This window comes from Algoriphagus aquaeductus, assembly GCF_003253485.1.
GTDB lineage: Bacteria > Bacteroidota > Bacteroidia > Cytophagales > Cyclobacteriaceae > Algoriphagus > Algoriphagus aquaeductus.
On record NZ_QKTX01000014.1, the window covers coordinates 1 to 115,343 of the forward strand.

Consider the following 115,343-nt stretch of genomic DNA (forward strand, 5'->3'; position numbering starts at 1 on the left):
AAAAACCTCTACCAACTCCTGCCATCCAACTGGCCCAAATACCGCCCTAAATAAAAATCACTTTTTCTGCAATATGGGGTTGGTCGGAGGGATACGACCTTTTCAGAACCAATAGGGTAAACTGGGATATTTCTCAGGGATTTCCAGTCAAAAGCGTGACAGGTAAAACTGAGGATGAGTTAATCCCATTGATAGCTGGTGTGAAGGAAGATGGATACTTGATAATTGATCATGATTCCAATAGCTACCTCTTTTTGGGGCAAGAAATACCTTTGGGTAAAAGGCAGGTTTTTGTCACTAATCCTTACCTCGAAAAATCAGAAACTGAACCAGAGGTAATGCTTTTGAAGTCAAAGAATAATGAATGCTTTGAATTTTATGAGGCGTTTGGGCTGCCTAAGTTGAAAGACGGGGCAGTGCCAAAGTCAATTAAATGAAACCACTACTCAAAAAAGATTAATTGAATTCCCGAAGCCTGATTACCTTGAAAAATAGTAATTATCAATTAACCCATTAATGACTCACAAATTCCATTTTTCTGCCGGCTATGAACTCAAATCCGTGCGAGATAGCCTCCAAAAGATTCCCGACAAAAGGCGAGAATATGAAGGGTTAAAGAAGGCTTTGTCTTCCTACATCGTGAAGACAGATTGTGCCTTGGATAACATTCCTGCAGGGCGAGACAACCGATTTGCCTTTGTGCTTCATAATATGATCATGCGTGGAATTCCCACCTTGGCATCCTTTGGTTTGGAGGAGGAATTTCGACAAGCGTTGGGTTTGATCAATTTCAGAGAATCCAATACCAAGAGTTTGGAGCATAGTCTTTCAGAGGAAGTTCCTCCTGACCGGTTGCTTCAGGCTCTTTACTTAATAGAACCGAGAATCAGTCGAAAAACTGCTCATGAACATTTTTTGAAAAGTTGGGAAAGTCATAGCAGTGATTTTGAAGAACGCTATTTGTATCAGGAACTTCCCAATCGGACTTTTGATGGAAATGGAGATTTCTTAATCCAGCTCTTTCAGCCCCAAAGAGAAATTCAGTCTATCCTTCCTGATCAAATTAATACCAAACGCCAGGAAAGATCATTTACGGAGCAAAGGATTGATTTTTCTTTGGAATATCCCTTTCCCGTCACGGAAACAAATCGAAGAGGATTCTGTGTGGAAATCGATGGTTCCCAGCATGAGGAGAAAGGTCAGCAGCAATTGGATAAAATGCGGGATGATGCACTACTTGAGGCAGACTGGGTAAATACCCTACGATTGAAGACCCGAGATTTTACTGAAAATGGCTTGCGGCATCACTTCGGATTTCTCAATGAACGCGAGTTTTCAAAGTTTTTTTACCAAACCTATTTCAAAAATTACCAGGATCCTCTTTTCTCAACAGCTGAAGGCTTGGCGGCATTGGAATTGGCTTTGGCTCCCTATGCAGTCGCAAGGATTCAGCAGGTATTGATCAAAGCAGTGATTTCTGGTTTCTTGTCTTTCGAAGAAGAAAAGTGGAATATCGCTGTTTTGGAACGGGATGTAGCCTGCGCTCATTTAGCAATCAATGACTTGAAACGATTTCTGCAGGCTTTCGCGGAGTTAGAGAATCAGGGTAGAAAATTCCCGGAAATTGAATTGGATGTGTATTACACTTCTGAGTTTTCAGGCTCTGCATTTAGAAAGTCGACAGATATTCCAGTTGCTCAAATCGGAGACAATCAAAAGCCATATGACGTCTTTATTGATATTTCCATTTTGGAGCGAGATGGGCTTACGAGAAGACATGAAGCTGTAATTTTTGATGCCTATTTTCAGATTCGGTCTGCGCACTATTTTCCTAAAACTACTGAGCCTTTTCTGACTACCTCTCGCATTACTTGGGGTAATCTGGTTGTGTCAAAAGGTGATGATAAATGGGAGGATCATCCAGTTACTTCCAATGCATTGGAGTTTTTTATCCAGAATATTTTCAGAAAAAAGTCATTTCGGGATGGACAGCTTCGAATTTTAGATCGGGCATTGCGAAACCAAACTGTGATCGGTCTTTTGCCGACCGGTGGTGGTAAATCGCTCACCTATCAACTTGCCGGGCTCCTACAGCCTGGCCATGTGATTGTGATTGACCCAATCAAATCATTGATGAAAGACCAGGTAGACAGTTTAGCTAAAATTGGAATTACCGGTACAGTCTTTATCAACAGTTCGCTAAAAGATGTTGAAGCAAGGACAAGGGCCCAGAAAGTCCTTTCTGATGGGCGGGCTTTGTTTTGTTTCGTTTCTCCAGAGCGGATGATGATCCAGCGTTTCAGGGAATCGCTGGCATCCATGGCTAATGAAAATCATTTCTTTTCTTATGGTGTCATAGATGAAGTTCATTGTGTTTCAGAGTGGGGACATAATTTCCGGACACCATATCTGAGTTTAGGAAGAAATCTGCTTGAATTCTGTAAGGCTGCCGATGGCCAGATCGCACTATTTGGATTGACTGCTACTGCTTCGTTTGATGTGCTTTCGGATGTTCAGCGGGAATTATCCGGTAACAAGGAAAATCAAATGATTCCTGACGAGGCGATTGTGAGGCATGAAAATACAAATCGAGATGAACTCCAATATCATATTGTAAAAGTAGAACTGGATCAAGAGACTATAGAAAAAATAACAAGAAAAGGAGCTACTAATTTTGGGAAGAATTTAAATCAAGAGTTCGGGATTTTGAAACAGCGGGTTCTTAATCAACTTCTTGCAAATCCTGGTCATTTCTTGAGAAAGTTCAATGTTAAGAAAGATGAAGTAATTACTGATGAGCTTATCAAACTCACCTACCCAGAAGGCAGTGCTCCTTTAATAGATGAAATTCATAATCGAATTAGCTTACCAAAAGGATCTTATGAAGATGATTTTTGGAACTATCTGGATGGAGAGGGGAATAATAATGCCGCATTAGTTTTTGCCCCACATAAGACTTGGTATTTCGGAGTAACCGATCGGTATCAACCCTTTGAACGAAATGCAGGGATAACTGAATCGATCCTGCGAAGCAGATTGCTGCCAACCGATAAGATTGGAACTTTCATGGGGGTTGATAATGATGATGAGGCTACAGCCAAAACGCTCCAAGATGATAATGATAGAAATCAAGAGCAGTTTGTCAATGGATATCAGCAATTGATGGTTGCAACCAAAGCTTTTGGGATGGGTATTGACAAGCCCAATATCCGGTTTACCATACATAACAACTTTCCTGATTCTATTGAAAGTTTTGTTCAAGAAGCGGGTCGAGGAGGGCGTGACAGAAGGCTCTCTGTGGCTTGTGTTCTTTTCAATGATCAGGAGATTCCGGATCCTATGAAAAAGGATAAAATATACAAGCATGATCTGGACCTTCAAGAGGCTTTCTTTTGGAATTCCTTCAAGGGGGAGAATCATGAAAAGTGGGTTCTGTATGAGTTATTAAATGAGATCATTTTTCCGGGAAGGGATCGAGTCAAGCATCTTACCCGAATTCTCAAAGAACATCCGGATATTATGGATTTGGGATTGGATGTATGGGTGAGTCACCATCAGCCATCTAACAGGTTATATATCAATGCTTCAGATAAGAGAAATTATGGTTGTATCTATTATAAAACAGGTCAATTCAGTATTCAATATGCCACAGAAGACACGACCAAATCCAATCAAGCACTAAATGCATTATGGTCAATCATCCAAGATTTGGCTATTGATATTTCTCCTGATCACATGCAGGCTTGGCTTAATGAGAGCCAAGGGACAGAAAGACTTCCGGGAATAGAAAAGATCCTTGAAGCAAAAAATATTGGAGATGAATTTGAAGTTTTGGTTCCTTTTGTGAATGATCATTCAGAGGTATATCAAAAACTGGCATTAGTCTTACTTAATATTCTTGGAAAAGAACTTTCTGTAGAAAATATTAAGCTGTTTTCCGAGTATAGCAGAAAGCATTATCACCCCCGGTACGAGAACTTTTTGGAGAATTTGGATAAAGAAATCGGGATTCTTCAACAATTGGATGTTTATGCCATTGAGAATCCTAATCAGGTTGAGGAATTCAAATCCAAAGTACAAAGCAGACTGAACAGAAAGCGAGACAAGCAGGATACAGAAAAGGCAATTTTTAGATTTTCAGTGATCGGCTTGATAGAAGATTATACCGTAGACTACTCCAAGGAGACTTATATTCTAAAGGGTAGGAAAAAGGAGCGTAATGAATACCATACTGCGCTTCGATTCTATATATCTAAATATTACTCCCAAAAACGGACTGATAATATTATCAACTCTTTGTCAGAGAGAAAAGGGGATTCTGAAATTCAGCGAATTCTGAATTTTATAACTGAGTTTGTATATAAGGAGGTTGCTAAGAAAAGATTCGAGAGCATCAGCTTTATGCAGGAATGCTGCCAGGTTGGGCTGGAGAGAGGGAATGTGGAAATGAAGACTTGGGTTCACCTCTATTTCAATTCCAAGTATGCGAGAAAAGGATATTCTGTTAAGCTGGATGATGATACTCTCAACCATTTTTCAATATTACCTGAGAAAGAAACATCTCCAGGAGAGTATAATGCATCTTTATTTGATTGGACCAAAGAAGGACAAGGTGAGGAATTTGAATATGTAATTGACTTCATGCATTTGATGAGTTTTGATAATTCAAATCCCGAGCGTGATAATCTTAAACATTTATTAGGTGCTTGTAGAAGATTAATAATAGCAAATCCAGATAATTATGTGTTCAGGCTGTTGAAAGCATTCGCCGTTCTCGTTTTGGAGGAGGAAAACCTTAAACCAGATCTTAAGGCTTCAATATTGGAAGACTTAAAGAGGGGGTACTTAAACCTGTTTGAAAGGGAGGGTGAGAATTATGATATGGACCATGCTATGATTCATTACAAGGCAGCTATGATGGACAAGCTGCAGAATAAATCAGCTCAAGAATGGTTCCTGGATGTCTTGGGTGATCTGGAATTTTTGGCTCATGTGGAGTGGACGGGAAGATTTAAAGAAAAATTCACTAAAGACTTGATATAATAATCCCAGATGAAAGAAGAATTGCATTTGGCCTTAAGGGCCTTAGAAAAAAACCTGAAGGATATTCAGGCTGCTAATGAGACTGTAAAGGAAATGAGAAGCCTCGCTCATTCAGATATTGATGCGGCAAGTAAAGTTGTTAAGAAGATAGATGTAGAGCTCCAAACCCTTGAGGTGGAATTTAAGAGAGCTGTGTCGGCCTTTGAAAAAGAAGGCAAGGATACAATTAAAAGCTATGGGATTAAAGTTGGTGAGGCAGTAAAGGACATGACCAAGCTGAATGATTCCTTGAAGGAGCATGTAGACTCCAATATGGAAAGCCTGTCCGAATCCAATCGCTTGCTCTTTCAGAAATATGAAACATCATGGGGAAAGCATAACCAAGAACTGGATCGAGTATTTCTAAAGTTCGAGGAATTAAAGCAGGCAATTGGAAAGCTCCAAGTTGAAATTGCTCAGGTAGATTTCCATTCTAAGTTGAATAAAATATCTGATTCGGTTTCTTTGGTTGCAGATGGATTGGATTCGCACTCTCAGGCGATTCAGGCAGGAATTAAAAAGCAGACGTCAAACTTTACTGTTCTGGCAATTATAGGTGCGATAATCATTGTGTTACAAGTAGTATCTTTTTTTGTTTGATTATTTAAAAGATGGGATTTTTCAAATAATCTTTTTATGGCAGTACTTCAAAAAAGTAAATCGATATACCCGTTTTGGGGAGAGTCCATTAGTTTGATCACTGGCCTTGACCCTTTAAGCCTTCAAACCACTTCAGAAGCCACCTACGCCACAATGCTTCCTGGAATATCTAACTTGACTAATAGGTTAAGGTATTTTGGCTTTTATTGTTGGCTTTTGGATTTCTATTTTCAACGCGAAGACAAAGGCAATGCATCCGAGCAATATAATTTTATCCGAAGGGCTGAGTTGATGATCGCCATATTGATGCAATCAGAAAGAAAAGAAGTCCTTCAAATTACAGGAAGCAGTTTTGCTTCAACCATGATTGGAAGCCGATCAGAGGATTTTTTTGATTTGGCCAAAGGGGCGGATAAGGAGGGGGATAAAGCTGTTTATTGGAAGTACCCTTCGGGAGCATTTGGACAATATTACTTTGGAGCAATGCGGGCTTTAGCTTTGGTTGCTGTGGCGATTAATTCTGAAGGTAAAGAAATTTACAAAGTGAGCCTGCCTCACCCTCGACAAAAGGTTTCAGGCAAACAATTAGCAGATGCATTTGACCAGACTTTGACCCCGGTAGTAAGAGATCTTTTTTACCATAATATCAAAAAGGGTAGACTTCAAGAATTGGATATTCCTGTTTTGATCCAATATTTTGCTATCGATAAAATAGATTCTAACTCTCCTGAATGGCTTCTTTACGTTTCCATGCTGATGGATAAAGATGATCCAAGCCAGGAATTGGAGGATAGAATTACTTTTCATAGAAGAAATACCATTTTGGAGCTGTTAATGACTGCTAAGTCTAATGGGAATAAGTTGGATTGGCATCTTTTTATTTTGCAGGCCTACGAAAAAAAGCTTGTTCACTCAGAAATCCAAAATTCAGCAACTCTGGTTGGATGGTATGCTTATAAATTCAATGAATATTATCAATATGCCTGTGGAGCTATTTTTTGGGCAGTATTGCAACAGCTATATCTTAATCAGAATGATGAATACTTGCCTGAATTTGTAACTGATTTAACCAAGTCTGTTATAGAAGAATTGGTTAAATCTGTGGAAAATACTAATCCAGGAAACACCTTAAAGGAATTCCTATCCTTTATTCCGGAGAAACTTCAAGAGGAGGATTTATATAACAATATTGAGACAAAAGGATACAGCAATCCCGAGGAAGTAGCCAAGAATGGATTTTTTTTATTGTTCAGATTATACCTGGAAAACAGGGATTCGATTCATGCTTTAAAGGAATTTATGAATCGGCGGGAGATGATCAGGGAAGGAAATATGATCGACGGATTATTCTATCTCGAGGCAGCAGAAAGCGAAACCTTGGAAAACTTTGTTTATCAATTTATCCTACGAAAGATTATCAACAGGCACCAAATGGTTGCTTTGCGAAAAATGGGTAATGGTTCTCAAGCTACCCATAAGTTCATTCTTGAGGATCAATTTATTCGCTTTATTGACACGTTTCCACCGAGAGCAACTTCTCCCCGAATGGTTGCCCTTGGGAATTTACTTTCCGATTTACAAGTGATTGGATCGGATGGAATGTTGACTCCAAAACATGAAATAATCCTTTCACAGTAATGGGGTTACAGCGCGAAAACATATTAAGCCTTATTGGAAGTCGCAGGTACCATTCTGCTATTCTCACCACTTTCAGTTTTGATTTTTACTTCTTTGAAATGAAAGCCATGAGGTGGTTGAGGTCATGTGGAGTAAGGAATGTAAATGTATTGATAGACGGCCATTACTATGCACAATTGATGCAGCAGCTTGGAGGGGAAGAGATGAATTTAGCTCCGGCCTATTCTCTATATCCTGTTTTCGGTTCCTCGATTTTTCATCCAAAAATTTGGATGCTATTTGGGAAAAATGAGGGCATGTTGGTAATCGGATCCGGGAATTTGACCAATTCTGGGAATGGGAACAATGAAGAGATTTGGGGAGCTTTTCATTTTGATACGAGGAGTTCGGAAAATGCACTTATTTTCTCAACGGCATGGAATTACGTTCAAAAATTATGTGCCCCGATAAAGGGATACACTTATGAGAAGACAAATCATTGGCTTTTAGAGAATTCTAAATGGCTTGGAGATTTGCCACCATCAAATGGGGATTCTTTTTATGAAGTATCAGGAAAGGATAAGGTGGCGTTTTTGTATAACTCTTCCAATGGCACGATTTTCCAAAAACTTTCGGATCTCATTGGTAAAGAGAGGATTGTTGAAATAACGACTGTTTCTCCCTATTACGACAAAAGGGGAAATGCTATTCGGGCATTGAGTGAAATATGGCCTGAGTCCAAAATCAATGTGGTGATTGATGAATCAGGTACAGTTCCTTACGAGATTCCGCTTTCAAAAAACCTTCATTTTTTCAATTGGTATGACCTGGGAATCAGTAAAGCCATTTATTCTAAATCAGACGAGCATTCAGAATTATCGAAACTTCATGCAAAAATCATCCATTTCAAGGTTGATTCGGGAAAGGAGTTTTTATTGTTTGGAAGTGCCAATGTTACCCCAGAAGGGCTGGGACTTCCGGGGAAAAGGGAAAATGAAGAAGCATCGCTTTTAATTGAATCTCCTGAGGGAGGTCTTTTGAAGAATCTTGGTATCAAGTTGAAATCTCCAGTTGGACTTTCAGAGTTTAATGTGAAAAGTTCTAAGACTGTATTCGAAATCGTTGTTTCCAGTAATCGAAAAAAAATCAATCTGCTGGTAGCAGAAGTGATATTCGATGAAATTTTCGTGTATGCCATTGGAAACTATTCTGGGGCTTTGGTTGTGAAAATTTTTGATAAAGATGGCAGAGTCTTGCATTCAATTGAATTGGATAGTTTTTCAGAGGAAATCAGGATAAAATTGACCTTACCCAAGGAAGCAAATCATGTTGAATTATATGATGAATCTGGTAATTCGTCTCAGTCAAATAAGGTATTACTGTCCGACCATGTCCTTCTTGCTAAAACGCACCCTAATCCAAAAACCGAAGAAATTGAAAGGATCTTCCAGGATATTCAAGGAGGTGATTTAACCAAAGTCCTTGATTTATTACAATATGCACTTCTCGATGAAACAGAGGGTTTGGGTTCTTCTAAATTGATCTCCAGGAAAAGTCCTAATGAAATCAAAAGTGCAGGAAAGGAAGAACTGGAAAAGCTTTATGAATTATCTGGTTTTAAGACAAAAGAGAATCAATCACAAGAAAAGGGACTTTTGATTTTTTCTAATTCTCTGAGAGTGCTCGATGCTCTTAGATTCGTTAGCTCGGTTGAATTTATCCAGTCTAATCAATCCGAATTAAAAGTAGATGAGCAGGAGGCAAGTTTGGATAAGACACCCATTAAAGAAGGCGGTGGGATAGAGACCCAATTAATTACACCCTTATGGATGTTGAATGCTGAGCGAAGAAAACTTCTGGCTTATTTAAATAAAACATATGATCACCAGCATTTTTTGCTCTATTCCAAAAATAAACCGAAGGATTATAAGGTATCATTGACCGATCTTTCGAAGTACCTGATCGCAATAGAATTGTTGCTTGGATATGGGGGAAAAATTGAAAAATACATAGATGGGGAAGACGAAGAATACTTCACCTACTTAGAGTTTTTAGATGACCTTCCTTACCATAGTGATTCTGTCAAAGGTTGGCTATTTTATATCATTGGGGAGTTTCTACTAATTGTCAAGGCAGGGTTTAAGAAGTACGAATTAGAGTATACCCAGAATAAAATGCAGCAGTTAAAGGCTGACGCTTTAGTAGATTCTCTGATATGCATATTAAATATGAAGTGGAAAGAGAACGAGAAGGGATATGCCAAATCTATGATTTTAAACTGTTTACATTACTTAGGGGGAAATGGCCATGAATGGTGGAGAATTGAATTGCCTCATATAAAATCAAGACTTGAAGTAAGAATGGATTCAGTCAATAATCAATCTAATATGCTTAATGAGAACTATCGATGGCTGTTGGATGAGATTATTCCTCTGTTTTTAAGAGCAATCCATAAATTGTCTTCTCAGGAATTTGAGACGAAGGTTAAAAGGGGCCAAACCATTTACAAATCTCACTTTGGTTATTGTGAGGTTAAAAATATCTCAAGCAATAATGAGCTCATTTTGGTTAGGCCGGGATTTATATGGGATGAAATGGTTGGCGATTTTATAAGGCACAACGATGATGTAGATTATCAACCGCTGTATTTAAAAAAGTTTTTGATTGTAGATTGATATAATTTTGTCACAAATATTTGCATTTTTTGTGACAAAAATGATAGGGGATTAAAGTGCAAAATGTTGAAAAACAAATTGAAATAAGAATTTTAAGTGAACCAAAAGGATCTTTGCTTATGGCTAAAGACTTTTCGGATTTGGGCTCCCCTGAAGCTATCCGAAAAGCTTTGGAGCGTTTGGTTAAAAGGGGGGTGATTATACGAGTCGCGCAGGGAATCTATGTTCGTCCGAAAATAAGCAAGTTGCTTGGACAGCTTATCCCTTCAGCCGAGGAAGTGGTAGAGGCCATTGTCAAAAGAGACCGGATACGGACTATTCCTACGGGAAGTTATGCGCTAAATGCTTTGGGGCTAAGTACTCAAGTACCCATGAATATCGTATTGCTGACCGATGGTTCACCTCGGTTAATCAAATTGGGTAAGCGTACCATCAAGTTCAAGAAAACATCGCCAAAGATTTTAACGGCTAAAGGGAAAATCAGTCGCTTGGTGATTCAAGCCTTGAAGGAAATTGGCAACGGAAATGTAACCGAAGCCGAAGAGAAAAAAATATTGGATTTGCTAAGGAAGGAGGATCCGAAAGATCTAAAACACGACATTGCTTTAGTGCCGGTATGGATTCAAAAGATTATGAAAAAGGCAGTCGAAGATTGTAGCAATCCTTCTTTCTGATCTTTAAAGTGAGATGAATTAGTTGATTGTTTAATTCCATGATCTGGGCAAGTTTTGTCAGCCAAATTCTATTTAACCCATTTTGATATTCAAGATTAGAAACGAGGGTAAAGTCAAGATTTTTACCCTCATCCTTTTACTTTGGAAATATTCACCCTCGATCCAGGATATTTAAATTGGTTAGTTATTTCTAACTGATAAATACAGATTTAAGGGTTTAATGGTGGCTCAAAATAGAAAATCTCCAGAATTCTTGTAGGATACCAATACTTCCCTAAGTTTTTTTAGTTGTTCCTCTTCAGAACTTCGGTGACTCGGATGATACATTTCGATGATGAGTCTTGTGGGTTTTCCGTCTTGCAAAAGATGAAAGAGTTTCACTTTTTTTGTCGGGTCTTCTGCAATGAAATGGATATCCCTTCCATAAATAAATCCAAGATAGTGACGAGTTTTTCCACAGAGAAGAATGTCAGGATTTAGTATTTCCTCAATCTGCTCTTTTAAAAACTCTTTATCCCGAATAGCCACATTCTCAAGGTCTTTTTGAGAAGAGGTTTTGGTGCCTCTGTATTTTTTAAGATTTAAGTAGGCAGTTTGCTTAAGGGAATCGACTGGGTCGTGGGACTCACTTGGATGAAGCGTATTTAAAATCACTGCGATCCGTTTGGCCAATATGCTTAAGGTGCCCTTCTTTTTCAGGAATTCTGACGAGCCATTTTTTTCAAGACTGTCAACAAAGGCTGGTCCAAATACATAACCTTGATGCGCAGTAGAATCAAATGGCGTTTCTTTTAAGACAGAACCAATCTTTACCTTGGAATTAATGTATGCTTCAGGATCCAAGGTCCCATCTTGAACAAAAAATGTATTCGCATCAGCTCCTGCATGGAATCTCCATCGCTTGAAAAGCTCGTTTTCTTTGTCTCTAATATTCATATATCTTTAAAATTAGTGGGCTATTTTCTATTCTCACTCATCGCCTAAAATCATCAGCTAATTCAATCTTTTTTATGAGTTTCTTTCCGTTTTCAGGAAAAATATCCTTCGCGTATACTATTTTGAAAAAGTTATCCCCCACGGAATCTTCTGTGACTAATTCTTCCAATCCACCACATTTTGGACTTGATGCTTGAAGATCGATGATCGGGATTCCATTTACAAATTTTAGTTTTCGGGTATTCATTCAGTGAACATGGATGCAAATCAACTCACAGCTTACCTTTTGCACATACCTTGAATAATTGACCTCGATGGATTTTTGACCAAGCAAAGGCATGTCTAAGTTTTTCAAATAGTCCATTCTCCCATCCGTTTTTCCTGGGAAGGCATCTACCAAAGCGACAAAGTATCTTTCTCCTTTAAATCCTTCGATCTCAGAAAGCTTTTGAAGCTTTTTGATGTCTTTTTCATAAGCCTTCCATGTATCCGAAATTTTAAACTCAAATACAGCCCATTCCTTTCCAACCTTAAAAACCAAATCACTGGGGCCTCCATTTCCAAGATTGGTCTCTCTCAGCCATTCAATTTGCTCCAAACCAAAAATCTCATTTCTTTTCCCGAAAATGGCTTTTCCAACTTCAAAGGCAAGATGAAGCTCAGGAACGAAAAAAATCCCCTTTTTATAATTCATGTATAGCTCGCTCTCCAAGTATTCTGCAACTTCACTTATGGTCTTGAATAAAGATTCTTGATTGATTCTCAAGGCTACTTCCATGTTCATGGGGTTAAATGTTGATGGAATACATTTCCTGCTTTTACTTTGACTATCTTTTTCAGCCTTTCCGGATGCTCCACTCTCACCTCATCACCGTGGCTTAGAATTGCAGATACTAATTCATAATTGATTTTCACCCGAAGGCTGATTCGGAGGATATTGCTATCATTGACCAAGATCTGCTGGGTAGGGTGCAGTGGCATGGACTGGATGTACCGACCTTTGAATTCAGTAAAGGTCAAAATCACCGTTTCCACAGGTTCGGAAGGATCGTTGATGATGCCAATAGTTTCCAGGAAACGGGATTCCAAATCCGGGGCAGTAGGGAGCTTGACTTTTTCGGGAAGAGTTTGCAGGTTTTTGATTCGATCCAATCCAAAGAACCGCAGGTCATCCTTTTCAGTCCAGGCCATCACATACCAGCGATGAAGGTATTCTTTGAGAGCTATGGGTCGAAGGAGGCGGGTTTCAGTCTCCCATTTCCAATACTTCTCATACACGATCTGAACAGTTTCTTTATTTTCTATTGCCTCCAAAATCGGCTTTAGGTACTCTGTTCCTCTTGCCAGACGTTTTTCGAAAAACACTTTTCCATTCAGCCGATTTGCCCGGCCAAAAGCTTGGATAGTTTCGAAGGATTCTATCAACTCCAGATGGTTTTCGCTGCTTTCTTCAGTGTTGATACGGTATCGTGCCGATTTAAAATCAAATTCGATAACCAATCCAAATAACTCCTGGATTTCCCTAAGGTCACGGTTTAGTGTTCGCTTTGAAATCTGCAAATTCAAATCTCTTCCCTCAGATTTTTTCTCCAAAAGGCTTTCTACTTGATCCCAGGAGAATGGACCTTTTTTGGCGAGTTTGATGAGTTCGAGTTGGCGAAAAAGGGAAGTAAGTTTGCTCATGGTCGTAAATCTGATGTAAAGGAACGGATAGCTTCTGCCAAAAGATGTCTTAGCAATACAAGATAAATATTTCTTTTGGTCGGACAGGGTTTGGCAGAGCCTTAGTCGAGATTTGGACACATGAGCGAATCACTACCTTTTTCTATGGCCAGAAAAGCCATGAAAAAACTTTATCCTTCTTGGCGGTTATTTGTCGATGAAGTGATGGACTTATTGGAGCCTTTTTGGTTGGGTGTCCAATCCCGCGAGGAAGTCCATTTTATTCATTTGATCGGATACGGGAAAAGACAAAAAGCAAAGGAAATCCTGACAGAACTTTTGGAGATACTGGATTTACAAAGTGAATCCATTTTCCTTTGGGAGACTACGGATATTAATGCGCCTTCTACTTTTGCTCAATTACGAGCGTTTCAGGAATCTTATGCAGTGTTTCCCAAAGTAGTGGTCACTGATTTTTTTACTGAATATTTATACGAATATGAGGATCAGGAATTCCATGAAAATGGAAAATTGAAAGAATTTCTTACTCAACGAAAATCACTTGATTTCTCTTATTTTGAAACTCGACCTACGAACGCCCGCGGTAGTTTGGTGATCAGTTATCTGGATGTTTTTAATCAAAGCAGTTTTGTTAGAAGCCGACTGATGTTCCAATTTCTCTGGGAAAACGCTGAGCGGGATATGACCTTCATTCGCAAGAATTATATTCCAGAAGAAACCCAGCCTCTTTTTGAAAATGGATATATCCGTCGTGATGAAATGGTCTTTTTTTCAAAAGATGAACCCGCTCAGATTCTCTTGGCGATCGAACTTCAGAAGGTAACCCAAGCACTGGAAATAAATGGATCAAATCTGATTGGAATCCCGATTAAGCTGACCAGAAATGCCATGGAATACTTTCTGTCTTATATTTTTTATCAGAAACTTAGGCCTGCACAACTTCATCGTGCTGCAGAAGATTTTTTCCTTCCTGTATTTAGGCAGTACCCAAGGATGACCAAGAAGGTATCAAGGCTTCCTCACCAAATCCAGCTTGACTTCAAAGGAGGATGGATATACGAATTACTTATTGACTAAATCCATTAATATGAAAAGACGCGACTTTCTCAAAACTTTGCCGATAATTGCCGGTGCACCTATGGCCTTGGCTGAAACTTCTCCATTTCCTCAAACAGCAAATGGCCGGCATTTGATAGCACTGGGGACTTCAGCTTGTTATTTGGCTTCAAATCATTCCAGTGAATTGTACTTTGATTCCTTCACATTCATTAATTCGGAAGAACCAGATAGCTTAAGAAAGGGAGATTCCTTCATTCCTTTTACAACCCCGGATTACATCCGTAAACAATTGGGTAAAAGACGGCTTCCAAAAGATGGGTACTTCCCTGTTATACCGATGAACCAAGAGATTCAAAATCACCTCAATGGATTGAATGGGGATTTAGTCTTTTTTGCAGGATTGGGATGGATGACTGAAACTTTACTTTTTCAATCGATTGGCTGCCATTATAAGAATCCCCTCCAAAGGCTGGATTTTTTGGCTGTTTTTCCATTTTCCTTTCAAGGCACTTGGAGGGAAAATCAAGCCAAAAAGACTATTCGGGTTTTGGCCGATCAGCGTCGAGAACCTACCTGCCTTTACCTTGATGAAGTAATCGGCCCATATGGAAACATATCGATCCCCTAAAGTTTTGAAAAGGCGGATCGATGGGTAGTGTCTGAGTTGAACCAGCTATAATCACCGAGAAAAATTCAGAATCTATTCTTTGGGTAAAGCCTTCAGAAAAAGAGCCTGAAACTATTCGAAATAGAGCCTTAGAATAGACGTAGTTGGGTAGGGTATATAGGAGAAACTACTTTTGATCAGAATAACGTAACCTTGGAGCACAATGTAAAGGTCAGTTTCTAATTCATAGATTTCAATTTATTTGTTTTTTGCGAACCCCTAACCCCCTCTCTCCCTAAAAGGGAGAGGGGGTAGGGGTAAAAAAAGAGGCAGAGAACAAAAAAAATTAATAATTACAGCTCAAAGTGATCATCCTCATCGTCCTCACCAACCTCGGCGACTGGAAGTGTTGGATTACGGTAGAGGCCTTTACTGATTTTATGTTCCTTGAGCTCCTTAGATATTAGGGTTTCTGCCGGAGTTTCTGTAAATCCTGATTCTATGAGTCGTTGAAGGATCACCCCATATCTTAATTCTTTCTCGTCTTCAAAGATCTGCTTCCAGTCTGCCTTTTTCGCTTGTTTGGTGCCTTTTGATACTGAAACTGATTTAATAGCTATTGTTTTGAAAAACCAAAGACTTTCAAGATCATGGGTTAAGCTAATTGTTGAGTTTGGAGCTTTTTTACTTTCAACAATATCATTGCCTTTCGTGATACCTAATCGGAATTGATTTTTCGATTTATTCATTTGGATCACTACTCTCATTGCTGCTTCAAAGGATTGACTTCCAACAATTCCTGTTTTACTCATTTTATCTTCTTTTTCAGGAGCCTTGCCAATGTGATGAATCGTTATAATTGCCAATTGATTTTGGAAACAGATTTCTTGAAGTGGTTTAAGGACGTCCCTGACCTCACCGGAATTATTTATATCTCTTCCAGAAGCAATCTCGGCGAATGTGTCAACTATGATTACACCAGTGTCGGGATTTCTCTTTAAGTGATCAAGTATTTGCAGAACAAAATTATCTCTTTGATTTTTGAAGAATAGATTTTCTTTGACCAATGCTATTTCTTCTTTGGATAATTTCGAACAAAGCCTTTGAAATCTTCCTGCTAAGGTTCCATTCGAGTCTTCAAATGATAAATAGAGAACTTTTTTTCCACCATTTACAGTGTGGCCTATGAAATCCTTACTTATTACATAAGAAATTGCAAATTGAAGAGTAAGTAAGCTTTTGCCCGAATCAGAACCACCAACTAAGGCACACAGCGAATCCGAGGATAATATCCCAGGAATAATGTAGTCAAGGTCTTCATACTTCATTTTTTCGAGTTCTCCTGCTTTGAATGAATTCAGCGATCTATAGTATTTAGCTATTCCTCTCTTCAGGCACAATTCAATCTGCTCTTTACTCCCTTTTGCGGCCAAAAAGTCTGTGACGTCTTTATCATAGGTTCCAGCAGGTAAGATGGCACTGGGAATTTTGAACTCTTTTGAAAACTGGGAAGATTTATCAAATCCTGTATTATCGCGATCGTATAGAAGTACAATTTCTTTGAACTTCTTTTTAAGCGCCTTAATCACTTTGGGTTCGAGTGATGTTGTTTCGGAATTAAAACAAATCGCTGGAATCCCTATAGTATACAACGCCATAACATCCTTTTCCCCAGCTGCAATAACCACCATCTCGCCATTTGCTGGTAATTGGTTGATGCCAAAAACTTTCGGATTTGGGTTGACTTGATCCTCAGATAAATAAGACCACTTATTTTTTAAAAAAGGTTTACATACTTTGATGCTACCATCTAAATACGGATAATGGATTTCAATATCAGTTGAATCTTCTTTTTTGACTTTGACATTGAAGAAGTCCAAAATCTCCTTTGTGACGCCTTCAAATTGAAAGTACATTTGAAATGGTTGCTTACTTGAAGCAAAATTGATTTGTGTATTCATTTTATTTATTGGTTACAATTTGTCTGATTTTCCTGATTGCCTCAATCCTGTTAATGCCTTCCATTTTTGCCACAAATGATACGCAGTTACCGAGTTCTCCAGTAGCATGATCTTTGTAAATAAAGCTTCCATCTTTTACTCGAAGGATATTAAAAGAAGGTGTTTTTTGAGGCTTCAAGAGAAACGGGTTAGAGATATTTTTGCCCGTAGTGACTAATCCATTTGGAAATAAATGGCCGATGTAGTGTTGGAAAACTTTCCTTGAAGCTGCATTTAGATCGATGTAACCGCTTTTGTTTTTCATTTTCCTGAATAGTTTTCTAGGATGATTTTTTCGATGTCTCTCTTCAAGTAGTAGATGCTGCCTCCAATTTTTGTAAAGTGCAGTGTTCCATTTTGCCGAAGTCCAGCAAGAGTGCTTTCACCCACCTTCAAAAGGCGTTTGACATCTGGGGTTCTCAGAAGTTCCGGGATGGCATCTTGTGAAATCTTGGCTTTGACCAAGGCTTTAACTTCTTGGATTCCTTGAATCAACTCGCCGAGTTGTTCGGAATTCATCAGAATGATCTGATTGGGATTAAATTTTTCGTATTTCATAATGACTTCAAAAATGGGAAGCCATATGAAGGAAGTCTAAAAAGTTCTGGTGAGTGTTTTGGTGAATGATTTTTGGAAGTTTTTGACAACAAAAAAGCCATCTGGTGGAAGATGGCTTTTCATTTTGACATTCATAAAGAAACTTTTATTCCAAATTTTTTACGATCTTAATAAATCCAGAATGAAACCTTTCAAGGTCTGTTTTTGCTATTCTGATTTTTGCGGATTGATTCATTCGTGATGAAATACCTTCAGATTTTGGTATTAAAACTTCAAAACCTACGGCTGAGGAATTTTGAGGAGCTATGCAATAAAAATAATCAGCCACTTTTTTTGCAAGATTTTGTTTTTCGATAAGATGTTTTTTCAATGCTGCCTTTTTGTTTTTTGCAGGGGCATTTTCAGTTTCATTAGCCGCAAAATTGGCATTAAGGGTTTCAAAATCAGATTCAGAACAAAGGATGAATCCTCCATCAATGAGTAATTTGAAGAAATATGAAAGTTGTTGCTCATTCCCCAAAAAAGGAATTCTCTCGTGGACCAGATAGGTGGGATTACGAATTTCGGAATCTTTTTGAGTCTCGTAAACTTGTTGACATTCCCTTAAAATGGCATTTAAATGCTTTAAATCATTCTTTAGTGTAAATGATTGATTTTGCCTCCTAAACATTAATTCATCTTGCTTCCCGAAAAGAATAACGTCTTCAAAAGTAAAAGAAGCTTTTTTGGGATAGACATTATCCAAGTATTCATAGATTACAATGTTTGGATTCGAATAAACAAATTCTGGTAACAAAGTGAACTTGTAATTTTCAGAATCTTCCAATTCATCAAGAATTCGAGTTATAGTTTTTTGTAGTTCATCTAAAGATTTTCCCCAATTTCTCAAAGGAACCAAATCCCAATCATCGGTAAATGATGTGATTTTAAAATTAAAGTTTGGCCTATCAAAGATTTCCCCATGGTCCACCGCAGTTAGCTTTCCATATAGTTTGTCAATATTTAGCATTTCATTGAAATTTCCATAAGAATATCATATTGAAATGTATTCGGCAAATAGGATTTTTGTTTCTAATTGGGATTTAGAGGATTTCTCTTCTTGGTCAAAAAAGGCCTCCTCAATGGTTAAGTTTCTGTTTTTGAGATAGTCTAAGTTCAAATAATTTGAGAAATCGATAGAAACAGGTAGGCTTAAATTGTTATTTAAAAGGCAAATTAAGGTGAGGGGGAAATCAAATTCATCATTGAATGATTCTCTTGGTGTTGGAATTCGAAGACTCTGATAGTACTTGTTAAAGTTCGTGAGGACGAAGCTTTGTTCCTTTAAAAGAATCTCCGTCATTTCTGTAATATGGTAACTTTTAAACTTTTCGAGCCGAAATTCAACCAATGATGTTGGGGTGTTTGGTGCCCGAATTACAACATCGTTTGAGTTCATTAGGATTTTATCAAAACCAAGGATCATTTTATCATCCCACCAGAATTCCAGAGGTGAATCAAGACCCTTTAGTTCAACCAATACTTTTCGAAGGACGGGATTTATTACTTTCATGGCTATTTAGGTTTTTCTCTAATTTTTCAAATTCTTCTCTGATCCGATCATTTTGAAGATCAGCATAGGATTCTTGAGTAATTCGGATGTTGCTATGGCCAAGTGCCTTGCTGACAACTTCTAAACTCATTCCATTTCGAAGGCCGATGGTAGTGGCGAAGGTTTTTCTTGCGGTGTGTGTAGAGATTGGCTTGTCGATCTTAGCCAAGGCCGCCAGTTCCTTTAGGTATCCATTGAAATTCTGGTTGGCAGGAATTGGGAATAGTTTCTTCTCAATGATTCGCTTCGGATGATTTTCATACTTGGAAATGAGGTCCAAAGCCATTGGAAGCAATGGTATTTCAGGAATGTTTTTGCTGGTTTTTTGCCGGGTCATAATGATCCCATACCCTCCTGAAATATTCTTGGATAAATTTTCTTCACTAAGCCGTTCGATTTCATTAAAGGCTAAACCGGTATAGCACATGAATAGGAAAGCGTCACGGATGATTGCAAGCCTTTCAATAGGCTTTACAGCTTTTAAGCGGTCCAGTTCCTCTTGAGTCAAGAATATGATTTCCTTCTTCTGTTTTTTGATTTTGAACTTCTTACTGTGATCTTTTTCGATATAATCCATTTCATAAGCCCACTTGAATACTGCTTTGACACGCTCTATTTTTTTATAGACTGTGTTGTGCGAGTTCTGCTTTTTGGATTTCAGAAAATTCTCAAACTTCAGGAATTGCTGATTATTAAATTCCTCTGGTTTTAATTGAGCTTTTCCTTCTTGATCCAAGAATTCGATCAGGTGATCATAGGTGGTCTTGTTAATCTCCAAGGAAGCTGGGGAGTAGTCTGTGCCAACTCTGTTTTCCAGATTTTCTATAAACAGAGCATAGACCTGTTTCAGTGTATGACTTTGGAATAACTCTCCTGACAATCCGAGTTTCAGATTGTTTGCCGTGATGTCGTACCGTTGAATTTTGATCTGTTCCAAAACATCATAGACTTTCAGCTTAAAGTTTTGGAGTTGCTGATTAAGCCGTATGGTCAACGGTTCTTTTCCCCGGATAAGCTCTTTCTTAGAGTCCCATTTGGAAGGGGCAATGTCAATTTTGGAAGATACTTCAGATCGGGTTCCATTAATGGTGATCCGAAGATAGATCGGTGCATTCCCGTCCTTTTTGAGTTTCTTTTCCTGAAGTAGAAAAGATAGCGTAGGTATGTTCATAGCCTTGTCATTTGTTTTGAACAAAGCTATTGGAGCTGATTCCGAGAACCCAGCGAATTTCCATATTCACCAAAAAGCTCACCAGAAAATAGGTCTCGATTGTAAATGGAATAGGTCTCGATTTTTCCTCCCGATATCCGAATATTCTGTGTTTTTTCGAAGGTGGTGAAAAATAAAAAAGCCCCAAATCGCTAAAATTTGGGGCTTTTCGAAACTTTTGATTAACTAAAAGCAGAGGAGGAGGGATTCGAACCCCCGGTACCTCTCGGTACAACGGTTTTCAAGACCGCCGCGATCGACCACTCTGCCACTCCTCTTTGTCGAACTTTTCAGATCGAGTGTGCAAAAGTATATCCTTTCCCTATCTCGGGCAAGACCTTTTTGCCTTTTTCTCTTAAGTCTCTGATTTTTTTCCGGTTAATTTTTTACACTCACTTCTTACTACTCACTTTTTACCACACCCACAAAAAAACTAACCCTTCAAATTACACCCGGTCCGTCGGGACTTCCTGCCGATTATTGCTCTCGGACTTTTTCTTCGGCTATCCATCGCTTGACCTCCTTTTCCAAAATATCCAAAGGCAAAGCCCCACCACCCAAAATCCGGTCATGGAATCGGCGGATGTCAAACTTGTCTCCCAGTTCGGTTTCTGCCAGTTTTCTGAGCTCCTGAATTTTTAGCATCCCGATTTTGTATCCGGTTGCCTGACCGGGGATTACCATGTAGCGACGAACTTCTGCCTGAATAGCACCTGGAGCAATGGAGGAATTTTCAGAGAAATATTGGATTGCATCAGCCTCGGTCCAGCCTTTGGAATGGATCCCTGTGTCCACCACCAAGCGGATCGCTCTCCAAATTTCATTGACCAAGCGACCGAAGTCGTAATAGGGATTTTGGTATTGCCCCATTTCCTTGGCTAGTGTTTCAGAATATAAGGCCCAACCTTCGGCATAGGCATTGAAATTCATTTGCGTACGGAATTTGGGCACCGATTCCAGTTCTTGGGCAATGGCGACTTGCATATGATGGCCTGGGTTTCCTTCGTGGTAGGCCACTCCTTCCATAGTGGACTTGGGCATCGCCTTCATGTCGGAAAGATGGACATAATAGGTGCCGGGACGGCTTCCGTCAGGGGTGCCTTGATTGTAATGTTGGGGTGCTCCGGGCTGCTCACGGAATGCTTCCACTCTTTTCACGACCAGGTCTGCCTTGGGAAGGATGCCGAAGTATTGGGGAAGTTTTGCTTTGATTTCGTCCAAAAAAGCAGTGGATTCGTCCAGATACGCCTGACGCCCTTCATCGGTATCAGGGAAGAAAAATTGGGGATCACTGTTGATGAATTTAAAAAACTCTTTCAAATCACCTTTGAACCCCACCTGATCTTTGATCGCGAGCATCTCTCCTTGGATGCGTTTGACTTCATCAAGTCCTATCTGGTGAATTTGATCCGCGGTGAAATCCGTGGTGGTTGAACTTTTGAGTTTGTGAGCATAAAATGCATTACCTTTTTCATGTCGGCTGACTCCCGTTGGCTTTTCTTCCAGATTTGGCAGTTCGGATTCCAGCCATGCAATCAATTCTTCATAGGCGGGTTTAAACTTTTGGGTCAATGCCATTTTCGCATTGCTTCGGAGAGTTTCGGCCTGTTCTGCTGTGATTTTGCCTTCCTTTTCCAACTTTTCGATTTTGGTCAGGGCATCTTTCCAAAGCGGAGCTTCGGCGGCATCGCTGCTGAAAGGCTGACCTTGGAGCAAAGCCTTGGACTGCTGGATGACATATTCATAGGCAAATTTGGGAGGTCGCACTCCGGCTGCTGTCTGAAGTTTGGCGCGTTCCAGAAGTTGAGTGATCGCTCTACCGGTCTCTTGATACCGTTTGATCAGGGCTTCCATGTCTGCGGATTCATCCACACGGTGAAAATTGATCAGCATGTTGGGCAGCATGGTATGCGGACCTGACATTTGGTTGAATACATAGTTCATCCTCCGGAAAGCGACATCCGATTTTTCCATCTCATATTGATATTCCCAAAGTTGGTAAGATACACGGGCCTCCGGGCTTAGAGATTCAAGAGGGAATTTTTCCTTCATCTCTTCCACACTGGCTTCCATCCAGGCGAGACGTTGATCTTCCCCAGCTTCACTCATGTCATCGATTTGATCATACCTGTCTTTGCGGCCTTGCGTAGCCAGCTGAAGGGGGCTCATCTGCAGGAGTTCTTCGTATTCGGCATCAAACCAAGCGTTGATTTCTGCATCGCTCACTGTTTTAGGAGTAGGGTTGCCACAACTCAATACAGCGGCAAATCCGAAGAGTAGGGCTGCTGTGGAGAAAGATTTATTCATAGTATGGGATAGGGTAAAACAAGTGTCCAGGAATTAGGAAACTTATTAAAAATCTGTGTAAAGGCGTTATGATGAAGCCGTTAATTTTGATTGGAGGAAAAATTGCCAGACAAGACCTTCCTTCTTCTTTCGCGCTCTTTTTGCTTTTCTTCTGCCAAGTCCAAACTCACATTTACTTCAAAACATACCAAAACAATCAGAGAAGTAATGTAAAGCCAAAACATCAAGGCGATGAGGGTACCTATAGAGCCATACAGTTTGTTATAACTGGCAAAATTCTCCAGGTAAAAGATAAACCCGTAAAAACCCAGGGTGATTAAAAGTCCAGCCAATTGAGCACCGGCTGAAAAAAAACGCCATTTGTCATGGACTGCTGGGGCAAATCGAAAGATAAATGCAGAAGTAAGGTAAAAGACCGATAGCAGGATGAAAAACTTAAGGGTATTGAAGAGGAAAATCAAAAATCCATGATTGAACAGGTGGAGTTCAGTCAGTCGGCCGATGAATAGGTTTCCGAAAATCATCACCAAGCTGGCTGCGATGATGGTGGAGACCAACGCAAATACGATACTGACCGCAATTGCCCTCATACCAAAGTATCCCCGATTTTCTTTGGTTTTATAGACCGAATTAAACGATACCATCATTTGCACTACCCCATTGGTAGAGGCATACAGCGCAAAGAAAAAACCGAAAGAGATCAGGCTTTGCCTGGGTTTTGAGACGATATCCATGAGTGTGGTCTCAATATTTTTGTAAATGTCTTCGGGCATGATACTTTGGACAAATGCCAAAATATTTTCTGTCGTGACCAATGGGATAAAATCCTGCAGGTAAGGAATCAGATTGAGTAGGAAAAGAAGTAAGGGAAAAAGTGCCAGCGTATAACTAAATGCCATGGCAGCGGCACGTTCGTTGATGTCGTCTTTTTTGAGTTGTTGAATAAAAATCCGTACCACATCGTATAGATTTTTTTCAGGACTTCCAAAATGGATTTTTTTTAAATGCCTCGCTTTAAGCTGGATTCTAAGTCTCCATTTGAAAATTTTCTCCTTGACCACAGAATGCTGATTTAAGTAAAAAATGGTTTTAATAAAGCTAACAAATTTCCCGGTGGCCGGGTTGGCTGATGGGTGTCTTTTTTCAGAAAAGCCAAGGTGGTCCAACCCTCCGTAATTACTTCGTTGGATTCGTTCAGGACCTGATATTCAAATCGGATTCTCACACCGGGAAATTCCGGAATGGTGGTGCGGATGGTGAGCAACTCGTCATATTTACCCGGCTTGAGGTAGCGAAAGTGGCTTTCCAAGACCGGCATCATTACGCCGTTTTCCTCCATTTCCCGATAAGAAAATCCTGCCGATCGCATCGCTTCCACTCTGGCTACCTCGAAATACATCGCATAATTACCATAGTAAACATATCCCATTTGGTCGGTTTCGGCGTATCTAACGCGGATTTGGGTTTCAGCGTGGAACATGCTAAAAGATTTTGGCGGAATTCAATGCCGTCTGATAGCGCCGGGCATTGTTGAGGTGCTCAGTGTAGGTCACTGCAAAGGCATGGTACCCCGAGAAGTCCTCTTTGGCACAAAAGTACATGTAGCTGTGTTTCTCGGCATTCAGGACCGCATTGAGGGAATTGATATCGGGAAGATTGATCGGCCCGGGAGGGAGGCCGGCATTTTTGTACGTGTTGTACGGGCTGTCTATTTCCTTATGGATGTTGAGGATTCGCTTCAGCGTGAAGTCTCCGGTGGCATACACCAAGGTCGGGTCGGCCTGAAGTGCCATTCCAATTTTTAATCGATTGAGGTAAACTCCGGCTATTTTGGGTCGTTCATCAGCTTTTTGGCTTTCGGCCTGCACGATCGATGCCAGCGTGCTCACTTCTTTTTGGCTCAATCCAAGGGCTTGCGCTTTCTGCTTTCGCTCTTCGGTCCAAAAAGTCTGATATTCCTTATACATCCTGTCAAAAAGTGCTTCCGGGCTCGTGTTCCACCAAAACTCATACGTATTGGGAATAAACATGCTCATGATCGTCTCTTCCTCAAAATCAAATTTTCGGATATAGACAGAGTCTTGGATCAAAGTGAGAAACTGCTCTTGTGTCACTTCTAGATTTGCCGTGATTTTTTCGGCCAAGTCCTCTTTGGTTCGCACATTATTAAAGGTGACTTTCACAGGAACCTGTGCTCCTGATCTCAGCATTCGGACCAGCTGAAGGTTGTTCATTTTAGGATCTATTTTATAGAGCCCGGGCTTGACACCTTCTTGATAGCCCAGGATTTTGGCCACGAAACCAAAGCTCAAGGCATCGTTGATCACCCGATCCGTATAAAGCTGATCGTTGACATTTTTAAACACCGCGTTGGTGGGGATTTTCAGCATGTAGGGCTGATCGGATTCCACCAGGGTATTAGGACTGAAGAAGACCTGATAAAAATAAAAGGTCATGGAAATAGCCAGTACCGAGATCGAAATCAGGAGAACCAGCATGATTTTTTTGCGCTTTTCGAGTTGCATAGAGGGCAAAAATAGGAAATAAATTTTGTGCTTGGTGAAGAGTGGGTCGACCCCGGGGAATTTACGATTTGGGATTTCAGATTTACGACGCGGTGCTCAAACCCCGATCTTTACTTTTTTAATTCAACCCTATTTTGCTTGAGTTTGTCTTAAAAATATTTCGCAAAGCGATTATGGAGAAGGATGATTTTCTTCGATGCCAGGCATTTCAAGGTGTCTTTTCAACCGAACTCCTTGCTCAGCGAGAACCGGAATATTTACCTGGTATTTCTGATTAGTTTCTTTTCAATTCAAACCTCTCCTATTATCTTAAGCGATCAGTATTGTTTTAGTAAGTTTCAAGATGATGAAGAAAATAATTTTTGGATTGACTTTCATGGGTTTGTGTTTTTCCTGTGATGCCCCACTTTCACCAGATCAGGTATTGGAAAAATCAAAAGCGAAAATTCTTGAATCAGTGCAAATTGGGTTTCATCAAACCATGGTTTGGGAAGATCCAAATCTGGGGGAATTTGACACAACTTTGTACATATCCTTTTTTCAAAAGAATCCAAATGCTGATTTGGGTTATGATTTTTTTGGGAAAAGAGGAGAAGGGGAGTTTTGGTTTGTTGGTAATGTTTCTTTTTGGGTGGATCATCAAGATCGGGAAGTAACTGTAGTGGAGAATGAAACAGAGCGCCTTTCCAGTAATTCCTACCGATCATTTAGCCCGATCCATTTACTCGCCCAGGAGCCGTTGAATTATAAAAAGGATACTGTAGTCAATGGCAAAACTTTAATGGAGTTCGTTTGGGTGGAAATGGATACCGTGGTCATGGAGAAAAAAGTGTTCCTCGAAAATCACCTATTTATCAATCCGGCCAATTTTCTGCCTGAGTTTCTTTCCAGAAGGCTATACCATGATGGGAAAAGAAATCAGCTGATCGAGGTCTTTTATTCCAATTATTCATTTGATCCAGTCAGTGAGCCACTGGAGCCCAAAATACCTCAAGGGTATGTTTCCAAAGCTGATGGTGTGGAGATCAGCGAATCAAAGCTTCTGGCGATCGGGGAAAAAGCTCCCGATTTTAGACTAAAGGATTTGAAAGGCAATTGGGTCAATTTGAGTGATTTTAGGGGTAAAAAAGTATTGTTGGACTTTTCCATGATCCATTGTGGCTGGTGCAAAATCGCCATCGACCAATTTAAAAAATCTTCATTTTCCTTTTCTGAAAATGTAGTTCCACTTTATATCAATCCGGTTGATGAGCCGGGAAAAATGGAAAAATACCAATCCAGGGTAGGGATACCATTCCCTGTCTTGATTGGAGCTAAGGAAGTGGGACAAGCGTATGGGGTCAGAGGTTACCCCACCTTTTATCTGATTGATGAAAATGGTGCCATTGAACTTGTAGATGAAGGATATTCGGATGAATTGATCCAAAAGTTGAATTCAAAGGTAAAAACCGAAAGCAATTGAGAGAAGGCGTTTGAGAAAGAAGTAGTCATTTCAATAGAAAATGAGTATCCGCAATCTTGCACGAAGCCAAAGGATTTAAAGGTTTGATGCCGGATTTTGGCAAATTCCCCCTAAGGGGGCTAGGGGATTTAAATCATCGAAATAATTTCAAATTCCTTAATACGTGCAGCATTGCGAATAGTCATAAAATAGAAAATGGAAATGAAATTTCCTGCGGCAGTGGAATAACCTAAACCCCTCCTTTAATTTCAAGAAGCGACTGGAGTTGTTTTTATCCTGTTTCAACCACCGAGAGTATGGTATTTCCTTATTTCAACGAGCAAAGCGAGTTGTATTTCCACCGTATTTCTATCTTGTTTTCTTTTAACTGTCAAGTTTATGAAAATCATCCCTGTCACCTGTGCCATCATCATCCATCAGGGAAAAGTTCTTTTAGCCCAGCGCTCAGAGGTAATGGATTTACCCGGCAAATGGGAATTTCCAGGAGGGAAGGTGGAAATGGGAGAGGATCCGAAAGCGTGTCTGATTCGGGAGATCGGAGAAGAATTGGGGATCCAAATTTTGATCAAGACCGAATTGACCCCGGTGGATTTTGACTATCCGACCAAGAAGATCCGGCTGATCCCGTTTGTTGCGGATTGGACTGGAGGGGAGATTATCCTTGCAGAGCATGCCCAGGTGGGTTGGTATGACCAAAATCAGCTTTTTTTGCTGGATTTGGCGCCAGCAGATATTCCAATTGTGCACGAATTGACAGAAAAATGGGTTAACCTTGTAGCACCAAATCAAAGGTAGGCCATGGCTGATTTTATAAGACTTTATGAGGAAAATCCCGACCCAAGAAGGGTCCGTCAGATCGTGGAGATACTCAGAAACGGAGGGATAATTATCTATCCGACGGATACAGTCTATGGCTTGGGCTGTGATATCACCAATCAAAAAGCCGTAGAAAAAATCTGTAAAATCAAGGGGATTAATCCCAAAAAACATAATTTTTCCTTCGTTTGCGCAGATTTGAGCAATATCTCACACTACACCCGGGTCATCACCAAGCCGGTTTTCAAGATGATGAAAAAAGCACTCCCGGGGCCGTTTACTTTTATTTTGGAAGCGAGTTCACAAGTGCCGAAAATCCTGCATAGCAATAAAAAAACAGTCGGTATCCGAGTGCCCAACCATGGAGTTCCCAGGGCTATAGTAGAGGAACTCGGGCAGCCCATTCTGTCCACTTCGATTTATGACGAAGACGAAATTGTCGAATACAGTACAGACCCTGAGTTGATTTTTGAAAAATATCAGAATCTGGTAGATGTGGTTATTGACGGAGGATATGGCTCCAATGTGCCTTCTACGATTCTGGACTGCACCGGTGAGGAGGTGGTCGTGGTCCGGGAAGGACTGGGGCAGTTGGAGGAAATTCTTTGAAAGATTCTAGAAGCTAGAGACAAGAAGCTAGATTTGACATCCATATTCCTCATTCGGTATTCCATATTCGATAGTTTAATATTCCGAAAACCGAATGAAGAATCCTGACCATCGAACGCCAACCCCCGAACCCCTTTTCCCCTTGAAGCGCATCGCCATTGATCTCCACTACCTTCCCACTTTAGAGTTTTTTGCCGCGATTTACGGTGCAGAGGAGCTGTTGCTTTTTCCCGATGATCTGTACCAAAGACAGTCTTTTCTCAACCGGACTCGCATTCTTTTAGCCAACAAGGTGGAAACCTTGAGCATTCCTATTCAAGGCAGAAGGCCGAAAATCCCGATGAGGCTAGTCAAAATCGATTATTCTCAAAAGTGGCAGGCAATTCACCTTCGAGGAATACAGAGCGCGTATGGTAAAGCTCCGTTTTTCGAATATTTTTTTCCCTACTTCCAAAAAGTATTGGAAGGACACGGAGCAAGCCTTTGGGAGTTAAATTATTCCCTTCTGACAATCTGTCTGAAATTACTGAGATGGCCTGTCAATCTAACCGTGGTTGAAAATGGACAAATTCCCGAGGAAGTTTTGGATTTAAGGGGTCTGATTGATCCAAAAAGGCATTTTTCCCAAAATGGATACTACCAGGCCCACCCCTATGTCCAGGTTTTTGGCGTAGACTTTGAGCCAAACCTCAGCGTCTTGGATTTATTGTTTTGCCATGGGCCTCAAGCTGAAGAGCTTCTGAAGCAATCCCTAAAAAAACCATGAACAAAGCTTAAAAGGATTGTGTTTTTAAAACAAATTCGGTAACATACGTACAGATTTATTAGATAATCAGAAAGGATTTAAATGGAAGCAAAATTTTCGAACAGAGTCAAAGAGGTGATCTCTCTCAGCCGCGAAGAAGCCCTTCGTCTGGGACATGATTACATAGGCACAGAGCACCTCTTGCTTGGAATGATCCGGGAGGGAGAAGGTGTAGCTGTTTCCATTCTTAAAAAGCTGGGTATTCCGCTGGATGAATTGCGAAATGCCATCGAACGGGCTGTAAAAGGGACTGCCAATCACAATGTGAAAAATATGGCCAATATCCCCTTGACCCGTCAGTCAGAAAAAGTGTTGAAGATCACCTATCTCGAGGCTAAAATATTTAAAAGTCAACTGATCGGTACCGAACATTTGCTTCTGTCTATCCTGCGAGACGAGGATAACATTGCTACACAGATTTTAAACAAATTTGAAGTGGGATACGACACCATCAAGGAAATGCTGGAAATGCAATCTGACGCAGGTACTGCTCCAAGAGCCCGCGCAGAAGCTGAGGATGGAGACGATGACGGTTCCAAACTGTTTGGTTCTTCTAATCCCGGAGGGGGAGGAGCTGCCAAGCCAGGTGCTGAAAAATCAAGAACTCCGGTATTGGACAATTTTGGTCGGGATTTGACCAAAATGGCTGAAGAAGATAAGTTGGACCCCATCATTGGCAGGGAAAAAGAAATCGAGCGAGTGGCTCAAATTCTTTCCAGAAGGAAGAAAAACAACCCGATTCTGATCGGTGAACCCGGTGTAGGTAAAACGGCTATTGCCGAAGGACTTGCGCTGCGGATCGTTCAGAAGAAAGTGTCCCGTGTGTTATTCAATAAGCGTGTGGTCACCTTGGATTTGGCCTCGCTCGTTGCGGGTACCAAATACAGAGGGCAGTTTGAAGAGCGGATGAAGGCGGTCATGAATGAGCTGGAAAAATCTCCAAACGTCATCCTTTTCATTGACGAACTCCATACCATCGTCGGTGCAGGCGGAGCTTCCGGTTCCCTGGATGCATCCAATATGTTCAAACCCGCACTGGCCCGTGGAGAAATCCAATGCATCGGGGCTACCACGCTGGATGAATACCGGCAATACATTGAAAAGGACGGGGCTTTGGCCCGACGCTTCCAAATGGTCATGGTGGATGCTACTTCACCCGAAGAGACGATTCAGATCCTTAACAACATCAAGGATAAATATGAAGATCACCACAATGTGATCTATACTCCCCAGGCTATCGAGGCTTGTGTGAAGCTGTCGGACAGATATATATCTGATCGGTTTTTGCCTGATAAAGCCATTGATATTCTGGATGAAGCCGGAGCTCGAGTGCACATCAACAACATTCATGTTCCAGAAGATATCCTCAAGCTGGAGGCTGAAGTTGAGAACATCAAGGCGGAGAAAAACCGTGTGGTGAAATCCCAAAAATATGAGGAGGCAGCTCAATTGAGAGATAAGGAAAAGAAACTTCTCGAACAGTTGGATGCCGCCAAGGCACGATGGGAGGATGAAAGTAAATCCAAGCGCTTCACCGTAGAGGAGGATAATGTGGCTGAAGTCATTGCCATGATGACCGGTATTCCGGCCAAGCGAATCGCCCAAAATGAAGGCAATAAATTGCTCAATATGGGTGAGGAGCTGAAAGGAAAGGTAATCGGACAGGAAGAGGCCATCAAGAAACTGACCAAAGCCATTCAGCGAACGCGCGTAGGATTGAAGGATCCCAAAAAGCCGATCGGTTCCTTTATTTTCTTAGGACCTACCGGTGTGGGTAAAACCGAATTGGCCAAGACACTTGCCACCTACCTATTTGATAAGGACGATGCCCTGATTCGGATTGATATGTCGGAATACATGGAGAAATTCTCGGTATCCCGATTGGTCGGAGCGCCTCCGGGCTATGTAGGATATGAGGAAGGTGGACAGTTGACCGAAAAGGTCAGAAGAAAGCCATACTCAGTAGTCCTACTTGACGAGATAGAAAAAGCTCACCCTGATGTGTTCAATATTCTGCTTCAAGTTTTGGATGATGGTATCCTGACGGATGGCTTGGGAAGAAGAGTCGACTTCAGAAATACCATTATCATCATGACTTCCAATATTGGCGTTCGTGACTTGAAAGATTTCGGTGCAGGGATCGGTTTTGCCAATAAGGCCAAACAGGAAAGTATGGATGAGATTATGAAATCCACCATTCAATCTGCCCTCAAAAAGGCCTTCAGTCCCGAATTCCTGAATCGATTGGATGATGTGGTCGTCTTTAACTCACTTTCCAAAGAAGACATCTTCAAGATTATTGACATCAGCTTGGGTAAACTCTTCCGAAGGATTACCGAGTTGGGATACAAGATCGAACTGACCGAAAAGGCAAAAGAATTCTTGGCCGAAAAGGGATATGACCAGCAGTATGGTGCCAGACCTCTAAATAGAGCCATCCAAAAATACCTCGAGGATGCTATCGCTGAGGAAATCCTCAAAGGAGATTTGTCCGAGGGGGATGTCATCACCGCGGATTATTCCGGGGAAGGTTCAGAGTTGAGTATCTCTGTGAAAAAGAAAGAAAAAGCTGACTAGCTTTAGACTTAAAGAATAATTCAAAAGCCCTGATCGCGAAAGTGATCAGGGCTTTATTAGTTTGTAGAAGCCGGATTTTAAGGTAAGGCAAATAGGTTTGTCATACCGGAAATCAAGTTTAGCTGAACGGGAATTCCCTGCCTTTGACGGATTAAATCCCTTCAAATAGCACAAAAGATTCCAAATATTGGGGGATAATGGTATTCCAACCCAATTCTTCGTTGAGTTTGACCGATAGCGCCTCCGCACTTTTCTTTTCACCGTGGACGATGAAAGTCATTTTCGGTTTTTCACAAAATCCCTCTGCCCAATCCATCAATTCGTCTTGGTCGGCATGCGCTGAGAGCCCCTCTACGGTATAAACTTTTGCCCGGACGGGCACCTCATTTCCATAGATCCTTACTGAGGGCTCACCCTCCAATATCCTTCTTCCGCGCGTTTCCTCAGCCTGAAAACCCACCATGATTACCCCGTTTTTTTCATGAGGAAGGTGGTGGAATAGATGGTGGAGGACTCGGCCTCCGGTGGCCATTCCACTGGCTGAAATAATGATTGCATTTCCCCTGAATTCATTAAGGGACATGGATTGCTCCTGTTTTTGAAAGTATCGTAACTGGGGATGCTTGAAGGGATGATGCTCTTCTTCAAGCATGGCTGTCAGTCGGTGATCTGTATGGAAATCCAGGTAAAGTCGGGTGGCATCTATTGCCATGGGACTGTCTACAAAAACCGGCGCTTTCGGGATTTTGCCTTTCTCCATGAGCTGATAGATATGGTACATCAATAGCTGGGTTCTGCCTACCGCAAATGCGGGGATGATGACCAGTCCACCTCGGTCAAAAGTTTCTCTGATCGCTCGTGCTAATTCTTCCTCGGGTTTTTGTTCGGTAGCTTTTCGGTCTCCGTAGGTGGATTCGATCCACACGATATCTGCTTTGGGGATTCGGGATGGAGGATATAGAATCGGGTCTTTATATCTTCCCAAATCTCCTGAAAACACCAATTTCTTGCTTTGGTGGTCGCCTTGAATCACAACCTTTACAATGGCCGCACCAAGAATATGACCTGCATGAAAATAGGTCACTTTGATTCTGGGATGAATTTCAAAGGTAGATTCGAAAGGTTGGGGGGAAAGAAGAGGAAAGACCGCTTCAGCATCTTCCATGGTATAGAGGGGCTGAGGATTTTCGTGCTTGGAATATCCTTTTTTTCGGGCATATTCTGCTTCTTCTTCTTGTAGTTTTCCTGAATCGAGAAGTAATATCTTGGCAAGTTCTGCGGTTGCCTCGGTACAATAGATCGGTCCGTTGAATCCCTGTTTGACCAATTTGGGGAGATACCCAATGTGGTCCAGGTGTGCATGGGTCAATATGATGGCTTCCAAATCGGAAACAGGCATTGGGAACTTGTCCCAGTTTTGTTGTCTGAGCGCTTTAGGGCCTTGAAACAGCCCACAATCCACCAGAAATTCAAATTCTCCGATGTCGATAAGGTACTTTGAGCCGGTAACTACACCGGATCCACCTAAAAATTTTGCGGTTACATTCATGGGATTTGGGTTTGAAAAAGAAGTTACAAAAAAAGAGACACCACCACGGTGTCTCTTTGATTTTTATCGGGTTGAAAATCTTATTGTTCTTTCATGAAGTAAGATTCCTTGAATTTAGCTTTGCTGGAGCTGTCTAATTTGGCTCGGGTCAGGGAATCCATGGTACTTTTTGTTTCTTCCCATTCGTCCCAAGCTCTTCTCCGATCTCCCTTTTCTCCGGGGCAGGTCAGACAAATCAATCCGGCCTCATTGAATACCCAAACGGCCTCTTGACGAACATCCGATGATCTATAGCCATTGTTGTAGATGGTATTTCTCAGAATTTCCAATAATGACCTCTCCATGATAAAGGGCCTGTCGTAAGGGATCTCCAGTCTGAGGTTGATCCGTTGGTCTCGGAAGGATTTCAATTCATTCAGATCATAACCTTCCTCGAAGGTAATGATGGAATCTTGGACGCTATAGGAATAGTTCAACTTCTTGGCATTTTCCAAAGCATCCGCTTTAGTCCTACCTCTGGCGGAAAACTCCTGGACCAGAGATACTACCGAATCTGCCGTACCTACCAATTGAAGGTTAGCCTTATTGAATAGCTCCTCATCCTCCAGATCATTTGCCTTGATGATCAGTGTTCCGGCAGTTAGGGGAAGTGCAGCTTTTGTTTCCACTTTATTTTCTTCCTTAAACTGGGCTACAATTTTAGGGATCTGGAAACCGGCAATTCCGATGCAGAGCAACCAAAGAGCCAAAGCTACCAAGGCAAATCGTCCACCGATCAGATTCTTTTGGGCCAAAACACTCAATCCCAAAAGCAAGATCATAATCCCCGGTATAAATACTAGCCCCAAGGAAGCTACTACAAGCCAAACCGGAACCAAATCGGTAAACAGCTCAATAGGGAAATTGTCCACGAATGTTCTAAAATCGGTATCAGTGATGCCGAAATAAACCGCCAGGGAGAGGAGAGGGGCAATGGTCAAAGCCAAACCCAGCATGAAGATGATCAATCCGAAAATCACCCGGATCACGTGAGCCAAAAACCTACCCAAAGGACCCAAAGCCGAGCCTAAAGCATCAATGATTTTGCCCAAGATCCGAAATGGAGTCATCAGGATTTTTTTCAGGGTAGATTCCGGCTGAGGGGGAATGGGATTGATCGTTTCTTTGATTGTAGAATCAATGCTGTCCAGGGTGATTTCTCCCCCCTTCATTTTGATTCGCTCAGTGATCGAACTTGCCACCGGAGTAATGATCCAGAGGATCAGGTATATCAGTAGCCCCGAACCTCCCGCAAAGGTGAGGATCACAAAGGCAAGTCTTACATACAAAACTTCTACTCCGAAATAGGCGGATAATCCACTTGCCACACCCCCTAGAACTTTGTCATCTGGGTTTCGGAACAGTTTTTTGATGTTCTTATCCTCTACTACTTCATAGGAAACCGGCAAAATAACCCAAAGAACGATGTAGGCTATCAACGCGAAGAACCCGAAGCTCATATTGAATTTAAAGTTGTCAAATGGAGTGATATCCAAGAGTCCCGGTCTGAGATTGATATTGCCACTGAACAAAAGCAAAATGGCGATCAATCGGGTCCAAAGCGGGTCTATGGAGAAATAATGAGCTATCCCGGCACATACGCCTCCGAGGATTTTTTTGCTCTCCATTCGCATCAGCTTTTTATAGCCTCCTCGGTCGTTTTGAGGTGGAGTCACATATTTGTAAAAATCATCCTGGGCGGACTGTGGTTCTTTTTCCTCAGTTTCCTCCTCCACAGTACTGAAATCTGCGATTGTCCCCATTTTTTCAATGAGTCTATCGACATTTTCTGCAGTGATGACCTGCTTGTTGTTTTTCAGATTGGAAAGGAAAATTTCGGCTATCCGATTTTCGATGTCCGAAATAATCTCTTTGCTGTCCTTGTATCCTGAGAAATGCTTATTGATGGCATCCAGGTATTTTCTAAGCGTATCGTATCCGTCTTCTTCGATGTGGAAGAGAATGCCGCTGATGTTGATGCTTATCGTCTTTTTCATGGTGGTTCTTTTTTTTAGTCTTTCCCAATCAGTTTTTTGAGGTGATTTGGAGTGTGGAATTGACCAATGCTGCCCAGGTCTCAGCCAAAGTTTCTAAGAAACTTTTACCTTTCTCGGTAATTGAGTAATACTTTCTGGGAGGTCCGGCTTCTGATTCTACCCATCGGTAGGTGACCAGTTCAGCGGATTTGAGGCGGTTGAGAAGGGGGTAAAGGGTTCCTTCTACCACGATCATCTGGGCTTGGGTAAGCTCCTCGATCAGATCGGACGTGTAAACCTCGCCTCGGGAGATGATATGCAGAATGCAAAACTCCAGGAGTCCCTTGCGCATCTGTATCTGGGTGTTGGCGACATTCATGGTGGTTTATTTTTGAAGTGATAGGCAATGGGAAGTCCCATTTATGCTACAGGAAAAGAAAAAGTAGTACCAATCTTTTCCAAGCTACCTTGTATTGCCTGATTCCTTGCCAAAAAAATCAAATGGTATGAAAGTGGAGGTTAAAAAACCGCATTTGCGCGGTAGAAAAGGCTTTTCTGAAGAAAGCCTGATTTTTCATTTAAGCGCAGGATTTTTCCTGCCCTTGCGGCAATAAGACCAGGAATGTGCTGCTTCAGGACAGTGAGGTGTCCGATCATGTACATTTTCATGCAATTAGTAAGGTTAAATTCGGACTAAATCGTAGGGTGTTTTTGATTTTGAATTAATTTGTAGAAGTGAAATCAATGAATGTGAGATTTTTATTCGTTTTATTCCTTTTAGTCCTTACTAACCTTTCGGTCTCTTCCGTTTTTTCGCAGAGCCTGACTCCCAAGTATTCCAATGAATTCCTGAATATTGGAGTTGGGGCAAGGGCTTTAGGTATGGGAGGAACTCAAGTGGGTTCTGTCCGTGATGTGACCGCTTCCTATTGGAATCCGGCAGCTTTAACCTCCATACAGCATAAGTATGAGTTTTCCCTGATGCATGCCGAATACTTTGCAGGGATCGCCCAATATGATTACTTAGGATTTACTACCCCTGTCGGAAACCAAAACCAAGTGGCGGTTTCGCTTATCCGTTTTGGTGTGGATGACATCCCGGACACCCGGTTTTTGTATGATGCCAATGGAGCACTCAACTACAACAATATCCAATTTTTCAATGCCGCTGATTATGCACTATTACTCAGCTTTGCCCGAGAGGTATCTGACAAAATCAAACTTGGAGCGAATGCCAAGATAATTCATCGAAATGTGGGCAAGTTTGCTCAGGCTTGGGGATTTGGGCTTGATTTGGGAGGGATTTACCGGAGCAAGCAGCTCACTTTTGGATTGACGCTGAGGGACATCACCACCACCTACAATGCCTGGACCCATGACGCCGATCAAGTCAGAGATATCTATGCTCAAACTAACAATGAAATCCCGGTCAATACGGTAGAGCTCACCTTGCCCAGGGCAATTGCAGGCCTTGCGTATGATTGGAAAATTGGCTCTCAGTTCACCATGGTTACTGCTGTGGATTTGGAAACCACCTTTGACGGACCCCGCAATACCTTGGTCTCCACTGAGGTGTTGAGCATTGATCCTCGCTTTGGGCTGGAATTGGGATTTAAAAAATTGGCCTATGTCAGAGCTGGCATGAGTAACTTTCAGTATATCAAAGATTTTGATGGTTCTGAATCGCTCAATTTCCTGCCCAGCGCAGGTTTGGGTATCGTGATCAGCGATAGGTTCCAGATCGATTATGCGTTGGCTGATTTGGGGGATGTGTCCGAAAGCCCTTATTCGCACATATTTAGTATCAAAGTGAGTTTGGAAAAGTTGGGTCCTGATTTCAGAAAATTTAAAGGCTGGGAAAGATGAGCAGGATGAAATTGGCATTGGCTATAGGGTTGTTTTTTGCCTCTTGGATTCAGATTCAGGCGCAAGATCCTATATGGTATGATTACGGGTTGACCTATTATAAGATTCCAACGGCCAAAGACGGTATTTATCGGATTTCTCCAGAAGCACTTTCGTCCTCAGGGATCAATCTCCAAAATACCGATCCCCGCAATATCCGTGTATTTCATCGGGGAAAAGAAGTTGCGATTCATGTGTCTGGAGAAAATGACGGCAAACTTGACCCTACGGATTTTATCGATTTTTACGGCATCAGGAATGATGCGGAGTTGGATAAAAAGCTTTACCTGGGGTTTGATAAAATCCCCAACCCCTATTTCAATACCTATACAGATACGACCGCATTTTTCCTGACGGTCACACCGGGAGTTCAAGGAAAAAGGATGCAAGTCCGTGCAACGCCCCCGATCACCACGCCGACGATTTCCAACTATGAGACGGAACAGCTTCAGGTATTTTCAGATCAATACTCTCTGGGAGTAGCCTATACCCTGGGATTCCGAAAATCCTCTTATGATTTAGGACAAGGTTGGATGGGCACAATCATTACCAAAGGAAGCCCCAGAGATGTGGTGTTTTCTAATTTGGGCGCCTTGCTCAATGCAGGTACAGCGACCCTGGAAATCGGGCTGGTCGGTCGGTCGGAAAATCCGCATTCGGCAGTAATCAGCGCCGGTCCTATCGCCACTACCCAGCGGGTACTGTCCACCTCCAATTTCAACAGCTTTGAGTATCCCCAGCTGAGCATCCCTCTTCAGATGTCTGATTTCAATCCCAATGGTTCAATTGTAATCCGGGTCAATCCTCAAGGTGCTCAAGCTACAGACAATATTTCTATTGCGTACGCCAAGATCAAGTTTAGAAAACCGATAGAGCAGGGGGATTTTGGAGCCAAAACGATGATGTTTCTTCAGGGAAATCAGCGAGCGGTCATTAACCTCGCCCAGGAAATGTATGTGGGATATGATGTTCAGGATATCTATTCGGCTCAAAGAGTCACGATTGAGAAATCGGGAACCACGATGAGTTTTCAGGCAGGAGTAACCGATCGGGCGAGCAAAATTTGGATTCAGCAGGAAAAGACGGTTACCCCTGTTCAAAAGCTCATTCCTGTCAAATTCCGGAATTATTTGGCCCAAAAGTCGGATTTTATACTAGTTGGCCATAAAGAATTGGAGAAGCCGAGTAAAACCCATCAAAATCCGCTTAAAAGTTATGCAGCCCATAGGGCTTCCCCTGCCGGTGGAGGATATGATACCTTGGTCGTGAAGATGGATGAGCTCTATGATCAGTATGGATATGGAGAAAAATCACCTGTTGCCTTATATGAATTTTTAAGAGCGTACTGGCCGGTTCATCGTCCTTCCCATTTGCTGTTGGCGGCAAGGTCCCTAGCCGTGTATTCCCAAGGCAGATTGGGCAACCTCAATGTGTACTATCGCAATGCTCCGCAAGCCTTCGATTTTCAGGATTTAGTTCCCGTGGGAGGTTATCCCTTTTCTGACAATGTGTATGTGCTGGAATTAGATCCTCAAAAGCCCTTGATTCCTGCCATGGCGGTGGGTAGGATCCCCGCCAAAAACTCCCAACAGCTATCGGATTACCTGGAAAAAGCGATTGAAAAAGATCTGGTCGGGGCTTCTGAACCTTGGCAAAAAGAGATTATTCATCTGGGTGGTGGGGTTTCCGAATTCGAGCTGGAACGGTACTTTAATTTCTTGAATGGGTTCAAAACCATCGCAGAAGGGCCTTACCTGGGAGGCAAGGTCACGACTTACCGGAAGCGCTCCAATTCCGTGGTAGAGACAATCGATATTTCCGGGGATCTGAATGACGGAAAGTCCTTGTTGACCTTCTTCGGACATGGTTCACCGACTGTCATTGATATTGAGATCGGTTTTGCATCGGATCCTACGCTGGGATATGCCAATCGTGGAAAATACCCTGTGATGCTTTTCAACGGGTGTGATTATGGAAGTGCCTTTGGGACGACTTATACTCAGGGAGAGGACTGGGTGATCACGCCTCAGAAAGGAGCCTCCAATATTATGGCAAATACCTCGATCGGAGTGGATGTGATTCTCAGAAGGTATTCGGATGCGTTTTACCATTTCGCTTTTGCGGATAGTTCGAGCATCTATCAGACTGTCGGGGAGGTGAAAAGAAGGGCTGAGGAATTTTTTGTGAATTCTTATGGAATAAGTCCTTTGAATTATTCCCACATGGAGCAAATGGTGATGCTGGGCGACCCGGCTGCCAAAATTTTTCCTGCCAACAAACCCGATTACAGTATCCGGGAAAGCGAGGTTAAACTGGAAACCTTCGATGGAAGCCCACTTACGGCCATTTCTGACAGTCTCAAGCTTTCTTTTGTCATCCGAAACCTCGGTATTACTGATACAGAGCCTGTGAAATATAAGATTGAACGCAGGCTTCCGGATGGAACCATGATCAGTTTTGATCCGGTTCAGATTTCTGCCATTTCCAGGTTGGATACCTTAGCGTTTTCGATTCCCAACTTTCAGGTAGAGGCAGCAGGGGAAAATGTGTTTACCCTGACGGTGAATCCTGACCGAGTCGTCAAGGAGATGACTTTTGCCAATAATTCGGTGAATTTTTCCGCTTTTATTGCTTTGAGTGGGACGATCAATTTGTTCCCGGTTGATTTTGGAATCGTCAGGGAAAAAGAATTGAAACTACTTGCCCAAGCTCCCGGAAAAGTGGCCGAAAACCGAACCTTGATTCTCCAAATGGATACTACGAGCAGGTTCAATTCGGCATTTAGGAAGGAAGTCAGAATGACGACCTCCGGCTTGGTAGAGTGGCCGGTCACACTCCTGCCCGGAAATGATTCCACTACCTATTTCTGGAGGTCCAAATACCAGGACCCCTTACCCGGGGAGTCTGACAATTGGACGAGTAGCAGCTTTTCTTTTATCCCCAATACTTCCAATGGATGGACTCAGCGCGTGGAGGACCAGCTCAAGCAATCTCAGGCAGAAAACCTTGAATTGGATAAATCCTGGAAATATATCCGGCAAAAAATTGGTATTGAGGTGTTTACAGTAGGTGCAGGAGTAGACTCCCTCAGCTTTCGCAACACTCAGTTTTACCTCAATCAGGTGCCTCAAATTATTGACAATGTCAACAATGCCAACAGTAGACTTTGTCCAAACGGGTCTTTGGGATTGGTGGCCATAGATCAAAAGACTCTCATACCTTATTTGGCTATTCCGGTTCCCGGATTTGATATTTTGGATTCCAGATCTTGTGGTCGACTTCCTCAAATGATCCAAAGTATTCAAAATGCCTGGATCACCACGCCTGGAAACAACACCCTACAAGACTATGTCAGGGGAGTGAAGGAGGGAGATTATGTGGTGATTTTCTCGGTGGGAAATGTGACGTTTGACTCTTGGCCCGATCGGGCATACCAAAGCTTACGGGAGTTTGGTGCCAATGAGGCAACACTCAGAGCTTTGCAAACTGGGGATCCCTACATCTTGTATGGGCGAAAAGGGATGCGAGCAGGTGAGGCTATTGAAATCGTGGGTAATCCAAATTTCCAAGCTCCGGCCAGACAGCAGACCCTCAGTTTTGAATCGGATTTGGAAGGATATCTCACCAATGGCGTCATCATCACCCCGAGAATCGGTCCTGCCTCTTCCTGGGAGCGCTTTTTCCAGAAGGTCAATCCACGCTCGTGGATCAATGAGGAGGACTTTACCTATTTTGATATCATCGGTGTCACTTCGGAAGGGGAAGAGCAGCTATTGGCGGCTAATAGGCTGGAGAGTGAGCTGGATCTTTCATTTGTGGACCCGGTCAGCTATCCCTACCTCAGGCTGAGATACAGCATGAATGACCCCAATTCGACCGCCCCATCCCAATTGAATCGTTGGCAGGTGAATTATGAAGGAGTTCCTGAAGGCGTGTTGCTTCAAAAGAGCGCAGCACAGCCCCAACAATTGCGGGAAGGCCAAACAGGTCGGGTTGATTTTTCCTTTAAAAATGCCTCCATTTATGATTTTTCAGATTCGGTGAGGGTGGATTGGAAAATGTTTCATGTGCCTACCCAAAAGACTGAAAATTTCTCCCGAAAAATAGCACCGGTTCGAGCCGGGCAATCAGTGGATTTCTCGGTGGACTTTAATACCATTGGTCGAGCCGGTGAGACGCATCTGGAAGTGTATGCCAATCCTCAGATCCTTCTTGAACAAACCTATCGAAATAATCGGATCGACCTTGGACCCACCTTTGTGGTCGAAGGAGATAATTCTACCTCCTTGCTGGATGTTAATTTTGACGGAATTTATATCATGGATGGAGATCTGGTGTCTCCCAATGTGATGGTAGTGGCCCAACTCATCAATGATCAAACCTTGCTCTACAAAAAGGACACCGTAGGTATGGAGATTTTCTTGAAGAAAAACTGTGAGGGGTGTCAGTTTGCCAAGATCAATTTCTCCAATCCCAATGTCTCTTGGTCTCCTGCCAGTGATGGAAACAACTTCCGGGTCTCTTTTATTCCCGGTCCGCTCGAAGATGGTATTTACACCCTCAGGATTACCAATGAAGGATCTCAGCAACCTTATGAAATTACTTTTGAGGTGGTCAATGAATCTCAGATTACCAATTTTTATCCCTACCCCAATCCCTTTAGTACGTCTGTGAGATTTGTTTTCACAGTTACAGGTTCGGAGGTCCCGGATGAAATCAAGATTCAAATCATGACTGTGACCGGAAGAGTAGTAAGGGAAATCCTACAGTCTGAACTGGGCCCCATTCGAATCGGAAATAATCTCACCGAATATGCCTGGGATGGAAGAGATGAATTTGGTGATCAGTTAGCGAATGGAGTGTATATCTACCGGGTGTTGGTCAGGAAAAACGGGCAATTCATGGAGCATCGTCCCACTGCCGGAGACAGAGGATTTACCAAAGGATACGGGAAAATGTACCTGTTGCGCTAGGGTTTTGTTTTCTTCCAACTGTGATATATTCCTGCCACACTCAGAATCAGCAGAAATATCAAAATAATCCACTGTACCGGATGATTGAGAGATTCCTTTGCGCCCAAAAAGCTGTTGGCTACCATACCGGTGGCAAATGCAAGAAAAGTTCGGGGGAGCATGCCCGGAACACCATACCGAATTATGCTCAGAAAAGGGATCTTCAGACTTGCAAAAAGGAAATTGGAAATAGCAAAGGGGATCACAGGACTGATCCGAATGAAGAAAACCAACCCCGACGGTCGCTCGATTCTGGACTGAAGTTCCTTTTCTAATTCCGGATTTCTGGCATAGACCAGTGCCAGGAAGTCTGCGTTTAGCATTTTTCCCAAGGCATATCCTATCCCGTTGGCAAGGATATAGGCAATCAGCAAATCCGGAAATGCTGTCCAACCCCAAAAGAATCCACAAGCCAAAGCCGTCAAGGTAGTGGGGAGTAAAGCCAAGCCCAAGATACAGGAAAGCGCAATAGTCAATAGGGCATGATCCATGAAACGCTGGAGGGGAATTGTTTCCACTAAAGCGTACTCCGAAACCAAGCAAAAAGAACCCAACAGGGGAATTATTCCTACCCAGATCCAACCGATTACAGCCACCGGATGTGCCTTGAAGTACTCGACTAAAATTTTGAAAATACTGCCCTTTTTTGTCATCTTTGGGTCCTTTTGGGATTAATCGCAGGCAAGTTTAGCACCTGGGATCGGAATTACCCCTAAGTTCCTTTGCCAGTTTTCGATTTAACTTCCTACCCATATATTTAACCAACTGATTCATGAAATTTGGTACCAAAGCCATCCATGCAGGAGTAAGTCCCGATCCTTCGACCGGGGCAATTATGACTCCGATTTTCCAAACATCAACCTACGTACAAAAGTCTCCGGGAGACCACCTCGGGTATGAATACAGCCGAACCCATAACCCTACCCGGACAGCCCTGCAAAACAGTATTGCTGCTTTGGAAAACGGAAAGCATGGCATTTGTTTTTCATCCGGATTGGGGGCCATTGATGCGGTGGTGAAGCTATTCAATCCTGGAGATGAGATTATTTCTACCAGCGATTTATATGGAGGAACCTACCGCCTGTTTACCAAGGTTTTTGAGCGATACGGGATCAAATTCCATTTTGTGCCGATGAATGATCCGGAAAAACTTTCCGCATACGTCAACGAGCACACCAAAATGGTCTGGGTAGAAACTCCTACCAATCCGATGATGAATATCATTGACCTGAAAGCAATGGCCGCTTTCTCAAAGAAACACGGGCTGCTGCTTGCGGTAGACAATACGTTTGCTTCTCCGTTTTTGCAGAATCCGCTGGATTTTGGAGCGGATATCGTCATGCATTCTGTGACCAAATACCTCGGAGGGCACTCCGATGTGGTGATGGGCGCCTTGGTGGTCAATGATGACGAACTGGCTTCCAGACTGGTATTTCTTCAAAATGCCTGTGGGGCTACTCCTGGGCCTCAGGACTGCTTTTTGGTCCTTCGCGGTATCAAAACCCTCCATCTGAGAATGGAGCGCCACTGTCAAAATGGAAAGACCATTGCGGCCTACCTGAAGAATCACCCCAAGGTGGAAAAAGTGTATTGGCCGGGATTTGAAGACCATCCTAACCATGAAATCGCCAAAAGTCAGATGCGGGATTTTGGAGGGATGATCTCCTTCACTTTGGTAGGAAATCAGTTGGAAGATGCCAAAACCGTGATGGAAAACATGCACTTGTTTTCTCTTGCAGAATCCCTTGGAGGGGTAGAGTCACTCTGCGGACATCCAGCCACCATGACTCATGCCTCGATCCCAAAAGAGGAGCGGGAAAAAGTGGGATTGGTGGATTCCCTGATCCGACTGAGTGTCGGGGTGGAGGATGCCGAAGATCTCAAAAATGATATTGCCCAAGCATTGGCTAAAATCTAAAAATAAAGCCCTCTGAATGGAGGGCTTTTTCATGTCCTGATTTTGCAGACCTATTCATTGACTACCGCCGGAATCCTGACCCGGAATTTTCCGGATTCTATTTTCATACTTCTGCCGGTCCGGGTGTAAAGCGTCCCTGAAAAGCGGCCTTCCAAAATTTCACCTTCGTATTTCTCAAGGGTAAATTGTATTTGATCAGCAGTTGTAGTGCCCACAAAATTCACATCATCCTCTGGTCCGTAGGTTACGGGAACCTGGTTTTTCAGATCCCTGAGTTGAAAATCTCCTATCGGGGTCATCGGATGGGTGATCGGCCCGGATACTTCCATCGGGAGCGCTTCCCTCCAGATAAACGAATCAATGATGTTGATTCCGGCCAAAAAGGACTGATCCTGATTTTGAAAGGCAATGCCGATTTGATCTTGTCTTTCCCCTCGGAAGTATTTGTTCCAAGAAGTGTTTTCGATTTCCTGAAACAGGTAGGCTTTTCCTGCTGACCTAAATGAAATAAAGTCACCTTTTGACAAGGGGTCTTCCCCGGTTTGGCAGCCGAAAAGAAAAATAACTAAGACGGGAAAAAGGAGGAAAATGGAGCGGAAATTCATTCGATGCAGTAAAGGGTTAGTCGACTACACGGATCGAAGAGGAATTAGTTTTGAAGTTTAAATCTTTAACTAGGAAATCACCTTTTTCACCAGTTCAAAGGCCTGCTTCTCAATATCAGTGGACATTTTCTTTTTTTCCTCTTTCAGTTCTTTCACCCAATCCAAGTATTTTTTGGGAATATCTTCTTTTTCGGAAAGAAAATGAGTCATGGTCTGGAAAGTCAGGTGGTTGGAATACCAAGGCTTAAGCCCATTTTTGACGAGTTGGATTTCCTGATGGATTTGAGGGATAAAAATGGAATTAAATCCCAGGTGAAGTAGGATATTTTCCAGCATGATGACTTTTTTGAAGCTTTCGAACAAATCCCTAAAACTCTGGGTACTCATCGGGGTTTTGACATCATTGGTGGCCAGCTCCAGTTCCTCCTGCACCAGTTGATGGATTGCGGTGCTGATCATCAGCGGCTTGATTCCTTTACTGGCTTGATGGGCTCTTTCCAAAAAATCATCCCAAGCCTTGAGCGAGCTTCCAACCATCAAGTCAAAGGCCTCTTTTTGCATGATTCGCTTTTGAGAAGACAGGTAGGTCCGAAAACTTTCAAATTTTTGACCTGATTCAGTTTCTCTTAATTTGAGGCTTTTCTCGACCAATTTGAGATGCTGGATTTTTCTGAGGGACTTCTTTAACTTCTTAAAAGAAGAAAACATTGACTGCCCAAGGTATTCGTTTTCAAAGTGAATTTTGGAAAGTAAGTCGGAGTAGAGTTCCAGAAATTCCAGATGCCCGAGCAGTTCAATGGCTTTTTTGGATTTGATTTCCTTTCCCAGGTCCAAAAATAGAGCTTTCGCCTCTTGGTGCTGCTGTAAGAAAATCTGAAAAACAGGAGAAGTTTTGACCTGCATAGTTTAGGAAATTCTCACCAGTGTGGCACCATATCCCCACTGGTCCTTCTGGGTGTCCTGAAAGTACTTAATATTTCCCAATTGACTCAATCGCTTGTGGATTTCTTTTCTTAAAACTCCGTTTCCAAGCCCGTGGATAAAGGTGATTTCATCCATTCCCGAAAGAATCGCCTGATTGAGGTTTTTCTCAAATGCTTCCAGCTGAATACGCATTTTTTCGGAATTACTCAATTGATCAGGTGAAGGATGGAGCGTTTCAATATGAAGATCGACCGAACGGGCAGGCTTGACCGGACGAGGCGCTTCGGGAATTGGCTGTATTTGGTTCAGCTCAGCGTTTAGGCTTCTGATGTCCAAGTCCTTGGTGGTACGCTCCATGGCGAAGAGATACACATTTTTTCCAAGGATCGGAGCTTTGCTCAGGTGCTTGAAAAACTGCGTGGGTTTCATCTTCAGTTGGCGCTCAAAAGGAGGAATTGCTTTTTCCAGTTTGTTTTGAATGGGGATGAAACGAAGCAAAAAAGCCGGCCATTCGTCCATGTCTTTGATTAGTCGATCGTCGAATTTCCGGTGCTCTCCGCCATTTAGCGTCCCGGCAAAAAGGGTTCGATGATTCCCCCCAAATACTTCTGAGGTATGGACCAAGTAAGGCTGATGGCTGTCATTGATGAGGTAGAGACTCAGGCTTTGGTCATTGATCGGCAGAAAAGCCAAATAAAGTCCCTGATCTTTTGGCGCTGAGATAGGATGCGGGGATTCGGATTCCTTCTGGGAATCAGGCGCTGCGCCGAAGTAGCTTTTTTCGGCTTCGGCAATGAGGACCACTTCAGATTTCAAAGCAGGAATAATAAATCCATCTTCGATCTCTACTTCAATTCTGCCTCCGGAGGATACTTTTTTGACGATTCCCTCTTCTTTCCCATGCAGTAATCGTACTCTGTCTCCGATGTTCATTGCTCCAATGCTTTTTTGTAGGTCTCAATTGCTCTTGTCCGGGCAAATTTATGATCTACAATCGGCTTTGGGTAGGAATTTGTTCCTAATTCTGGAATCCATTTTTTAATGTATCGGAGATCCTTGTCAAATTTTTCGGTTTGGGAGTCGGGATTGAATACCCGAAAATAGGGCTGAGCATCCGTGCCGGTGCCTGCAGCCCATTGCCAGCCCCCATTATTGGAGGCCAATTCAAAGTCCAACAGCTTTTTGGCGAAATAGGCTTCCCCCCATCTCCAGTCGATCAATAGGTGCTTGGTGAGAAAGGAGGCGACGATCATTCGTACCCGATTGTGCATGTAGCCGGTGGCGTTGAGCTCACGCATGCCGGCATCGACGATTGGAAAGCCGGTTTTTCCTTCACACCAGGCTTTATATTCCTGCACGTTATTTCTCCAGGGAATACGGTCGTAGGCCGGCTTGAAGGCTTTGTCCACCACCTGAGGATTGTAGGCAAGGATCATCATGTAAAACTCCCGCCAAATGAGTTCATTAAGATAGGTGTCATTGAGTTGGGAGGCGACTTGGGCGAGTTTTCTTACCGAAATAGTCCCGAATCTGAGGTGGATCCCGAGTCGGGTAGTTCCTTTTTGGGCTGGGAAGTTTCGCGTCTCATCGTAGTGTCGGATGATGTCCTGATCGGCTACGGCCGAAGGGATTTCGATAGGCGAAGGTTGGAATCCCATTTCTCCCAAAGAGATACCGGGAAGGGGTTGGGTGCTTACCAGATTTTTCCAGTTCGGTTCAGAAAGAGGGTGGATTTTGGTCTGTTTGAATTTTTCCAGCCAGTTTTTACTGAAGGGAGTGAAGACTTTGTAAAATTCCCCCGAGCCATTCAGAATTTCGCCCGGCTCGAAGATGACCTGGTCTTTGAAGCTGAGCAAAGAAATGTTTTTTGTCTTAAGCATCGCTTCAATTTTCTCATCCCTTTCCTTGGCGTAGGGTTCATAGTCCCGGTTGGTATACACCCCCTGAATATCAAATTCGGAAAGCAGATCCGCATACACTTCCTCCGGCCTGCCGTATTTGATCAATAAGGAGCTGCCTTTTTGCTCAAAAAAGGACTTGAGTTCGTTGATTTTGCGGTGGATAAACTGGACACGGGCATCGGCCTTTTCCTCTAGGTGTTCAAGTATGTTCTTGTCAAAAATGAAAAGGGGAAGGACCTCTTTTTCTTGCTGGAGGGCGTAAAAGAGGGCGGTATGGTCATCTGTTCTTAGATCTCTACGAAACCAGCACAGGGTAATTTTCTTCATCTGCTTCTTTTTTGGAGAAAGTCAGGAAAAGGGAAATTGTTTTAATTTTCTTCCTTTGGAGGGACTTTTTCTATTCGGATCAGCTCATGCTCTTCCTTTCGGGGAGGAAGACTATCCAAGTCTATGGGTGTCCAATTTTCTTGATCGTTGTAATCGTTTCTCAAAAAATCATCCGAATCCTGTATAATAAGCTTTTGGGTGCGATTGCCGGTTAGTTTTTTGAATAGTTCTGAAAATGAATTGAAAGATACATTTTGAGTCAGGGAAGCACCGTAAGACAATACATTTTGGGTAAGAGACAGCGAAGTGAAGGTGTTGAAGTTGTTTCGGTTGAAGATTCGTAATCGATATACCCCATCCTCGGTGATCATGTATTCAGCTTGCCAATCGCCGATGATGGAGGCTGCACTGGCATTGCCCCGATTATCCGTAAACCCTCCGTCACGGGAGACTCTCAGCCTTCCATCCAAAAAGGTGTAGGCGACACTGAGTTGGAAATTTTCAAGGGTATTTTGGTCCAGACTGGCGAGATCAATATTCACTTCAAGGTTTTTATCGACCTGCCCGATAAAGCTGTTGAGCTGGGAAGAAAGCAGGTTGCCGAGGCTGGAAGAGAGGGTAGAAACACCCGAAAATTGTCCTTCCGGTGAAAACTGCTTGGTCATGATCACCGAAAATACCTGGCGGTTCATCTCCTGTTCGTCTGCCGCAACCCGGTTTTGGAAAGCGGAAATCGTAGTCTGTACATCACCGCTTGAGGGGAATTCGGAAAAGTCAAAGCTGAAATTAAAGGTCGGAGAGAGAAGCTCGCCCTGAAGATCCATCAGAACTTTGACAGGGAAACGCCGGCGCATCTGACTGTTTTCCTGGGCTGCGTTGGCTGTGTTGATTAGCGGTTGGAGAGATACGCTTTCTTCGTAGACCGCCTTGAGGTTCATGATACCGGTATAGGGGTCACCAAACCAGGTAATTCTTCCTCCCGGTCTCACCGTAAACTCCCGCTTGACCACATTGTAGAGGGAGAAATTATATTTTCCTTCCACAATTTCATAGTTGCCGGTCAGGGAGAAGTTCCCTTGGGTATCGATATTCATGTTGAGCACGCCACGTCCTCTCCCCTGAATACTTTCCTCTGTTTTTGGATCGATGATGATCTCTGCAAAAGCATCCGGAGTGATGTCGAGAATAAAATTCATCCGGACATTTTCAATTTCCAGACGGTTGACCTCCTCGGCAAGCGCTTTAATTCTTACCGTGTCTTGGACGTTGATGATTTGGATAAAATCCTCCTGGTATTGTTCATTGGAGCTCGTAAGGGGAATAAAAATTCGGGTATTGGGCTGAGTAGTAGCACGGGCAACCACATCGAGGTTTCGGGTACTTCCTTTCACAGTCAGGGTTCCTGTAGCGAATGCCGAGCCGTAAAAGACTTCATTGTCCCTTACGGTGGTGTTCATTACCTGAAAATTGGTCAGTCTGGAATTGATGTCCAGGAAGATGTCGTCAAATCCCCGGTGATTGACCCCTCCGGTAAAGGTGGCCCGGTTGCCGTTGATATCCCTGAACACCAAATCCTGAAAACTGATTTGGGTAGGTCTAAAAAGGATGCTTCCATCCATCTGATAGGAAGTATTGAGGTAGTTGATCCGTATTTTGCCCTGGTCTATTCTTCCGCTTCCCAAGACCTCAGGAGTAGCTGTAGTGCCTCGTATTTGAAGGTTTCCGCTGACTGTGCCCCCGAGATTGGAAATGTACTTGGAAAGAAAAGGCTCGAAAATCACCAGGTTGGCCTGAGTCATTCTGGCTTCCAGATCCAGATTTTGATAGTCGAGCCCAATGATTCCGTCGATATCTATCCGTTTTTGATCGTTGAGAAAGTTTTCGACTTTCAATACCAGATTGTTTTCATCCAAAGTTGCTCTTGCCCCAATATCTCCAATCGGGAAACTGTTGATTTCCAAATTCTCGATGGACAGATTGCCCTGTATTCTTGGTTCGGCCAGGAGGTTGTTCAATTGGAAAGAACCGTCGGCAGTTCCTCCAAAGTTGTAAGGTGTTACCGTATTCAGGAGGTCCATACTCACTTCATTCAGGAGGAGATCTAGGGTTTCCTCCGGCCGATCACTGATTTTTCCGTCGATTCCCAAGGATTGGTTTTCATTTTGGATTCTGAGTTTTTGGATGGTTACTTCACCTTGGGAGAGCGAAATCTGGTTTTCTGGATCAAATTGCCATTCACGATTGAGCACACGCAGGAGCGAAGGTTTGAATTTCAAAAAGGTCCCTCCTGAGGTAAATTTGGTTTCTGCGGCAATCCTTGCCTTACTTTGGGTCGAATCTTGGTCCAAACTCAGCAAAAGATCCAAGTTGGTTTGGTCCCAAATCGCTTCCAGTCCTAAGTTTTTGAAGCCCAGATTTTCTCCTACTTTTTGCTCTTTCGAATAGATGTAAAAGGAAGCCAAAATATCTTCGCTGTTGATGATTTTGGAAGTGTTGAAGTCTATGTTGGTGCCAAAGGCTGTATTTCCCTGGTAGCTGATCGTATCTATTGAAGTGAAAAAGTTGAAGACGGTATTTTCCTTGGTTTGGTAAAATGCCCCTTCCAAGATGTTGTTTTTGGAGATGCGGAGATCCGGTTGAAACAGCTGAATCAGGGGATTGATATTGGGCATCCGGATATTGAGATCCAGGCTGTAAGTTTCCGAGAAATTTTCTGTCAGATCAGCCAAAGGTTGTTCCTCATTGAGGATGATGGCCAGGTATTGCTTGCCCAAGATTCCCAGATCTCTTCCCATTTGTTCCAGGTTAAACTGACCTGAGGCAGCTACCACCAGGTAGTCTGAGTTGAGCGAGAGCGTACGGGTGCCTCCTGCAAAGAGGGATTGGAAAAAGAAATTTCCCACATCCAGGAAGCGATCCTCGTAACCTACCTTTATATCTGTAAATCTCGCGATTCCCTGGATTCCGTCTAGGGTGATTCCTTTGGTGTCGATATCCAATTTGCCACTGACAAAGGCAGGCGTCTCCATGACCTTGATCCGGTCCAGGAAAAGCGTGTCCAGGTCAACTACGAGTCTGACCGAATCCACAGATTCTTCCAGATTCAGATATCCTTTTACCTGGGTTTTGAGATTTGGATCATCGACGGATAGATTGCCTCTAAAAAGATTAAGTCCATAGGTGGCATCAGTCTGGATATTGGTGAAATTATATTGATTGATCCCGAGCTGGGATATTTTGGCGTTGAGATCAATCAAGGCGGTTTCCAGGGATGATCCTTTGAAATTCACATTGCCTTCCAGGGATACCTTTTGCAGCAACTCCCGATCCTCTGCCAATATTCCCAGATCCAAATTCTGGATTTTCACCCTGGAAACGATAGAAGGTATGTCTTTGACTAAATCATAATTTACCCTGCCGCTGATATTTCCGATTCCTGTTCGAAAATCTCCTGTGGTGGTAAATCTGGTCGGAAGTCCCGCAAAGTCCGCGTCCAAACGGATGATATTGAACTTGTTGATTTCTTTTTGGATTTGGGGTGAAAGATAGGGAGCGAGGTCACTGGCAGCAATGACCGAATTTTTGAGTGAAAAATTGAGATAGGTTTGCTCAATATCAGGAAGTCCATCAATCAAAAATGAACCAAAAAGGGCCGTTCTTTTTCCAACCCGGATCAAAAATTCATCCGATTTCATATCAGAAATGTAACCGGTCACTTCCCCGCTGAGGTAGATGTCATCGTCGATTTCGGGCAAAGTGGGTGCAAAAAGTCTCAGATCAGACACATGTAGTTTGGTCTCCTCCATTCGTGCGGTAAGCTTGACCTGATGGAGAAAATCCGCATACCCTCGAGGTCCTGTCAGATCCATTCTAAGGTAGTTTTTGATATGGCTTTTTTCTGATTTTAGACTTAGCTGATCCAGTTCCAAAAACTTCGGATGGTAGGTCAGCTGGGTTTTCAATTCTTGGATATTCAGTCCTGAGTTGGTTTCTACCCCGGTAAGGAGCTTGATGTCCAATTCTAAAGTGGAACCGATGAAACTGAATTTTTCTGCATTTGCAGTGATTTCTTTGAAATCTATCCTGGTGTAGTCAAACCCTTCTTCCACCGGGGTTGCGTTCAAATCACTGATTGAAAATTCAGATTGGCGGAGTTCGAGCGTAGAGATAAAAAACCGGCTTTCCCGGGTACTGGGTGTGGAGGAACCAAATACATCAGAAAGCTCTCCTATCCATCGGTTGATATTGATCATGGAGTCTCCCTGATGGGTGATTAGGTTGAGATCTCCTTTTTCCAACCGGACTACGTCAAGTTTGGGATCGGTCGAAGAAATCAGCGAAAGAATGGCAAAATCCACTTGGAGCCGATCAGCTGCCAGCATCAGGCTGTCTCTGTGATCGTATATCCTGATCCCTTCAGCAGACAAGGCATCCCACCAAGAGATTTGGATTTTTCCGATTTCGGTATGGAAAGTGGTTCGCTCGTTTAGGTATCCAGCTACTTTGTCCACTGCCCAATTTTGCACTCCGGTAATCTGCAGGGATAAGGCCAGTCCGATCAAAAGCAAAAGGGAAGAAAAAATCACCCAAAGAATCACTCGGAAAGCTTTGTGCAAAAAATCCGTAACTTTCGCCTTCTTTTCCAATGGGTACAAACGATATTTCTATACTAGCAATTGAATCCTCGTGTGACGAGACTTCTGCCTCCATTATAGTAAATGGCAAAGTACTCAATAATATTGTGGCCACACAATCGGTACACGAAAAATATGGAGGGGTAGTTCCCGAATTAGCCTCCCGTGCCCATCAGGAAAACCTGATTCCCGTCATCCACGAGGCCATTTCTACTTCCGGTATTTCCAAGGAGCAACTTACTGCCGTGGCCTTTACCCGAGGTCCTGGCCTGATGGGTTCGCTGCTCGTCGGAGTGAGTTTTGCCAAGGCATTTGCAAGGGCTTTGGATATTCCCCTAATCGATGTCAACCACATGCAGGCCCATGTACTGGCCCATTTTATCGAAGATCCCAAGCCGAGCTTTCCTTTCATCTGCCTTACGGTCAGTGGAGGTCATACCCAATTGGTTTTGGTCAGAGATTATTTGGATATGGAAGTGATCGGAGAGACTCAGGACGATGCTGTGGGGGAAGCTTTTGACAAGACCGCCAAGCTACTCGGTTTGCCTTATCCCGGCGGGCCCTTGGTGGATCAATACGCCAAAGAAGGAAATCCAAAAGCATTTGCATTTCCTGTCACCCGGATGCCGGGATTGAATTATTCTTTCTCGGGGATCAAAACAGCCGTGCTTTACTTTCTTCGTGACCAGCTTCAGGAAAATCCGAACTTTATCGGGGAAAATCTGCCCGACCTTTGCGCAAGCATCCAATACACGCTGATCGAGATGCTGCTCATCAAGCTGAAAGATGCAGTAAAGCAATACGGGGTCAGGGAAATCGCGATTGCCGGTGGTGTTTCTGCCAACTCAGGTTTGAGAGCTACTTTGACAGAGTTGGCCCGCCGAAAAGGCTGGAACCTCTATATCCCCAAATTCGAATACTGCACTGACAATGCGGCCATGATTGCTATGGCGGCACACTACAAGTATCTCAAGGGTGAATTCGTCGGAATGGACGTGACTCCTTTGGCCAAAATGAAATTCTGATATGTCTACTAAGTCTAACCGCTTCGAAAAGGTTGTCAACATAAAAAATAAGAAAGCAAGCTTTGAGTTTGAGTTCATTGACACCTATGTGGCTGGCCTGATGCTCAAAGGTACCGAGATCAAGTCGATCCGCGAGGCAAAAGTATCCCTGACTGAGGCGTATTGTGTATTTTATGAAGGGGAGCTTTTTATAAGGCAAATGCATATCTCTCCCTACAGCATGGCTTCCAGCTACAATCATGAAGCAGTAAGAGACCGAAAATTGCTACTCAACAAAAAAGAGTTGGAGAAGCTCCAAACTAAGTCCCAGGAAAAGGGGCTTGCAATCATTCCGGTTCGTATATTTATCAATGACCGAGGCAAAGCCAAATTGGAAATTGCCCTGGCGAGAGGAAAAAAAATCCATGATAAACGACAGGACCTAAAGGAAAAAGATGCAAAAAGGGAGCTCCAGCGAATGGCCTTTGATTGATGCGTATGGGATTTGTCGGCAGACAGTCCTTCCGGTTTATCACCAGCCGACTTTTGATTCTGCCTTGGTTACGCAATTGCTTTTCGGGGAATGTTACCAAATCAACGGGTTGACTTCAGACAGGCAATGGTTTCGGGTGTATCATGAGGATACCGGGATAGGAGGATGGGTATGGGCCAAGCTGATCAAAGAAATCACTGCAGAAGAATACCAGAAGTTTCTCAATCAGGATTTTCAGATCATCACCAGCCCGATTGCAGCGATTGAGTACTTGGGTGCTAATCTGTATTTACTTCCCGGTAGCCGACTCCATTTTTCCGAACTTGAACTGTTCAACTGGCAGGATCATATCGGTTTTGCAGGCACATTTCGACCCCACGCCTCCAAAGCCTCAAGAGAAGAAATCACCGAAATCGGAATTCGCTACCTTCATGCCCCTTTTCAGGCGGGAGGCCGGAGCATCTTCGGTTTGGACGAGGCGCATGCCTTTTCCCTGATTTTTTTCATAGGAGGGTATTCTTGGGTTTCGGGAAAAATACCCGGAAAAAGTGTTACTCCAGAAGAAGTTCAATCGGGGGATTTGTTTGTTTTTAGGGATCTGGACAAACAAATAACCCATTATGGTCTTTACCTGGGGGCCGAAGAAATCCTCTGGATGGATCATCGGATGAAGATCTCTGATGTGGATGAGTGGGAGGACTTTTTGAGAAACAATTCCGGTGAACAGGTCGTTTTGGATTTTCGGTCTATTGTAGGTTTTTAGTATGGAAAAGCGGGTGTTGGTTTTAAACTTGGATCATTCGCCGGTTGCCGTGGTGCCGGTTCAGAAGGCTATTGTCTTGGTCCTATTGGAGAAAGCCAACGTCCTCTCCACCTACGACCTGTTGGAAATCCGAACCGTTTCCCGGAGTTTTCAGTATCCCGCGGTTATTCGCCTTTCCCAATACAAAAACATTCCCTTCAAAGGAGTCTTGCTCAATCGAGCCAACCTTTTCCGAAGGGATAAAGGAGAATGTCAGTACTGTGGTAGCCGGCGTCACCTGACCATCGACCACGTGGTACCCCGCTCCAAAGGCGGCAAAACCTCCTGGACCAATCTCGTCACCGCCTGCAACCGATGTAATGTCAGCAAAGGAGACAAAACCCCCGAGCAGGCAGGTATGATTCTCCGCAGCGAACCCTTCAAACCTTCCTTGTCTTATTTTCTGGCCGAGTACGCGGAGCGTCAGGCGGAGGAGTGGTTGCCTTTTTTGGAGAGTAGGGTGGTGGGGTGAAGAGTGGGAGATTTTAAGATTTGCGTTTCATCCATGAGATGCTAAATCTTTTGTGTCTCATGAAATGGAAAATATGAGACACAAAAGTTTTTTGCTTATTCTGGGAGAAGCAATCCCGGAGTACATTGGCAAAATTCCAGACTTTTGATATTAGGGCGGATTCGGTCATGTCTTTTATAAAGTTTGTGTCTCATCCATGATACGCTAATTTGTTTGTGTCTCATGAAATGCCCATGAGAAAATGCTTCTCACACAGGGGAATGATTATCCGGGGCATTCCATCTGGCCATTAAAAATCAAATTATAAACAGATGAAATGGAAAATATGAGACGCAAAAGTTTTTGTGCTTATTCTGTGAGATGCAAAAAAAGTAATTTCCCCAGCCTACTTCCCCTTCACCAAGCTCCCAAACCCAAATCCCACCAAAAACACCACCGCTGTGCCGATCACAATCGTCATATTGGTGTGAAGGGGATTGGCAAGGGAAGCGTCCATGCCGTTTTTGACTAAGATGCTGGACAAGCTCATCCAAGCGATGACCAACACGCCCAATATCACTCCCAAGACAGCCTGTGGTTTTTGGGCTTTGGACAACAAGCCCAAGAGAAATAATCCCAAAATTCCTCCGCTGAAAATCGAGGAGAGTGCCCACCAGGCATCCAAAGCACTGGTTACGCCATTGAAAGCCAAGCCGACCAGAATACTCGCCAAGCCCATCCCTAGGGAGGTAAGCCGAAGCACCCGAAGCGAAAGCTTTTCGGAAGGATTGGGGTGGATGTACTTTTTGAAATGATCGGAAAGAATGACTGTAGCAGAACTATTGATACTGGTGGATACGGTACTCATGCCTGCGGCAAAAATGGATGCGATCAACAATCCGGTGACACCTACCGGGAGTTGGTGGACGATGAAATGAGGAAAAACCTTGTCCGGTGCGATGCCTTCCGGAAGCAGGTCCGGCTGGGCTTGGTAAAAGGCAAAAAGAGCTGTACCAATAAAGAAAAAGACAAAGGATACGGGCAGATAAAGCAAGCTTCCCAACCAGGTGGATTTTTTGGCTTCCTGCTCTGTTCGGGCGGTCAGGTAGCGCTGCACGTAGCTTTGGTCAATCCCGAAATTCTGCAGGTTGATAAAGAGACCATATACCAAAATCATCCAAAAGGTAGAGGTGGTAAAATCCAGGTTGAAACTGCCCAAGCTGAATTTGTCCGACTCCTGAGCGATGCGGATGAGCTCGCTTGGTCCTCCGGGAATATTGAGAAAGATCACTCCCAAGCAAGCCAAGGCGCCTCCAATCAGGATGATTCCCTGCACAGCATCAGTCCAAACAACCGCTTCGATGCCCCCAAACATGGAATAGACTACGACGCTGATCCCGGTAATTACAATAATCATCGGAATACTCCAGCCTAGGAGCGCGTTCATCGGTAAGGCCAGGAGGTACATGATTGCTCCCATTCTGGCCAGTTGGGTAAGGAGGTAGCATAGGGATGCATAGATTCTCGCCCAAGCTCCAAATCGCTGTTCGAGGTAAAAATATGCGGATTCGCTTTGGAGCCTCCGGTATAGTGGCACAAAAAATTTCACAGCTATCCAAGCCGCAAGCGGGATAGAAAGACTGAATACAAACCCGTTCCAATTGCCTCCATAGGCATTTCCCGGTAAAGCCAGAAAGCTGATGCTACTCACAAACGTGGCAAAAATGGACATGCCAATCGCCCAGGAAGGAAGCCGTCCACCTCCTGTGGTAAAGTCGGAAGCACTTCGTTTTCTGAACGAAAAAGAAACCCCAAATCCTACAATGGCGAGCATGTACACCAGGAAGATGGATAAGTCGAGAATCGGCATTTTGGGAACTTGAAAAGATGTGACTTCGGGCTGAATTTAAAGAGTAACTGTCGAAGATACTTTTTCTTTTACACGAAGGTACTTTTCATGCAAGGCTTTCTTTTCTTCTTCATTGTAAGCAGAAAGGGGTGGAGCCAAAATTCCTCTGCACAGTCCCTCGAATGCCAAGGCTGCCTTTAGTCCCTTGAGATAGCAGGATTTGTAAGTTTGATTTTCATAAAGATTTTTACTCAGGAAGAGGATCGTGTCTTGCAGCTCTTTGAGCCGGCTTCTTTCACCGGTCTGAAAAGTTTCAAAAGCTTGGACATAGAGTTCGGGGAAAAGATTGGCTCCTCCGGTCACTCCACCATGCCCACCCATTTCCAGGGTTTGGGTTAGAATTTCCTCCGGACCTACAAAAATCCTAAACTCTTGTCGGTTGCGAAATGTGGAACATAAGGCTTCAAAATTTCCCAAATCCCCACTGCTGTCTTTGATGCCGATGATATTGGGATGGTTTGAGAGGTCTTTTACCGTCTGCAGATCTATAAAAATCTTAGTGTGGGAGGGCATATTATACAAAAAGAGCGGCAAGGTTACCGCCTCGGCCAATTGACGGTAATACGCCGTAAGCTCTTCCTGACCGATATTCATATAAAAAGGCGGGGCTGCTACTAGCGCCGAAGCCCCGGATTCTGCAGCGATTGCAGCCAGGTCTAGGCTTTCTACAAACGAACAATCCGTGATCCCGACCAATACAGGTACTTTTCCGCTGACCTGACGGCAAACTTGCCGGATCAGATCACTTTTTACATCTGAACTTAAACTCGCAGATTCTCCGGTGGTTCCCAAAATGAAAATTCCATGAACTCCTCCTTCCAGCAAATGATCGACTATCCGGATGGTATGTGCCACGTCCAGCGAATAATCCGCATTTAAAGGAGTGATCATGGGCGGTATGATTCCATGAAATTCTACTGGGTTCTTCATAGGCTTGGGATAGGGGTTAGGTTACAGCGTTAAATGAATGTACTTAATCTTGGTCCGATGGTAAGTGTAGGTCAGGTGGACTGTTCCGTCTTGGGCCTCAATGATGGCCGGATAGCTGAACTCTCCTTCTTTTTCGTCCTCCAATACCAGCAACTCTTCCCAACTAATACCGTCAGTTGAGCCAAAAAGACTAATCTTGTTTCTGCCTTTTTGAATAGGATTGCAAAGCAGTAAATGATAGCCGCTTTTGAGGGTGACTGCATCTATCCCCGAATTGTTGTGAATCAATCCCGTACCTTCCATTTTGCTCCAGCTTTTCCCCTGGTCAGAAGACCAAGAGGTGGCGATCTCTCCTTCTCGGGTTCGGAAAAGAAGCTGGATTTTTTCTTTCGGATGAAAGAGAACAGTAGGCTGGATAGCACTGAAGGATCCTGCTATGGTTGATTTTTCCCAGTTTTTCAGATCGGGATCAGTGAATTCCACATGGGAATTCCATACGCCGTTGACCTCAAAACTACTGGGATGAAGAAGTCGGCCATCGGACAGCACGACGGCTTTGTTTTTGACCGGACCCAAAAATCCCGGAGGGATTTGGACTTCTTTGGACCAGCTTTTTCCTTGGTCTTTGGAGGTTTTATACAAGCCCCACCACTCCCGTGGATTTGGGCCTTCTTTGTAAAAAAGTATCAGGGTTCCGTCCTCTTTTTGATGTAGGACAGGATTCCAGGTTGGATTTCTGAAGGTTTGATTTTCGATTCCATCCGCGGCCAAAGTTGGAGAAGACCACTTGTCGTTTTTCAACAAGGCAGTATAGATGCTTACATCCGGGTGTTTTTCGTAAGTGCCTCCAAACCACGCGGCAAGAATTCCTTCTGGAGTTTCGACCAGTGTAGAGGCATGGCAGGAAGGAAACGGTGCCGATTCGTAGATAAATCCAGATTTCAGGATTTTTGGCTGGGGTTTTTCAGATAAAAAATCCTCACCTCCAAGGGAAGTGAGGATAACTAAAATAAGTAAATAGTGCATGGTTGAGCGGAAATGGGGTATTTGATTCCATTAATTTAAAAAGATGGCCCCAGATTTTGAAAAAACTGTCTGGTAGTGACCTGTACAAACTTCAAAAGGATTGCACTTGACACCTTTTTGATAATCTTAAGAAAGCAGAACTTCCGCTGGAATTCTTAACTCCTTATGGAAAATTTTGGCCATTTCAAGAGTAAGAGGTTTTCTTTTATTGAGAACCGATGATATATATCCTTTACTTCCAATTTTTCCAACGAAGTCTTGATTTTTGATGCCTAATTCCTTCATTCTAAGTTTGATGGTTTCAATAGGATCGGGTAATGGTATGGGGTAAAATTGATCCTCATAATTTTTAATTAGAACTAAGGCTACCTCTAATTTTTTACCCTCTGGGGTATTGGGATGTATCTTTTTATCAAATTGCTCATCAACCCAATTGAGTAGGTTTTGATACTCCTCTTCCGATTTTATTACTGAAAGTTCCATGTCTATTTTTTAAATGATATAGAGGCTACATCGATTTTATCATATTCTTGATGTGTTCCAAACCACTTGATTTGAACTGTTTTGTAATCGAAAACAATTCTCACAACCAAACGAAATTTGTTACCCATGATATTGAAAACAACGCGGTCATCTTTAACAATACTAGCATTTCCATAAATCTCTTTTAACTCATTAAAAGAGGATATTTCTAATTTTTGAAATTCATGGTACCATTCAAATAACGCATTTCGCGCATTTGGGTACACTAATGAATATTCTAGAAGTGTCTTTCTGGTTATAATGTTGAACATAAAAATAAATAAAAAGTTTACCAATAGAAAACATTAATCTAAATTCTTTTCCACAAACTCCAAAAATATCCTCCAATCCTCCCAAGTCAGGTCGTGCGCTCCCTCGCGGATATGGTAGCCTACCGATTCCAGATGTACAGGCCCTTCAAACTCCTCAAACTCTTTTTCGAAAACAGCCTTTTTCCCATAGATCTCACTCGCTATCCGACTTCCCAGCTGAATTCCCAAATATTCGCCTTTCGGGTCTGCCCACCGATCTTCTCTGGCACTGGAATAATAGACTGCTCTCGGGGCGATTAGTCCCGGGAGGAGGTGTTGGTCAAGGGGAAGGCTTTCTTCCTTACCGTTGTATTTGAGGAAATTGTCGGCAAACCAATGCGGGAAGCGCGTATTGATGGCCTCTATTGTTTCTCCAAATTTTCGTTTGGAAAGTGCGGCTCCACCGCATCCCGATTCATTGGCATAGGTAATGGCCCAGCGGGGATCATTGGCAGAGGTCCAAAGGGCCGTTTTTCCGGTTCGGGAATGCCCGACGAGTACCGACTTTTTCGAATCAATCCTCGGGTGTTGCTCCAAGTAATCCATGGCCCGCATGGCAGCCCAACCCCAAGCGCCGAAAGCTTTTAGGCCATCCGATTTTCCGATTTGCTCAGGATAGAGGGTGGAAATGATCCCGTTTTGGTAGGTTTTGGCATCATCCGGAGCCACGGTCTCCACATGAAAGGAAGCGGTGGCCAAGCCTCGTTGGATCAATTCACGAACTGGCCAAAAGGCCTCGTCAACTAATTTTCCATCCGGATAGTTAGGAAGGTAATTGATGAGGAGAATAACCGGAAAGGGACCTTTTTGGGGTTTGGGAAGGAAAAAGTTGATCCGAATCGTATGGCTTTTTCCATTTCGACCAACGGTGATGTTTACTTCTTCCAGGTCTGCGATTTGGGAAAAAGGGTTGGCATTTTCCTTTACTACCTCGAAAGAAATGGCCTCAAAATCTTTTGGAAGTTGTCCATAGACTTCCGATTCAAACAGGCGGAAAATCTCCGGTCTTCGTGTCTTTTCCCAATCTTCAACTGTGTGAATCAGTTTTCCTTTTTCACTGACAAAAGGGTCGGGCAAATGAAGCGCAGGGACTTTACTTTCGTTGTAGTTGGGAGGAGTTTGAGACATGGTATTCAGTGGAATCAGGATTGAGGCAAGGAGAAGAGAGATTAATTTCATCTTTTTTTTAGATACATTAAGTTGTTACACTCTCACATTCAATTTAATTGAGTTTTTGTTTTTTACTCTTTGTTCTTTTGGCTTGACCCAAAAGAACCAAAACGTCAAGACGCAGCAAAGCTCCTACCGCACAAGGCCGGACGCTGGCCCGCTGCTGCGTCAGCCCCCGCGCCTCTCAAAGCAAAGGTTTGTACATAAAAGCAATTCCTTTAGAATAATTTCTTATCTCTTTCATTGCCTATGTTTTTTAGCGAATGTTACTGAGTTTTTCTTGGTTGAAAGGGCTCGTAAGGATAGGCCCTTGGGAGAATGTCGATGCCCGAAGTCACTTTCAAGGGATGATCCCCACCATAGGTCAACTCCACAAAATAGCCCCGATACCCCGACTCCGGGGTGATCAAGTTGACCGTCAATTCTCCCGTATCTGGCACTGCGATATCCTCCGAAGTCCAATTTGGCCCGAAAACATCGATGCGGAAATCTCTTGAGAGCGGATTATAGGCTGACCAAAGTTTGATCGCAGCTGGTTTATTGGCCGCGTCAAACGTGATTTTGATTTGATCTCCTTCTACTTTCCAACCATAGCTTGGGCGTTTCCCCTGATTAAGGATGGATTTGTAGAAAGAGATTAAGTTGGGCAGTGCGTCGGATTTTCCCACATCATGACCTGAGTTGGGAACATACATGATGTGCTTCTCTCCGGGAAGGCTGTCCCAATAAAACTTCCAACTGTCCGGCTGGAAAAACTCATCACCAGCCGCATTGATGATCAATTTGGGCATGTCGTAATCTTTGCGGAAAGCATAAGGCTCTGTGATCTCCATCATTCGGTCAAATTCCGGTGTTCCTACCCAGTTCATCACGCCTTCCCGGACATAATCGCCCACAGCTGGGGCCCAAAATCCGTAATTTCTCCAGTGATGCTGAAAGGAAGGCACCAGATTGAGCAAGTCGATGACCACAGGGGCAATGGCAATCACCCGGTCATCGGTCGCTGCGGTAGTCCAGGTAGTCCAGCCACGCTTGGATGCCCCGCCTACCATAAATGATTGAATGGGCTTTTGGTAATTTTTTTGGACCACCTCGGTCACGGCATCCATGGCGAGTTTGGCAGCCTTGGTCATGGGGAATCGTGCCAGCCAGATCGCATCTTCGTCTTTGGCACCGCCTTCCAGAAACTTTCTCCAACCGTATGAAATAATTTCGTCTTCATACCGCTCACCAAAGGTATCATTGGCAAAAGTGATCGGTTGGAAAGGGACATTGTGTATTTGCGCGACTACGGAATTGGTACTTGTCGCAGCGGCCAAAATCAAATCGTTCGGGGATTCGGGCATTTTGGAATTGGTGCTTCCTCCCCCGATCCACAGCATCCCGGTAGAATAAGGTGTTTCCTTTGGCACGACCATAGATACCCAGTGCCACCACTCGGTTTGGTCAACGATATCAGGCGTCAACCAATGCTGGGAATACATTTTCAGGACATGGTAATCGTATTGCTCTCCAGGGACAGAGTGCACGATTTCGTATCGGAAAATAGAGTCCGGTGCCTGGACATAATCTTTTAAAAGCGTGGTGGATTTTTGGAGTGCCTCTGGGGTTTCCTGGCTTTTTTTACAAGAAATGAGGAAAAAGAAACCAAGGGCAATGAGCATAAATGGCGCTTTGTTCAGGAAGTGGTTTTTCATTTAGGAGCTGTTTGAGTTAGTTGTGATGGATTGAATAAAGACCAAGGGAGGGTCAAAAAAGACTAAAATGGGTTTTGTTATTTCTTATTTTTCAAACTCTACCAGGTATTCAGACATGTATTTTCCTAAATCTGAGTATTTGAAAAACAGTCTAGCCCGTTTACCCAGTTTGAGGCTTGTGTTTTTTTCTGCGATGTCCTCAGGGGTATTCAAGGGCTGAAGGGAAGGGTACCAGAGTACATGCCCTGGTTTTTGGACCAGAAGCTGAGGTGCTGTCCAAGCTTGGGAATTATCCCCATGTCCCAAGTCTCGGTGAGGATTGAAAGAAATATAAAGTTTGTCCCCGATCCAGGATTGGCCTTCCACGTGTCCCATCAGCATTACCCAGCATTTGAGGTAGGTGTTCCAGCTGACTGAGGGTCCCCAATGAAATCCGCCTTGAGGAGACGAAGCGGGGCCGCCTCCTTTTTCTTTGGGAATTTGAAGCGAAGAAATGGGTGCTCCAATGCCATCCCAGTCGGCATGGAAACCCTTTCCATCCCAACGCTTGGCTTTGCCTTGAGGATCATCGAGATCACTGATTTTGATCCGAGCTACGCTGATGCACTGACCGGAGGCTTCAGTTTCCGGTGAGTAGGTTTCAGGATTGTACTCTCCGGGATAGCCGTATTCTCCATAAAATAGATACAAATAATCATCCACTGCCACGGCACTTGGGTCACCGACTCCACCGGCAAAAGTCTTGGAGATATTATGCGGATTGAGAATCATTCTGGGCTGTTTGTCTTCGAGAAAGAGTCCCTTGTTTTCCCAATTCCAGCCTCCATCGGTGGATTTCATCACGCCGATTCTGGGCACTGCAGCAGGTGTGATTCGCTCAGTTAGACCCAATGGCCAGTTTTGATCGAGGTAGCCTTCTCCGGTTTGTGGGTCAAAAGGGAGTGTTTCGGGATAATTTTCATTATGGTAAATGGCATAGAGCGTACGGCCGGATGGATCCCGTTCATCCTGATAGACGGTCTCAAACCAAACTGCCCCATGAAGTCCTGCTTGACCCACTGGGGCATTTTTTGGGAGATTGGGAGCGATGTATTTTTCTGCAGGAGTACCGAAAACCTCGTCTGCATGAGCTCCTGAAGCAAACTTTAGATCTTCTGCAAATCCCCAAACCGGGTCTTCTCCATATTTGCCGGGAAAAATTCTCAGGGTATCTCCCACCCAAACTTCAGCCATATTGCAGTCGACAAAGTTGTTGAAATGGAAAGTGTCTGTTGGGATCAGTCGAAATTGAGGGACTTTAAAATCAGGAACTTCGCTCAATTCTTCTGGACTCTTTTGTCTACAGGAAAAACAGAAAATGCCCAGGATGAGGGTCTGAATCAGGATTGGCGGAAAATAGTTTTTAGGGGCCATCTTTACGCGTAGATTTGAAACTGATTAAATCTAAGAATTTAAAAAGACAGAAGCACTTCTTTTCTAAAAGCTTTAGCGTTACCTAATTATCGATCCACTATGAAATCAATCCGCCTTTCTTTTCTTCTCTTTTTCCTGTTTTTAGGGAACATTCAGGCACAGGTATTGACTTCCCCGGGACAGACTCTTCAAATGAAGTTTGCCCTGACCGAAGCAGGAGAGCCTCTTTATCTTGTAAATCTCAACAATCAACCGGTTGTCCTTCCCAGTAAACTGGGCTTTGACCTGAAAAATGACGACATCGATCTCCTCGATGGGTTTCAGATTACCAAGACTGAAAACTCCACTTTTGATGAAACCTGGACCCCTGTCTGGGGAGAAGAAAGTCAAATCCGAAACCACTACAATGAACTGATGGTGGAATTGACCCAAACCAAAACGGGTCGAAAAATGGTGATCCGTTTTCGGGCTTTTGACGAAGGCTTGGGATTTCGCTATGAATTTCCTTTGCAGGAGGACATGGGCTACTTTGTCGTGAAGGAGGAAAAAACGCAGTTCGCGATGACAGGTGACCACGTCGCTTTCTGGATTCCAGGCGATTACGATACGCAAGAGTATGACTTTACCGAATCCAAGCTCAGTGAAATCAGGGGCTTGATGAAGACCGCTATTACGCCCAATGCTTCTCAGACACCTTTCTCAGACACAGGAGTACAAACTTCCCTGATCATGAAGTCGGCGGATGGTCTCTATATCAATTTGCATGAAGCGGCCCTGATCGACTACCCCGCTATGCACTTGGAGCTCGATGACGAGCAGATGATTTTCACTTCTCATCTGACTCCGGATGCGATCGGAGACAAAGGCTATCTCTATACACCTGCACAAACTCCGTGGAGAACGATCATTGCCGGCAAAAAGGCAGGTAATATTTTGGCCTCTCGAATCACCTATAACTTGAATGAACCCTCCAAAATAGAAGATCCTTCCTGGATCAAACCCATGAAATATGTGGGTGTGTGGTGGGAAATGATCACCGGAAAAAGCTCTTGGTCCTACACCAACGACTACAAAGCCATCAAACTCGGAGAAACTGATTACTCCAAGGCGAGTCCCAACGGAACCCATGGTGCCACTACTGAAAATGTAAAAAAGTATATCGACTTCGCTGCCAAGCATGGCTTTGACGGAGTATTGGTCGAAGGATGGAATGTGGGTTGGGAAGACTGGTTTGGCAATTCAAAAGATTACGTCTTTGACTTTTTGACTCCTTATCCAGACTTTGACCTGAAGGGGATTTCTGCTTATGCAAAAGAAAAGGGAGTACAGATGATCATGCACCATGAGACTTCTTCCTCGGTGAGAAACTATGAGCGTCATATGGATGAAGCCTATCAGCTGATGAAAGATTATGGCTACCCGGCCGTGAAAAGCGGTTATGTAGGAGATATGCTTCCCCGTGGCGAGTACCACTACAGCCAATGGTTGGTGAATCACTACCAATACGCCATCGAAAAAGCGGCAGAATACCAAATTATGGTCAATGCCCATGAGGCAGTGCGTCCGACTGGAGTGGGCCGTACATGGCCCAACCTGATCGCCAATGAATCTGCCAGAGGCACCGAATACCAGGCCTTTGGGGGCTCTAAAGCCAATCATGTGACCATTTTGCCCTTTACCCGACAGATAGGTGGACCGATGGATTACACACCGGGAGTTTTTGAGATGGATGTATTTAATGGAAGCCACGTCAACAGCACCCTGGCCAATCAGCTGGCTCTTTATGTGACCATGTATTCTCCGCTGCAGATGGCCGCAGATTTTCCGGAAAACTATGACCGCTTCCCGGATGCATTCCAGTTTATCAAAGATGTCGCCTTGGACTGGGAAAAGAGCCTTTACTTAGAGGCTGAGCCCGGGTACTTCCTGACCATCGCCAGAAAGGCTAAAGGAACCGGAGAATGGTTTGTTGGCAATGTCAATGGAATGGACAGACGTACCGGAGAGGTAAAGTTTGATTTCCTCGAATCCGGTAAAACGTACATCGCAGAAATCTATGGGGATAAAACAGATGCCCACTTTAAGACCAATCCCCAGGCCTACGAAATCCGAAAAGTGGCCGTTGATTCCAATTCAGTCCTGAAGCAATTTTCGGCTCCCGGTGGAGGCTATGCCATCCGGATCAGAGCGGCAGGCAAAGAGGAATTAAAAGGTTTGAAAAAATTGAAGTAATTGAGTTTCCTGATTTATTCATGTCAAACCTTTGTTTTTCAAGGGATTGACAGGATTATTTTTTTTTATCCAATTCAGGATATTTCAAATCTTATTTAGATTGATTAAAAATAACTTGTTTAGAATTGATCTAATTAATAGGTTTGTGCTGTTAAAAATTTTATCGGCATGAATCTTAAATTTATACCCTTTACGCTTCTGATTGGACTTTGGAGTGTGTTAGTTCACGGGCAAAATGCCTCTCTCAAAGGTCAAGTAACTACCTCCGACAATCAACCTCTTGAGTTTGTCAATGTAGGAATCAAAGGACAATCCAAAGGATCAACCACCGACCGATTTGGTCGGTATGAGATTAAAAATGTTGAACCGGGGACTTACACGGTCTTTGCTTCCTTTGTAGGCTTGGAAAAGCAGGAACAGACCATAACCATTGCTGCAGGAACCAGCGCCACCTTGAATTTCACCGTGAAAGAAAGCTCGACGGACTTGTCAGAGGTAGTGGTGACCGATTTTTCTTCCAACCGATTTTACTCGGATTCGAATTTTACCATAGGAAAGCTTCCGCTGAAAGATCTCGAAAATCCACAGGTTTACAACTCCATTTCAGGTCGGCTTTTGCGTGAGCAAGTAGTCACTACGATGAACGATGCCATGAAAAATGCCACCGGCGTGACCCGTCTTTGGGAATCCACCGGGCGAGGAGGAGATGGTGCCGAATATTATGCCATGAGGGGATTTTCGGTCCAGCCGACACTCGTCAACGGGATGCCTAATGTGAATAACGGTGCACTCGACCCCGCTAATATCGAAACCATCGATGTGGTCAAAGGTCCTTCGGGGACGCTATTTGGAAGCGCAGTGATTTCCTATGGTGGCCTGATCAATATCACGACCAAAAAGCCTTTTGACCTTTTCAAAGGGGAGGTCGGGTTTATCACCGGTAGCTTTGGAATGAACCGGCTCACTGCAGATGTAAATGTGCCTATCAGTGAGACAACCGGGATTCGGGTAAATACCGCCTACCAGTCTCAAAACACCTTTCAAGACGCAGGCAATAGGAGCTCGTTTTTCATTGCTCCTTCCTTCAAATTTCAAGCTTCCGAGCGACTTACCTTCCTGATCAATACCGAGTTTTTGGAATCGAACTCCGTCAATGCTCCGATGATTTTTCTCAATCGGAATGCCGCTTTGAAATTTGACCGCATCGATCCATTCCTGGCAAATTACGAGCGCTCTTTTACAGGAAATGAGCTGAGTATACGGAACCCGAGCTATGGGATCCAAGCCCAGGCCTTGTATAGACTGTCTCCTAACTGGAACTCGCAAACGGTGATTTCCAGAAGTTCGACCAAGACCGATGGATATTACCATTACCTGTTTGATGCCGGAGACGGAGATTCTTTCACCCGGTTTATATCTGATCGCAACGGTCAGACCATTACCACTGACTTGCAGCAAAACTTCATTGGCGACTTCACGATAGGACAATTCCGCAATCGGATGGTCGTTGGGCTGGATTACTATGACCAAAGCATTTTCAATGGAAGTACCGGTTGGGTAGCCAATGGATCAGTCAAACTTTCGGATGGCAGCGATACCGGCGTGTTGACTCAAGCAGGTGTGGATGATTTGCTTCGAAATTCCTTCGAAGGAAATTCCACCGGAAAAAGCACAGTGCTCAGCGCCTATATCTCCGATGTGATCAATCTCCGATCCAATCTTTCGGTCATGGCCAGTCTTCGGGCAGATCGATTTGAAGGAAAAACAGATTACTGGATCGAGGAGGAAGTGAAAAGCCAAACTGCCCTGTCCCCAAAACTTGGCGTGGTTTACCAACCGATACAAGATAAAGTCTCTGTTTTTGCCAATTACATGAATGGATTTGTCAATGTTGCGCCGCGCACTGTAGCCAATGTGGATGGTTCCAATCCGAGACTTCAGGCATTTGACCCGGAGCAAGCCAATCAGGTTGAGTTTGGTGTCAAAGCTAATTTGCTCAAAGACCGATTGGCCGCTACAGCGAGCTACTATGATATTCGGGTGAAAAACCGCTTGATCAACGATCCTGACAACATCAACAATACTCTTCAAGCTGGTGAAGTGGAAAGTAAAGGATTTGAATTTTCACTTGTAGCCTCGCCGTTTGAGGGAATGAGCGTGATTGCTGGTTATTCCAACAATACCGCTCGGGTGACCAAAGACAATCCAGTCAACGGATACTTAGGACTTCGGCCTGAGGAGGCCGGACCTGAGGAATTGATCAATTTCTGGATGAGTTATTCTATTCCGACAGGAAGTCTGAAAGGTTTTGGAGTCGGATTTGGTGGAAATGCCGCTTCAGAGCACCTGACCCTCAACCGATCTAACGGGACCTTCACCATTCCTGCTTACCAAGTAGTGAATGCCGCTATTTCATACACGAGCAGTCAGTATTTATTGGCTTTCAAAGTGAATAACCTGACCAATGAGCGCTATTTCTCAGGCTGGTCCACGGTCACACCACAAGCTCTTCGAAATGTGGCTCTTAGCTTTAACTACCGATTCTGATGAAGCTAAAATCTTGGATATCTAAAATTCACCTCTGGCTCGGACTTTCTTCCGGGCTAGTGGTATTTATTGTAGCAGTGACAGGCTGTATCTATGCTTTTCAAGCTGAGATTCAGGATCTGGTGCAGCCATATCGATTCGTGGAGGAGGCAGGGGAAACGGTATTGCCTCCTTCTGAAGTTTGGAAGATTGCCGATGAAGCCCTCCCCGGTAAGCACCTTCATGGCATTCTCTATCCTCAGGTAGAAAACCGGGCCGCTCAGGCCATTTATTACAGCTTTGAGGAGCATTACTATTACTTTGTTTATGTCGATCAGTTTACAGGCAAAGTCCTTAAAGTGAAAGATGAATTTGCCGACTTTTTCCGTATTGTTTTGGATGGGCATTTTTACCTGTGGTTGCCTCAGGATATCGGTCAGCCGGTTGTGGCTTCGTTCACACTCGTATTCTTGGTGATGGTCATTTCAGGATTGATTCTTTGGTGGCCAAGGAAGAAAAAGGGAGTTGAAAAGAGCTTTAAAATCCGTTGGGATGCCCGTTGGAGAAGAAAGAATTACGATTTGCACCAGGTTTTGGGCTTTTATGTGATGATTTTTGCCTTGGTTTTTGCCCTGACGGGCCTGGTATGGGGATTCACTTGGTTTAGGGATGGGTATTATGCGATGACGACGGGAGGAAAGCAGTTTGTCGAATATTATGCGCCCGTCTCTGATTCTACTTTTCAATACCAGGGAGAAATACCCGGTATCGATCGGGTGTGGATGAAAATGCGGAACGAATATCCGACTGCCGAATGGATCGAAGTGCATCCGCCTGACTACGAACATGGTTCCTTTGCAGCCAATGCCAATCCGGATGCCAGCACATATTGGAAAATGGATTACCGCTATTTTGACCAATACACGCTGGAAGAGCTTCCTGTGGACCATGTGTGGAACCGATTTCACGAGGCGAGCTTGGGAGATAAGCTGCAGCGGATGAATTATGACATTCACGTCGGAGCCATCGGGGGATTGCCCGGGAAGTTTTTGGCTTTCTGCCTCAGTGCGATTATCGCTTCTTTGCCGGTAACCGGATTTTTGATCTGGTGGGGAAGGAAAAAGAAAAGCAAAAAAGAAAAGCCGAGTTTAATCCAAAAACAGGAACGTCATCGCGCCGTCACTGTCTGATTCTGCACCAAAGACAGCCGATTTTCTAATGCCTCATTTTCGAAAAATAAATCAAAAAAGCCTGACTCCAGATCGAACTTGGTGTCAGGCTTTTTGACTTTATTCTTTCCAGCGAATGGTTTTGAAAACGATTTGGCGATAGTTGTCTCGCTCGTAAAGAATTCCCAAGGTCGAGTCATCCAATCTGATCAAGTCTGAGTAGGCTGTCCAAGGAAGTTTTTTGGGATCGGAAGTGGAATCTACGGGGATACTTTGGGTCCATGATTTACCTTCATCGTGGCTGATTTTGATTGTTAGGTGGTTTCGGTCGTTTGGATCCGAAGCGTTGGAGTGGGCCAAGATGGTTTTTCCGTCTTTTTCTCCGATATCTAGAATAGACGCTTGGTTGACAGGATCCGGGAGTTGTGGTTCAAAGTATTGCTCATCCCAGGTTTTACCTCCGTCAGAGGAAAAAGCAAGAATTCGCTGTCGGATGTCTCCTTTTTGATTTCGGGTACTCATGATCATTCGACCGTTGGAGAGTTCGGCGGCGATGGATTCATTTCCTCCCGGAAAATGCAGGGATTCCGAAATTCCAAAACTTTTCCCTTGGTTATCGGTGAAGAATCCATGCGCTTGGTATTCGGCAAATTGATCCTGAGGAGGTCCGGAGGAATGATTGGCCGCCACAAAAATCCGACCTGCAAATGGCCCTTTTTGAAATTGAAAAGCATGACCCGGCGTATTGGCGTAGCTTCTCCAGTCCTCTTTGAATGTGTAGGCTGGATCGAATGCAGGATGGTTGGGTCGGTGAACTTGCAAGGTGATATTTTCAGGCTCAGTCCAGGTTTTGCCCAGATCAAAAGACTTGATTAGCCAAACTTCCCTTACCCCTTTGTTCATTCGGATGTCATATTCATGGTTATTACCGGTGTTGTAAAACAGAAAAACAACCCCTTTGGGATAATTGGGGTCAAAAAGATCCACGACCGGTGCGGGATTTCCTGCCTGGAGTGTGTCATAATCCACCAGAGTTTGGATGTCAGACCATGAATTTCCCTGGTCCCGGCTTCGTTTCATCACCAGATTCACATCGCCATAATCATCACTGCCATGTACCCGACCTTCGGCAAAGGCCAATAAATCTCCGTTGGGAAGAGCAATAATAGCCGGGATTCGGTAGTTGGCGTGCCCTTCTTTTCCTCCTTCGAAGACGGTCTTCCAATCTTGGGAATGGCCAGTAAGCGTGAAAAGGAAGGATAATACCGAGAGAATAAGGCGTGAGTTCATAAGTTTTTTCTTTGAAAGCTGAGGGGTTTGATGGAAATGGGATGTCTTTCTATTGTGGTAAAGCGGGTTTTTGGCTCTGACTTAGTGGATTTCCAAATCAGCAAAGAATCGGTAATTCTACCCGACGAATTTCTGTCAAAATGGTGGGTAAAAAGAAATTGAATTTTTAATTAGAAAAAGTCTAAATAAAGATTGCGCTGTTTCAATTTGGTCCTTAAGTTTGCGTCGTTATTTAAACTAAGTCTAGATAAAGATTTATATTATATGAAATTAATTTACTTGCTCGCCGGGCTTTTATTGGTTCAAGTGCAAAGTGTATTTGCTCAAAAAGTTGAGTTAGATTCTATTAAAACCAATGAATTGACTTTCGTGACCATTGTGGGTGATAGGGGGAAGTCAATCCCAGGGTCTGGTCTATACATCAACAAGGCTAAACTGGAGCAATTGAATCAGCCCAATATCAATAATGTGTTGCGGGTAGTTCCCGGAGTCAATATCAGGGATGAAGAAGGATTTGGACTTAGGCCAAACATTGGATTAAGGGGTACTCCGGTAAACAGAAGCGCAAAAATCACCCTGATGGAGGATGGAATCTTAATGGCACCTGCCCCCTATTCAGATCCTTCGGCCTATTACTTTCCCACATTTGCCCGAATGCAGGGGGTGGAAGTGCTCAAAGGGAGTAGCCAAATCAAATATGGCCCTTACACTATCGGAGGGGCAGTCAACCTGATTTCCACAGCTATCCCTGATTCGTTTTCAGGATTTGCTCAGGTGTCCTATGGAAGCTTCAACACCAATCAACAAAGAGTATGGGTGGGAGATAGTCATCAGAATTTCGATTATGTATTTGAGGTCAACAGGATTGCCAGTGATGGATTCAAAGAGTTGACCAACGGGGCAAATACCGGATTTGACCGAAGGGATGTCATGGGTAAACTTCGCTGGCATACCCGTGAAGATGCAGTCGTGCCGCAATCTGTGACTTTGAAATTTGTCAATAGTTCAGAGGAAGGAAATGAGACCTATTTGGGTTTGACTTATCAGGATTATCAGGCTAATCCTAGGAGGAGATATGCGGGCACCCAGCGGGATATTTTGGATATGTCTCACCAGCATCTTTCTCTTACTCACTCCGTCAGACCGGCCAAAGGTCTTGTGATCAATACCACCGGCTACTATGCTACCACTTTCAGGGATTGGGCTAGGGCCAACAGCTTTGGTGGTCAGGGAATCAATGCGATACTCAACAATCCCTCAGCACAAATGACTGCCTATCAAATCATGACAGGTCAGGCCAATGGGGCTGTGGATTATCAAAGTGCCGCCAGGACGTATTTTTCAAAAGGATTGCAGTGGAATGCTGCTTATGGTTTCTCAACTGAGAAAATTTACCATACGATTCAGGTAGGGATACGCTTGCATGCCGATCAAGCAGACCGATTTGCGACCCGTTCGACTTATGCTATGACCGATGGCACCATGATTCTTACCAATGCCGGAGTCAAAGGAAATCAGGAAAACCAATTGAGGGATGCGCAAAGCCTTGCTGCCTATCTGAATTATGACGTTCAATTTGATAAACTAAAAATTAGCCCTGGATTCCGGGTTGAAAAAATCGATTTCCAATTCCAAAATTTCGGCAATGCCGACAATGCAAGATTAGGTACAGCCCTTAGATCAGCTGAAAATGGATTGTCCATTTTTCTGCCCGGAATTGGATTTACCTACGATGTCAACCAAGATCTGAATTTGTTTGCCGGAGTCCACAGAGGATTCTCTCCTCCAGGTATGCCTTCCGTGTCCTCGACCACCGGACAGGCCAAAGTGGAAACTTCCGTGAATTACGAGTTAGGCTACCGGTTTGAAAAAGAGGGATTTTCTTCTTCCTTGACCGGATTTTTGAATAATTATGACAACATCTTGGGCTCTGACAATATTTCCGGAGGCGGAGCAGGTACTGGAGATATGTTTAATGCCGGTAATGCCAAAATTCAAGGGATTGAGTTCAGTTTGAGCTATGATTTGTTGCATACCAAAGGTCAGGAAAATAAGGTCAGACTGCCGGTTTCCATTGCCTACACTTACACCTCAGCCAAATTTCAGGACACCTTTGTCAACGGTGGAGGAGATTGGGGAAGCGGACAGATCAACCGGGGAGATTTTATTCCATTCATCACTCCACAGCTGATTTCAGGGATCATCGGTTTCGAATCAGGTAGATTCAATGCAAATCTGATCGCAAGATATACCGGCGAAACCCGGGTCAAGCCAGGTCAGGGTGAGGTTATTTATCCGTCCGACATCGTGGCTTTCTCAGATGTAAATGCCTTGAGAGAGTTTTTGATTATGGATTTGTCAGCCAATTACAGAGTAAAAGGAGGCCTAACGGCATTCTCTACCGTGAATAATTTGACCAACAGTAAGGCAATTGTTGCTAACCTGCCTCAGGGATATCGACCAAATTTACCACTCAGCTTAAATTTGGGTTTGAAGCTGCAATTTTAAGAAGTAGCAGCTTCTCCAAAGAATTAAAAAACCTGCCCATAGGCAGGTTTTTTTGTGTCTAAATTTCAAAAAATCCGCATAGAGCTAGCAGTATGTTTTATTTCTACGGGATCTTGGCACGCCCACATTCGAGGGTGGATGGAGATTGGATCTGGAGATAGTGACTTTTAATCAATAAGAAGAGGCAAAAAATAAATCTGGATGGCAGACTTTCAGGATTTGATTGATTTTGAATCTACTGAAGCCAGGCAGAGCTTCAAAAGGACTCCGCCCAGCGCTTATCCTCATCAAACCAAATCTTGTTCTCATGAAGACCTCCGCTCTTTTTTTACTTCTCTCCTTGTTGGCTTTGGCCTCCTGTAGCCCTACTTCAGATGATCCCCAGCCTCAGGCTGAAGGCTTTGTCCGATTCAAGGTGGATGGTGTTCAAAAAGAATTCAAAGTCACCAACACGCCTATGGGCTTTACCTTCGATGCCAATGGTCCCGTTTATGTAGCGACCTCGGTCGTACTGGGGCCCGGCTCCGATGGGACAAAAAATTTTCTGAATATGGCCCTTCGGAATGAGACGCTTTTTCAATCCGGGGTGGAGTATCAGATGCAAAACCCGATCAATTACAAAGGTGTACCCATGGTCAGAATCCTGCTGACTTATGCCAATGAATCGGGTCAGATATTCAATGCGACCCTATTCCAGCAGGCCATTCCAGGAATCAAAGTGACCGACGATGCCCGATGGAAATTCACCAAGATCACTGACAATTGGGTGGAGGGAACTTTTGAAGGAGTGCTACTTGGTCCATTTTCTCCTACTTCCGGAAGAGGAAATACAGAATTGAAAATCACGGAAGGACAATTTAGCATGGCCCTGCTGAAGAGTTTGCCTTGAGTGACAGGGAAAAAAGATCAACTGTAAAATCCCTGTCAATCTTCCGGTTCATCCTGACTTGACAGGGATTTTTTTCAGATAACTTTTTGCAAAAGGGTCTTAGAGTTTGACCGAAATACCCAGATTCAGGAAGGCAATTCCATAACCCAACTCTGCAAATCCGGCCACTTTTTCTGAAAAATAATACCGAGCCCCGCCAAAAATGGTCAATCCTGCAGTATTCCCAAAGTTGCCTCCCGAACCTGTATTCATGCCTGAATTGTCTTCATAGCTGTAGTTCAATAGGTTGAAACTCGCCATTAATCCTGCATACACGTCGAGCTTTTCATTGGGGATCTTCGAAAAGTGAAAGGCTCCCCGCGCACCGATGATGGTGTAGTTCCATTTGGATTTGGCAGTAAAGCCTCCGGAGGAAGTCTCATAGCCAAAAGACTTGTATCCCAGATAACCTCCCAAGCTGATCACCCCTACATCGCCTGCCTCTGCGATCCCCTGCTCATACATGAGGCTAATGCCCGGGATCTGAGAGCTGTAATCGAAGCTACCCAGCGAACTGCCCACTCCGATTCCGAGTGAGGCGACTTTGTCAGATTTGGTAAAGCTTTGGGCGTGACCAAGAAACGGAATCAATAGCCCAAGGGAGAAAATCAGGTAAAAGAGCTTTTTCATAGTGATGGAAATAAAGTGAATCGGAAGTTGCTGTTTCACCGATTCACTTTCCATTCGGAATGAGTCATTGCTCTAATTCACTTATTTTTTGAGCTTTATCTCGTGATTTTTGAAAAAAGACCTATTTTAAAATTCATTTTGAGCGCAATGAAATTCTTTTTGGCATCGGTATTCCTCATTTTTTCTTCCTGGCCATCCTTTGGTCAGCAGACTTTGGATTCCCTGAATAGACTCTTGCGGGATGGAAGTCTTCCCGATACTTCCAAAGTCCATGTTTACAACGAACTTTCCTGGGAGTGGGCCGGAAAGGATCCAAAAGTGGGACTGCGGTATGCAGATTCGGCTTTTTACCTGGCCCAAACGATTCGGTTTGAGTCGGGAAGAATAGCGGCTCTCAACCGTAGAGGGGTGAATTATTGGTATTCCGGACAGGATTCGCTGGCTGTTTTGGCGTACGAGGAAGTGCTCGCTTACCATCAGCAGCAAGGCAACCTCAAAGGTCAGGCGACTACGATCAACAACATCGCTTTGCTGCATTACAATGGGGGCGAATATCGACTTGCACTGGAAAATCATCAACAGGCATCCCGGATATTCGAACAACTTGACCTTCGCAAAAATCTGATCAACAGCCTGTCTAATGAGGGGGTAGTCTTTCTGGCGCTTTCGGACTATCCGAGGGCTTTGGAGTTATTTCTGAAAGCCTTGTCAAAAACTGAAGACGAAGACATTTGGGAAAAGGGAAATGTGCTGAACAATCTTGGGCTCGTCAATAAAAATCTGGGAGATTATGCCCAAGCCAAAAGCTTTTACAGCCAGGCCCTTGACCACTACAGAAAAACGGAAAACCAACAGTCAGAAGCCTTGGCGCTCGGAAATCTCAGTGCGGTGGCCCAGCTTCAAAAGGACTTCCCTCAGGCTCAGACTTACCTCGAAAATGCCCTTCAGATTAATCGGAAAATCGGAAACCCCCGCCGGATTGCTTCGGATTTTTCATCGATGGGTAATCTGCTTTTAGCCCAAAATCAACCTAACCAGGCCCATCTATTCCTTGATTCTGCCCGGATTCTTTACCAAAATCTCGAGGAAAACCTCAGTCTTTCATCCGTTCTGCTTCAATTGGCTAAGGCCAAAGAAAAATTGGGCGAAAACCCGAGGACATTGTTGGAACTTGAGCAAAAAGCGCTGCGCTCGGCCCAAAAGTCCGGCGCTCTTGATGCTCAGCAGAGTGCTTGGCTGGCCCTATCCACACGGGAGGAGCAACTGGGAGATTTTCGCCAAAGTCTGGTGTCTTTCCGCCAAGCGACACTTTTCAAAGACAGCATTTTCAATCAGGACAATGAAAAAAAGCTCATGCGGGCCCAACTGGGGTACGAATACGACCTGAGGGAAAAAGATCTTAAGGCTGGGTTTGATATCGAGCGAAGTCTGTTGGAATCCGAAAAGCAACGCGAACAACTCAAGGCGGGATTGATGCTTCTGGGCATTGTGGCTGTTTTGATCATTTCCGGGTTGGTTGTTTTCTTAATCCGTCGTCAAAATCAGGTGAGGCAGGAAAAACTGGAGGCCGGATTCAGAGCAAGGATGACCGAACTCGAACTGAAAGCGCTCAAGGCACAGATGAATCCCCACTTTATCTTCAATGCGCTGAGCTCGATCAGTAATTTTCTGCTGAAAAACCAGGCTCAGGAAGCTGACCGCTACCTGACCAAATTTTCCAGACTGATCCGCAGGATTTTGGAATATACCGAGGTCCGGGAAATCTCAGTTGCGGAAGAGATTGACCTTTTGCAGGATTACATTGCGCTGGAGGCACTCCGTTTGGGAAAAGAAGTGGATTTTCAGATCAACAATCCTGAGGAATTGGATTTGAATCAGGTGATGATTCCGCCACTTCTGCTTCAGCCCTTGGTGGAGAATAGCCTCTGGCATGGTATTTCCAAATCCGATCTGCCGGGGGTGATCAAGCTTGGGATTCATCCTCAGCCGGATTGTCTGATTCTGACCCTTCGGGATAATGGAGGCAGTGAGCGGGAATCAGTCAAAATCACCCAAAAGGCCACTTCCATGGGGATGGGATTGGTCAAAAGCCGCCTCGAGAATCTACTGGCTCCCCAGTCTGAGGGCACTTGGACCTTGCTTTGGGAAAAGCTCACCGATGGATTTGAAGTCAAAGTCAAACTTGCTAAACCTGCGCTCTAAATGATCCGATCTGTCATCATCGAAGATGAAAAAAACAGTGCCGAAAGACTCCGATTACTGTTGGAGCGGGATCATTTTGCGGAGGTCGAAGTCCTCGCTTGGCTCAAAACTATGGATGAGGCAGTCACATTTTTGACCGGACATGAAGTGGATTTAGTCTTTCTGGATGTGGAAATCCAAGATCGAACCGCTTTTGAGCTTTTGGAAAAACTGCCCAAAATCGACTTCAAAATCATCTTTACCACAGCTCATCAAGAATATGCGCTTAAGGCCATCAAAGTCTCTGCCTTGGATTACCTGCTCAAGCCCATAGATGCAGAGGAGCTGGCAGAAGCTTTAGGGAAAGTGGGCAAAAAGTCCGTTCAGGATGAGAAGAAAGCCATTCTTTCCCTATTGCAAGATTGGAATCCCCTTCGCAAACTTCCCGAAAAACTCGCTCTTCCTTCTGTCAACGGGATTGAGTATGTGCCGATTTCGGAGCTGATCCGATGTCAGGCGGATGTGAACTACACGCATTTTTTTCTCAAAGACGGACGAAAAATCACAGTAGCCAAAACACTCAAAGAATTTGAAAATCAACTCCGCGATCACGACTTTTTCCGGGTGCACAATTCACATCTGATCAATCTTCGGGAGGTTCGGTTTTACCACAAGGGAAAAGGCGGCACATTACAACTTCAGGACGGCTCGGAAATCGAAGTGGCATCCCGTCGCAAAGAGGAGCTCATGGAGGCCTTAGGGAAAATCTGATCGGGATAGATGGTTGAACGGTTTTAGGACTTGGGATAAAAATCTTACTTTGAGGATCTCAACTTAAGCATTGACTATGAAAAATCATTTTGGACTATGGATGATTCTTGGACTAATTTTTTCCTGCCAATCCCAAAAAGAAAAGAAGCAAGACCGGCCTAATATCATCTTCATCATGTCCGATGATCATGCCTATCAGGCCATTTCGGCCTATAGCAATCAATTAATCGAGACGCCAAATATCGACCGAATTGCCAAGATGGGGATGCTCTTCACCAATGCTACCGTGACCAATTCGATCTGTGCACCCAGCCGGGCTACGATTTTGACCGGCAAGCACAGTCATCTAAATGGGAAAATTGATAATGATTTCCCATTCGATACCACCAATGTGACTTTTCCCCAGCTTTTTCAAGAGGCAGGCTATCAGACGGCGATGTTTGGCAAGCTTCATTTCGGAAACAATCCCAAAGGTTTTGATCAGTTTAAGATTTTACCGGGTCAGGGTGCCTATTACAATCCCGATTTTATCACCAAAAACGAGGGAAATATCAAAGTCGAAGGCTACGTCACGGACATTATCACCGACATGACCTTGGATTGGCTGCAAAATGAGCGCAAGGCCGATCAGCCTTTCTTGCTGTTCTACTTGCACAAGGCGCCACATCGGGAGTGGCTTCCTGCAGAAAGACATATCTCAGATTTTGCAAAGCGGACTTTCCCGGAGCCTGCCACGCTTTTTGACGATTATTCCGGTCGAGGACGAGCGGCCAAAGAAGCCGAAATGAATCTGCTGAAGCACATGAACTGGGCGGGTGATTCCAAGATTTACCCCGAGGTAATGGATGAATTGGGTATTCCGGATGCCAGCGGATGGGATAAGGGAGCATTTAATCGGGAAGTAGGCCGCTTAAATCCTTCCCAGCGCGCCAATTGGGATGCCGTCTATGGACCGATGAATGAAGAATTCAAAAAGGCTTTTCCCACCATGACAGAAAAGGAAAAAATGCAATGGCGCTATCAGCGCTACATGCAGGATTACCTGGGGACGATTCAGGCCGTGGATGAAAATGTCGGTCGGGTCCTTGATTATTTGGAACAAAATAATCTGATGGAAAATACCATCATCGTGTACACTTCTGACCAGGGATTTTACCTGGGAGAGCACGGTTGGTTTGACAAGCGCTTTGTGTACGATGAAAGCTTCAAGACGCCTTTACTCGTAGCCTGGACCGGAAAAGTAAAAGCCGGAAGCCGTACCGACGAAATGGTACAGAATCTGGACTTTGCCCAGACCTTTTTGGAAGCTGCAGGAATTCCTGCTCCTGCAGATATGCAAGGAGAAAGTTTGGTTCCGCTTTTGACGGGAAATACTGAAAAATGGACCCGGGATGCGGTGTATTATCACTTTTACGAGTACCCCTCCGTGCACATGGTGAAGCGTCATTACGCGATCGTGACCAAGGAATACAAACTGACGCATTACTACTTTGATACCGATGAGTGGGAGCTGATTGACCGGATCAAGGATCCTCAAGAATTGAAAAATGTGTATGAAGATCCTGCCTACGCCGAAATCAAGGCAGAATTGCATCGGAAACTCGATGGATTGAGAGAAAAATACGGGGACAGCAAAGAGCTGAGTCAGCAATACTTAGACAAATACCTGGATCGCTTGGAGCAGACCCAGCAATTTGGGAATGCAAACAAGGAGGTCGTCAAACAAATTTTGGAAAACCGGAAAAAGTCGAATTAATCGAATAAAACGGTATTTTCCACGCTAAACCCAGCACCCATGAAAAAGATCAGACTTAGACTCCTTCTTGCTTTTGGCCTTTCCATATTCTTTTCCTGCAAATCCCAAGAGGAAAAGAAGCAAGATCGACCGAATATCATCTTTATCATGTCTGACGATCATGCCTATCAGGCCATTTCGGCTTATGATAATCGGCTGATGGAGACGCCGAATATTGACCGTATCGCCAAGATGGGGATGCTTTTTACCCAAGCTTCGGTGACCAATTCCATCTGTGCTCCCAGTAGGGCGACGATTTTGACAGGCAAGCACTCTCACTTGAATGGGAAAATTGACAATCATTTCCCTTTTGATACCACCAACGTGACTTTTCCCCAGCTTTTGCAGCAGGCAGGCTATCAGACTGCGATGTTTGGTAAACTTCACTTTGGCAACAATCCCAAGGGTTTTGACCAGTTTAAGATTTTGCCGGGACAGGGTTCCTATTACAATCCGGACTTTATCACCAAAAATGAAGGCAATATAAAGGTCGAGGGCTACGTGACCGATATCGTCACTGACATGACTTTGGATTGGTTGGAAAAAGAGCGAAAGGCCGATCAGCCATTCATGCTGATGTACTTGCATAAGTCCCCACATCGGCCTTGGCTGATGGCCGAGCAACACATGGAGGAGTTTACCCGGCGGACTTTTCCGGAGCCGGCCACGCTTTTTGACGATTACTCTGGACGCTCCTCCCCTGCCAGCGAGGCTGAAATGAATATTCTCACACACATGGGTTGGTCGGGAGACAATAAGCTGAGCCCCGAGATTATTAAAAAACTGGGCATTGCCGATGTGGGTGGATATGATTCGATTCGGTACAAAAGTGAATTCGCCCGATTTACACCTGCTCAAGCCGAAAATTTCCGAAAATACTATGGTCCGATCGAGGAGGAATTTGTGAAGAACTATCCGTTGATGACTGATGAAGACAAGATGCGCTGGAAATATCAGCGCTATATGCAGGATTATTTGGGGACGATCAAAGCCGTGGACGAAAATGTCGGTCGACTTCTCGACTACCTCGAGGCGAATAATCTGATGGAAAACACGATCATCGTTTACACTTCGGACCAAGGTTTTTATCTGGGCGAGCACGGCTGGTATGACAAGCGATTTGTCTATGACGAGTCTTTCAAGACGCCGCTTTTGGTGGCCTGGCCCGGAAAGACTCAGCCAGGAACCCGCTCTGATGCGTTGGTTCAGAATTTGGACTTTGCACAGACCTTTTTGGAGGCGGCAGGAGTGCCTGCCCCGGGTGAAATGCAAGGGGAGAGTATGATTCCGCTTTTGACGGGCAATACAGAAAAATGGACGCGGGATGAAGTGTACTACCACTATTACGAATATCCTGCCGAGCACATGGTCAATCGCCACTACGCCATCGTGACCAAGGAATACAAGTTGATCCACTATTATTTTGTGGAGGACGAATGGGAATTGATTGATCGGATCAAGGATCCTCAGGAGCTGAAAAATGTCTACAACGATCCGGCTTATGCTTCGGTGAAAAAAGACCTTCATACCCGATTGGAGGCTCTTCGGGTAAAATACAAAGACAGCGCAGAGATCAGTCAGGGATATATTGACAAGTTGCTGGAAGATGCAGATCAGGGAAAAGTCTGGGGGATAAACAAGGAGCGGGCAGAAGAAATCCGTAATCGGAGAACCAAGGTTGAAAGCCGCTAAGCGGAAAAAGTAAGCAATCCGGTATCCTGCTTTTCCGAAAGCAGGAATCAAAAATGGTTGAATGTCTCATGCTTACTCAGCAAACCGGTTTGAGTCAGCTGAGGATTAGCTAATTCCAGGATCCGGAAAAGGCAGACTGAAATAAGAGGTCTTAAACCAATTCGGCCAGTCGTGTATTTCCTTTGATCACTTCCACCGCCAGCTGTTTCATGCTTTTGGCTGTCAGCATGTGGTCGATTTCTGTTCTGACTTTGACTACTTCAAAGTGGAGCGGACAGGGATTTTTTTCAGAACATCGGGGCAGCCCCAAGCTACAGCCAGCAAATAGTTGATCCCCGTCTATGGTTTTGACTACATCTTTTAAGGTGTATTTGGCATGTGATTCATCTGCGAAAAAACCTCCATTTGGACCTTTGATAGAGCCGACAATTTTTGCCTTGGTAAGTAGCTGGAGGATTTTGGCTGTAAAGGCTTCCGGGGCTTCTATATTGGCTCCTATTTCCTTGGCACCGACCTTACGGTCTTCAAGGCTTTGAGTCCAAATGTAGATGACTGATTTAATGGCGTATTTGGTGGCTTGAGAAAACATTTGGGGTGAATTTAATCCGAAATATAGGCTGAGGATACCAAGAAAAAAACCGGATGTCACATACATCCGGTATTTTCAACAAAAACCATAACAACCTTGTTTTAACCCATTTTTATTTTGGTAGCAGGACTTGATCTACTACATGGATGATTCCATTGGAGGCGGAGACGGTCCCGATGATTTTGGCTCCATTGATTGTGACATTGCCGTCTTCAGCCACAGTCACACTGACGGATCGTCCGTCTGCAGTACCGAGATTCCTTCCGTTGACAAAATCGCCGGGTTTGTATACGCCCAAAAGCACGTGATACTCGAGAATATCTCGGAGTTTTCGTTGGTTTTCCGGCTTGACCAAGTCATCCAAAGTCCCGGCAGGCAAGGCATCAAAAGCGGTGTTGGTCGGTGCAAAAACAGTGAATGGGCCTACATTAGTCAGGGCATCCACATAATTAGCCGCCTGCAGAGCTGCCACCAGTGTACTGTGATCTGAAGAACCAAGGGCTACTTGGACGATGTTGGGATTGGATACATTATCCAAAACCGCGGACTGCCCTGGACCAGGCGAGGTGCCGACTGCAGTTGTATTACTGTCTGAAGCCTGACCGCCACAAGACCAGAGGGTCAGGGCCAGAAGTAAGGATGGGAGATAAAGCAACTTTTTCATGGTGCGGGGAGATAAGATGTTGGATTTTTAAGGGTTCATTGCCTGAATTGTTCTGAATGAATGGTCAAAAGTAATTTCGAAAATAATAAAAGACAATTAAATCCTTTATTATTTTTCATTTTAAATAATAATTTATTTTAATGAGTTAAATAAGATTTTTTTATTGGATATAGATATCCTATATAGAATTAGTTTGAATTCATCAGGGTGGGATGGAAGTTTTAAAAAAATATTCAGGATCCTGATTTTTATCATGTATTCGGCAGATGGCCTCCTATACCTTCGGCCCATATTTCACTGGTAAAAGTCGTGGCTAGGATCGGATCAATCTAAAAAATAAGAACTGGCGAACCGAGATTCCTGCTAGTGTCCTGTCCGTGAGAAATAATTAATATACTAAATCGAGCAGGGGTGAGCTTCCCTCTTGAGTTGATTATCCCAGTGCATACCTGCCAAGAAAGGCAGGTCTATCCTTTGAAAAATAAATCAGAAATCGATGAAAACTTGGCTGACAGTTTGGGAACCGGAAAATGAATCATTTTGGAACTCTCAAGGGAAAAATATCGCCTGGCGTACGCTGACCATCACGACAATCTCCTTGGTGCTTTCTTTTGCTACTTGGTTTATGGTCAGTGCCATCGTCACCAGACTGGATGGCGTGGGATTTAAATTTACCTCCAATCAACTCTTTTGGCTGGCCGCTTTGCCGGGACTTGCGGCAGGTACGCTCCGGATCATCCACACGTTTTTGATCCCTATTTATGGGACTCGGCATGTGATCACCATTTCTACTTTTATTAAACTGATTCCGGTCATTGGTTTTGGTCTGGCGGTCATGGACCCGAATACACCTTATTGGGTTTTTGTCGTATTGGCACTTACGGCAGGATTTGGGGGTGGTGATTTCTCTTCCTACATGCCTTCTACCAATTTATTTTTTCCCTCAAGACTGAAGGGTGCAGCTTTGGGAATTCAGGCCGGGATCGGCAATTTCGGTGTGAGCCTGGCCCAATTTATGACTCCCATGATGCTGGGAGTGGCGCTTTATGGCGGTCCTCAGGTTTTTTCAAAAATCAACCTGGCAGGTGACTGGATCCAATCGGAAATCTACCTTCAGAGTGCTGCTTTTTGGTATGCTCCTTTACTCATCATTGTTGGGGTTCTCTGCTGGTTAATGCTCAAAAGCATCCCGATCAAATCCAGCTTTCAGGAGCAGCTTGGAATTTTCAAGGATAAGCATACCTGGTATTGCACGGTGATTTACTTCATGACCTTTGGAACTTTCGCAGGGCTATCTGCCGCATTTCCACTTTTGCTCAAGTCAGTTTACAGCCCATTTGATCCTAGTTTGGATCCTTTGAAATATGCCTTTTATGGTCCTTTGATCGGTTCGGCTGCCAGGGTGGCTTTTGGTTTTGTTGCGGATAAAACAGGGGGTGCCATTTTGACGACGATCTCCGGAATCGGACTTTTGGTTTGCACTTTAGCTATTATTTTCTTTAACTTATTAGAGCCAAGTGGAATTGATCAAATGGGTCTTTTCATCACCGTGATGTTGTTATTGTTCTTTTTCACCGGAATTGGCAATGCTTCTACCTTCAAGCAATTCCCGGTGATTTTCAAGCACAACCCGATCCATGCCTCCGGTGTCATTGGTTGGACCGCTGCCATTGGCGCCTATGGTCCCTTTATATTTTCTCTTGCCATCAGTGCCTTTATGGGTGCTACCGGAAATGCGACCGGTTTCTTTCAAATACTAGCGGTTTTCCTTGTCATCGCTACCGGAATCAATTGGTTTTTCTACAACCGAAAAGGGGCTGAAAGACCTTGTTAAACCCATCTTACCCATGATTCGACTCCTCCAAACCCTCAACAAAATGGCACTGATCAAGGCCTCGATTGCAGCTATTGCAATCATGGTCTTGGTATTTGTCGGCTCCAGAAATCTCCAGAATTTTGACGCGGCACTCATTGCCTACCTGTTGGGGACGGTGTTTGCTGTTTTTGGGATTGCGTATCGCTATTCCGTTTGGCTACAGCGGCCACCTACGCGATTGTATTGGAGACGAAGCATACAGTTTTTGTTCAGTAGGGATTTCCCTTTTTACCTAGTCCGGAGTGTCAGGCTGTTTTTTCAAAATATTCTCTTCCAACGATTTATCTACCATCGTAGTAGGACCCGATGGATCGGCCATTTTCTCTTGGCCACGGGCTGTTTGATTGCATTTGCGGTGACGATCCCCTTGACTTTGGGCTGGATTCACTTTGAGTTTAAGCCAGGCAATGACACGATTTATTATGCAAAAGTTTTTGGGTTTGAAGCAGGGTCTTTTGAGCTGGGTTCATTCATTGCATTTATGGCTTTCCATGCTTTGGTATGGTGCTCGGTCCTGGTGACGATCGGAGCGGTGATGATGATGAAGCGCCGATTGACAGACGGGGGATTGATCGCTACACAGACCTTTGAGGGAGATTGGCTGCCCCTGGTGTTGCTGATTGCGATCTCTATTACTGGCTTGGGAATATCATACGATTATACTTTTCTCCAGGGAAAAACCTACCAATTCATGGCTGTAACCCATGCAGTGACAGTCATCCTGTTTTTGGTTTGGATTCCTTTTGGGAAGTTTTTCCACATCTTCCAGCGGCTGGCACAGCTGGGGGCCAATCTTTATCGCTATGAAGGGAAAAAGCGTGGAATGGCGGTCTGCCCTCATACCAAAGAGGAGTTTGCGACTCAGCTACATATCGATGATCTCAAGGACGTTACCAAAGAATTGGGTTTCGATTTCACCCTGAAAAACGGGAATAGTCATCTGGACTTAAGTCCGGAAGGCAAGCGGGCTGCATTGGCCAAAGCACATTTTGAAGCAAGAAAAAATGCCGGAGCTTTCTTCGGATAAAAATACCAGACCATGGCAAAATTACCTACCTCAGTAGATTCGATTATCGAGCAATACGGCCCACACAAAGGCTATACGCCCAAAGAGGGCTTTCAGGGGGTTCATGAACCCGATAAGTTGGTCAAAACCCACTGCTGCTTTTGTGGGATGCAATGCGGGATACAGCTCAAAGTCAAGGACAACAAGGTAGCAGGCTTTGAACCTTGGATGGAGTTTCCTTTCAATGAAGGAAGGCTTTGTCCGAAGGGTGTGCAGCGTTATCTGCAAAACAATCACCCCGATCGTCTTCTGCATCCGATTCGCCGAGTAGAAGGAAAAGGCTTTGAACAGACTTCCTGGGAAGAAGGCATGAGTAAAACAGTCAGTGAAATCCAACGCATCCAAAACACCCATGGTCGTGATGCCTTTGCTATGCTTTCTGGCGTGTCTCTAACCAATGAAAAGAGCTACATGGTGGGTAAGTTTGCCCGGGTTGCCTTGAAAACCGCCAATCTCGATTACAATGGTCGACTCTGCATGGTCAGTGCCGGTGCCGGAAATAAAAAGGCCTTTGGTCTGGATCGTATTTCCAATTCCTGGGAGGACCTGAAGCATGCGGAAGTGATCATCATTGCCGGAACCAACATCTCCGAGACTTTCCCTACACTGACGCATTACATTTGGCAGGCACGTGACAACGGAGCCAAACTCATTGTGGTCGATCCTCGGGTGACGCCGATTGCCCGTACCGCAGACTTGCATCTCCCCGTTCGTCCGGGTGGAGATTCAGCACTTTTTGGTGCCATGCTCAAGATTCTGGCGGATAATGACTGGCTGGATCATGATTTTATAGACAATTACACTTCTGGTTTCCAGGAATCCATCGACGCCGTAAAGGATTACGATCTGGCTTGGGCGGAAGAGAAAACAGGGATTCCTGCTGCCAAAATCCAGCTGGCCGCTGAGTGGTGGGGTAAAGCTAAAACCAGCTTTCTCCTGCATGCCCGAGGCATAGAGCATCATACCAAAGGCGTGGACAATGTGCTCAGTTGCATCAATTTGGTGCTGGCTACCGGCCGAATCGGAAAGCCTTACTGCGGCTATGGTACCATCACCGGGCAGGGTAATGGTCAAGGTGGCCGGGAGCACGGCCACAAGTGCGATCAGCTTCCTGGCAACCGAGACATTACCAATCCGGAGCATCGAAAATACATCGCAGATGTCTGGGGAATCGACGAAAAAGATATGCCGGGTAAAGGCCTTTCTGCTTATGAAATCATCGAAGCTATCCATCGTGGAGAAATCAAAGGCTTGATTACCATTTGCTTCAATCCCCTGGTGTCTTTACCCAATAATAATTTTGTGCGGGAGGCTTTGGAAAAGCTGGAATACTACGTAGCCATCGATTTTTTCCTCAATGAGACGGCGCGTCACGCGGACTTGATCTTGCCCGGGTCGCTTCATGAGGAAGAGGAGGGGACCGTGACTACTGCCGAAGGCCGAGTGGTCAAAATCAACCAAGCGATTACACCTCCAGGTGAGGCTCGTAAAGACAGTGCGATTCTGATGGAATTGGCGCGTAGACTTGGTGCAGGGGACAAGTTTGCTTATGAGAAAGCTGAAGACATCTTTAATGAACTCCGAGTGGCTTCCAAAGGTGGAACGGCGGATTACTTTGGGATCACCTATGAGAAAATCGAGAAAAACATGGGTGTGTTCTGGCCCTGTCCATCCGAAGATCATCCGGGTACTCCAAGGCTTTGGGAGGATAAAAAATTCAGGACCCCTGACGGAAAAGCTCACTTCAACCCAGTTCCCTATCGCGAACCATCCGAAGTCGTGGACAAAGAATACCCTGTCGTCATGACTACCGGTCGGGTGGTGTCTCAATACCTAAGTGGATCACAAACCCGCCGGATCGGCAAACTCGTGGATCAATATCCGGAGCCACTTCTGGAAATTCATCCCAAGCTCGCCTACCAATATGGGATCAAGGATGGAGATCAGGTGACGGTGAAAACCCGTCGTGGAGAAGCAACTTTCCCAGCGCAACTGGTAGAAACCATTCGGGAGGATACTGTTTTCATCCCTTACCACTGGGGAGGAAAGCATTCAGCCAATCAGCTCACCATCGGCACATTGGATCCCGTGAGTAAAATCCCCGAGTTCAAAGTCTGCGCTTGTCAGCTGATCCCGACAGGCAAAATGGCTTCCGTGAAAGTAAAAGAAACAGCCTATCAAAGTTTTTAACCTAACGACCCTTTAACCATGCAAAACCCTCAATACAATCAGCAGATGGAGTTTTTCATCGACATGCAGCGCTGCATTGGCTGCCATGCCTGTGAGATGGCCTGTGCTGAGTGTGAAACCAACGGACAGGAGAGCATGATTCACATTCACTATGTGGAGCGCGCGGTCTCTGTACAGACCACGGTACAGGTGTGTATGCACTGCGAAGATCCGGTCTGCGCCAATGTTTGCCCGGCAGATGCCATCACCAAAGACGATTTTGGAGTAGTGCACACCGCCAATACTTCCCGCTGCATCGGCTGCTCCAACTGTGTGTTGGCATGTCCTTTTGGTGTGCCAAAGAAAGAAGAGAAAGCCGAACTGATGATGAAATGCAACATGTGCTACGATCGGACCAGCGCCGGTAAAAAGCCGATGTGCGCAACCGTATGTCCCAGTCAGGCGCTTTTCTACGGAACACGTGAGGAAATCGAAAAGCTCAGGCCCAACAGTACTCCGGTCAATAAATTTCTTTTTGGCCAGGAACAAGTCAATACCAAAGTCAATATCATGATGCCAAAGGGCAGCACCGAATTGAGAATACACGAATAAAATTACCCTGCACTATGTCCAAAGATCCTAATCAGGAAATCCCAAAATGGAAACAGGATTTCCCAATTGAGCAAAAAGAAGCCACACACGTTTCCAGGAGGGAGTTTGCCAAGTTTCTGACCCTGCTTTCCGGAGCTTTGGCAGTAGGCAATACTGCCATTGTGGTCAAATCTCTGGCCTTTCCTGAAAAGCCTCTGATCGGAGAGCATCCGATCTGCTTGGAGTCACAGGTAGCTGAAGGAGAGTCTTTCCAGTTTGAGATTGAAGGTTCCAAGACGATTCCTTACCTGCTGATCAATCTCGGAGAGGGAGAGTGGAGGGCGTTTGAGCAAAAATGCACCCACCTCTCCTGTGCGGTAAAATACCGACATGATATTGGGCAGATCGAGTGTCCATGCCACAAGGGTTATTTCAATGCCCGTACGGGTGATGTGATCCAGGGGCCTCCTCCCAGACCGCTTCCGCAGTTGGAGGTCGTGATCCGTGAAGGTCAAGTATTTGTCAAAGCCCAAACCGTCTAAATACAAAAGCCATGAGTGATTTTAGACAATCTCAAAACGAGGCGCATCCCAATAAAACCAATACTCTGATGACGGGGATCATTCTTTTGTTGATCCTGTTTGTCACGATTCAGATTTGGTTTCTGTTTGGTGCGCTCAATAATGCCCTTCAGGAAAATCTCAATTTTGCGATTACTACCGCAGTAGGTTCCTTGGTTTTTGCCTTCGCTTCCTTTTGGCTTCTGCGGTATCTTCCGGATCCTATCAAAAAAAGAAAGAAAAAGTAACCCATCTCACCAAATCCCAGGATCATGAGTGAAGCTATTCCTTCCGGCGCCCATCGGATCTTATTCCTCAATACCCTTGCATTTACCCTATGCTTTGCTGCCTGGACCTTCAATGGGGTCATGGTGACGTTTCTTGTAGACAATGGCATCTTTGACTGGAGTCAAGTCCAAATCGGATGGCTTTTGGGAATACCGATTTTGACAGGTTCGGTAATGAGGCTTCCACTTGGTATTTTGACTGACAAATATGGGGGGAAGTGGATTTTCGTAGGCCTTCTTTTGCTCACGGCTATTCCCATGTTTTTACTCAGTTTTACTGATTCCTTTGCTTGGTATGCGGTGATGAGTTTTGGGTTTGGACTGGCGGGGGCAGGATTTGCTGTGGGTATCGGTTATACTTCCGTGTGGTATCCCAAGCATTGGCAAGGACGTGCGCTTGGAATATTCGGTGCCGGTAATGCCGGTGCGGCCATTACTACTTTGCTGGCACCGACTCTGCTCAATACTTTCACCGGCCATGGCCAAAATCCAGACGCATGGAAAACGCTCCCCATGATCTATGCGGCCGTTTTGGTTGGGATGGCTGTGCTTTTTGCCCTGTTGGCAAAAAATAAGAAACCAGCCGTCTCTACCCGAACAATGGCACAAACGCTCAAACCACTGGGAAATATTCGGGTATGGAGATTTGGGCTGTATTACTTTTTGGTATTCGGGTGTTTTGTGGCGTTTTCCCAATGGCTTGTTCCGTACTTTACCAATGTGTATGGTACGAGTTTGGTGATTGCCGGGCTATTTGCTTCACTTTTTAGCCTTCCTTCCGGGGTCATTCGAGCATTGGGCGGGTGGATGAGTGATAAATTTGGAGCCAGAAAAGTCATGTTTGGGGTGTTCAAATGGTCTATTGCCATCAGTGCGCTGCTGATGATTCCAAAAATGGAAATCTTTTCTCCCGGAAAAGGGATCAATGCGACCCAAAAAGGCACGGTCGCAGAGGTTACAGAAACTGCTGTGGTGATGGAAAATGGTAAAATATATACCTATTCCCCCAAAACTGCACAGCAGGAAATCAAAGCCGAAATAGCGCCAATCTTTCCTAAAAAGTCCTCTTGGCAAGAACCCTTTGTCAAGCCAGGCGATCAGGTAGAAAAAAAGCAACTGGTGGTCAAAGGGATTACCCGAATCAATTTTGAAGCGAACATGTGGGTCTTTGCTGTGCTGACGCTGGTGGTAGGGATCGTGTGGGGGATAGGCAAAGCTTCGGTATACAAGTTTATCCCGGATTATTTCCCCAATGAAGTCGGTGTTGTGGGAGGGATGGTCGGCGTGATCGGGGGATTGGGTGGGTTCTTTTGTCCCATTCTATTTGGATACCTGCTTGAGGGAACCGGGCTTTGGACCAGTAGCTGGATGTTGATGCTGGGCTTGTCCATTCTTTGCTATTTCTGGATGTCCAAAGTAGTCAAAGCCATCCTGAAGCGTCATGCCCCGGAACTTTCAGATAGAATCGATCATCATTAAGCTATGGACGGGCTGTCTGCATTTATCCTTGCCGGAGGCAAAAGTTCACGAATGGGGGCGGAGAAAGGGTTGATTCCTTTCAGAGGAAAACCCTTGATTCAGCATTTGATCGCGACGCTAGCTGAGCTGGAGATCAAGCCTGTGATCATTGGACATCACCCCGAATATCATCAATTTGAAATCTCTGTAATTGGGGATTTGATCCCAGACAAAGGCCCAATGGGTGGGATTTTTACCGCGCTGAGTCACAATGTTTCAAGTCATGCCTTGATTTTGAGCTGCGACAGTCCTTTGATCCAATCAGGTACCTTAAAAAAACTGATCACCATGAAAAGCAACTCGATTGTGGTGGGTCAGAGAGAGGAAAGGATCAATCCTTTTCCCGGGATTTATCCCACCTCTATTCTTCCTCAAGTGAAGCGGTGCCTGGAGGAAAATAAGCTCAAACTACAGGCATTTATCCTTGAGCAAGCGCATCAAATCATTCCGCTGGATCAAATTTCTTCCCAACCTGAAGCAGAATTTACGAATTTCAACTTCCCAAGTGATCTTTTGCCTTGGGAAGAACATAAAGAAAATAAGTAACACCCAGCTATACCACGATGGAGATTAAAATGAACTACTGGAAAAAACTCACCACCGAAGAGCGGCTCGCAAGGGTGCAGCAAGCCCTGAAAGACAATGTTGACTTCTACAAAGATGCGAGTCTCGGATATCCGGCATCTCGTCTGGATGATAAAGTATTTTCCAATGATGCACTGTTTCTGAAAGAAATGCCCGTTCTGAGCACCTTTGTCGCTAATCCCAATCACATCGGCTGTCATACGTTTGGTACTTCGGAGTTTGCTTTCAGAGGTACGCAAGCCATCGAGCGGGAGGTTCTGAGTATGATAGCGGTGGATTTGTTTAAAATCGAAGAAGGACAGTTTGATGGCTATATTTCTCCGGGCGGTACAGAGGCCAATGTGCAGGCCGTCTGGATATACCGGAATGAGTTTATAAAAAAGTATGGCGCCAAATTGGACGAGATTGTCATTTTGGCTTCCGAAGACACGCATTATTCGATTCCCAAGGCTGCCAATCTTCTGATGCTGGATTGGGAAAAAATCCCCGTTGATCCTGTCACCCGTCAGCTTACCTTGGGTGCCGTGCGTCAAAGTGTGAGCGCTTGTCTTTCCAAAGGAAAAAAATATTTCATTGCGGTATCCAATTTGGGGACTACCATGTTTGGTTCAGTGGACGATCCCAAGATGTACACGGATATTTTGAACGAATATCAGTTGCCGTTCCGGTTGCATGTGGATGGTGCTTACGGTGGATTCGTCTATCCTTTTGGAGACTTCGAAAATCAGATCAATTTCACCAATCCGGACGTCTCCTCGATCACCATCGATGCGCACAAGATGCTCCAGGCACCCTATGGTACAGGGATTTTTGTCTGTCGAAAGGGCCTCATTGAAAATGTGCTCACCTCTGAAGCTCAATATGTGGAAGGGATGGACCTGACCCTTTGCGGTAGCCGTTCCGGTGCCAATGCAGTGGCGGTTTGGGTGATTCTCACCACCTACGGACCGCACAAATGGTATGAGAAAATCTCTGTGATCAAGATGCGAACGAACTGGCTCTGTAAGCAATTGGATCAGTTGGGAATTACCTATTTTCGCGAGCCTGAGATGAATATTGTTACCATTCGATCCGAATGTGTGCCTGAATCCATCGCACAAAAATATACCCTCGTGCCCCAATCTCATGATGAGTCCAATCAATGGTACAAAATTGTACTGATGGATCATGTGGAAATCGAGCACCTCAAGGATTTTATCCAAGATATGGTATCTTCCCAAAGTCTAAGTCCAAGCTAAATGGTCAACATCACGCCTAAGAGTAACACCCTCCGCAAAGCCATTGCGCAGGCCAAAGTTAAAGTCAGCCTGCCGGAAACAATCCAAGCGATTCAAAATAGAACTGTCCCCAAAGGTGATGTACTCGAATGTGCCCGGGTCGCCGGACTTTTTGCAGCCAAGCGCACCTCGGATATGATTCCGGATTGCCATCCGCTTCCCGTGGAGTTTACCGCGATCAGCTATGAGATGGGAGAGATGGACGTGACGATTTTCGTGGAAATCCACACCATCTACAAAACAGGCGTAGAGGTCGAGGCCATGCACGCCGCCTCGGTGGTAGCGCTGACGATGTATGATATGCTCAAGCCAATCGATAAAGGCGTGAGCATCGAGCAGATCAAACTCGTGGAGAAAAGGGGAGGGAAATCGGATCGCAACAAAGACCTGGACCAGTCACTCCGGGCCTCTGTCATAGTCTGTTCGGATTCAATTTCGGCAGGAAAAAAAGAAGATAGGGCTGGATTGGTGATCAAATCCAAGTTGGAAAAAGTAGGTGTCCTCGTTCCGGTTTACCAGATTATCCCGGATGAAAAAGATCAGATTCAGCAAATCTGCCTGAAGCAGGTGGAGAATAAGATCGATTTGGTGATTTTCACCGGCGGTACAGGACTTTCTCCTCGCGACGTGACTCCTGAGGCCTTGGAGGAGATTTTGGAACGAAGAATTCCCGGAATCGAAGAAGCCATCCGAAACTACGGGCAGCAGCGCACACCCTATGCCATGCTTTCCCGTTCGGTAGCGGGATTGATCGGGGATACCTTGGTTTTGGGACTTCCGGGTTCGACCAATGGCGCCTCGGAATCCATGGATGCCGTATTTCCAGCCATCCTTCACATTTTCAAAGTAATGGAAGGTGCGCGGCATGATTGAGGGATTTCTTTCTTAATAGGAAAGGATGAAACCTGTCAAATGTGGGAATTTGACAGGTTTTTTTTCGGATTAGGAAGTTAAGGATCTTTTCAAATTAGGTTCATCGTCCACTTTTTTCAAAAGCTCTACCACATTGTTGACTTTGAGCTTTTTCATGATATTAAAACGGTGGGTCTCGATCGTTCGGATACTTTTTCCCAAGCTGTCTGCAATTTCCTTGTTTCCGGTTCCCTCGTAGACGAGTTGTAGGATTTGCTTTTCTCTTTTCGTCAGATCGTAGGGATGCTCCTCTTCAGTGGTAGCTGCTTTTGAAGCAGGATTTTTTTTGTTCAAAAGAGAATTGACCAGGATGTTACTTACATCCCCTGAAAAATATTTCCCGCCCTGACTGACCGTTCGGATTGCTTTTAAAAATTCCTCCCGGCTACTATCCTTGAGCAGGTATCCGTCGGCGCCATTTTCTACTGCCTGTAAGATGTAATCTTCGTCCTGATGCATAGAGAGGATCAGAGAGCGGGTTTTCGAAGAGTAATTTTTCAGCTTGGAAGTGGCTTCCAGTCCGTTCATGTGGGGCATTCGGATATCAATGATCAGGAGGTCAGGCTGTTTTTCTTTGACTTCTTCCAGCGCTTCAATACCATCAGATGCTTCTCCGATGACCGTGATTTCTTTTTCGTTTTCCAACAGCATTTTGATGCCGTTTCTGACCACAACATGATCATCTGCTAGTACGACTTGGATGGGCTGCATAGGTTAGTTTGGATTAATTCTGTTCGAGCGGAACTTCGATATGGATGGAAGTCCCTTTTCCGGGAGCAGTGTCCAGGCGGAAGGTGCCGTGAATATAATGGGTTCTTTCGCGAATATTAAACAGTCCGTTTCCTGAATCAATTTTTGGGTCTGCCGGCAGATCCACATCGTCAAATCCTTTGCCGTCATCCCTGATTTCGAGGTGTAAAAATTGAGGGTTATGGGAAAGGAGTATTTGAATTTTGCTTGCCTCGGCGTATTTGGTGGCATTGTGCACCGCTTCTTGGACGATACGGTATAGATTGTTTTCTATTTTGGGCTCGAGTCGGGACATAAACCCGGTAAGATTTTCAAATTCGACCGGGGTGTGAGACATCTTGCTGACTTCTTGGGCAAGTTTGGCGAGTACGCTGGGTAGTCCATAGTCTGTTAGGGCCACGGGAGTCAAGTTGAAGGAGATTTTGCGGATTTCTTTGATGATGTTGTCCAGAAGTTCCTTGGAATAGGTTAGCCTGTTTTTTTCATGGGTTGATTTTACGGTATTGACACCATCGAGGCTGTATTTCAAAGCGGTAAGGTGCTGTCCTATTCCGTCATGAAGTTCTCTTGAGATCCGTTGACGCTCCTCCTCTTGGCCTTCAAGGATTAATACAGAGCGGTATTGCTGCTCTTTGAGTTTTTTCTCAAGCCGCTCCCGTTGGATTTCACGTGCTTTGGTTTTGGTTTCTTTTGCTTCTGTGATGTCAGTCCCAATAATTCGAATAGCCTCCGTTTGGCCATTTTGATCCAGCGTTGGGATGAGATAAATTCTCAGCCAGATAAAATCTCCGGATTCATTGGTGAGTTTCAATGTGCCATTCCAGGGCTTCCCTTCCTTGAGAATTTCCTGAATCTTACCTAAAGTCCCTTCTTTGGGCAGTTGAGTTTTCAACCAGTCAAACAGGTTGGATGGGCGTTGGTCATTCCACTCCATTGATAAGTCGATTTGCTCAGAAAACCAAGTGAAATTTCCCGAAGAATCAGTTTTTGCCAACAGCTGAAAGTCTTCGCTTTCTTGTCCAGCCAGAGCCAGTTCTACATAGGAGCGTTCCAGGGATTCATACATCGTTGACAGTTCCCTGGCTAGTTTTCGTGCTGTGATTTCTTTCTCTTTCAAGAGCGAAAGCTGATGTTGGATCAGCTTGGAGGAAGGCCAAAAAATAAAGGCCGCTTCGATTAATAGCAGAAAAAGTATGAGCCCGGAAAAAAATAGGGAGGTGTTTTTTAGGGTTCGCAATTTGAAACTTGATTTTTTATCCAAAGTCCCCACCACTGCATCCATGGCAGGAAGGAAGGCTTGCTCCGATTCAAGTAATTTCTCCAATTGTAAGGAGTCAGTCGGGTTTTGAAGCAGATTCCGACTACTATTTAAGATGGATTCAAAAGATTCCCTGGTTCTTTCAAATAGCGGAGGTAGTTCGTGATTGGGCTGCTCCCTGGATAAAGCTTCAAATTCCTTAGCTAGCCAATTTCCGTTTTTTTCAAAAAGTGAAATAGCTTGTGTCAGCCGGTCTTGATGGTCGGTGGAGGCACCTTCCTTTATAAGTAGCAGGGAAAGCTTGGTAATGCGTTGGCTGAGCATTCGCTGTCTTCCTGCCTCATTGATCATTCTTGAATCAGACTCCTGCCCTTGAATGTATTGCTGAAGGAGTACTTGGCCTATAACCAGGAGAAAAGCCAAAATACCGAGGGCTACTACGTATTTGCTTTTGAAATCTTCGTATTCCTCACCTTTTTTTTGTGCTGGCATCTTCTGTTTTATTCAATTCACGTAATACTACGTAATATTTTCTGCTTTCTCAGACTGACTTGTCTCGAAGGGAAGTCCGATATAGAGGTATTCCCCTTCGATTTTTGTAGGATAGGTGGTGATGTGACAATCGTCTCCATTGAGATTTTTACCGTCTTTTAGAGAAAAGGTCTTTTTGTGAAATGGGCAGGCAACTTTCGGTTCTTCCCCGCATGAACCCAACAGCCCTCTCGCAAGCACCATTTGCATCCGGTGCGGACAGAGATTTTGGCACGCGTACCATTCTCCCGACTGTGAAAAATTGAATACTGCAATCTGTTGGTCTAGGTATTTGATACAAGCTCCCGAGTCAATGGGGAAAGCATGGATCGGTGCAGCTTTAAACCAAAAGATGGTTTCTCGTTCCATAAAGGGCGATGCGTTTTGAGAGGTTGTCATATGAATTGATTTTAGACCCAATTGGAGGGTATTTTTTGTCCCCGGAGTGGTTCGAACTGAAGAGAGGAATCCGGCTCCTCTGTATTGATAAATGGTTTGAATCTTGCCCGTAGTTGTGGATTTTCGACCACTTCTTTCCACTCACAGGAGTAGGTATTTACCAGGAATTCCATCTCTCGCTCCAGCTCTTCTCCAAGTCCCAGAGAATCATCGATGACCACTTCTCTTAGATGGTCGATTCCCCCCTCCAGCTTGTTGAGCCAAGTAGCAGTTCGGGTGAGTGGATCAGCTGTTTTGATGTAGTACATAAGAAATCGGTCAATGTATTGGATGCAGGTCTTGGAGTCCAGATCGGTGGCAAAAAGCAAGGCATGTTGAGGCTTGGAGCCTCCATTGCCACAGACGTAAAGGTTCCAGCCTTTTTCGGTAGCGATGATGCCAAAGTCTTTACTTTGTGCTTCAGCACATTCACGGATACAGCCGCTGACCGCTCCTTTGATCTTATGGGGTGCCCGAAGTCCCTTGTATCGATTCTCGATTTCTATGGCAAATGACACTGAATCCTGTACGCCAAAGCGGCACCATGTCGATCCTACGCAACTTTTTACCGTTCGGAGTGATTTGCCATAGGCATGTCCGCTTTCGAACCCTGCTGCGATTAATTCTTCCCAAATATCCGGCAGCTGATCCACTCTGGCTCCAAAAAGGTCGATCCGCTGTCCTCCTGTGATTTTGGTGTAGAGCTGATACTTCGCGGCCACCTGCCCGATCACGATGAGTTTTTCAGGCGTGATTTCCCCGCCTGCAATGCGTGGCACCACAGAATAGGAGCCGCCTTTTTGGATATTGGCCAAGTAGCGGTCGTTGGTGTCCTGGATGTGTTGATGCTTGACAATCGGTTCGTTCCAGGTGCTGGCGAGAAGTGACGCCACTACTGGCTTACAGATTTCGCAACCCTGTCCGCTGCCAAATTCATTGATCAAAGCACGAAACGTTTTGATTTCTTTGATTTTTATCAAATCCAAAAGCTCCTGTCTCGTGTATGAAAAATGCTCGCAAAGCGTGGTTTTAACCGCTTTTCCGAGTTTTTTAAGTTCAGAATTAAGCAAGTCATTCACCATTGGGAGGCATCCTCCACAACCAGTTCCTGCTTTGGTGCATTCCTTTAGGGAGCTGATATTCTGATTTCCTTCCTGTACTGCCTGACAAAGATGGAGCTTAGTGATATTCTCGCAGGCACAGACTTGTGCAGAGTCAGGAAGTGCGTCTATTCCAAAACCCTGAGCACTCTTTCCTCCTCGGTTGCCCAAGATCAAATCTTCTGGCTCGGGAGGCAATGCCATGTGGTTTTGGAAGAATTGGTGCAGCATTCCGTACTGAGAGGTGTCTCCAACCAATATTCCCCCGAGCAATCTCTTGCCATCGGCACTGATGTTGACTCGTTTGTAGATGCCTTTGGTTTTGTTTTTATACAAGATGGGTTTTGACCCCGGAGTTTCTCCCAAAGCGTCTCCAAAGCTTCCGACTTCCACTTCGATCAGCTTGAGTTTGGTGGACATGTCAAATCCTTCAAAAGGCTTTACCTCTTTGCCGATGAGTTGATTGACCACCTGAGTGGCCATTTCATAGCCCGGGGCCACCAATCCATAGATGAGACCACGGTGAGAGGCTGCTTCTCCGATAACGTAGATATTGGGGTCAGACGTTTTCAAATGATCATCTACCACAATCCCTCCCCGGGGAGCTACTGCCAATCCTGTTTTGCGTGCCAGTTCGTCCCGGGGCTTGATGCCTGCCGAAATTATCAACATATCCACCTCGAGAAAGCTCCCGTCCGTAAACTGAAGTCCCTTGAGCTTCCCGTTTCCCAGTATTTCGGAGGTGGTTTTTTGAAGGTGGATTTGAATTCCCAATTCCTCCATTTTGGTTTTGAGCAAGAGTGCTCCTTGGTCGTCGAGTTGCCTGGCCATTAGCCTCGGGGCAAATTCTACCACATGGGTTTGTAAGCCTAAGTCCAATGCTGCTTTTGCTGCCTCTAATCCTAGCAAGCCTCCTCCAAGAATTGCGGCAGATTTGCAATGGGATGCATAGCTTTTTAAGGCTTCCAGGTCTTCCAAAGTCCGATAGACAAAGACTCCTTTTTTTTCTACTCCGGTGATCGCAGGGACAAAAGCTGACGAACCTGTGGCCAAAACTAAGTAGTCATACTGGTGCTTATTTCCCAGATGGTCGATCACAACCTGCAGATTTCTATTTATCTGAACAATCAGTGTGTTAGTAAGGAGCTCGATGGACCTGTTTTCATACCATTCCCGAGGGGCAAGCAGAAGCTCGTCTTTGGCTTTTCCTTCGAAAAAAGAGCTCAAGTGCACTCGGTCATAAGCCGGCCATTGCTCTTCCCCAAACACCTGAATTTCAAAGTTTTTTTCCTGATCGGCCTGGTGGAGCTTTTCGCAAAACTTGAATCCCACCATACCATTTCCTACCACAATGATCTTTTTCATATTTCCGCCCATGTAATTGATGTCCTTGTTTCGAAAAGTTTGCTGAACAAAATTAAAATTATTATTCAAAAAGCAAGTAAAAATACTTAAAAATATTATTTTTGATTTTCTTAATACTACGTATGAATACTCAAGCTAAGCTCACTTTACTGGGTGCTGGTCCAGGGGACCCCGAGTTGATCAGTCTTAAAGGAATCAAGGCACTTCAGACTGCGGATGTGATATTGTATGATGCTTTGGTCAATGAACAGCTACTTGACTGGGCACCTGCACACTGTCTGAGAATCTTTGTCGGTAAACGGGCGGGCAGGCATGAAAAGCAGCAGGAGGAGATCAATCGGATGATTGTAGGTTACGCGCAGGCGATGGGGCACGTGGTCCGGTTGAAAGGAGGCGATCCTTTTGTGTTTGGACGCGGGGCTGAGGAAAGGGATTTTGCCAAAGCCTATGGTATCAAGGTGGAGTATATTCCCGGAATTAGCAGCAGTATTGCTGTGCCGGGTTTGGCAGATATACCCTTGACCCAACGTGGTATGAGCGAAAGTTTTACCGTTGTGACCGGTACTTTACGAAATGGAGAAATCTCCCCGGATCTCAAACATGCTGCCTCTGGTCAATCTACACTGGTGATTCTAATGGGGTTAAAGAAGCTGGACAAAATCGTTGAAATCGTCGGAAAATCGAGAGGAGGCAGCGAAGGGATCGCGTTGATTCAACAAGGTTCTACTTCAGGTCAGCGGGTCTTGGTAGGCAACTTGGGAAACATCGTTTCCCTCCAGCATTCTGCACAAATTCAGTCTCCTGTGCTGATCATTATTGGTTCTGTGGTCAGAAATCGTCACTTTGAGCAGCAAATCTGGGAAGATTTCAGCCATTTTATTTATGCACAAGTTTAGCCCTTTCCCATCTCATGAATCGATTTGAATCGGTCATTGCCGATATAGATAATGAAAACGCTCAGGATCCCAATCTAAATTCTGAAGGTCAACCTGAGGGATTGGTGTATGGAGTTCGGATGAGTGCTCAGCTGGATGAATTTTTACCAGAGGCAAGTGAATACCTGAAAATTGCCGCCCGAGCACAGCACCTTCGCCGATGGGAAATCCCCAGGGAAGCCTATCCTTTGGATCGAAAAGGCTATCTGACTTGGAGAACTGAACTCAAGCGATTCCATGCCAAACTCGCCGGAAAGCTCATGGAGAAGTACGGGTATTCCGAATTGGAAGTACAGCAGGTAGGGAATCTGATTTTGAAGAAGAATCTAAAAACCAATGCTGATTCTCAGACTTTAGAAGACGTGGTTTGCTTGGTTTTTTTGACGTATTACTTGGGGGATTTTGTGAATAAACATGCGGGTGAGCGGGAAAAGATCCTGTCAATTCTTCAAAAGACTTGGACGAAAATGTCTGAAAAAGCCCATCAAAAAGCCTTAGCGATTGCTTTTGAGCCCAAGATCAGGGCCCTGATTGCGGATGCCTTGGGTGCTTGATGCTCAGCGAAGGCGGAAGGCCGATTTTGGAGCCTCGCATACCGGGCAACAGTAGGAGGACGGTAACTTCAGAAAGTCTGTTCCGGGAATGATTTTGGAATAAGGGTCGCCTTTGGAATCTTCGTACTGATACAGGCACTCACTGCATTGGTAGATTCTATTTTCCATTTCGGGTTTTGCTCCATCTATTTCTTTTTCCGGCTTGTTTTTTTTCTGGTCCAGCTGCTCGTAATACAACACACTGAGATCAATGAGTAAGATGGGGATGGCTTCCAGTACCACTGATTTGGCAAAGGTGTAATAATCTACCTGATTGGGATTGAAGTCTTTGGAATAAAGGAGATTGAAGGTGTCGGGTTCGGAAAGATTGTTTTTGGGAAGTTTTTCGATGACAATCGAAGTAAATGGAATCATATGCCGGGTTTTGACAGAAAAAGAAAGTCCATAGGTGCTGATGTCCAGTTTGTCCAATGCCCTCACGAGGTAATTTTTGATCCGAAGGGCTTCTTCATCCAATACCGGGAGATGCCAATTGAGTTCGAGGGAACTATGCCGGATGTTGATTCCCCAACGACCGAGGAGCTTCTCCCAGCTGATCCTGTCCTTTTCCTCAATTCCTCTGACGATGAAAGATTTCCATGGGGTAAGGGTGAGTTTGCCGATATTGGTTTTCAGGCAGTGTTCGCATAGAGCTTCCAAAAAATTGACCGTAAACTGATTGTTTCTCCAATACAAGCCTAGCCAATATTTTCCTCCGGAGATTCGGTTTAGTCCTTCATAATAAGGCGTGATTGTTTCAGGAAAGTGAAGTTCCTGAGGAATAGGCTGAGTAGCCAGTCCAAGGGAATCAATCGCTTCCTGAATAATCTTAGCGTAGTTTTTTTGACCGGATTTTGGGTCAAGTTCTTCGATTTTTTTGGCTAAAGCTGCCAAATCAAAGCCAAAGAAAAGATGAGGTGCGCACCAAGGTTTTGACTCCAGCTCTGAAAAGCGCAAGTATAGATACCAGTAGTTTTCTTTGGTTGAGGCTACAAAATTCAGGTTACCGGTGAAAAGCGGAACCATGTTCTGGACGGGATCTGTCAGATTGATTTTCAGCCTGGGTTGGTAATCAAACGTGTCCAAAATGTAATGATAACTATCCGAAGCGAGCCATTGTGTAGTTGGCATCACATCCAGGGCGGTGTAAGAACTGACAATGTTTTGATGGGTGTCCTGCTCAAACTCATAAGGGAAACCCATATTATCCAACCGCTGAATGGGGTTTTCGCTGTTGGTGCGGAGTGAAGGGAAGAGAATGTCCTGCCTCGAACCGAGATGAATATAGGAATTGCCCAAGGCTTTGGCTGTCTGAATGACTTTAAGGAAATCTCCCGGAGAAATAATTCCACCTTTGACAAAAACCCGGACAAGTTCTGATTTCTTCATGTGCAGCGTACTAAAACGGAAAGTTAGCAGGTTTGGGGAAAGGATGGTAGGGATTGGGATTGGAGTTCCAAAAGTTGCTTTACCTCAGGCTTGCAACTCCCGCACCCAAGTCCTGCTCCGCTTTCTTTGCATAGTTGCCTAAACTCCCGTGTCCCGGCTTCGATTAGCTCCAGGATATTTCCTGCTCCAACATTAGCGCAGCTACAGACCAACTTGCCTTTTGGGGCGGGCTTGGAAGAAGACCCCCGAAGCAATTCATTCCGTTTTTCGGAGAGTTCGGTGCGTTCTTCGATCAGGCGTTTAAATTCGGCAAATTCAGACTTGTCGCCCAATAGGATGGCTCCAACCAATCGGTCTTGATGGATGATGCATTTTTTGTAATATGCCTTGGACTTGTCGATTAGGAGTATTTCCTCATAATCCTTGGAGTTGGCGGGGATTTCCGGAATGCCCATGGAACATAGGTCCATGTCTTGAAACTTCAGAATGTTCATCGGGATGGTTCCGGTGTAGAAAGAAAGCTCATCGCCGTTGAGGAAGCGGGCTGCCACATCTGCCTGCTGCTCTGCCGCCGCAGTGATGCCATTAAGCTTTTGCTCAAACTGGGCGATTTCACCCATGGCAAGGATATCCGGGTCTGAAGTCTGTAGGTAGGCGTTGACTTTGACTCCCATCCCGCATTCCAATCCGGCATCTTTGGCCAGTTCCATGTTGGGTCGGGTGCCTATGGCATAGACAACTGCCTCACAGGAGAGGGAGAGTCCACTTTTTAAGAATACTTGTAAGCGCTCCTCTTGGCTAGGCTTTATCTGGTGAACCTGATTGTCTAAGTATAGAGTGATGCCCATTTCTTCTATTTTTCCAGCCAATAGGGAGCTGGAGACTGGGTCCAACTGCCGCTCCATCAGTCGGGAGGCCAATTGCACCAAAGAAACCCGGATTTTGAGTTCGCGAAGAGAGGCGGCAAGCTCTAGTCCCAATAGACCTCCTCCGATGATGAGCACATGGCCGCGCCCCTGAAGATGCTGCATCAGTCCGTCAGCATGTTGCTTATTGCGCAGGGTGAAAATACCGGGAAGGTGAACAGGTGCGTCAGGCGGCACGAAGGCCCTGCTTCCTGTGGCCAAAATCAGCAGGTCATAGGAATGAATCTGGCCAAGCTCATCTTCTACTGTTTTTTGGGAACGGTTGATTTTCTGAATCCCGTTGGATTTGTATAGGTGAATGTTGGTCTTGGCCAGTTCCTCTTTAGAAAATTTTTGAAGCTCGTCCCAGCTTTTGTGCCGGCTGACATAGTCAGGTAAGAGGACCCGGTTGTAAAATGGGTGCGGCTCTTTGGAAAACACGTGGATTTCATCGTTGGAATTAAGTTCACGATAGGTTTGGATAAAGCGATAAGCTGCGGCCCCTGCACCGACGATGATTATTTTCTGAAGAGGCTTGGAGAAGGGTTGGACTTCGACCGCACTGAATTTGAAGTCAGGCTGGAAAGAGTTCGGATCGGTCGAGTTTCCTGTCAGCCTATTCGTCTTTGCGAAGGAATTGCCCAAGATTTTTCCCCAGTGCATGGGAAGAAAAACAACTCCTTGGCGAATGTCAAGACTCAATTTAGCCCTGCTTTTTATTTCTCCCCTGCGACCCTTGACCCAGACCACATCCCCTTCCTTGATCCCCCTGGAAGAAGCATCCTCAGGATGAATCTCCAAAAAAGGAAGAGGAATATGTTGCTGAAGTTTCTGGACCAAGCCAGTCCGTGTCATCGTATGCCACTGGTCCCTGATTCTTCCCGTGGTTAAGATTAAGGGGAAATCCGGTGAACGTTCCTCGTGTTCTTTTTGGGGGACGAAAGTGATCATTCGGGCTTTTCCGTCAGGGTGGGCAAATTTCTTATTCAGAAATAGACCTTTTGCCTCAACGGGGTTTGATTTGGGATATGGCCATCTTATGCCCCGGTTTTTTTTCAGAATGGAGTAATTCAATCCTGAAATGTCAATGCGGGTTCCCTCCGTGAGAGCAGCGTGTTCCAAAAAAACCTCTTCCGGATGCGTGCATTCCAGGGATCGAAAGCCCATTTTCAAAGCAAATTTCTGAAGGATTTCCAAGTCAGGAAGCGCTTCACCGGGAGGTTTGGCAAATGCACTGAGGTGTGATATTCTCCTTTCGGAATTGGTCATCGTTCCTTCTTTTTCTCCCCACCCAGCAGCCGGTAGTACCACGTCGGCATAGGAAATTGCCTCGTTTTTGACAGAAATGTCCTGGACAACCAAAAAGCGGGCCTTCTGTAGTGCTCGTTCGGTCAGGCCCGAGTCAGGCAAACTGACCATGGGATTAGTGCAGATGATCCAGAGCGCTTTCAGTTTTCCGCTATTCAGAGATTCGATCATTTGAGTGGCCGTGAGTCCTGGGGCTCCGTTGATTTTTTCCACACCCCAGAACCTGGCCACCTCCTCTCTGGCAGAAGGATCGCTCAGTTTGCGATGGGCAGCAAGTAGGGTGGACAGGCCTCCGACTTCCCTTCCTCCCATCGCATTGGGCTGGCCGGTGAGGGAAAATGGTCCACTTCCTTCCTTTCCGATTTGACCTGTGAGCAGATGAAGATTGAGCAATTGAAGGTTTTTATGCACTCCCTGTGGACTTTGATTCAGTCCCATCGACCATAGGCTCATGAAATTTTTACTTTTTCCAATCCAATGTGCCACTTGAATGAGCGTCTCCAGATCGGATCCGCATTCGGCCGACGCTTGGGTAAGGTTGATTCCGGAAAGGGTGTTTTTAAAGGTCTCAAATCCTTCTACATGGTGCTGAAGAAAGGTCGAATCCGAGTAGTTTAAATCAATTAATAGTTTTCCCAAAACTTGGAAGAGCAAGGCATCAGTTCCGGGTATAATGGAAATGTGAAGATCTGCCAGCGAAGCGGTTTGTGTCCTGCGGGGATCGATCACGATGATCTTGGTTTCCGGATGGCGTTCCTTGAGGGCTTCTACCCGTCTCCAAAGAATTGGGTGGCACCAGGCCGGATTGGCTCCTGCCACCAAGAGCGTGTCTGCTTGATCCAGATCTTCGTACGTAGGTGGAACAAGGTCTTCTCCGAGAGCCAAGGTGTAGGCAGTTACCGCTGAACTCATGCATAAGCGGGAATTGGTGTCGAGGTTGTTGGTTCCTATAAATCCCTTTACAAGCTTATTGATATAATAATATTCTTCCGTAAGACACTGTCCTGAGACATAAAATCCCACGGAATCTGGGCCAAATCGCCGGATCAAGGCAGCAAATGTTGCTGTGGTACGTTCGATGGCCGTATCCCAGCTGACCCGTCGCAGCTCATGGCCTTTGCTTATTCGCATTTGGGGGAAAAACAGTCGTTCGCTCTGGTTTTCCAGGACATAGTTCAGATTTCTTCCCTTTGAACAAAGCTGTCCCTGGTTGACCGGATGGTCGGGAGTGCCTTGAAGTCGGATTTTGCCGTCTTTCTCTTTTGAAATGGTGATTCCGCAACCGACTCCACAATACGAGCAGGTGGTGGCATATGAAGTCTTGCTCATACCCGAATAGGTTGATAGGTTAGTTTGGAGTGGTTAGCGTGGCCAACTGAAGTTCTTCCAAGGCTGTTTTTTCCTCCTGAGGGCTGAAGCGAACAGCCAAGGAAAGCACGCTGACACCAATTACAGCTAGGCCAAGTATCCAAAAGGCATTGGAATAGCTAAGCGAATCCATCCGGAAAAGTAAGCCTGCCATGACAGCCCCGGCATTGCCCCCCGCTCCAACGATGCCGGATACCAGCCCTGTGTTTTTTCGGTTGATAAAAGGGACGACAGCAAACGTGCAACCCTCGGCCATTTGTACAAAGACACTGAATAGAATCAACAAGGGTATGGCAAAAAGCAAAGCTGAGGCTTGGGAAAACCAGACTAAGAAAATACCCTCCAAAAGAAGGACTCCGCCCAATACCAGGACTCTTCCTTTCAGTCCCATTTTTCCTCCTGCCCGATCACCAAGTAGTCCTCCCAGAGAGCGGGCAAATAGGTTCATCAATCCAAAAAGTCCGGCAATCAGTCCGGCTGTGGCCAAATCCAATTGGAAATAATCATGAAAGTAGATGGCTGCGACATTGTTGACTGTCAGCTCCATGCCGAAGCAGGCACCATAAATGACAAAAAGCACCCAAACGCGGTGGTCTCCGACCACTTTTTTTAGAGATTTTTGGGTGTTTTTTTCTGATTTTTTAACACGACGGAATTCTTTGAAATTTCCCTCTGGTAGGTCTGTGGTCCATCTGTAGTACGCGATTCCGGCAAAAACCATCGCAACACCCGGTACAGCCATGGCCCATCTCCATGCGCTGGATTCCACAAATCCCAGTCCTACCAATCCTGCAAAAATCAATGGCATTACGATTTGGGTGAATCCTCCTCCAAGATTGCCCCAGCCGGCTGTGGTCGCGTTTGCAGTCCCGACTACATTGGGAGCAAACATCAGTGTCGTATGGTATTGGGTGATGACAAAACTGGCTCCAATGGCTCCGATCGCCAATCGATAGATTAAAAACGTCTCGTAGGAATGGCTCAACCCAATCAGAAAAAGGGGGATAGAGCCGATGATGAGTAAGTAAGTATACGTAATACGAGGACCTATTCGATCGAGGATCCAGCCAATCGCCAATCTGGCAAAAATTGTAACAGAAACTGAAGCAATCATTAGGTTCCCAATTTGGGTTTTGCTCAATCCCAACTCATCCCGAATGATGGGCATGAGCGGTGCAATTCCAAACCAGCCAAAGAAACAGAGAAAAAATGCGATCCATGATAGATGAAATGCTCTCATGGACGCAGTACTGAAATTGAAGAGCTCAATTCTGGAAGCTTTGGTCGTAATCGTAGTCATGGCGAATAGGTTTGAGATGAAAGAAAATATTCTGGTGATCTAAAAGTATGATAAAAATTAAAAACAAGTAAAAATACGTAAATAAATTTTTCAATAAATTAAGTAAATACGTAAAAACAGATTCCTGGTCAGGATGAAATACTAGTTCACAGGAAGGATTGGTGGGATTGGAGGTGTGCTTTGCAAGAAAAAATGGAAGGCAGGGAGAAAAGAAGACCTGAGCCATAGGTTGGGATGCTGCTAAAAAAGGTCAATCAAAAAGCGACTCCCAAGGAAGTCGCTTTTTGATTCGTAGAGGACTCAAGGAAACTTAAAGTTCACCATCACGAAGTAGTTTCTCCCCGGTGCGTACATGGGCGTTCTATTGGTTCCAATAGGTCGAGAAAGGTGCTCGTAGTAGGTTTCTCCGAGCAGGTTTTGTACCCCGCCCTTGATCAGGAGCATTTTTCCAATCGGATAGCTGGCATCCAAGTCAAGCAGGGTAAATCCGGGAGTTTGTCCTTCTCCAAATGCCTCCGAGACTCGCTCCTGAGCTAATACATGTCTTAGATTGATGCCGCTTTGAAGCTTTCCCTGCAGGAAATGACCTCTCATGCCATAGCGTAGATCCAAAGGAGCAATCTCAGGAAGTGGCGCATCCAGGATTAGATCTTTGCCATAGGTGTAGGCCACGCCTAAGGTTTGGCTGAGATGAGCGCTGAGTTGTTGTTTGAAATTAAGTTCAAAACCTGTTTTTACGGCTTCATCTACATTTACATATTGTCTCACTCCCGGACTGGTAGCCAACCTGGGCTTGAGGTCTGTTTTCACTGAGGAAATGTAGTCTGTCATGTAAGAACCGAAAAGTGTGAGTTCGAGGGAGATTTTCTCACGACTGTATCCAAGCACCAGATCCAGTTCATTGTTGGTTTCAGGTTTGATCTGAGGGTCGCCGACAAGCTCCCAAGGATCGAGTCCCACAGCCAGAGAATTGATGTATCGCCCCAAAAGGCTTCCGCTTCTTCGGACCCTCGCTGCCCAGATCCCCAGGCTAAATGCCTTTCCCAAATCCCGCTGTGCGCCGATGCTGAATCCCGGATTGAGTTGGGTGTTTTCCACTTGATTATGCAATTGTGCAAACTCTTCTGCAGGATTGTTGGCTACAGCCTGATTCACTTCCAATCGGCCGGATGCACTGATGACAGTTCCACCTAGGGGCAGAAGGTAGTTGGCAAAAAGTCCGGTTTTTCGAATCTGTGAGTCTTGCCATAGGTTGTCATAAAAGATTTTGCCTTTCATGGGGCCCATGGTGATTTCACGGGTTCGGGTGCCGTCGGCGGCTTCTTCTTTGAAGTCTATTCCGGCAAATAGTTTTCCCTGATCAAATTTCCATTCCCCTTCACTTCTGAAACCCCAATTTTGGGTAATGGCGGGCGTGGCTGCATCCATCATCCGAGGCTCGCGGAGCAGGTTGTCCATCAGGTGATCCACTCGGGTGAAATAGATAGCATTGGTCCATTGACTCAAGGTCCTTCCGGTAAAAGAGCGGGTGTGCTTCACACTTGCCATCCAAGTGTCATCGGTGCGAAGGTCCATTCCCAAAGATGGAAAATCCACGTCTCGGGCAAAGTTGTGATTGACCGAAACTTGGAATAGGTCTTTTTTGCTCGCTTGGAGGTCTGCATACAATCCGAGAGTTCCCCGCTTGAAATTGCCGGGTACGGGATTTCCATCTCCATCCAAGTAATCGCTTCCCAAGGAGTAGCTTCCCAGGACTCCGATGTCGTAGTTGGCCCCCTGAAACCCAACTCTTGCGTCATTTCTCCAGACATCCCCGTTTGACTCAAAAAGGGAGGATAGTCGTCCGTAAACACCTGACGTGGAGGTGAAATCGGGGGCCTCCTGAATGTAATTGATGGTGCCTCCCAATCCTATTCCGTACCGAAGGGCATGAGGGCCTTTGAGGATCTCCACTTCCCGGATTCGGTTGAGAGCGACTTGGGAGGTTGGAGGATCCATTCGGTTGGGACAAGCGGCATTGGCAGATTGGAGACCGTTGACCACGATGTTGAGTTGATCGTATTTGAATCCCCGCATGACCGGATCAAAGCCAAAGCTGCTGCTTTTTCGGATTCCTGAAACAGCCGGATCCAGGCCAAGGATCGCTCCTGCGTCATGGTGAAGTCGTTCCTGATCCGAGATGAGGATTTTCTTGTCTTTCTCCTCACTCATTTTCAACGCAATGACCGAGACAGGCTGAAGGCCATGAAGCTGTTCTCCACAGGAGATGGAGCCGTTTTTAATGGCATGGGATACTTCCAGAGGGTCGAGTGTCCAGCTGCCATAGCTGAGGTGGCTCAGGTAGAGCCAGGTTTCCTTGTCGGTCAGCAAATGAATGACGCCGCTTCCATCCGAGATTCCTTTTTGGAATCCATAACGGTATGTGACACCTGGAATCCCCTCAAGGGTGGCAAGATCGAGAATGCGTAGGGATTGTTTTTCCTGAGCAAAAGCAGGATAAAGGATATGGAGTGCCAGGGCAAGGGCAAAAATCATCCTTGCAGCTGGCGAAATGAGCTTTTTCATGGGGTTTGAGTTTGGTAATCAAAAAGGGACAGCTGTCCTGAATCGAGCGGTTGCCGATTCTTTTCTGAAGAAAAATCAGCCTTGAGGCGGGTGGAAAAAGTCTTTTCCTAAATCCTTGGTATGGCGAATTTGATACTTGGGTGTATTCTCGGTTGAAAAACTCAGATTGCGATTCAGATTGGTTTTTTGACTTATACTTTGTGCTACAAAAGTCAAATTCAGTTCCTCAAGGGTGATTTCTGCCTGACTTTCATTTTGGTCCTTGGCATGGGATAGTCTTTTGGAAAGCTCACACTTGCCATCACATTCGAGTTTGGGTTTGTCCTTATTGATACAATAGATCGCCGTGATCTGCTCCCGATCCAGGTAAAAATGAACCTGAATAAACGTATAGCCCATGCCATTGAGAAGGATGAGCAGAATTAGGGCAATATGTAGGCAAGTTTTAAGCACTTGTATGCAAAAATGATCGCTTTTTCAATTCTCCTTGGTGACTTGAATTACCGACCGGCGGAATTCGCTTGTTTTGCCTGATCTTCCAGATGACCACCCCGATCATCAACAAGAATTGGAGTAGAATCAGGTATCCATTGGCGACTCCGAAGAATTGGCGAAGCTGAAATTCTCCCAGTATACTTGCCGCAATCCTTCCCAAAAGACTGACTTGAAAGCCGAACCAAGTGATCCATAAGATCGAATGGTAGGGCGTCTCCCGGATTCCGAAAATGGTCGGGAAAATAATCGGTGCATGTGCCCAAATCATCGAAAAAGTGAATCCCAAAAAGAAGGTATGTAGCATAAGATCGTAGTAGAGGGAGTGATTCTCCATCCCGAGTAAAATCAATCCGTGAAGTCCCAGCCACACATAGCCGACACGGAGTCCCATGCCGATATACCGGAATTGGGCTGTTTTGCGGGCAGCGACTTTGGCCATGTCAAAAACCAAAAGCCAAGCTGAAATCAATAGGGCGGAAATTCCCATGATTTCATTTCCCCAAGCGTGGAATGGAATAATCAATCCCAAAGTAAAAAGTGCAAGGATGGATTTTAGGGCGTTTTTTGACCAAGATGGAACAGGTAAAAACTGACTCAACTCCAGTCGTTCTCCCACGATGGTAAACAGCAAAAAACCGATCCACCAAGTACTTCCTGCCGCAATGAGTCCCGTCTGCCAAGCGAGGAAGTTGCCAATAAACCAAGAAGCGGCACCACCATACAGTAAGGCCGTGTGGAATTTGGGGTGTTTGAGGGTTTGCAGATGCATGATCAGACTCAGACCCAATGAACCGATCATCAGCAGGATCATCCCCACTTCAGAATATCCCATGGAAATGGGCAGCATGGAAACTCCCGTTAGAATGGGAATGATTAGCCACATTTTCTTTTCCATAACCATCGCCCGCTCGATGGATATCAGCGTGCCGAGGAAGCCTCCTGTCATCAGCAGGCCGTGCTGGGCAGCAGATTCGGAACCGGGGAGCACCAGATGCCCCAGTCTGATCCATCCCCCTGAAATGCCCAAAACCAGGCTTATAAAAACCAGGGGAAGGAGATGATAGGGTTTTAGGATAGCAGAGGACATGAGGAGGCTTAGTTCAGGTTTGCAGCAACCTCAAGAGAAATGGCTTCGGGAAACAAGATGTTTCGCTCGAGATGCATATGTTTTTGCATGCTGACATCAAATTCTTCCAATAAAGCGAAGGCCACCTTGTAGGTGTTGCAGGCATAAGCAGGCGGAGTGTAATCATTCGAAAGTTGTCTGATTTCTTCCAGGCAGGCACCTTCTTGCTCATGGTCTGCCATCAATTCGTAGATCAATTCCCGGATTTGTTGGAAAGAAGGACTCAGTAGTAAACGTTTGCGCTCCTCGTCAGTGGATATTTTCCGGATGAATGGGAAAATAATCAACTCTTCCTGCTCCAAGTGTCTTTGCAAGTCTTCTGAAGAATCCTCAAATAAGGATTTGATCTTTTTTAGGTTAGGTTCGTGTGCTCCGTGTACTTTGACTACACGCTTTAGAAATTTGCGGATCAGCGGAATTCGCTCCCGGATCATGGCATGATGCTTATTTTCAATGTAATTGGCCAACAGACTCAAAGGCCAGCTTTGGTAATCGAAGTGATCTTCGGAAGGGGAGGTGAAAGCTTCAATTAGTTTTTCGAGAAGTAAATGAGGATCTGCTTTTTTTCTGGTACAGGCCTCCTGGATCGTTTGGTCTCCTTTGCAGCAAAAGTCTATTCCAAAGGTTCTGAATACCAAGGCTGCCCTGTAATCTTTTGAAACGATCTCTCTGATGGGTAGCTGAGCAATATTTTCCATATAATAAAGGATAAAAATATCCGCTTTAATTTTTAAAGAAAAGGGACCGAGTCCCTTTCCATGTCCAAATTTACGAATCCCTAATTAAAAGACAAAAACATCCTGTATTATTTTTCCCATGAAGCATAGCTGCCGGAGGTCTCATAAAGTTTGAGTTTGGTGAGCGCCAAGCCTTGGGGCAGGATTCGGGAAACTTCCCGCACGATCCATTCGATCATCCGTTCGGCTGTGGGTTCGGTTTCCATCCAGGTGACTTTTCCTGAATAGTCCGCGAAGATCATTCGATTTTCGGGATTGTCTTTCAAAATCAGACTGTGGTCAAAATGGGAGAGGACCGTGTTCTGAAGGATCAGTTTCAAATTCTTGAAATCCATGATCATGTCTGTTTCCGGATCAATGGGGCCGCATAGGGTCACTTCAAGTTTGTAGGTATGTCCATGGATTTGACTACAGGCACCGGAGTAATTACTCAGACGATGGGCTGCCTCAAACTCGATTTTTTTGGTAATGCAGATCATTTGGACTCCATGAGTGCAGGTTGGAATTTTTCCAGTTGGGATAGGGCCTCATAGAGCTGTTCCTTCATGTTTTGGATCACTTCTTCGGTGTCCACTTGGAATTGATCAATCAGGGATTGGTAATATTCGGTGCCTTTTTGGAGGTTGGTTTTAAACTTTTCCAGATAGCCGGCTTGCTTGGCATTCACCTCGGGGCCCAGCTTTTCCCATTCGTTTTTGAGGTAATCGATGTAGAGTTGCAACTCTTTCACAAAAACGTGTGGTCGATCCTGGTCGAGTTGAAGTCTGATTTTTCCATAGATGTGCCCCACCATTTCTTTCAGGCTGAAAATGCCTTTGAAGTAGGCCAAATTGGGTCCGGGACAAATGGTCACTGCGTTGAGATTACGCTTGGGTTGTCCTTCGTTGGCCAGGATAGCCGGTGCGCTCAATCCTTCGCAGAGGCAGTCTTTGGCTAGTGTTTCCTCCAAATCAGCCTTAGAAATAGCTCCGTTTTGAAACAGTTTGGTTTTCAGATTTTGATACTGTCTGGAGGCGGTGCAGATGGGCTTTTCGGTGAATTCGGTGCTGAAAGTGAGGAATTTTTTGTAGCAAGGGCTGCCGGGCCGATTGTTTTCTATCCGTCTTTTGCGTTGGTCTTCTCCACTGGATGTGCGAAGATTATTGAAAGGAACGCCTAGTGGGGAAGCATAGCTGAGGAAATAGTCGGACTTTTTGGCCTCTAAAATCCGTTGCAGCGTGTCCTCGTCGACTGAAGTGGCTTCAGGCACCAGCAGAAAGGGACTGCCCCAGCCTGTGCCGTCAAGTTGGTAATAGGTTCTTAAAAAATGATCCTCCTCATGCGTGCCAATGCCGCCCTGGTAGGTGATGTTTAATGGTGGAGTTTGGCGGAATTGATTTTTTCCTTTTTCAAGAATAGCCTGTTGACAGGTTTCAAAGAGGGTGGATCTGAGGTCTTTTTTATTGACTTTGAATTCTTCCAGAATCGGTCCGATCAAAAATCCATCAGTAGCAAAAGCATGCCCGCCACAGTTGAGTCCGGATTCGATGCGGAACTCAGAAACCCACAAGCCTTTTTTCGCCAAAAACTTCCCCTGGATCAGTGCCGAGCGATAATCGCTGACTTTGAGGATGATCCTTTTTTTGACGATTCCGCTTTTGTCCGGGAAAAAGTCCTCAAACTGCTCAGCATAGGCATATAAGGCAGGATTCATTCCTGCGGAAAAAATCACTGCACCTGCCAGTCTGCTGTTTGCAAATCCCCTCAGGGCAGAGAGGGCGTCCGAATATTCCCGGGGTAAGTTGATGCCGTTTTCGTCATAGTTGAGCTTGTCCACTTTGGTCATGATGTTGACATCGATGCTGCCGGGTTGGATCATCTCTCTGATTTCGTCGAAGTATTTACGCTGTTGATTTGGCTCAGCTCGTAGGGCTATTTCCATAAGCCCATGCATAGGGTGATCGCTTGGCAACAGTTCCAGGTACTTCTGAAGTGACTCATCTTCCAGCGTTTCAAATCCTTTGATTGTTTCCAGTTTGGTTTCCACCAGATCTTGAATGAGGTTGAGGTAAGCCTTGATTCGTTCAGCACGGTAATCTTGTAGCTTTTCAGAAATAGGAGTGAATGCCAGGCCCGATTTTTCGGAGTAGATTTTTCTCATTTCTTCCAGCAAGTGATCATCCATGATTGAAACCACACTGGATATGCCCCAAGGGGCGACTTTGATCGGGGTGTCTACGGTGTAGCCTAAGCCCATCACGGGAATATGGAAGGAATGCGGAGAAGGAATCATTATTGAATCAGGTTATGCGAAAGGTCAATAGATTGCAAGCAGCAAAGCTACCCTCATTTTTTAGGGTCTAAAAGGAAGTAAGGCGGTAATTTCGGAGTAAAAAGTATGATTTATATCAGGCCTTAAAATGAGGATAATTAGCCCCCTTTTTTTCTTGGTAGTGTGCTTTTTGATTCATATTAGAGGATCAAATAGTCCTTTAATTGGGTGATTTATGGAAAAGTATGTAATCAAAAGAAATGGAGAATATGAGCCTTTTGCACTCTATAAAATTGAAGATGCCTTAAAAAAAGGTTTTCAAAGTGTTTCGACCGTATACGACGATCAGGTTTTTGGCCGAATTCTCTACCGGTTGGATTCAAAAACCACCTGGGCGGTAGAAGAAATCCAAGATCTGATCGAAAAGGAGTTGTACTGGGCCGGCCACTTCGAAGTCATGCGCTCCTTTATGCTCTATCGTCATACCCGCAAGCTGCAGCGTGAACACGTGGCAGGGCTCAACGAAGACACCACCTACGTGGACAGCACGCAGACCATCGAGGAATACATCAAGCAGACGGACTGGCGGATCAATGCCAACGCAAACACCTCCTATTCCAATGCCGGCTTGGTCAACAATGTGGCCGGGAAGATCATCGCTAACTATTGGCTGGACAAAGTATATAATAAGGAGGAAGGTTATGCCCACCGCAACGGGGATATTCATATTCATGATTTGGACTGTCTTACGGGTTATTGCGCAGGGTGGAGCCTGAGGGGTTTACTCAACGAAGGGTTCAATGGGGTTCGTGGCAGGGTCGAAAGTCGGCCTCCTGCCCATTTTCGCGAGGCTTTGGGGCAAATGGCTAATTTTCTCGGGATTCTTCAGAGCGAGTGGGCCGGTGCTCAGGCCTTCAGTTCTTTCGATACCTACTTGGCTCCCTATGTTTTCAAAGATCAGCTTAACTATAAGGAGATCTTAAAAGCCATCCGGTCATTTGTCTATAATCTCAATGTTCCCGCCCGTTGGGGTCAGTCGCCGTTTACCAATGTGACCCTGGACTGGGTGGTACCGGAAGATCTCAAGGATCAGATGCCGACCAGAAACGACCTGCATCTGTTCCTGGGAATTGATTCGGACCTATTGATGGAAAAGGCCAAAAAGCGCGGAGTAAATTCTCTGGAGGACTTGACCTACAAAC

The 115,343-nt window shown here is 44.7% G+C and carries 89 protein-coding genes and 1 tRNA gene (1 of these 90 running past the window's edge); 41 read left to right on the plus strand and 49 right to left on the minus strand.

The window, feature by feature from the left end:
* The first annotated feature begins 516 nt into the window (after nt 1-516).
* The 5 genes from CLV31_RS16620 (at nt 517) to CLV31_RS16640 (ending at nt 10,648) form a co-directional block, all read left to right on the plus strand.
* Nucleotides 517-5,043 carry a DEAD/DEAH box helicase gene (locus tag CLV31_RS16620; protein ID WP_111394105.1) on the plus strand — a complete coding sequence of 1,509 codons (4,527 nt, stop codon included), beginning with the start codon at nt 517-519 and terminating at the stop codon, nt 5,041-5,043.
* A 9-nt stretch (nt 5,044-5,052) separates the two neighbouring features.
* Nucleotides 5,053-5,682 carry a PCRF domain-containing protein gene (locus CLV31_RS16625; RefSeq protein WP_111394107.1) on the plus strand — a complete coding sequence of 210 codons (630 nt, stop codon included), beginning with the start codon at nt 5,053-5,055 and terminating at the stop codon, nt 5,680-5,682.
* Between the two features lie 498 nt (nt 5,683-6,180).
* Nucleotides 6,181-7,320 carry a hypothetical protein gene (locus CLV31_RS16630; RefSeq protein ID WP_220084345.1) on the plus strand — a complete coding sequence of 380 codons (1,140 nt, stop codon included), beginning with the start codon at nt 6,181-6,183 and terminating at the stop codon, nt 7,318-7,320.
* 98 nt (nt 7,321-7,418) lie between these two features.
* Complete coding sequence (locus tag CLV31_RS16635; RefSeq protein WP_146250914.1) at nt 7,419-9,974, plus strand: phospholipase D-like domain-containing protein; 2,556 nt, start codon at nt 7,419-7,421, stop codon at nt 9,972-9,974.
* 56 nt (nt 9,975-10,030) lie between these two features.
* On the plus strand, nt 10,031-10,648 hold the full coding sequence (locus CLV31_RS16640; RefSeq protein WP_111394112.1) for a DUF6088 family protein: 618 nt from the start codon (nt 10,031-10,033) through the stop codon (nt 10,646-10,648).
* Between the two features lie 228 nt (nt 10,649-10,876).
* Here CLV31_RS16640 and CLV31_RS16645 read toward each other — a convergent pair whose 3' ends face one another.
* From CLV31_RS16645 to CLV31_RS16660, 3 genes are all read right to left on the minus strand, one after another.
* Nucleotides 10,877-11,584, minus strand: a complete 708-nt coding sequence (locus CLV31_RS16645) for a hypothetical protein (RefSeq protein WP_111394114.1) — start codon at nt 11,582-11,584, stop codon at nt 10,877-10,879.
* A gap of 247 nt (nt 11,585-11,831) precedes the next feature.
* Nucleotides 11,832-12,368: a hypothetical protein gene (locus CLV31_RS16655; protein ID WP_111394118.1), complete on the minus strand. Its 537-nt coding sequence runs from the start codon at nt 12,366-12,368 to the stop codon at nt 11,832-11,834.
* Nucleotides 12,365-13,267 carry a helix-turn-helix transcriptional regulator gene (locus CLV31_RS16660; RefSeq protein WP_111394120.1) on the minus strand — a complete coding sequence of 301 codons (903 nt, stop codon included), beginning with the start codon at nt 13,265-13,267 and terminating at the stop codon, nt 12,365-12,367. Before CLV31_RS16660 ends, CLV31_RS16655 begins: the two co-directional genes overlap by 4 nt.
* 120 nt (nt 13,268-13,387) lie before the next feature.
* Here CLV31_RS16660 and CLV31_RS16665 point away from each other — a divergent pair, with 120 nt between their 5' ends.
* On the plus strand, nt 13,388-14,344 hold the full coding sequence (locus tag CLV31_RS16665) for a hypothetical protein (protein ID WP_146250915.1): 957 nt from the start codon (nt 13,388-13,390) through the stop codon (nt 14,342-14,344).
* A gap of 10 nt (nt 14,345-14,354) precedes the next feature.
* Nucleotides 14,355-14,954: a hypothetical protein gene (locus CLV31_RS16670; RefSeq protein WP_146250916.1), complete on the plus strand. Its 600-nt coding sequence runs from the start codon at nt 14,355-14,357 to the stop codon at nt 14,952-14,954.
* 332 nt (nt 14,955-15,286) lie between these two features.
* Here CLV31_RS16670 and CLV31_RS16675 read toward each other — a convergent pair whose 3' ends face one another.
* The 11 genes from CLV31_RS16675 to mltG form a co-directional block, all read right to left on the minus strand.
* A complete protein-coding gene (locus tag CLV31_RS16675; RefSeq protein ID WP_111394126.1) occupies nt 15,287-16,894 on the minus strand; it encodes an AAA family ATPase in 1,608 nt (535 codons plus the stop codon).
* Between the two features lies 1 nt (nt 16,895).
* Complete coding sequence (locus CLV31_RS16680; protein ID WP_111394128.1) at nt 16,896-17,198, minus strand: hypothetical protein; 303 nt, start codon at nt 17,196-17,198, stop codon at nt 16,896-16,898.
* Nucleotides 17,195-17,491, minus strand: a complete 297-nt coding sequence (locus CLV31_RS16685; RefSeq protein WP_111394130.1) for a helix-turn-helix domain-containing protein — start codon at nt 17,489-17,491, stop codon at nt 17,195-17,197. The genes CLV31_RS16680 and CLV31_RS16685 overlap by 4 nt, the downstream gene beginning before the upstream one ends.
* A gap of 145 nt (nt 17,492-17,636) precedes the next feature.
* Nucleotides 17,637-18,500 carry a hypothetical protein gene (locus CLV31_RS16690; RefSeq protein ID WP_111394132.1) on the minus strand — a complete coding sequence of 288 codons (864 nt, stop codon included), beginning with the start codon at nt 18,498-18,500 and terminating at the stop codon, nt 17,637-17,639.
* A gap of 24 nt (nt 18,501-18,524) precedes the next feature.
* The gene (locus CLV31_RS16695; protein ID WP_111394134.1) at nt 18,525-19,043 is read right to left on the minus strand and encodes a hypothetical protein; all 519 of its coding nucleotides are present in this window, start codon (nt 19,041-19,043) and stop codon (nt 18,525-18,527) included.
* Complete coding sequence (locus tag CLV31_RS16700; protein WP_111394136.1) at nt 19,003-20,253, minus strand: site-specific integrase; 1,251 nt, start codon at nt 20,251-20,253, stop codon at nt 19,003-19,005. The genes CLV31_RS16695 and CLV31_RS16700 overlap by 41 nt, the downstream gene beginning before the upstream one ends.
* 232 nt (nt 20,254-20,485) lie before the next feature.
* Nucleotides 20,486-20,570, minus strand: a tRNA-Ser gene (locus tag CLV31_RS16710).
* Nucleotides 20,571-20,769: 199 nt separating this feature from the next.
* Nucleotides 20,770-22,599 (minus strand): DUF885 domain-containing protein, encoded by a 1,830-nt coding sequence (locus CLV31_RS16715; RefSeq protein ID WP_111394140.1) that lies wholly within the window; start codon nt 22,597-22,599, stop codon nt 20,770-20,772.
* 80 nt (nt 22,600-22,679) lie between these two features.
* Entirely contained in the window at nt 22,680-23,660 is a 981-nt protein-coding gene (locus CLV31_RS16720) for a YihY/virulence factor BrkB family protein (RefSeq protein WP_111394142.1), read from the minus strand.
* A gap of 11 nt (nt 23,661-23,671) precedes the next feature.
* Nucleotides 23,672-24,079 (minus strand): acyl-CoA thioesterase, encoded by a 408-nt coding sequence (locus tag CLV31_RS16725; protein WP_111394144.1) that lies wholly within the window; start codon nt 24,077-24,079, stop codon nt 23,672-23,674.
* A gap of 1 nt (nt 24,080) precedes the next feature.
* The gene (gene mltG / locus CLV31_RS16730; protein ID WP_111394146.1) at nt 24,081-25,124 is read right to left on the minus strand and encodes an endolytic transglycosylase MltG; all 1,044 of its coding nucleotides are present in this window, start codon (nt 25,122-25,124) and stop codon (nt 24,081-24,083) included.
* Nucleotides 25,125-25,470: 346 nt separating this feature from the next.
* Here mltG and CLV31_RS16735 point away from each other — a divergent pair, with 346 nt between their 5' ends.
* The 5 genes from CLV31_RS16735 (at nt 25,471) to CLV31_RS16755 (ending at nt 31,393) form a co-directional block, all read left to right on the plus strand.
* Nucleotides 25,471-26,586: a peroxiredoxin family protein gene (locus CLV31_RS16735; RefSeq protein WP_181452658.1), complete on the plus strand. Its 1,116-nt coding sequence runs from the start codon at nt 25,471-25,473 to the stop codon at nt 26,584-26,586.
* Nucleotides 26,587-26,964: 378 nt separating this feature from the next.
* Nucleotides 26,965-27,381: a (deoxy)nucleoside triphosphate pyrophosphohydrolase gene (locus CLV31_RS16740; RefSeq protein ID WP_220084347.1), complete on the plus strand. Its 417-nt coding sequence runs from the start codon at nt 26,965-26,967 to the stop codon at nt 27,379-27,381.
* A gap of 3 nt (nt 27,382-27,384) precedes the next feature.
* Complete coding sequence (locus tag CLV31_RS16745; RefSeq protein ID WP_111394149.1) at nt 27,385-28,011, plus strand: L-threonylcarbamoyladenylate synthase; 627 nt, start codon at nt 27,385-27,387, stop codon at nt 28,009-28,011.
* 94 nt (nt 28,012-28,105) lie between these two features.
* Nucleotides 28,106-28,777 carry a WbqC family protein gene (locus tag CLV31_RS16750; protein WP_111394151.1) on the plus strand — a complete coding sequence of 224 codons (672 nt, stop codon included), beginning with the start codon at nt 28,106-28,108 and terminating at the stop codon, nt 28,775-28,777.
* A gap of 81 nt (nt 28,778-28,858) precedes the next feature.
* Nucleotides 28,859-31,393, plus strand: a complete 2,535-nt coding sequence (locus CLV31_RS16755; RefSeq protein ID WP_111394153.1) for an ATP-dependent Clp protease ATP-binding subunit — start codon at nt 28,859-28,861, stop codon at nt 31,391-31,393.
* A gap of 151 nt (nt 31,394-31,544) precedes the next feature.
* Here CLV31_RS16755 and CLV31_RS16760 read toward each other — a convergent pair whose 3' ends face one another.
* The 4 genes from CLV31_RS16760 to CLV31_RS21875 all read right to left on the minus strand — a co-directional run bounded on the left by CLV31_RS16760 (nt 31,545) and on the right by CLV31_RS21875 (nt 35,626).
* Nucleotides 31,545-32,942, minus strand: coding sequence for an MBL fold metallo-hydrolase RNA specificity domain-containing protein (locus CLV31_RS16760; protein ID WP_111394155.1), 1,398 nt, complete (start codon nt 32,940-32,942; stop codon nt 31,545-31,547).
* A gap of 80 nt (nt 32,943-33,022) precedes the next feature.
* Entirely contained in the window at nt 33,023-34,978 is a 1,956-nt protein-coding gene (locus CLV31_RS16765; protein ID WP_111394157.1) for a PspC domain-containing protein, read from the minus strand.
* 28 nt (nt 34,979-35,006) lie between these two features.
* Nucleotides 35,007-35,336: a PadR family transcriptional regulator gene (locus tag CLV31_RS16770; RefSeq protein WP_111394160.1), complete on the minus strand. Its 330-nt coding sequence runs from the start codon at nt 35,334-35,336 to the stop codon at nt 35,007-35,009.
* A gap of 140 nt (nt 35,337-35,476) precedes the next feature.
* Nucleotides 35,477-35,626 (minus strand): hypothetical protein, encoded by a 150-nt coding sequence (locus CLV31_RS21875; protein WP_181452659.1) that lies wholly within the window; start codon nt 35,624-35,626, stop codon nt 35,477-35,479.
* A 75-nt stretch (nt 35,627-35,701) separates the two neighbouring features.
* On the opposite strand from CLV31_RS21875, the gene CLV31_RS16775 reads away from it, so the two are divergent.
* Nucleotides 35,702-36,823, plus strand: a complete 1,122-nt coding sequence (locus CLV31_RS16775) for a putative type IX sorting system protein PorV2 (protein WP_146250917.1) — start codon at nt 35,702-35,704, stop codon at nt 36,821-36,823.
* On the plus strand, nt 36,820-41,835 hold the full coding sequence (gene porU2 / locus CLV31_RS16780) for a putative type IX secretion system sortase PorU2 (RefSeq protein ID WP_111394162.1): 5,016 nt from the start codon (nt 36,820-36,822) through the stop codon (nt 41,833-41,835). The genes CLV31_RS16775 and porU2 overlap by 4 nt, the downstream gene beginning before the upstream one ends.
* On the opposite strand, the gene CLV31_RS16785 is transcribed toward porU2, so the two are convergent.
* On the minus strand, nt 41,832-42,527 hold the full coding sequence (locus tag CLV31_RS16785) for a VTT domain-containing protein (RefSeq protein ID WP_111394164.1): 696 nt from the start codon (nt 42,525-42,527) through the stop codon (nt 41,832-41,834). The two genes, porU2 and CLV31_RS16785, sit on opposite strands and share 4 nt — an antisense overlap.
* 119 nt (nt 42,528-42,646) lie before the next feature.
* Here CLV31_RS16785 and CLV31_RS16790 point away from each other — a divergent pair, with 119 nt between their 5' ends.
* Nucleotides 42,647-43,792 (plus strand): cystathionine gamma-synthase, encoded by a 1,146-nt coding sequence (locus CLV31_RS16790; RefSeq protein ID WP_111394166.1) that lies wholly within the window; start codon nt 42,647-42,649, stop codon nt 43,790-43,792.
* A 50-nt stretch (nt 43,793-43,842) separates the two neighbouring features.
* Here the strand turns inward: CLV31_RS16790 and CLV31_RS16795 are convergent, their stop codons facing one another.
* The 5 genes from CLV31_RS16795 to CLV31_RS16815 all read right to left on the minus strand — a co-directional run bounded on the left by CLV31_RS16795 (nt 43,843) and on the right by CLV31_RS16815 (nt 52,165).
* Nucleotides 43,843-44,397, minus strand: coding sequence for a hypothetical protein (locus tag CLV31_RS16795; RefSeq protein ID WP_111394168.1), 555 nt, complete (start codon nt 44,395-44,397; stop codon nt 43,843-43,845).
* Nucleotides 44,398-44,466: 69 nt separating this feature from the next.
* The gene (locus CLV31_RS16800; protein ID WP_111394170.1) at nt 44,467-45,300 is read right to left on the minus strand and encodes a hypothetical protein; all 834 of its coding nucleotides are present in this window, start codon (nt 45,298-45,300) and stop codon (nt 44,467-44,469) included.
* A 3-nt stretch (nt 45,301-45,303) separates the two neighbouring features.
* A complete protein-coding gene (locus tag CLV31_RS16805; protein ID WP_111394172.1) occupies nt 45,304-46,254 on the minus strand; it encodes a Smr/MutS family protein in 951 nt (316 codons plus the stop codon).
* The gene (locus CLV31_RS16810) at nt 46,251-47,549 is read right to left on the minus strand and encodes a cryptochrome/photolyase family protein (protein WP_111394174.1); all 1,299 of its coding nucleotides are present in this window, start codon (nt 47,547-47,549) and stop codon (nt 46,251-46,253) included. Before CLV31_RS16810 ends, CLV31_RS16805 begins: the two co-directional genes overlap by 4 nt.
* A 41-nt stretch (nt 47,550-47,590) precedes the next feature.
* Nucleotides 47,591-52,165 carry a translocation/assembly module TamB domain-containing protein gene (locus CLV31_RS16815; protein ID WP_245943428.1) on the minus strand — a complete coding sequence of 1,525 codons (4,575 nt, stop codon included), beginning with the start codon at nt 52,163-52,165 and terminating at the stop codon, nt 47,591-47,593.
* 29 nt (nt 52,166-52,194) lie between these two features.
* Here CLV31_RS16815 and tsaD point away from each other — a divergent pair, with 29 nt between their 5' ends.
* From tsaD to CLV31_RS16835, 4 genes are read left to right on the plus strand one after another with little or no spacing between them, the layout of a single operon-like run.
* The gene (tsaD, locus tag CLV31_RS16820; protein ID WP_111394176.1) at nt 52,195-53,208 is read left to right on the plus strand and encodes a tRNA (adenosine(37)-N6)-threonylcarbamoyltransferase complex transferase subunit TsaD; all 1,014 of its coding nucleotides are present in this window, start codon (nt 52,195-52,197) and stop codon (nt 53,206-53,208) included.
* A gap of 1 nt (nt 53,209) precedes the next feature.
* Nucleotides 53,210-53,680, plus strand: coding sequence for an SsrA-binding protein (smpB, locus tag CLV31_RS16825; protein WP_111394178.1), 471 nt, complete (start codon nt 53,210-53,212; stop codon nt 53,678-53,680).
* On the plus strand, nt 53,643-54,443 hold the full coding sequence (locus tag CLV31_RS16830) for an NlpC/P60 family protein (protein WP_111394180.1): 801 nt from the start codon (nt 53,643-53,645) through the stop codon (nt 54,441-54,443). Before smpB ends, CLV31_RS16830 begins: the two co-directional genes overlap by 38 nt.
* Nucleotide 54,444: 1 nt before the next feature.
* Nucleotides 54,445-54,954, plus strand: coding sequence for an HNH endonuclease (locus tag CLV31_RS16835; RefSeq protein ID WP_111394182.1), 510 nt, complete (start codon nt 54,445-54,447; stop codon nt 54,952-54,954).
* Nucleotides 54,955-55,339: 385 nt separating this feature from the next.
* On the opposite strand, the gene CLV31_RS16840 is transcribed toward CLV31_RS16835, so the two are convergent.
* From CLV31_RS16840 to CLV31_RS16875, 8 genes are all read right to left on the minus strand, one after another.
* Nucleotides 55,340-56,803 carry a sodium:solute symporter gene (locus CLV31_RS16840; protein ID WP_111394184.1) on the minus strand — a complete coding sequence of 488 codons (1,464 nt, stop codon included), beginning with the start codon at nt 56,801-56,803 and terminating at the stop codon, nt 55,340-55,342.
* Between the two features lie 36 nt (nt 56,804-56,839).
* Nucleotides 56,840-57,772 carry a dihydrodipicolinate synthase family protein gene (locus CLV31_RS16845; RefSeq protein ID WP_111394186.1) on the minus strand — a complete coding sequence of 311 codons (933 nt, stop codon included), beginning with the start codon at nt 57,770-57,772 and terminating at the stop codon, nt 56,840-56,842.
* 21 nt (nt 57,773-57,793) lie between these two features.
* Nucleotides 57,794-58,798 carry a sialidase family protein gene (locus CLV31_RS16850; protein ID WP_111394187.1) on the minus strand — a complete coding sequence of 335 codons (1,005 nt, stop codon included), beginning with the start codon at nt 58,796-58,798 and terminating at the stop codon, nt 57,794-57,796.
* Between the two features lie 126 nt (nt 58,799-58,924).
* A complete protein-coding gene (locus CLV31_RS16855) occupies nt 58,925-59,281 on the minus strand; it encodes a helix-turn-helix domain-containing protein (RefSeq protein ID WP_111394189.1) in 357 nt (118 codons plus the stop codon).
* A 2-nt stretch (nt 59,282-59,283) separates the two neighbouring features.
* The gene (locus CLV31_RS16860) at nt 59,284-59,592 is read right to left on the minus strand and encodes a type II toxin-antitoxin system HigB family toxin (RefSeq protein ID WP_111394191.1); all 309 of its coding nucleotides are present in this window, start codon (nt 59,590-59,592) and stop codon (nt 59,284-59,286) included.
* A gap of 33 nt (nt 59,593-59,625) precedes the next feature.
* Nucleotides 59,626-60,810, minus strand: a complete 1,185-nt coding sequence (locus CLV31_RS16865) for a glucuronyl esterase domain-containing protein (RefSeq protein WP_111394192.1) — start codon at nt 60,808-60,810, stop codon at nt 59,626-59,628.
* Nucleotides 60,811-61,067: 257 nt separating this feature from the next.
* Nucleotides 61,068-62,498 (minus strand): PhoPQ-activated pathogenicity-related family protein, encoded by a 1,431-nt coding sequence (locus tag CLV31_RS16870; protein ID WP_111394194.1) that lies wholly within the window; start codon nt 62,496-62,498, stop codon nt 61,068-61,070.
* A gap of 84 nt (nt 62,499-62,582) precedes the next feature.
* Nucleotides 62,583-63,911: a hypothetical protein gene (locus tag CLV31_RS16875; protein ID WP_245943429.1), complete on the minus strand. Its 1,329-nt coding sequence runs from the start codon at nt 63,909-63,911 to the stop codon at nt 62,583-62,585.
* A 99-nt stretch (nt 63,912-64,010) separates the two neighbouring features.
* On the opposite strand from CLV31_RS16875, the gene CLV31_RS16880 reads away from it, so the two are divergent.
* The 3 genes from CLV31_RS16880 (at nt 64,011) to CLV31_RS16890 (ending at nt 69,859) form a co-directional block, all read left to right on the plus strand.
* Entirely contained in the window at nt 64,011-66,143 is a 2,133-nt protein-coding gene (locus CLV31_RS16880; protein WP_111394196.1) for a glycoside hydrolase family 97 protein, read from the plus strand.
* 168 nt (nt 66,144-66,311) lie between these two features.
* Nucleotides 66,312-68,690, plus strand: a complete 2,379-nt coding sequence (locus tag CLV31_RS16885) for a TonB-dependent receptor (RefSeq protein ID WP_111394198.1) — start codon at nt 66,312-66,314, stop codon at nt 68,688-68,690.
* On the plus strand, nt 68,690-69,859 hold the full coding sequence (locus CLV31_RS16890; protein ID WP_111394200.1) for a PepSY-associated TM helix domain-containing protein: 1,170 nt from the start codon (nt 68,690-68,692) through the stop codon (nt 69,857-69,859). Before CLV31_RS16885 ends, CLV31_RS16890 begins: the two co-directional genes overlap by 1 nt.
* A 99-nt stretch (nt 69,860-69,958) precedes the next feature.
* Here CLV31_RS16890 and CLV31_RS16895 read toward each other — a convergent pair whose 3' ends face one another.
* Nucleotides 69,959-71,128 (minus strand): sialidase family protein, encoded by a 1,170-nt coding sequence (locus CLV31_RS16895; RefSeq protein WP_111394202.1) that lies wholly within the window; start codon nt 71,126-71,128, stop codon nt 69,959-69,961.
* Between the two features lie 264 nt (nt 71,129-71,392).
* Here CLV31_RS16895 and CLV31_RS16900 point away from each other — a divergent pair, with 264 nt between their 5' ends.
* Both CLV31_RS16900 and CLV31_RS16905 read left to right on the plus strand, forming a co-directional pair.
* A complete protein-coding gene (locus CLV31_RS16900; protein WP_111394204.1) occupies nt 71,393-73,636 on the plus strand; it encodes a TonB-dependent receptor family protein in 2,244 nt (747 codons plus the stop codon).
* 307 nt (nt 73,637-73,943) lie between these two features.
* A complete protein-coding gene (locus CLV31_RS16905) occupies nt 73,944-74,525 on the plus strand; it encodes a hypothetical protein (RefSeq protein ID WP_146250918.1) in 582 nt (193 codons plus the stop codon).
* Between the two features lie 99 nt (nt 74,526-74,624).
* Here the strand turns inward: CLV31_RS16905 and CLV31_RS16910 are convergent, their stop codons facing one another.
* A complete protein-coding gene (locus CLV31_RS16910; protein ID WP_146250919.1) occupies nt 74,625-75,194 on the minus strand; it encodes a hypothetical protein in 570 nt (189 codons plus the stop codon).
* A gap of 147 nt (nt 75,195-75,341) precedes the next feature.
* On the opposite strand from CLV31_RS16910, the gene CLV31_RS16915 reads away from it, so the two are divergent.
* From CLV31_RS16915 to CLV31_RS16930, 4 genes are all read left to right on the plus strand, one after another.
* Nucleotides 75,342-77,396 (plus strand): tetratricopeptide repeat-containing sensor histidine kinase, encoded by a 2,055-nt coding sequence (locus tag CLV31_RS16915; protein WP_111394210.1) that lies wholly within the window; start codon nt 75,342-75,344, stop codon nt 77,394-77,396.
* A complete protein-coding gene (locus tag CLV31_RS16920) occupies nt 77,397-78,146 on the plus strand; it encodes a LytR/AlgR family response regulator transcription factor (protein ID WP_111394212.1) in 750 nt (249 codons plus the stop codon).
* A gap of 100 nt (nt 78,147-78,246) precedes the next feature.
* Nucleotides 78,247-79,902, plus strand: a complete 1,656-nt coding sequence (locus CLV31_RS16925; RefSeq protein ID WP_245943430.1) for a sulfatase family protein — start codon at nt 78,247-78,249, stop codon at nt 79,900-79,902.
* Between the two features lie 39 nt (nt 79,903-79,941).
* Nucleotides 79,942-81,633: a sulfatase family protein gene (locus CLV31_RS16930; protein WP_111394217.1), complete on the plus strand. Its 1,692-nt coding sequence runs from the start codon at nt 79,942-79,944 to the stop codon at nt 81,631-81,633.
* Nucleotides 81,634-81,784: 151 nt separating this feature from the next.
* Here CLV31_RS16930 and CLV31_RS16935 read toward each other — a convergent pair whose 3' ends face one another.
* Nucleotides 81,785-82,222: an RrF2 family transcriptional regulator gene (locus CLV31_RS16935; RefSeq protein ID WP_111394302.1), complete on the minus strand. Its 438-nt coding sequence runs from the start codon at nt 82,220-82,222 to the stop codon at nt 81,785-81,787.
* A 112-nt stretch (nt 82,223-82,334) separates the two neighbouring features.
* Nucleotides 82,335-82,886 carry a fasciclin domain-containing protein gene (locus CLV31_RS16940; protein ID WP_111394219.1) on the minus strand — a complete coding sequence of 184 codons (552 nt, stop codon included), beginning with the start codon at nt 82,884-82,886 and terminating at the stop codon, nt 82,335-82,337.
* 496 nt (nt 82,887-83,382) lie between these two features.
* On the opposite strand from CLV31_RS16940, the gene CLV31_RS16945 reads away from it, so the two are divergent.
* The 10 genes from CLV31_RS16945 to moaCB are packed head-to-tail and all read left to right on the plus strand — an operon-like array spanning nt 83,383 to nt 93,688.
* Nucleotides 83,383-84,720: an MFS transporter gene (locus tag CLV31_RS16945; RefSeq protein WP_111394221.1), complete on the plus strand. Its 1,338-nt coding sequence runs from the start codon at nt 83,383-83,385 to the stop codon at nt 84,718-84,720.
* A gap of 13 nt (nt 84,721-84,733) precedes the next feature.
* Nucleotides 84,734-85,789, plus strand: coding sequence for an MFS transporter (locus tag CLV31_RS16950; RefSeq protein WP_111394223.1), 1,056 nt, complete (start codon nt 84,734-84,736; stop codon nt 85,787-85,789).
* Between the two features lie 12 nt (nt 85,790-85,801).
* Nucleotides 85,802-88,018, plus strand: a complete 2,217-nt coding sequence (locus tag CLV31_RS16955) for a molybdopterin oxidoreductase family protein (RefSeq protein ID WP_111394225.1) — start codon at nt 85,802-85,804, stop codon at nt 88,016-88,018.
* An 18-nt stretch (nt 88,019-88,036) separates the two neighbouring features.
* Entirely contained in the window at nt 88,037-88,609 is a 573-nt protein-coding gene (locus CLV31_RS16960) for a 4Fe-4S dicluster domain-containing protein (RefSeq protein ID WP_111394227.1), read from the plus strand.
* Nucleotides 88,610-88,623: 14 nt separating this feature from the next.
* Entirely contained in the window at nt 88,624-89,130 is a 507-nt protein-coding gene (locus CLV31_RS16965) for a QcrA and Rieske domain-containing protein (RefSeq protein WP_111394229.1), read from the plus strand.
* An 11-nt stretch (nt 89,131-89,141) separates the two neighbouring features.
* On the plus strand, nt 89,142-89,396 hold the full coding sequence (locus CLV31_RS16970; RefSeq protein ID WP_111394231.1) for a DUF6755 family protein: 255 nt from the start codon (nt 89,142-89,144) through the stop codon (nt 89,394-89,396).
* Between the two features lie 24 nt (nt 89,397-89,420).
* Complete coding sequence (locus CLV31_RS16975) at nt 89,421-90,914, plus strand: MFS transporter (protein ID WP_111394233.1); 1,494 nt, start codon at nt 89,421-89,423, stop codon at nt 90,912-90,914.
* 3 nt (nt 90,915-90,917) lie between these two features.
* On the plus strand, nt 90,918-91,499 hold the full coding sequence (gene mobA / locus CLV31_RS16980; RefSeq protein ID WP_111394235.1) for a molybdenum cofactor guanylyltransferase: 582 nt from the start codon (nt 90,918-90,920) through the stop codon (nt 91,497-91,499).
* 17 nt (nt 91,500-91,516) lie between these two features.
* Nucleotides 91,517-92,776, plus strand: coding sequence for a pyridoxal-dependent decarboxylase (locus CLV31_RS16985; protein WP_245943431.1), 1,260 nt, complete (start codon nt 91,517-91,519; stop codon nt 92,774-92,776).
* Nucleotides 92,777-93,688 carry a bifunctional molybdenum cofactor biosynthesis protein MoaC/MoaB gene (gene moaCB / locus CLV31_RS16990; protein ID WP_111394239.1) on the plus strand — a complete coding sequence of 304 codons (912 nt, stop codon included), beginning with the start codon at nt 92,777-92,779 and terminating at the stop codon, nt 93,686-93,688.
* Nucleotides 93,689-93,757: 69 nt separating this feature from the next.
* On the opposite strand, the gene CLV31_RS16995 is transcribed toward moaCB, so the two are convergent.
* The 4 genes from CLV31_RS16995 to nirB are packed head-to-tail and all read right to left on the minus strand — an operon-like array spanning nt 93,758 to nt 99,169.
* Nucleotides 93,758-94,438 (minus strand): response regulator transcription factor, encoded by a 681-nt coding sequence (locus CLV31_RS16995; protein ID WP_111394241.1) that lies wholly within the window; start codon nt 94,436-94,438, stop codon nt 93,758-93,760.
* Between the two features lie 13 nt (nt 94,439-94,451).
* On the minus strand, nt 94,452-96,227 hold the full coding sequence (locus CLV31_RS17000; RefSeq protein ID WP_111394243.1) for an ATP-binding protein: 1,776 nt from the start codon (nt 96,225-96,227) through the stop codon (nt 94,452-94,454).
* A 27-nt stretch (nt 96,228-96,254) separates the two neighbouring features.
* Complete coding sequence (gene nirD, locus CLV31_RS17005) at nt 96,255-96,665, minus strand: nitrite reductase small subunit NirD (protein WP_111394245.1); 411 nt, start codon at nt 96,663-96,665, stop codon at nt 96,255-96,257.
* A gap of 11 nt (nt 96,666-96,676) precedes the next feature.
* Nucleotides 96,677-99,169 carry a nitrite reductase large subunit NirB gene (gene nirB / locus CLV31_RS17010; protein ID WP_111394303.1) on the minus strand — a complete coding sequence of 831 codons (2,493 nt, stop codon included), beginning with the start codon at nt 99,167-99,169 and terminating at the stop codon, nt 96,677-96,679.
* A gap of 122 nt (nt 99,170-99,291) precedes the next feature.
* On the opposite strand from nirB, the gene cobA reads away from it, so the two are divergent.
* Both cobA and CLV31_RS17020 read left to right on the plus strand, forming a co-directional pair.
* Nucleotides 99,292-100,065 (plus strand): uroporphyrinogen-III C-methyltransferase, encoded by a 774-nt coding sequence (gene cobA / locus CLV31_RS17015; protein ID WP_111394247.1) that lies wholly within the window; start codon nt 99,292-99,294, stop codon nt 100,063-100,065.
* Nucleotides 100,066-100,079: 14 nt separating this feature from the next.
* Nucleotides 100,080-100,658 carry a DUF4202 domain-containing protein gene (locus CLV31_RS17020; RefSeq protein WP_111394249.1) on the plus strand — a complete coding sequence of 193 codons (579 nt, stop codon included), beginning with the start codon at nt 100,080-100,082 and terminating at the stop codon, nt 100,656-100,658.
* A gap of 3 nt (nt 100,659-100,661) precedes the next feature.
* On the opposite strand, the gene CLV31_RS17025 is transcribed toward CLV31_RS17020, so the two are convergent.
* The 9 genes from CLV31_RS17025 to CLV31_RS17070 all read right to left on the minus strand — a co-directional run bounded on the left by CLV31_RS17025 (nt 100,662) and on the right by CLV31_RS17070 (nt 114,162).
* Nucleotides 100,662-102,086 (minus strand): rubredoxin, encoded by a 1,425-nt coding sequence (locus CLV31_RS17025; RefSeq protein WP_111394251.1) that lies wholly within the window; start codon nt 102,084-102,086, stop codon nt 100,662-100,664.
* Between the two features lie 23 nt (nt 102,087-102,109).
* Nucleotides 102,110-105,628, minus strand: a complete 3,519-nt coding sequence (locus CLV31_RS17030; protein WP_111394253.1) for a nitrate reductase — start codon at nt 105,626-105,628, stop codon at nt 102,110-102,112.
* Between the two features lie 19 nt (nt 105,629-105,647).
* Complete coding sequence (locus CLV31_RS17035) at nt 105,648-106,967, minus strand: NarK family nitrate/nitrite MFS transporter (RefSeq protein WP_181452660.1); 1,320 nt, start codon at nt 106,965-106,967, stop codon at nt 105,648-105,650.
* A gap of 300 nt (nt 106,968-107,267) precedes the next feature.
* Nucleotides 107,268-109,532, minus strand: a complete 2,265-nt coding sequence (locus CLV31_RS17045; protein ID WP_111394257.1) for a TonB-dependent receptor domain-containing protein — start codon at nt 109,530-109,532, stop codon at nt 107,268-107,270.
* A 75-nt stretch (nt 109,533-109,607) separates the two neighbouring features.
* Nucleotides 109,608-109,985: a hypothetical protein gene (locus tag CLV31_RS17050; protein ID WP_146250920.1), complete on the minus strand. Its 378-nt coding sequence runs from the start codon at nt 109,983-109,985 to the stop codon at nt 109,608-109,610.
* Nucleotides 109,978-111,114, minus strand: coding sequence for a hypothetical protein (locus CLV31_RS17055; protein WP_111394261.1), 1,137 nt, complete (start codon nt 111,112-111,114; stop codon nt 109,978-109,980). The genes CLV31_RS17050 and CLV31_RS17055 overlap by 8 nt, the downstream gene beginning before the upstream one ends.
* A gap of 8 nt (nt 111,115-111,122) precedes the next feature.
* Nucleotides 111,123-111,851 carry an iron-sulfur cluster repair di-iron protein gene (gene ric, locus CLV31_RS17060; protein ID WP_111394263.1) on the minus strand — a complete coding sequence of 243 codons (729 nt, stop codon included), beginning with the start codon at nt 111,849-111,851 and terminating at the stop codon, nt 111,123-111,125.
* 107 nt (nt 111,852-111,958) lie between these two features.
* The gene (queD, locus tag CLV31_RS17065; protein ID WP_111394265.1) at nt 111,959-112,369 is read right to left on the minus strand and encodes a 6-carboxytetrahydropterin synthase QueD; all 411 of its coding nucleotides are present in this window, start codon (nt 112,367-112,369) and stop codon (nt 111,959-111,961) included.
* Complete coding sequence (locus CLV31_RS17070; protein WP_220084348.1) at nt 112,366-114,162, minus strand: hypothetical protein; 1,797 nt, start codon at nt 114,160-114,162, stop codon at nt 112,366-112,368. Before CLV31_RS17070 ends, queD begins: the two co-directional genes overlap by 4 nt.
* A 214-nt stretch (nt 114,163-114,376) precedes the next feature.
* Here CLV31_RS17070 and CLV31_RS17075 point away from each other — a divergent pair, with 214 nt between their 5' ends.
* On the plus strand, nt 114,377-115,343 hold the beginning of the coding sequence (locus tag CLV31_RS17075; RefSeq protein ID WP_111394267.1) for a ribonucleoside triphosphate reductase. Its footprint extends 1,154 nt past the window's final position; 967 of the gene's 2,121 nt are visible here — the first part of the coding sequence; the start codon lies at nt 114,377-114,379; its stop codon lies off the right edge, out of view.

What these genes read in the sequence shown, in the direction of transcription:
- mobA (WP_111394235.1), top strand. Translation starts at nt 90,918, where the DNA reads ATGGACGGGCTGTCTGCATTTATCCTTGCCGGAGGCAAAAGTTCACGA.
- CLV31_RS16940 (WP_111394219.1), bottom strand. Translation starts at nt 82,886, where the DNA reads ATGAAAAAGTTGCTTTATCTCCCATCCTTACTTCTGGCCCTGACCCTC.
- CLV31_RS16645 (WP_111394114.1), bottom strand. Translation starts at nt 11,584, where the DNA reads ATGAATATTAGAGACAAAGAAAACGAGCTTTTCAAGCGATGGAGATTC.
- nirB (WP_111394303.1), bottom strand. Translation starts at nt 99,169, where the DNA reads ATGAAAAAGATCATTGTGGTAGGAAATGGTATGGTGGGATTCAAGTTT.
- CLV31_RS16735 (WP_181452658.1), top strand. Translation starts at nt 25,471, where the DNA reads ATGAAGAAAATAATTTTTGGATTGACTTTCATGGGTTTGTGTTTTTCC.
- CLV31_RS16935 (WP_111394302.1), bottom strand. Translation starts at nt 82,222, where the DNA reads ATGTTTTCTCAAGCCACCAAATACGCCATTAAATCAGTCATCTACATT.
- queD (WP_111394265.1), bottom strand. Translation starts at nt 112,369, where the DNA reads ATGATCTGCATTACCAAAAAAATCGAGTTTGAGGCAGCCCATCGTCTG.
- CLV31_RS16885 (WP_111394198.1), top strand. Translation starts at nt 66,312, where the DNA reads ATGAATCTTAAATTTATACCCTTTACGCTTCTGATTGGACTTTGGAGT.
- CLV31_RS16870 (WP_111394194.1), bottom strand. Translation starts at nt 62,498, where the DNA reads ATGAAAAACCACTTCCTGAACAAAGCGCCATTTATGCTCATTGCCCTT.
- CLV31_RS16795 (WP_111394168.1), bottom strand. Translation starts at nt 44,397, where the DNA reads ATGAATTTCCGCTCCATTTTCCTCCTTTTTCCCGTCTTAGTTATTTTT.
- CLV31_RS16635 (WP_146250914.1), top strand. Translation starts at nt 7,419, where the DNA reads ATGAAAGCCATGAGGTGGTTGAGGTCATGTGGAGTAAGGAATGTAAAT.
- CLV31_RS16880 (WP_111394196.1), top strand. Translation starts at nt 64,011, where the DNA reads ATGAAATCAATCCGCCTTTCTTTTCTTCTCTTTTTCCTGTTTTTAGGG.
- CLV31_RS16655 (WP_111394118.1), bottom strand. Translation starts at nt 12,368, where the DNA reads ATGAACATGGAAGTAGCCTTGAGAATCAATCAAGAATCTTTATTCAAG.
- CLV31_RS16745 (WP_111394149.1), top strand. Translation starts at nt 27,385, where the DNA reads ATGGCTGATTTTATAAGACTTTATGAGGAAAATCCCGACCCAAGAAGG.
- CLV31_RS16805 (WP_111394172.1), bottom strand. Translation starts at nt 46,254, where the DNA reads ATGAACATCGGAGACAGAGTACGATTACTGCATGGGAAAGAAGAGGGA.
- CLV31_RS16930 (WP_111394217.1), top strand. Translation starts at nt 79,942, where the DNA reads ATGAAAAAGATCAGACTTAGACTCCTTCTTGCTTTTGGCCTTTCCATA.
- CLV31_RS16950 (WP_111394223.1), top strand. Translation starts at nt 84,734, where the DNA reads ATGATTCGACTCCTCCAAACCCTCAACAAAATGGCACTGATCAAGGCC.
- CLV31_RS17030 (WP_111394253.1), bottom strand. Translation starts at nt 105,628, where the DNA reads ATGAGCAAGACTTCATATGCCACCACCTGCTCGTATTGTGGAGTCGGT.
- CLV31_RS16675 (WP_111394126.1), bottom strand. Translation starts at nt 16,894, where the DNA reads ATGAATACACAAATCAATTTTGCTTCAAGTAAGCAACCATTTCAAATG.
- CLV31_RS17000 (WP_111394243.1), bottom strand. Translation starts at nt 96,227, where the DNA reads ATGCCAGCACAAAAAAAAGGTGAGGAATACGAAGATTTCAAAAGCAAA.
- CLV31_RS16700 (WP_111394136.1), bottom strand. Translation starts at nt 20,253, where the DNA reads ATGAACATACCTACGCTATCTTTTCTACTTCAGGAAAAGAAACTCAAA.
- CLV31_RS16895 (WP_111394202.1), bottom strand. Translation starts at nt 71,128, where the DNA reads ATGAACTCACGCCTTATTCTCTCGGTATTATCCTTCCTTTTCACGCTT.
- ric (WP_111394263.1), bottom strand. Translation starts at nt 111,851, where the DNA reads ATGGAAAATATTGCTCAGCTACCCATCAGAGAGATCGTTTCAAAAGAT.
- smpB (WP_111394178.1), top strand. Translation starts at nt 53,210, where the DNA reads ATGTCTACTAAGTCTAACCGCTTCGAAAAGGTTGTCAACATAAAAAAT.
- CLV31_RS16910 (WP_146250919.1), bottom strand. Translation starts at nt 75,194, where the DNA reads ATGAAAAAGCTCTTTTACCTGATTTTCTCCCTTGGGCTATTGATTCCG.
- CLV31_RS16955 (WP_111394225.1), top strand. Translation starts at nt 85,802, where the DNA reads ATGGCAAAATTACCTACCTCAGTAGATTCGATTATCGAGCAATACGGC.
- CLV31_RS16670 (WP_146250916.1), top strand. Translation starts at nt 14,355, where the DNA reads ATGAAAAGACGCGACTTTCTCAAAACTTTGCCGATAATTGCCGGTGCA.
- CLV31_RS16775 (WP_146250917.1), top strand. Translation starts at nt 35,702, where the DNA reads ATGAATGTGAGATTTTTATTCGTTTTATTCCTTTTAGTCCTTACTAAC.
- CLV31_RS16685 (WP_111394130.1), bottom strand. Translation starts at nt 17,491, where the DNA reads ATGAAATACGAAAAATTTAATCCCAATCAGATCATTCTGATGAATTCC.
- moaCB (WP_111394239.1), top strand. Translation starts at nt 92,777, where the DNA reads ATGGTCAACATCACGCCTAAGAGTAACACCCTCCGCAAAGCCATTGCG.
- CLV31_RS16875 (WP_245943429.1), bottom strand. Translation starts at nt 63,911, where the DNA reads ATGGCCCCTAAAAACTATTTTCCGCCAATCCTGATTCAGACCCTCATC.
- CLV31_RS16800 (WP_111394170.1), bottom strand. Translation starts at nt 45,300, where the DNA reads ATGCAGGTCAAAACTTCTCCTGTTTTTCAGATTTTCTTACAGCAGCAC.
- CLV31_RS16975 (WP_111394233.1), top strand. Translation starts at nt 89,421, where the DNA reads ATGAGTGAAGCTATTCCTTCCGGCGCCCATCGGATCTTATTCCTCAAT.
- CLV31_RS16995 (WP_111394241.1), bottom strand. Translation starts at nt 94,438, where the DNA reads ATGCAGCCCATCCAAGTCGTACTAGCAGATGATCATGTTGTGGTCAGA.
- CLV31_RS16695 (WP_111394134.1), bottom strand. Translation starts at nt 19,043, where the DNA reads ATGAAAGTAATAAATCCCGTCCTTCGAAAAGTATTGGTTGAACTAAAG.
- CLV31_RS16835 (WP_111394182.1), top strand. Translation starts at nt 54,445, where the DNA reads ATGGAAAAGCGGGTGTTGGTTTTAAACTTGGATCATTCGCCGGTTGCC.
- CLV31_RS17055 (WP_111394261.1), bottom strand. Translation starts at nt 111,114, where the DNA reads ATGTCCTCTGCTATCCTAAAACCCTATCATCTCCTTCCCCTGGTTTTT.
- CLV31_RS16860 (WP_111394191.1), bottom strand. Translation starts at nt 59,592, where the DNA reads ATGTTCAACATTATAACCAGAAAGACACTTCTAGAATATTCATTAGTG.
- CLV31_RS16690 (WP_111394132.1), bottom strand. Translation starts at nt 18,500, where the DNA reads ATGCTAAATATTGACAAACTATATGGAAAGCTAACTGCGGTGGACCAT.
- CLV31_RS16970 (WP_111394231.1), top strand. Translation starts at nt 89,142, where the DNA reads ATGAGTGATTTTAGACAATCTCAAAACGAGGCGCATCCCAATAAAACC.
- cobA (WP_111394247.1), top strand. Translation starts at nt 99,292, where the DNA reads ATGAATACTCAAGCTAAGCTCACTTTACTGGGTGCTGGTCCAGGGGAC.
- nirD (WP_111394245.1), bottom strand. Translation starts at nt 96,665, where the DNA reads ATGACAACCTCTCAAAACGCATCGCCCTTTATGGAACGAGAAACCATC.
- mltG (WP_111394146.1), bottom strand. Translation starts at nt 25,124, where the DNA reads ATGCAACTCGAAAAGCGCAAAAAAATCATGCTGGTTCTCCTGATTTCG.
- CLV31_RS16900 (WP_111394204.1), top strand. Translation starts at nt 71,393, where the DNA reads ATGAAATTAATTTACTTGCTCGCCGGGCTTTTATTGGTTCAAGTGCAA.
- CLV31_RS17035 (WP_181452660.1), bottom strand. Translation starts at nt 106,967, where the DNA reads ATGACTACGATTACGACCAAAGCTTCCAGAATTGAGCTCTTCAATTTC.
- CLV31_RS16915 (WP_111394210.1), top strand. Translation starts at nt 75,342, where the DNA reads ATGAAATTCTTTTTGGCATCGGTATTCCTCATTTTTTCTTCCTGGCCA.
- CLV31_RS17070 (WP_220084348.1), bottom strand. Translation starts at nt 114,162, where the DNA reads ATGATTCCTTCTCCGCATTCCTTCCATATTCCCGTGATGGGCTTAGGC.
- CLV31_RS16760 (WP_111394155.1), bottom strand. Translation starts at nt 32,942, where the DNA reads ATGAATGTAACCGCAAAATTTTTAGGTGGATCCGGTGTAGTTACCGGC.
- CLV31_RS16965 (WP_111394229.1), top strand. Translation starts at nt 88,624, where the DNA reads ATGTCCAAAGATCCTAATCAGGAAATCCCAAAATGGAAACAGGATTTC.
- CLV31_RS16840 (WP_111394184.1), bottom strand. Translation starts at nt 56,803, where the DNA reads ATGCCGATTCTCGACTTATCCATCTTCCTGGTGTACATGCTCGCCATT.
- CLV31_RS16855 (WP_111394189.1), bottom strand. Translation starts at nt 59,281, where the DNA reads ATGGAACTTTCAGTAATAAAATCGGAAGAGGAGTATCAAAACCTACTC.
- CLV31_RS16750 (WP_111394151.1), top strand. Translation starts at nt 28,106, where the DNA reads ATGAAGAATCCTGACCATCGAACGCCAACCCCCGAACCCCTTTTCCCC.
- CLV31_RS16865 (WP_111394192.1), bottom strand. Translation starts at nt 60,810, where the DNA reads ATGAAATTAATCTCTCTTCTCCTTGCCTCAATCCTGATTCCACTGAAT.
- CLV31_RS16850 (WP_111394187.1), bottom strand. Translation starts at nt 58,798, where the DNA reads ATGCACTATTTACTTATTTTAGTTATCCTCACTTCCCTTGGAGGTGAG.
- CLV31_RS16785 (WP_111394164.1), bottom strand. Translation starts at nt 42,527, where the DNA reads ATGACAAAAAAGGGCAGTATTTTCAAAATTTTAGTCGAGTACTTCAAG.
- CLV31_RS17045 (WP_111394257.1), bottom strand. Translation starts at nt 109,532, where the DNA reads ATGAAAAAGCTCATTTCGCCAGCTGCAAGGATGATTTTTGCCCTTGCC.
- CLV31_RS16985 (WP_245943431.1), top strand. Translation starts at nt 91,517, where the DNA reads ATGGAGATTAAAATGAACTACTGGAAAAAACTCACCACCGAAGAGCGG.
- CLV31_RS16725 (WP_111394144.1), bottom strand. Translation starts at nt 24,079, where the DNA reads ATGTTCCACGCTGAAACCCAAATCCGCGTTAGATACGCCGAAACCGAC.
- CLV31_RS17020 (WP_111394249.1), top strand. Translation starts at nt 100,080, where the DNA reads ATGAATCGATTTGAATCGGTCATTGCCGATATAGATAATGAAAACGCT.
- CLV31_RS16960 (WP_111394227.1), top strand. Translation starts at nt 88,037, where the DNA reads ATGCAAAACCCTCAATACAATCAGCAGATGGAGTTTTTCATCGACATG.
- CLV31_RS16765 (WP_111394157.1), bottom strand. Translation starts at nt 34,978, where the DNA reads ATGAAAAAGACGATAAGCATCAACATCAGCGGCATTCTCTTCCACATC.
- CLV31_RS17025 (WP_111394251.1), bottom strand. Translation starts at nt 102,086, where the DNA reads ATGAAGAAATCAGAACTTGTCCGGGTTTTTGTCAAAGGTGGAATTATT.
- CLV31_RS16665 (WP_146250915.1), top strand. Translation starts at nt 13,388, where the DNA reads ATGAGCGAATCACTACCTTTTTCTATGGCCAGAAAAGCCATGAAAAAA.
- CLV31_RS16755 (WP_111394153.1), top strand. Translation starts at nt 28,859, where the DNA reads ATGGAAGCAAAATTTTCGAACAGAGTCAAAGAGGTGATCTCTCTCAGC.
- CLV31_RS16790 (WP_111394166.1), top strand. Translation starts at nt 42,647, where the DNA reads ATGAAATTTGGTACCAAAGCCATCCATGCAGGAGTAAGTCCCGATCCT.
- CLV31_RS16830 (WP_111394180.1), top strand. Translation starts at nt 53,643, where the DNA reads ATGCAAAAAGGGAGCTCCAGCGAATGGCCTTTGATTGATGCGTATGGG.
- CLV31_RS16680 (WP_111394128.1), bottom strand. Translation starts at nt 17,198, where the DNA reads ATGAAAAACAAAAGCGGTTACATCGATCTAAATGCAGCTTCAAGGAAA.
- CLV31_RS21875 (WP_181452659.1), bottom strand. Translation starts at nt 35,626, where the DNA reads ATGAAAATGTACATGATCGGACACCTCACTGTCCTGAAGCAGCACATT.
- tsaD (WP_111394176.1), top strand. Translation starts at nt 52,195, where the DNA reads ATGGGTACAAACGATATTTCTATACTAGCAATTGAATCCTCGTGTGAC.
- CLV31_RS16845 (WP_111394186.1), bottom strand. Translation starts at nt 57,772, where the DNA reads ATGAAGAACCCAGTAGAATTTCATGGAATCATACCGCCCATGATCACT.
- CLV31_RS16715 (WP_111394140.1), bottom strand. Translation starts at nt 22,599, where the DNA reads ATGAATAAATCTTTCTCCACAGCAGCCCTACTCTTCGGATTTGCCGCT.
- CLV31_RS16890 (WP_111394200.1), top strand. Translation starts at nt 68,690, where the DNA reads ATGAAGCTAAAATCTTGGATATCTAAAATTCACCTCTGGCTCGGACTT.
- CLV31_RS16920 (WP_111394212.1), top strand. Translation starts at nt 77,397, where the DNA reads ATGATCCGATCTGTCATCATCGAAGATGAAAAAAACAGTGCCGAAAGA.
- CLV31_RS16810 (WP_111394174.1), bottom strand. Translation starts at nt 47,549, where the DNA reads ATGAAGAAAATTACCCTGTGCTGGTTTCGTAGAGATCTAAGAACAGAT.
- CLV31_RS16770 (WP_111394160.1), bottom strand. Translation starts at nt 35,336, where the DNA reads ATGAATGTCGCCAACACCCAGATACAGATGCGCAAGGGACTCCTGGAG.
- CLV31_RS16625 (WP_111394107.1), top strand. Translation starts at nt 5,053, where the DNA reads ATGAAAGAAGAATTGCATTTGGCCTTAAGGGCCTTAGAAAAAAACCTG.
- CLV31_RS16740 (WP_220084347.1), top strand. Translation starts at nt 26,965, where the DNA reads ATGAAAATCATCCCTGTCACCTGTGCCATCATCATCCATCAGGGAAAA.
- CLV31_RS16620 (WP_111394105.1), top strand. Translation starts at nt 517, where the DNA reads ATGACTCACAAATTCCATTTTTCTGCCGGCTATGAACTCAAATCCGTG.
- CLV31_RS16905 (WP_146250918.1), top strand. Translation starts at nt 73,944, where the DNA reads ATGAAGACCTCCGCTCTTTTTTTACTTCTCTCCTTGTTGGCTTTGGCC.
- CLV31_RS16925 (WP_245943430.1), top strand. Translation starts at nt 78,247, where the DNA reads ATGATTCTTGGACTAATTTTTTCCTGCCAATCCCAAAAAGAAAAGAAG.
- porU2 (WP_111394162.1), top strand. Translation starts at nt 36,820, where the DNA reads ATGAGCAGGATGAAATTGGCATTGGCTATAGGGTTGTTTTTTGCCTCT.
- CLV31_RS16660 (WP_111394120.1), bottom strand. Translation starts at nt 13,267, where the DNA reads ATGAGCAAACTTACTTCCCTTTTTCGCCAACTCGAACTCATCAAACTC.
- CLV31_RS16945 (WP_111394221.1), top strand. Translation starts at nt 83,383, where the DNA reads ATGAAAACTTGGCTGACAGTTTGGGAACCGGAAAATGAATCATTTTGG.